Raw genomic sequence first — 115,343 nt, 5'->3', positions numbered from 1 at the left:
TGATCCAAGGTAAGAAGTCAGTCGTATCAACGTTAAGAGCTGAGAGTATCAGGCCGTAAACAACACCTAGAAATAGACCAAGAAACACACTGCGACTCAAGGAATCACTTTGGCGGTGATAACGCCATAAGCCATAGAGCAGTACTATAAAAACAGCAACTAATAATAATAACATCATGATAAAGACCTTAAACACCGAAAAATATAAAGAAAACCTAAAAATCAATCTGGGTCATTATCCTGATCTAGCTCATAAGGTCTAGCGCTAAGTGACGATGTTGTTATTCCATTTCGTTATAAGCATCAAACAATTAGGTTATAAGTCTGTTTTTGTCTGGTTTACAGAGTTAATTATCCTACCACCAATAGGTCGGATACTGCCTACTTTTACTCTCATTACCTTTTAAATCACTAGTTAAGTTGTTATAAATCAGCGCCACCAAAACTAGTGTCACTGACCCTATTAATGTCGGAGTAATTAAAAACTGCCAACTGGCCCCGCCAATCATCACGATTAATGGGTTTGAACCTGCAGGTGGATGCGGCATTCGAAACAGTAGCATTAATGCTATCGCTGTACCCACGGCAGTCGCCAAGCTCCACCAATGCACACCGAATAAGCTCATAAATACTAAGCCAGTCAGGGTGGCTATACAGTGCCCACCAATGACACTTCTCGGCTGGGCAAAGGGACTTCTGGGATAAGCAAATATCAACAAACAACTAGCTCCAAACGATCCCAAAATCATCATCATGTCTTGCCATTCACCAATGAGGGCTAAGCTAGCAGTAGCTATGGTCCCACCAGCCCACGCTATTATTATCATCCATATTGGTAGTCTTTTTGGGCAAGGTTCTGCTTGGCCTTTAAACTTATCTAAACGAAATATCTGAATCATTATTTTTTCCTTTAAGTTCTACAACTTACGTCCTACAACTGTAAATAAATTTAACAATTTGCGACGATCTTATCCTTTTAAGGCTAACATTTTAAGTTCACCGCTTATCACTATAGCTTTTCTACTTTTTTAAAAATTAACAATGATTCTATTGAGTTAGAGATATACTGATAGGTATATTTTTAAACGTTATCTTTAGTATACCGAACGGTATATAAATATTCTAGCTTTATTTTGAATAAGTAAGGAATGATTAATGGCACTGCGTGATACCATACTCTATAAAAGCTATGAGGTCTTTTACCAGCATGGCTTTCATGCTAGTGGTGTAGATCTATTAGCAAAGCAAGCAGGCACGACCAAGCGCACGCTATATGCACATTTTGGCAATAAAGAAGGACTGATTGAGGCGGTGTTGGCGTATCGCCATGAATGCTTTATAGGTCAATTAACGAATAGCCTTAGTAACTTGAATAGCCAAACCACTACTACTATAGCGATAAGCTATCTAGAGTTTTTAATCCAATGGACGTCATCCGATAACTTTTATGGCTGTATGTTTATTAATGCCTGTGCTGAGTTCGCCAGTTCAGAAGATATTCCCCATCAAATTGCGCGCGATCATAAGTTTAAAGTTAGACAGTTGCTATTGGCGCAGTTTAAGAGCTTAGGTACAGATAATCCTCAACAAAAAGCCGATAGCTTATTTATATTTGGCGAGGGCATTATCGTAGCCGCTCAAACTGAGCAGCGTGACTTAGATTGGGATATTCATAGTGTGGTAAGTATGTTAGTAGGAGAGAGATAATAAATACAAAACATACTGATAATCATTAGGCCTTAATGGATGCCTCGTGCTTCAGGAACACTTAAAAGAATAATTTTTTATAAATAATGACACCCCCTTAGCTACTAAGCTTATCTTGGTCTTTTGCCTCTAGTAAATCGCTGTATAAAGTACCCTCTACACATGCCAATTTATAATACTATATCTAAAGTATTACCCATAAAAAAAACAGGCGGTAGCGAATAATTGCTACAGCCTGTTAATTTTTCTGACAGCTCTGAATTAATTTAAATGACTAAATTAATCTAATTGTCTGGTCTTTAAATCAGGATCATTGGTCGCTTTCAAAGCTTCTTGTCGACGATGCTTAAGGGATGCTAATAACGCCCAACCGATAAAGGCAATACCGATAAGACCAGTGATAAGCTCTGGCACATGGAACTTCATCGATATCAACATAATAAGGGCTAAGGCACCAATAGCGTAATGCGCACCATGCTCAAGATAGATAAATTCGTCCAATGTACCTTTATCTACTAAGAAGATAGTCATAGAACGTACAAACATCGCACCAATAGCTAAGCCTAACATGATAACGATAACGTCGTTAGTAATAGCAAAGGCACCGATAACACCATCGAAACTGAATGAGGCATCGAGCACTTCTAAGTATAAGAAGCCTATAATACCGCCTTTCATAATAGCACTACCTGCAGCACCAGTGCTGCCAGCACTACTGCCTTCACCCTCTAATTCCTCTTCTAAGTCACCCTCTAACATACCAGAAATTACTTGTACCCCTAAGTATATTAAGATACCCCAGACGCCGGCTATTAGCACTGCAGCGGACTGGTCAGGTTGAACCCAAGTTAGAGAAATCATCAAAATTACTAGCGCAACAAATACACTCATAGCATCGACTTGACCAAATTTGGCTAAGCGGCTTTCAAGCCAATCAAACCAGTGTACTTCTTTATCATCAAAGACAAAGTTTAAGAATACTAGTAATAGGAACATACCACCAAAAGCTGAAATTTCAGCATGATGCGCTAGTAGTTTAGCTGAGTATTGTTTTGGATCATTCAAGGCCAAGTCGATAACTTGCATCATTCCTAAGTCAGCGGTGACGGCAACAATGACGATCGGGAATACTAGGCGCATACCAAAGACGGCAACCAAAATACCCACAGTCAAGAAAATCATCTTCCAAAAGTCATCCCAGCCCTTGAGCACTGAAGCATTGACTACTGCGTTGTCGAAAGATAACGAGATTTCCATAACTGCCAAAATAGCAGTAATCGATAGCGTAGATATGAGCCCGCTCATACCGCTATGTGAATACCCCCACCATGCGGCTACCGCTAAAGCGATAGCGGTAAAGATAAAATCTAAATAAAAATGTCTCATGACATGTCCTGTCTGATTGCATAAAGCTAATGTCGTTAAAGCTGGTTTGTCGCTGAGGAAATAACCTAAGCCTATACTATAAAAAGCAGCTATTGCTAGCTACTTTTTGAGTATAGTTATAAATAAAAATCAATAGAAAGATAAACCATTGCCGAAGGTTTTACTACTAAAAAATGCATAGTTTTGCAATTATTTGTACTTCATGCTTAGTCAACCCATGATATGGGCTAAGGACTGTATATCAATTTTTTATACCCAGCCGATATTGGATGGTCCACTATCTATTATAAAAATATTGAGACTAAATTGAGAATTAGATATCAACGCCATACTGCTGACACATAGCTTGCAGACCACCGGCATAGCCTTGACCTACTGCGCGAAATTTCCACTCGTTGTTATGGCGATAGACTTCACCGAATACCATTGCGGTTTCGACAGAGTAGTCTTCTGCTAAGTCAAAGCGTACCACTTCAGTGCCCGTTTCTTCATTAACAACACGGATAAAAGCGTTAGCAACTTGACCAAAGTTTTGACTACGTGCAGCCGCATCATGAATGGTAACTGTTACGACGATTTTGTCTACATCAGCTGGGACTTGAGTTAAGTTAACTTTAACCAATTCATCATCACCATCACCTTCGCCAGTGCGGTTGTCGCCAGTATGCTCAACAGCACCGTTATCAGATTTTAGCTGATTATAAAAAATAAAATCGTGGTCGCCGCGCACTTTGCCAGCAGTACTCAATAAAAACACACTGGCATCTAGGTCGAACTCGGCCCCTGAAGTAGCACGTTCATCCCAGCCTAAGCCAATAAGTAATTTGGTTAAGTTAGGATCAGTTTTGGTTAGCGATAGGTTACCGCCTTTATTTAATGATAAAGCCATGGTTATGTCCTTTTTATTAGAATAAAATTATTTTAAGAGCAAAGAAGCTAAACGAATGAAGATATATATTATTTAGGAACGGTCTATCATAACAACAATAAATGACCCAATCAAAGCTGATAAGGTCATTGTTATTAAGGTTTATGTAGTTTTGCTATAAATTTAGCTGCTTTGCACAGCAAAACAGCTGGTTAGACGGTTTTGCTGTTGCAAGTGATTAGCGATGACGAATCTCAAAGCTCTGATGAATAGGTTTTTTGACATTGAAGTCGAAACCAATAGTCTCTTGAGTCACATCGACAATATCATAACGCTCAGTCAGCTGCTCATCGAGCTCAAAGCGGGTAAAGTTGTTAGAGAAATACAAGACCCCATCAGCAGTTAGGCGGTTCATTGCTCGATTGATCAGTGCCGAATGATCGCGCTGAACATCAAAAGTACCTTGGAACTTCTTTGAGTTAGAAAAAGTAGGGGGATCAATAAATATAATATCGAACTGTTCAGTATTGTCTTTAATCCACTCAAAAATATCCGCAGCGACGAACTGATATTTATTACGGCTAACATCAAGACCATTAAGCACGAAGTTTTGCTTACCCCAGTCTAGATAGTTTTGTGATAAATCAACGCTAGTCACTTTTTTGGCACCAGCAAGGGCAGCATGGACACTAGCAGTACAAGTGTAAGCAAACAAGTTCAGTACCGCTTTGCCACGGCTATTGTCTTTAATGCGTGCGCGCATATTACGGTGATCAATAAACAAACCAGTATCTAAATAATCAGTGAAGTTGACATAAAAATAAGCGTCGTCTTCACGAGCGATATAGAATTTGCCTTTCTTCTCGGTATTGCCTTGCTTACTATACTGGTCATTACCCGACTGGCGAGCACGAGTCTTGATAAAGACTTGCTCACGGTTAATGCCTAAAACTTCACGGATACCCATCAATGCTAAGTTAAAGCGCTTTCTAGCGGTTTCAGGTGGGATAGTCTTAGGCGGTGCATACTCTTGTACGTGCACATAATCACCATATAGATCAATGGCGACCTTAAAGTCAGGCAGATCGGCATCATAGACACGTATATTGCTGACGTTCTCTTTAGTAGCTTGTTTTCTGAGGCGACCGAGATTCTTTTGTAGACGGTTGATAAAATCTTGGCCTTCCTCAGTATCAATCTCACGCTTCTCAAAACGACTCATTAGATTGCCAACTTGGCCAGGGATTAGCTTACCGTAACGGAAATAAACCGTGATAGCACCATTATGACAACGCAGAGTTTTTGGCTCGCTAATAGGCAGAATATCGACTTGTTCGACATTGGAAGCTAAGATACCAACCATAGGATTGACGTCGCTACCAGCAAAGCTATCCTGCAGGATAAGCCCTATAGCCTGATAAAGAGGACGAATATTCTCCTCATCGCCTAGACGCTCACCATAAGGCGGATTGGTAATGATCAGTGGATTACTCAATCTACCGTCTTTGACCATCGGACTTAAAGTACTATTAAGTTGATCAAGGGCACGAGTCTCAAGGTCTATCAGCGGTAACAAGTCTTGTAAACCGGCGGCAATTAAATTTTTCTCAGTAGCCAGTATCGCGCCACTATCGGCATCAAAGCCTAAGATTAGCGGTAGAGTATCCGGTTGCTCGCAAGCAATAGTTAAAGCGTCACGGAATCGGGTTTGCGCCTCATCCACCATCGCCATCCATAAGGTCTCATCGTGATGCTGCCACTGATAAAAACCAAACTGATTGGCGGCCTTATCAATGCCAACCGCATAATCGCAATGCATTAGCAGCGCTTCGATAATAAAAGTACCTGAGCCACACATCGGATCGATTAGCGCATTATAAAAAGGCGTGTTATCAGTCTCATTCTGCTTATGCCAGCCCGCACTGTATAACAGAGCTGCTGCTAAGTTTTCTTTTAACGGAGCATCGGTCATAGCTACACGATAACCACGACGATGTAAGCTAGTACCAGATAAATCTAAATACAGTTCGGCTTGCTTATCATTTACCGTTGCAAAAATAGCAAAATCTGGGTTTTTGCTGTCGACATTTGGGCGGCTGTCATAGACCTCATTAAAAGTATCGGCAATCGCATCTTTGATACGCAACATAGCGAACTGTTGGCTGACCGCTACACGCTTATCTACTGATAATCGAATAGCAAAAGTCTGCTCAAGCTTAAATTGCTCAGTCCAATTGATCGACTTGGCTAGACCATATAATTGCTCTGCTACATCATATTCAGCATTGATATTTTTGCGTTTGATCAGCATTAATACTCTAGAGGCTACCCGCGACCACAAGCAAATAGTATATAAATCACGTAAGGATCCGCTGACGTTTAGACGCCCTGTACTTTTGATTTCACTGGCGATACCAAAGCTGGTTAGCTCAGTCTGTAGTGGTGCTTCTAGCCCATCAGCACAAGTGATGATAAGCTCAAGCGCTAAATCTGGCGCTGCTACTGGCAATGAGGTTGATAAGGGCGCTTGCGCAGCTGCGGGCGTGGTTGGTTCGGTCATACGGATACCTGTGTCTAGATAAGCAAATCAGAAAATAAAGCGTTAGCGTTTAACTGGCGATTTTACCATAATTTCGGTCGATAAAGGTTAAAGCACAGAGGTTTAAGCGATGTCTGTGCATTAGATAACCGTAATAATGGTTAATAAAGCCAACACTTTAATAAGTCTAAAGCAGCTCACTCTATTTTCTTTATCACCGAACTATTAATGAGACGCTAATGTCGTTAACAAGGTTAATCATAGCCGATTAGCATCCAACAGAGGTAAAGGGATAAGTTATGCGTGGCCTAAAGTGAGAGAGTCAGCCATTATCCTTCACCATTATTTTTAGCCAATAAGGTTTTGTCTTCTACAATTTGAGTAGTAGTGGCAAAAGGTTTAGTCGGGATAGGGTAGTCAACGTCTTTAGGCATAAGCAGACGCATATGCGGATAAGGAGTAGAAATATTAGCGTTGTCAAAGGCACGTTTTATAGCCTCTTGCAGGTTTTCCTTGATCTTGGGCATACGGGCAACTGATGCAGGTTTGACCCAGAATCTGACAATAAAGAACACCCCATACTCACCGATTTCAGCTACTGTAGCTGAGGTTTCAGGACGGCTCAATACTACCTCAGTATCTTCTAATATTCGCATGATTTCTGCACGCGCCGTATCGACATCATCTTCAAAAGCGATACGTACTCGAATATCGAAACGGATAAAGTTCTTGGAGGTGATATTAGTGACCTCAGAAGAAGCAACATTGGAGTTGGGGATGATAATAGTGATGTTATCACGAGTTAGGATATGAGTAGTACGCAAAGAAATAAGGACCACCCGACCTTCTTTATCATTGATATTAATCCAATCCCCTACTTGGAAGGATTGCTCGAGCAAAATAGTAATACCAGCGATAAAGTTAGCCAATGTAGATTGAGCTGCAAAGCCAACCGCCAAACCAACGATACCTAAACCGGCCACTAGCGAGACAATATCGAAGCCAAACTGAGCCATTACGCTGGCTAGACCTAGTACTAATAGCAGTACGGATAGAATGTTTTTGAGTAGCTGTTCAATAGAAGCGTTTAGACCATAATGCTGCAGAACTTTATGAATGATCTGCCCTGACGAGGTCCATAATATGTAATAAATACCGGCCCAAGTGCAAGCTTTAGCCGTCGCTTTAACAGTAGTAGGCTCAAAATTAATTTGGCTCATAATCGCAATCAAGCTAGCTACTATCCAAATATAGCGCAGGATGGAGCGAGCAATTTTGGCGCGTCGATCATTCAAGCGCAAACGCGTCTTATTATGCTTAATAAAATAAATAGTTAGCCAATAAAAAAACCCTAATACTGCGAGCAGAATTAAGATTTTTATACCTGTACTGACTAGCTCTACTGCATGCGATGACCAATCTAAAGTGTCTTCTTCTACTGAGCCACCAATCGCTAAATAGAGACTAGTATGCAAATCACGAATGATCTCTTGAAAAAACTCAGTAATTGTAGCTATTGCCATTGTTTCATCCATAAGGGTGGTAGGAATCAGCTTTGATTAGCAGTGTAGCTGAGCCACAATCTAAAAGCCATCTTGCTGTGCATCATTGGGTTGGCGCGAAATCGACATCTTATCTTGTACATCTCGTAGAGCAGTACGTAACCCTTCTAAAATAGTAGGGTGATAAAAGGGCATATTGAGTAAGTCTTTAACACTCAAATCATTGGTAATAGCATTGGCTATTATGTGACCAATGTACTCCGCATCAGGACCTACCATGCTAGCCCCTAAGATGGTATGGGTTTTTTTGCAACCATAAACGTGCAGCAGACCACAATTAACGCCCATAACACGGCTGCGTCCTTGGTTATCAAAACTCACTTCACCGATAACATACTCAAGCCCTGAATTTTTAATTTCAGGTAGTGACATCCCTACATTAGTAATTTGTGGTTCACAGAAGACGATAGAAAAGGGCACAGCAGGAGCTCTAACGTAGGCATCATCATTGTCTTTACAGACAGCATTACCAGAGCTAAAACCTTCATCGCTAGCGACGTGCAATAGTGGAATATGAGCATTAGCATCGCCAATGATATACACGTCAAGATCGCCAATCTGACCAGTAGCGATATCTAAGTTTTGTGGCTTGTTACTATCATCAAGGACTACCCCTAGATTTTCAACGCCCAACTGCTCAATGTTATTACGTCGTCCAGTGGCTACTAAGACGTACTGGCCTTCCCAGCGGCTCTTATTATCCTCTTTATCTTTATAGTTAATAAAGGCTTGGAGTTTTTTATCCTCAGTAGTCAAAGTCCCGACCCCAGTAACTTCAGTAGCCAGTTTCATGGTCAGATCACTACTTAAGCATTCAATAGCTTTTTGATTGATAGCTTCATCTTTAAGGCTAGCCACTCTATTGACATTATTGAATAGAGTCACTGCTACCCCTAAACGAGTCATAGCTTGTGCAAGCTCTAAACCTATCGCGCCCGCGCCAATGACCGCCATTGATACTGGTAGATCTGAGAGCTCAAATATAGTGTCAGAAGTCAGGAGCGTAGCACCTAAGTTATTACGCCAATCATCAGGGACAAAAGGAGAGCTGCCAGTAGCAACGATAATTTTATCAGCTTTGATTATTTCGTCGTTAACTTCAATCAAACCTTGCTTATTGATATAAGCCCGCCCAGATATCTTTTTGTCCGCAGGCCAGCCTTCAACTTGTTTTTTAACGCTATTAGCGAAGTGATCGCGCTCAGCTTGAACTCGTGCCATGACTTGCTTTCCATCGATACGTACTTCAGTATGAATACCAAATTGATCAGAGTACTCAGCTTCGTGAGCACGATTAGCAGCAGCGATTAATAGTTTGCTGGGCATACAACCAATAGTGGCACAAGTGGTTGTCCAAAACCCATCATTAATAATAACGATATTTTTAGTTATTTTGCTGGCTTGGCTAAAAGCATTTTGTCCAGCAGTACCAGCACCAATCACTGCAACATCGACATGGCGAGTAATTTTAGTAGTCGATGACTGGTCAGCAGCCTTATTAGCAACTTGGTTATCAGATGATTTGCTCATATTATTCTCAACTTAAAAGTAATAATTTTAGGTTATATAGCTTAACGATAAGCTTTGATCGATTATAAATAATTTAGCTATTATCTAATAATCAGCAACTAGATTAAGTAAAGCTACATAAGCACACAGCACTATAAATGTAGTAGGCTGTTGCAAAAATGTTTTTAACTGACCCTACTACAACCTAAGCTTGATAACCAGGACACTATATCAACTAGAGCACTAGATAATGCGCAGCTATTTATTAGGTTAAGGTTTCCAGCAAACGCTCAGCATAATCTTTAGCTCGTAAGTTGCGCTGGGCATGAGTGAGTACTCCTTGCTTATTAAATACAAAGGCTGAGCGCACTAGGCCGATAGTGGTTTTGCCATACATATTTTTTTCTTGAATGACATCGAAGTATTGGCATAGCTTCTCGTCACTATCACTGATAAGCGCAATTTGTAAGTCGTATTTTTCGATAAATTTTTGATGTGATTCTACACTATCACGAGACACACCAATGATGTCGTATTCAAGATCATCAAAAGCATTGAGGTGTTCAGTAAAGTCATTCGCTTGGATAGTGCAGCCAGGGGTATCATCTTTTGGGTAAAAGTAAAGAATAAGCCCTTTGCTTTTATTAGTAAGAAGGTCCACTAAGCTAATATCATCATGAATGAAATGCCCATCTAACTGGCGAACTAGCGTTACTGGAAAGGTAGGTAAGGCGATAACTTCAGTAGTGGCTTTGGCCATGATAAATTCCTTTTTATATTAATTGACAGAGTTAGCTGAAAGGCTGTTAGAACGACAAGCTAATTTAGCAGTTTTACACTTTGCTAGATTATTGGCAACTGCTAGCAACAAAAAAAGACTGACTAAGGTCAGTCTTATCTCTACAACGATAAACCATAACTTAGTTAAAGCTTTAACTATCTGGCCGTTAAAAGCTTTGCTAAGTTATATTAAGCAGGCTTCTGTGGTTGTTTTAAATTCAGGCCTTCAGTACATTGCTGCAACTCTTTTTGCATCTTTTTCACATAAGACAAGCTTGAAGGGTCTTTTTTGTTTTGCGCGTAGCTCTCAATTTCCCACATCTGGCCAATAGTCATTTGACTACGCACATTGATAGTACAAGTGCACAGTTTAGTTGCAGTATTTTTATCTGCTACTTTATATTTGACGGCGCCACTGACACAGCTATTGATATTGTCTTGCTTGATATCGGCGGCATTAGCTTGCGGCATAGCGATCAGACCGATAACTACTAAAGGTAAAATTTGCAATAACTTCATAAGGTTTCTCTCTCGGACAATATAAACAATGGGGTTAAAAAAGTAGATAAGTAGACAGTAGCATTAGTTGTTATAGCCTACTATTTGTAGCTAACTATTATAAGGCATGTTGTATATTCACAACTAGATCCTGCTGTAGCCTATCGTTCAACACGTCTATTCACAAACTAGCTTGTAGTATTTATAAGCTCATAGCTATAAGCTTAGCCGCTACAATAACAATTATGCTGACTAAAAAACACTACGCTCCTGCTGTGATGATGCAATTAAATGTTACGCTTTTGTTTACTAAAGCTATTTATGGGGTATTAATACTCTGAGGGCGCATAAACTAGCTATTATTAACCTTGATAGCGCGTTGGATCAGCGACTTTGGCTTGTGCAAATCCTTGGCGACGCAGTACACAGCTATCACATACCCCGCAAGCTAAACCTTGAGCGTCTGCTTGGTAGCAAGAGATAGTCTTAGCATAATCTACTCCTAAAGTGAGACCAAGTTCAATAGTCTGTGCTTTTGATAACTGTTGCAAAGGGGTTTGAATCCTTAACTGATGACCAGTAACACCAGCTTTAGTGGCAAGATTGGCTAAGTTCTCAAAGGCGGCTATATATTCAGGGCGACAATCAGGATAGCCTGAATAATCCACTGAGCTGACACCGATGACAATATGATTGGCATCAGTAACTTCCGCTACCGCTAGCGCGTAAGATAGAAAGATAGTGTTGCGTGCTGGTACGTAAGTATTGGGAATAGCGTCATTATCAACTTGATTATCGATAGCACCGCTAATCGCCGTGTTGATAGAAGGTTTTATTGAATCGATGCTTGCATCAGCAGCCACATTGGTGCTTTTAGTAGTGAATTTATCAGCAGTAGCGAACTTGTCAGTATCACCATCAGGTATGCTCATGCTGTGATCAGTCAGTGACGAACCCCCTAGCTGACCGATATCGAGGTCTATAATACGGTGAGCGACACCAGCGTTTTGGGCAATAGCTTTAGCGGCTACTAGCTCGCTATTATGGCGTTGACCATAATCAAAGCTTATGGCAGTAATAGAAGCATAGCGCTCTTTTGCCCAATAAAGACAAGTTACTGAGTCCAAGCCACCTGACAGCAGCACTACAGCATTTTGAGTATTAGAGTTAGAGTCAGAATCACAGAGCAGCATAGTGTTAGTCATAATAGTATTTATCGCTAATAGGCAAAAAAGCTATTTTAGCAAAATTACTATCATTACAACACCGTAGCCTGGAGGATTACTAAGGCAATATAACTATTTTTTAACCTATTAATAAGATTTTTTAATTTAAATATTGAATGACTTTCGATAGTAGTGTCATGGGCATCACTATTTATACTGATAGCCATTTTAATAACATAGCGTTTAAAGCAAAAAACCAGCGGCTTACTATTGAGTAAGTCGCTGGTTTTTCGTGGTAACTGCAACAGCTGTCTCCGTTTTTATAAAGGAGCTATTGTTAGTCAGTAGTGGCTAGCTGGGCTTTTCAAATACCGGTAAGGGGTCGAAACTAACCTTTGCGCGCGGCAGCTTTGCTACATCACGCATGCGCCAATCTTCTGTACCATCATTACTTACTTGCAGATAATATTTAGCTTTTACAGGATCAATACTGACGGCTGGTGCGCTATATTTATTACCGCTCTCATGCTGCAAGACTACATCACGATCTTTTTTGATATCAGTAGCATGAGAGATAGATAGTGCTAACTCATCAGGGTAGACGAGTGGGGTACCATTGAGCAGCTTACCTGACTGTAGGCTTTTCTCAGGATAATTGAGATAAAAAGTAATATCACCATTATCTGCAAACTGCATTTGACCATGTAGGTCTAAATCATAAGTAAGCTTATCGCGGGATACATCATGATATAAGGTTTTACCATCCATGTACCAGTCATCACGTACCACGCTATCACGGATTTGGTAAGAGTAATAAACGAACCAAAGACAAGCCACTACCACGAATGCTGGCAGACCAATCACAAAGATAATTACCATGTAGTTTTTGTACCATGGCTGGCTATCTTGGTGCTTAAAATTCGGTGATTGAGTAGGAGTAGACATATAATACCTATTTAACGCATCAGTTTATAAACGCAACTGCTAAATGCAGCCCACTTAATGCTAATTAATAACCGCATTAGTATAGCCTGATTTAGTAGGCACCGCATCTGCTAAGCACTTTATAAATGAGTATTTAGCAGGAAATTATAGGTGAGTTGTAGGGCTAAAAAAAGCCATCTGTTAATAACTTACTGGCCTTGAGTAGTGAAGACGTTGTCTTTACTAACTTTATACTGACCATCTTCACTTATCACATTGAGAGTGACGGGTGTTTGACCTTCATCGATAATAGCCGGATCACCGTAGATACTTACTGCCATATCAAAGCTCTCACCAGCATCGAGGGGAACGTCATTGAAGCGCAGTTGTAAGCTCAACCCATCTTTGGGAGCTAAGGTAATCTTATAAGTGTGCTCATCTTGAGTTTTGTTAGTCAATTTGACGACGTAACTGTTCTCAATCATCCCTTGAGTATTTAACGACGATAGCTGATTACGATCACGGCGAATATCAATCTCTAAAGGCACGCGATCTGTCAAAGCATAGATTAAACCGCCACATAACACTAGAAGTAGGGCTAAATAGGCGAACAGACGCTTACTGAATACTCGAGTGTTCTCTTTTTCTGCTAGCTGGCGCTCAGTAGTATAGCGAATCAAGCCACGCTTATAACCGACTTTGTCCATAACCTCATTACAAGCATCGATGCAAGCGGCACATTGAATACAACCAACTTGTAAACCATCACGAATATCGATACCAGTAGGGCAGACTTGCACACACATTTGGCACTCAATACAGTCACCTAAGTCCTCAGGGTGAGTACCTTTTTTGCGAGTACCACGTGGCTCACCACGCTCATAATCATAAGAAACGATTAAGGTGTCTTTATCGAACATAACACTTTGGAAGCGGCCATAAGGGCAGATCTGAATGCACATTTGCTCACGCATGTAACCTGCGTTAGCATAAGTTGCAAAGGTAAAGATAAACATCGATACCCATATCCAAGTTGGCCAGTCAGGAATAGGGATATGTTCTATCATCTGCCAACTTTGATAAATTTGGTCAGTACCAGCCACGTAACTTACAAAAGTTGCCGCAGTGATCACCGACAGAGCCAGCCATATAAAATAGACTAAACCACGTTTAAAGGCTTTAGTCGGGCCCATAGGAGATTTATCAAACTTAATACGCTTATTACGATCGCCGATAACCCACTTTTCAACATGCTGATACAAGTGAGTCCAAATGGTTTGTGGACAGGCATAACCGCACCATACTCGTCCAGCATAGACCGTTACCATAAACAAGGTAAAGGCAGCAATAAGTGCAAAAGCTGCAATGAAATAGAAATCCTGAGTTAAGAAGGTCATGCCAAAGATATAGTAATGCTGCGAGGGAACGTCAAACCATATAGCCTGTCTACCATCATATCGCAGCCAAGGTAACAACAAAAATAATGCTAGAAAGAAGTACATACTAACCAGACGAATGTTTTGATAGAGACCTGTGACAAAGCGAGGATGGATGCGATGCTTAGTAGCATCAAGATCAATCTGCTGTATAGAAATTTTATTAGAGTGTGGTGCTGACATAAACTTGCCTCTTTAAAAAAAGAATCAGTCTGCTGGCATGAGTAACGAACATAAATTATAGCTATTAAATGTATAAATCTACGCTTTTATCAATGTCAGTAAGGAGTTGAAACTTGCATCATGGCTACCACTTATAGCTACTATTAATGATACTTAGCATCTAAACATCGATACAATTTCAACGACCAAATGATCGATTGTATATAACCAATAAGAATTAAAAATATGTTGATCATCTACTAATTAATATACAAAAATGTCTTAATAAATAGTCATTTGAGTCACTATTTTAGCATTCCCTTACTGTAAATGGGGAGATGTTATAAAAAACAATTACTATATCTAGTTAAATAATAATTGTTTTTTTCTTTTTCTGGTACTAACTACTGATAATAAAAAAGAGAACTGCATTAACAGTTCTCCTTTATTTGACATCCTATCTAACACTAGCAACTGACTATTAACTAAAATATTATAGATTTTAGTTAGCGCTGCTTACTTCTACTGCAGCTAAAGGAGCAGTAGCACTAGCGGTAATATTAGTGTCAGGTTTAACTGTTTTAGTATTTCTGTCTGACAGCGAGTAAACATAAGCAACGACTAACATAATACGCTCATTACCTAGCTTAGTTTCCCACTGTGGCATAACACCAGCGCGACCATAACGTAAAGTATTACGTACTGTCTCACGATCACCACCATACAACCAAATCTGATCAGTAAGGTTAGGAGCACCCGCTGAAATCATACCTTTACCATCTTTACCATGACAAAGGGCACAGTTTTGAGCAAAAATAGCGCTACCTTGAGCCACTAAAGTTTTATCAAGTTCGCCATTAGCTTTGCTACCATTGTTGGCAGATAAAGATAAAACATATTCGGAAGCGGCACGAACGCCTTCTTCACCAATCTGTTCACGCCAAGCTGGCATACCGCCGACACGTCCATTATGAAGTGTGGCTAGAAGATTACTAGCATTGCCGCCATATAACCAGTCACCATCTGTCAAGTTAGGATAGCCTAGTGCACCTTTCGCATTAGAGCCATGACATACTGCACAATTCTGCAAGAACAAACGGCTACCAACTTTTAAAGCACTTGGATTTTGCGCAAGTTTCTCAACAGCTGGGGCAAGCGCTTCGATTTTCTTATCTATTTGAGTTTTCAAGTCTGCTGGTGGTGTCTCACTGCGACGCATAGTCGCTTGAAGAACAGAAAGTTCATTCAAGGTTTCAGTAGCACTAGTAGCATTCGCTTTAGCTAAAATAGACTTTTCAAAGTTATCAGTGAATACTTTATTGTTTTCTTCAAGCTCACTATAAAGCTCGTTTTTCGAGGTCCAAGGTACTGTGTCGCCATCGACTTCTACTGTTGCGATGCCATGCCAAGTACCAGGGAACATAGCTGGGAAGAATACCCAATAAACTATACCCCAAGCTATTGAGCCAAAAAATATTACTAACCACCATTTAGGAAGTGGTTTATCGTATTCTCGAATACCGTCATAGTCATGACCAGTAGTACCATCCTCTTCTACTTCAGGTTTAAACTTGAGTACCATTAACAGTACGCCAAGAATAAACAACCAACACGAAAAGGCAATTATGGTAATCCAAGAACTCCAAAAAACTGTCATCTTTCATCCTTATTGCGCTGCTCTTCAGATAAAGTATCTACAACCTCATCGTCAAGCGCAAGCTGTGCATCTTCTTCGAAGCGTTTTTTGTTTTTTGGTGAATACGCCCACCATGCAACACCTATAAAGGCAACAAAAGCTGAAACAGTTGCAATTGTTTGTAATTCACCAATACCCATTAGCGCTGTCCTTCCATTGCAGTACCTAACTGTTGAAGATAGGCGACTAAAGCGTCAAGTTCCGTAGCGCCAAGTACAGCATCGGGAGCGCCATCTATGTCCTCTTGAGTGTACGGAACACCGAAACGGTCACGGAATAGACGCATCTTGGTTTGCACGTTAGTACCGTTGATTTCATTTTCTGCAAGCCATGGAAATCCTGGCATAATTGATTCAGGTACTAATGAACGTGGGTTCATTAAATGTTGCTTCTGCCAGTCTTCTGAATAGCGTCCGCCAACTCGTGCTAGATCTGGTCCAGTACGTTTAGAACCCCACAAGAAGGGATGATCCCAAGTTGATTCAGCAGCACGTGAGTAAGGTCCATAACGTTCAACTTCTGCACGCAATGGACGTACCATCTGTGTATGGCAGACATGACAACCTTCACGAATGTAGATGTCACGACCTTCGAACTCAAGTGCAGTCCACGGCTCCATAGAAGGTAGCGGTGCGTTCACCCCACCTTCTTCAGGACCTTTGTTATCATAAATTAGCGGTACAATCTCAACTAAGGTTGCAAAGCTGATTGCGATAACGATACCGATAACCAACAAACCTGTGTTTTTTTCAATAATCTCATGCGGTGTACCAGCCATGATCGTTCCTTATATTTTAGCCGTCTGTGACTCATTGACACTAGGGTTATGATCAGTTGGATCAGCGATATCTACAGGCTTACCTTCTGGCATTTTAAGGGTTTTATAACAGTTATAAGCCATTACGAACATGCCTGAAACATAAAGTAGACCGCCGAATGCACGACCAATATATGGGAAGTGTGAGAACTCAACCGTGTCAACAAAACTATATACTAAAGTACCATCAGGGTTAGTAGCCAACCACATCATACCTTGGCCGATACCTGAGATCCACATCGAAACGATATAGAAAATAGTACCTGCTGTTGCTAGCCAAAAGTGAGTAGTAATCAAGCTGATAGAGTACATTTTTGGCTTATTATAAATACGAGGTAACAACACATACAACGAACCAATAGTGATCATACCTACCCAGCCAAGTGCGCCTGAGTGTACGTGACCAATAGTCCAGTCAGTATTATGCGATAAGGCGTTGACGGTTTTAATAGACATCATCGGCCCTTCGAACGTTGACATCGCATAGAAGGATAAAGCAACGATCATAAAGCGAATAATCGGATCGGTACGTAGTTTATCCCAGCTTCCAGATAGAGTAAGGACACCATTAATCATACCGCCCCAAGAAGGTGCGAATAGGATAATAGAGAACACCATCGCTAACGACTGCGTCCAATCTGGCAAGGCTGAATAATGAAGATGGTGACCACCAGCCCACATATATGAAGCAATCAATGCCCAAAAGTGAACGATAGAAAGGCGGTAAGAGTAAATAGGACGACCTATCTGTACGGGAACGAAGTAGTACATCATTCCTAAGAAAGCGGCAGTTAGATAAAAGCCTACTGCATTATGTCCATACCACCATTGCACCATTGCATCGGTCGCACCACCAAATAGTGAGTAAGACTTAAACGCACTAACGGGGATAGCCATACTATTGACAATATGCAGTAATGCAATTGTGATAATAAAGGCGGCAAAGAACCAGTTAGCCACATAGATATGTGAGGTTTTGCGCTTAATTAAAGTACCGAAGAAGACGATGGCATAAGATATCCATACTAAAGCGATCAAAATATCGATCGGCCACTCTAGTTCAGCATATTCCTTAGTAGAGGTTAATCCTAACGGAAGAGTGATGACCGCGGAGACGATAACTGCCTGCCAACCCCAAAAGGTAAACCAAGCAAGGTAAGGGGCAAATAGTCTAGTCTTACAGGTACGCTGAACAATATAATAGGAGGTAGCGAACAAGGCTGAGCCACCGAATGCAAAAATAACAGCATTAGTATGCAGTGGTCTTAAACGACTAAAAGTCAGCCATGGTGTATCAAAGTTAAGCGCTGGCCATGCCAATTGTGAGGCAAGGAAAACACCGAGACTCATACCGATAATGCCCCATACTACGGCCATAGTAGTAAAAAATCGTATAATAGTGATTTCGTACTCACGGTCCACTGGAGCGACTGCTGTGTTTTGTAAACTCATTGGATGATTCCTTTACAGCCTGAATGATCAACAGTGTTAACTAAATATTCACCGTACCCTCGTTATAAAAAATAATTCTATAACTAGTTAACGATCGCGGTAAATGCGCGGTATAAGTTGATGTCTGATTTGCTACCTGAATATTATAACCTATCAAGATAAGACTTTAGCCAGTTGATAGTGGGATTATATATAGTATTGAAGTAACAACAAAACTGCCGTCTTTTGAAATCAAATCGAGGTTTGATAGGGTGTATTGGTGCTTATATAATTAACCGGTCTAGCGTTGATAAAATAAGTCGTTAATTATAGAATTAAGCTGGCGGCGGCTGACAAAAAAATATTTGCGTAATGTTTAGTTAAAACTCCCGACTCTGTTTAAGGTATTGTAACGCAATATTGATGAAATATCATCAAACTCATGCGCCAAAATACAAACTCTTTGGTAAACAATTTAACTGATAGCTTTTAATAATTCACTGATAAAGCGCTGTGGGATATTGAAAAATAGCACAATAAAGCACTACAACTATAGACAGTTATAATAACAAAAAAAATCAATATATCAATATGAAATGTAAGGAATTAAATTTAAAAAGCTGATTAGTGAGTGAAATCAGGTGATTACCTTGCCTAAATGCAGTTACAAAACACTAATATTTTATTGCTTACTGGTCGCTGTTACTATTTGTCGTGGTTAACACTCTTTACTTCTCCAAAAACCACGGCATAATAATGATGAGCCCTCGATTGTCTTATCTAATAGCTCTATTACTTGATCTAGTGGATAGGAAGAATCTCATCAAGGTTACAAGAACTACTTTTAGTTTATTAACTACTCAATCATAAAGGATAATGAAATGGCTGTTTTTTTAACTGACGAATGGTTTGTACAAGTTGAAGAATTTGGTAACGAAGCAGGTGAGTTGAACCTACCACCAGCTCTAGCCGCTATGGTGATCAACCTTAAAGTTGCTGATGGCAGTGAGACTATTGAAGCTAGCTTCGCTAATGGTCTATTGCAGCGTGGCTTGAATGATAAAGCGACTACGACCCTAGTATTAGATCGTGATACGCTACAATCTACAGTCACTAACTTCGACATGAATGAAATCATGGGTGCTTTTATGAGTGGCAAAATCCGTGTCGAAGGCGATATGTCACAATTGATGGCATTACAAACCGCTCGTCCTAGCACTGAGCAAAAAGAGCTGTTTAAGCGCATTAAGTCAATCACTACTACTGCTTAAGCTATTTCAGTAGCTATGTTATTTGAGGTTCGATGTTAGCCTAGCCTTTGGCGGCAATATAGTCTTCGAGTGCTAACTTTGAGCGCTAAATACGTACAAGGTTTTGGAAATAATCGCCACTACACAAAAAGCCCTTAATACAGTTAAGGGCTTTTTTATGGGCTAGCTTATCGACTTAAGACAAGATTTGCTTAGTTAGCAGCTCGACTCTGTAACTATGCTGACTGCATTAGCTTGGCTAGCTGGCTCGCGATTGAGTCTGCAGTTGCAGCTTAGTATTTTGTTTGTTTTGGTTTTCTTTATAGATAGCTGCTTGTAGCCAAATATTAGCTTGGATATAGTTGAGCACACCAATGGCTTGAGTTTGGGGGGTACTAGGCGCAGCGATACGAACCACGAATGGATCGGCATCTTGCTCACGTAAGATGACCACATCGAACAGTATGATATCTTTACCATTGAATTTACATTGTTGCTTACCTAGCACTTGTCCTTGACACCAAGCTTCGTCCTCTTGACCTAAAGTATCGCCAAATAAATAAGCACACATGTGACCTAGGTTGATTTCTACGGGCTCCATTTGTTCTTTAGTCGTTGGCTGCCAGTCTTTGACTTGCTCTTGAATGTCAGTAGGTACTTGACCGTTATTGGCGGCCACGATGTCGTTAAAAGCACGATGAGAACGAATGGCTTCTTGGTCCTCAACCATAATCACTTCTTGTTGTTCGCTGATAGTAATCTCATGCGCCCAAGCACTGAAGTTGACAAAATAAGAAGTACCTTGCTGATATAAATGGCGATTGGCGGTGTAAAGCTGATCAAAGGCATAAATTATACTGCCATCAGCAGTCCGTAGACGCAGTACCGCATCATGAGTAGTCTCATTGACGATCATACGCTCAATAGTGCAATTAAGACCATACAGACTATCGACACAAGGGTAGGCGTTGACAAAACGTTCAGGTTTACCGTCTTTCATCGCTAGTACTTGATTGATATGGCAAGGTTGATCCTCAGAGAGCAATAAGCAGCTGTCTTTAGCACTGACATTGCTATTGAGGCCTTTAGGCATTGTGGCTTGCTCAATCATCTGCTGTAACCATTCAGGTACATCATGGCTCATGTCATCGGTTAAGATACGCCAATGGTCAGCATGACCAGCCGTTTGGGCTTCGGTTAAGGTGATTTTGGTAGGAGATTGTAGGTTTTTATAATGATAATTAGTAGTCATGAAAATACTCAAACTTAAGTCAGCTGTGAAGTTTGGACCTAAAAAGTTCAACAAACAACACTGATGGGTTAATGACAATAATCCTTTACATACAATATATAGGTATAGACTCAACTAATAGCAAGCCCCCCATAAAAAATAATAACAAAGCAGTGCTTTTTTTAAAATAGCGCTTTTATTTTACTCCTAAGGACGACGTTTAATAGCACATTTTAGACAAATTGTGTCAAACTATCCCCTTTTTGCCAGCCTAAACACTATAAACACCAAAATACAAAATCATATAAAGTGTTAATACAGCATCAAATAATTAGCAAGTCTGTCTAAAACCATATCTACTCCTCAGCGCAAAGCTAAATCATTATCCTAGCATTTGTGCTGCTGTTGTTAGATAAGATAAAGAGTTTGAATATGTTTCGTCCTTTAGCCTTATTTATTGGTCTACGCTATACCCGAGCAGAGCGCAGTAACCGCTTTATCTCTTTTATATCGCTTATTTCAATGGTCGGTCTGACTCTTGGGGTGGCGGTATTAATCACCGTATTGTCAGTGATGAATGGCTTTGATCGAGAGCTTAAAACCCGTATTCTGGGTATGGTGCCTCAAGCAACTGTTATCTCAACTGAGGTTATTGGTGACTGGCAACAGCTGGCTGATGAGATCAAAAAAGATCCAGAAGTCGTCGCTGTAGCGCCTTTTATTCAGCTGCAGGGTATGCTGACTTCCAACGGTCAAGTGGCTGGCATTATGGTCACTGGGATTGATCCTGAGTATGAGAAAAACGTCTCAATTATCAATGACAACATGACTGAAGGCAGCATCGATACCCTAAAAAGTGGTGATTTCAGTATCGTATTGGGTGAAGAGATGGTGCAGTCGCTAGGATTACGTATCGGCGATAAAGTCACTCTAGTATTGCCAGAAGCATCGCCGTCACCAGCTGGGGTTATTCCGCGCTTTAAACGTTTTACTTTGACAGGTATATTCAGTATCAGTCCGGAAGTGGATAGCTTAATGGCCTTTATTCCGATGAATGATGCCGCTAAACTACTGCGCTTGCCTGCTGGTGCCCAAGGTATTCGTCTAAAGCTAGATGATATCTTTACTGCACCTATGGCTGCACAAAAAGCTGCTGCTATAGCACCTGATCAGCTCTATCCCAATGACTGGACGCAGACGCATGGTAATTTATTTGGTGCTATCCAAATGGAAAAAGCTATGGTTGGCTTGCTGTTATTTTTGATTATTCTAGTAGCGGCGTTTAATATCGTTTCCAGCTTGGTTATGCTAGTCACTGATAAAAAAGCCGATATCGCTATCTTAAAAACTTTTGGCGCCTCACCAAAGCTGATCACTCAAATATTTATGGTACAAGGAGTAGTGATTGGCTTTATTGGCACTATCGCTGGCACGATTTTGGGCATCATATTTGCGCTAACGGTTGGTGATATCCTAGGTTTTATCAATCAAAGCTTTGGTCTGAATCTATTTGACGCCTATTTTATCAACTACTTACCTTCGGAGCTGCGTTTGGTAGATGTGGTATTGATAACTGGGGCTTCATTTATCTTAAGCTTTTTGGCGACTATTTATCCAGCACGTCGAGCCGCTAGGATTCAACCAGCGCAGACCTTGCGTTACGAATAATGGCGATAAAAGAAATAATAAGTTGAATTGTAATATAAAAAAAGGAAGTGCTATGTCTGCTATTTTAGAGGCGACCAACATCAGTAAAATATATGATGAAGGCGCTGTACGCACACAGGTATTAACTGGTTTAGACTTGTCAGTAAGACCTGGCGAACGCATAGCCATCGTTGGCACTAGTGGCTCAGGAAAAAGTACCTTATTGCATCTACTCGGTGGTTTGGATACGCCTACTAGTGGCGAAGTCTGGCTACATGGTAAGTGTCTTAATCACATGAACGAGACTGAGCGTGGGTTAATGCGTAACCAGCACTTAGGGTTTGTTTACCAGTTTCATCATCTATTGGCGGAGTTTACGGCCATAGAAAACGTAGCTATGCCGTTATTGATGCGTCCAAAAGTCTCTACCGCTGATGCCCGTAATCAAGCGATTGAAATCTTAGAAAATGTCGGATTGGGTCATCGGTTAGAACATAGACCAGGTGAGCTATCAGGTGGTGAGCGTCAACGTGTTGCTATTGCGCGTGCTCTAGTGACTAAGCCCTCGCTAATATTGGCGGATGAGCCGACGGGTAACTTGGATTATGACAATGCGCAAAGTGTTTTTGCCATGCTTTCTGAGTTACAAAACACTATGCAAACTGCGCTATTAATGGTGACTCATGATCGCAACTTAGCAGCACTGGCTGATAGGCAGTTGTTATTGCGCAATGGTAAGTGGGAACAGTATTAGCAAGGGGTCTAATGGATGCTAAATATTCAGTGCCGATAAGCTCAGTAGTGGTGTGAGCTGTCTCTAATCTAAGTGTCTAGTGGAAGTTATTTTTGCTAGCGGCTTTGAGTAATTATTCTAAAGGCTTTTTTAACGGTTTATCTTTTGCTGATTTATCCTTACTTTTTGCATCTTGAGGACGTCTTTGCCAACTGACGATAGTTTTATAGCGCCAAATCGCTTTAAAGGCTAAACCACAAATCAAACTGGTTAGGATGGCTAACAGTGTCAATCCTAAACAAAACGCTCCGATCGATACCACCCCTTTATAAGTGATAAAGGGGTTGGCCCCATCAGATATAATCCATAAGCTAAAGTCAGTAATCATACGGCCAATCAGCCGTAAACTGATCATTGGCACGTCAAGAATCTTGGCACCCACATAGTAGCCAGCATAGAATACCGGTAAGGTAGTGAGTGGATTGGTAATCCAAGTCAGTCCAAGAGCCATCGGTACGTTGGCCCGGAAGACAAGCGCTCCGATTAATGCCAGTAGCATCTGTCCTGGCAGTGGGAAAAAAGCACTCAGTACTCCTATATATACCGCTTTATTCAAACTGTGGCGATTGAATTGCCAAAGCCGTGCATCGGTTAGGTAAGGTGCAAATACCTTTAAGGTGCGACTCTCTAGAATCTTTTCAGGTGTAGGCAGCAGGTTTTTTAGGTGTTTTTTTGGCACAGGCTTGCCTTTGATCATGGTATAAGGGTCACCACTACTGACATTAAGTGGCTGATAGTTAAAGATTTAATGGATAAAAATAGAAACACTTATGGAGCGTAGCATCAGCTGTGATGGCCAATAGTTGCAACAACTGCATTCAGTATAGGGTAATATAAATAGAAATGCTATTGTTCAGACTAAGCTATAAAGCAAGGCTAATGAGCCTAAAGGCTGTAGCAATTTCACATTATTTTATAGAGTTCGATCAGCCAAGCTTAACGATAATCTCTGACTCATTGAACGATCTAGCGTATTGGGTTAAGTAGGTAATTAACTAAGGAGTGCTAGTGTATTGGTTACTAAGCATACTTATCTTAACGGTGATGATCGCCGTCTTAGCTATTGCCAGTAGTAATACCTTGCCAGCCAGTTTGCTATCGATAGAGATAGCTAGTCTATCAATTTTGCCTTATCTGTTAGGTATCTCGTTAATCTTAATAGTTATCAGTCAAAGAGGTGTAGCACTTGCTGCTACTATTCTAAGCGATAATTCATCTACTAGTGATGAGCAATCTACTAATAAAAAATTATCGGCTAAAAAAACTTCATTAATCTTTAGCTGGTTGTCTCAAGCGCTCTATTACTTATGCATTGCCGCCCTAGCGATTCTATTAGTCATGGCTAGTGCACTGCAAGCCTTGAGTAGTCATCAGCGTGCTGAAAATACTAAGCTAGCCTTATCGATGCGAGTACAAGCGCTAGTGACGATCGAAGGTATCAGCGATAGCTTATATGACCCTACTAGCAACAGCGGTTATCGGCAAGTGGCCACCCTCAGTTATGTAGCGCCGCTCATTGCTGAATTAACTGCGCAGGAATTAGCGATTATAACGGCTGAGCAGTTACAACTAAACACTAGTGATAACGAGGGCATTAACCGAAAGTTCAATGATATCTCTATTACTACTAGCCGAGCTGCAACTTATCGAGTGCTACTTAGTGCTTATCCCAAAACAAACACCAGCAGCAATAACTTAGCCACTGTTAACCGCTTGCAGCCGGGTGATCAGCTACTGATGAGCTTATCACTAGTGCCCCTTGCAACCTCAGAACAAGCTCTCAATAATCCGACTGGCTTTGATAGTTATCGTTGGTTACGAGGGCGTCATATTGACGGGGTAGCTAATATTATAAGCGTCGGTGTTCCTATCAATAACCTTGCTAATAGTGCTAATACGGTTAATAGCTCTGAAACGGCTACTGATAGCGCCGCAGCCGATAATGCTATAGCACCCCTAACTGTTTTATCCAATGCTAGTCTCAGCTTTAAACATTGGCGCACTAAAATTGACCAACAGCGCTGGCAATTGCGTCAGAGTTTTTATCAGCACTGGCCATCATTAAGCCCAGCGCAGCAGCAAGCCAATGCGGTTGCTTTGAGTTTGTTGACTGGTGACCGTAGTTTGATAAGCCGTGAGACTAAAGATTTGTATCAGCTAGCAGGTATCTCGCATCTATTAGCTATTTCTGGCACTCATGTTTTGTTTTTAGCCATTATGCTGGCAGGTCTAGTAGTGCTAGTCTCGGATCGCTTTTGCCCGATACTATATAGCTATTTGCCACGCTGGCAACTGCGCTGGGGAGTGATGATCAGTGCCGCTTTTATTTATGCCTTGTTCACCGGGTTCGATGTACCTGCGGCGCGTACGGCGTGGATGTTACTGGCTGTTGGCCTCGTGCGTTTATCCTTAGTACCAGTGAGCGCTATGCGAGTATTATTAGCTTTAGCAGTACTGTTAGCTTGGTTTGATCCTTATGTGCTATGGCAAGCGGGATATTGGCTGTCCTTCGTCGCCGTAGCCCTAATACTGAAATACGATAATGGCTTGCAGCAACAGCACTCGGATAATAGCTTTAAGAATAGCCCGCAGCTTCTTAGTAAACACCAGCAAAACTGGCGAAATAATAGCCTTATTTATAGTATTTTGACAAAAACTTGGCCGTTAATTAAGCGTCTGTTCAAGCTACAGTGTTGGTTATTTATAGCGCTGCTGCCGATTACTCTATTGCTGTTTGGCAAAGCTTCATTTTGGAGCTTAGTGATTAACTTGTTCGCTATAAGTTTGTTCGGTTGGGTTATCATACCGCTGAATCTATTGGCAGGGCTATGCTATCTTTTATGGCCCTCTGTTGCATCAACTATTTGGCTGTTAGTCACCACTATAATGATGAATGTGCATCAGCTGATAGCTTGGTTGACTTCGTTGCCAGCAGTCAGTAGTGCTTGGCTATACACTCCAGTAAACACCGCTATATTATTGATGGGGTTGTTAGTATTATTACCCTGGCTATTGCCGCCTAAGTTACTCAGTCGCTGGCTAGCATTGCCACCGCTGAGCTTGTTAATAATAACCCTCTATGCCAATCAGCAGCGGCTGAGCTCCACGCCAACTCTATATGTTTTACCTACTAACGACAGTTATTTGACGGCGGCTGTATTACAGTATCCCGTTAATGCTATTAAAATGAAAGATTTTAACCGCGATGATAAAAGTGCTCAGCAAAGTTCAGATAGTATCAGTTGGCTAATCTTAGCCGATCACCGACCTAAAACTGCACGCACTACCGTAAGCATGCTGACAGCCGAGCAGTTATCTGCGACTTTAACGCAGCAGCTAGGGACTCTAGCCATTAAGCGTTTAGAGGGGATAGTGGTACAAACTGGCTCAGCTACACCAACGGCCAAACAGCACTATAAGCAGCAGAGCACGCTTAATATCGCATATAGCCCCGAAGGCGAAAGCTTGTTAGCTCTGACCGCTAGGCAACTGAGTCAAAGCTTACCTACTAAGCACTATTGGCAGGCAGGCGAGCACAAAAAACTAGCAGCTGCTAAGCAACGCGTTATTACGCATGATCGATTAGCAAATAAACCTATTAGCAAGTCTGTTAGTAGTAACCTAGTTATTAGCGCGCAACACTGTGGAGCAGGGAAGGTTTGGCAGTCAGCAAATGAAACACTAACTATAAAAGCAGTTACGGGTTGGCCAATGATAGCTGATAGTAGCGTTTGGGATTGTAGCTTACTTATAGAAAGCGATGAGCCTATCGATATCTTACAGTTCAATCCGGCTAATCCTGTAAAATCACCAGTACTAACTAGTCAGATACTAAGACCGGCGGTATCGCCAGCAACAACATCGCCACTGCATAAGCAAGCGCAGCCAAGTAAATCGCGGTTGATATTGGATGTAGCCACCCATCAGCGTCTTTGGCAACTGTGGCAGCTAATGTGTACAGCAGGTGAGCTAGACGTCGATACTGATAAGCCTATTAAGGTTATCAAGGATAGCGATGTTCAGGATCAGCACAATCAGCACAATTACTTAAGCAAGCACTCAAGCAATTGGTTAACCCATAGTTCCTCAGCGGTACCCAGTAGCGTGTTGATAGCGCAGCAAGTTGAGCAACTACTAAGCTATGACAATAAGCCATTAGCAGTGGCCTTTGCTGCTACTGCTAATTTCGATACTGATACTGATACTGTTACCGATAGTAATGTCGATATTAATAGCCATAACAATACTATAAAATAAAAACCGCTCTAAGATAGAATGGCTCATACAACATTCACCTTTAAACTTATGTTTTGTTAGCTTTTGTGCTGTGACTACTATTGAACCCTAAACTAAAGGTCACCATAACCAGTAAGCCGCTTATAGAATCAGCAAAGCGTTTAGCATGATGCAGCACTCATTTTTATTGCCTTACCTTTTTTTAAATATTGTTTTTAAATATTGTTTCTAACCTAGGAAGTTATATGCCTAACTGGCCACCAGATCCCAATAAACGTCCTGATAATTCGGTCAACCAGCCTGTACCTCTGCAGCAGCAGCCAAGTGGTCAAGAATGGCGTCTTATCGAAAATACTTTACTAGCCAGTGTCCAAGAGCAACGTCGTGCGCGGCGCTGGGGTATTTTCTTTAAACTGCTGACTTTTGGCTATATTCTACTGATATTTTTGACCCTTGGACGTGGTTGCAGCAGTAATGCACCAACCGGACTTGAAGGTGTCGATACGAGTAAGCCACACTTAGCAGTAGTTGAGCTACAAGGCACTATCAGTAGTGGTGATGTGGCTAATGCTTATGATGTTAGCAAAGCCTTGACTCGGGCTTTTGAAAACCCTAATTCAAAAGCAGTGGCACTCGATATCAATTCGCCAGGGGGCTCGCCAGTACAGTCTGATGAAATCTGGCAAACGATGAGGGATCTGCGTAAAGAATATCCTGATAAAAAACTCTATGCGGTGATCGGTGATATTGGCGCATCAGGCGCTTATTATATTGCCTCTGCTGCTGATGAGATATATGTTAATCCTTCCAGTTTGGTTGGCTCTATAGGGGTTATTATGCCGAGCTACAATATTGAAGGATTAATGGATAAAGTAGGGGTTAAAGATCGTACTATCACTGCTGGTGAGTATAAAGATATTTTGAGCTTGAGCCGCCCGCTTACCGATTATGAAGAAAAGCATGTCGAAAGTGTGTTGGCTAATACTCACAAACACTTCATAAATGCTGTAAAAGAAGGTCGTGGTAATCGTCTTAAAGATCCAGAAAAGAATAAACTATTCTCAGGGTTATTCTGGACTGGTGAGCAGTCTATTGCATTAGGTTTAGCAGACAAAACTGGTAGTATTGCCAGCTTAGAGAGACAGTTAGAGCTAAGCAATGTAGTAAACTATACCCCAACGGATCCATTCCGCTTGTTTATGGATCGCTTTGCTGTACAGATGGGTGCTGGAGTAGGGTCGAGTATCAACTTTGATATCTTACCTAAAGAAGAAAATAACGCGCAAATGCGTTAAGTAAGTGTGTTTATAAGGCTGAGCTATGGATAATAGCTCAGCTTTTTAGTGTCTAGTAGTTCAACAGGCTATAGTCGGTTGATGGGTCAAAAATATTATTAGCATTTGTTGATATTGACCGTTATATTTCCCATGATAGCCCATAAGTATAATTTAAGTTTAGTGAGAATAGACTATGAGTATTATTAATGCGCAGAGCTTTGCGGCGCTTCCCTTATCAAAAAAAACCAATAAGCCGGTTATCCATTTTGCTCATGCTAACGGTATACCAAGCCAAGTCTATCAAGCGTTCTTTGCTGAGTTAGAGGCGTTTTTTACTATCGAATACATCGCTATGCTAGGTAACCACCCTGACTATCCGGTTGATAATCATTGGCGCAGCCTGACTCAGCAAGTGGTCGATAGCGTAAAAGCCACTTGTGAGGATCATCAGGTATCGCAAGTAGTTGCTGTTGGCCATTCGCTTGGCGCTATGTGTACCCTACAAGCATTGTATCGTGCGCCGCAATACTTTAACCAAGCAGTATTGATGGATCCGCCTTGGTTGTATGGCAAGATTAGCTTATTATGGCACTTAGCTAAGACTACAGATAGATTACCGCTGATGAACCATCGTTTGATGGATAAATTATCGCCAGCTGGCATCTCCAAAAAGCGTCGTGACGTTTGGGAGAGTCGTGAGGATGCTCATGATAAGCTACGTGGTAAAGGCTTTTTTAAGCACTTTGATGAACGCAGCTTTGAGGGTTATATCGAGCACGGCTTACACCAGCGCGCTGATGGCAAAGTTACTTTAGCGATTCCTAAAGCTAGTGAAGTTGCGGTATTCCGTACTAACCCTTCGTTGTATTGGCTAACGCCAAACCATAGTCCTAAGCCACCAGTAACCTTGATCATTGGTGAAGATAGTATCTTCCTAAAACGCAAATTTCCCCAGCAAATAAAAGCTCGCTTGGGCATTTCTTATCAGACTCATAAAGGGGGTCATATGTTCCCATTAGAGCACCCAGAGTCAGTATCTGCGCAAGTACTAGAGGTCATTGCTCAACAACTAGCTTTATAAATAAAGCCTATAACTTGACTACTGTTTCTGTCGTTCTGTCGTTCTGTCGTTCTGATGGACTTTAATGACAGATAGCTATCTACTGATTTTTTGAGTAACCACGCTATGTCGAATTCTTCTAAAGACCGTCTTGAGGTTATAAGCGCGCCAATTAGTGGAGGCTTAACGCCATCACCGTTGTTTTCACGCTTTGGGGTAGCTGCCTTAATAATTGGCATGGTGATAGCATTTTTTATTAGCCAATTAATAGGCGTCTATGGGGCTGGTAAGCTACTGTTACCTTCTACTAAGTCGTTAAGCTTAGGCGACATCTTTTATTTTGGCAGTAGTGATGGCACTATAGTCAGCCTCTCAGTAATCGTTAGCTGGGTATTACTGGCATTGCTAATTGTAGCTATTATCCGCCTAAAAAAAGCCGATCTGACGCAGTATTTGGCGCTCAGACCATTCTCTTGGGCGCTGGGAATTGGGATGTTTAGCTTGCTACTGATATTTATGGTGGCTTCTCAGGCGTTGACTTACTGGTTAGACAAGTCACCATCAGATTTTGTAGATCCTTTATATCAATCGGTAAGCTCAGTGTGGTTGTTGGTTTTTGCGCTAGTGATTGTGGCGCCAATTTATGAAGAGTTGGTATTTCGCGGTATACTTTGGCAGGCTATTAGTGAGCAATTCACAGAAACTAATTTAGAGTCACAGCCAAAAGGGCATCCACAGCAAAAACCAACCGTTAAAGGCGCACTAATAGCCAGTATTTTGACTAGTCTAATCTTTGCCGTTATTCACTTGCAGTATGGCATTTATGAGATCAGTACTATCGTATTGCTGGCTTTGATATTCTGCTACGCTCGTTATAAATCAGCTTCGTTGCTACTGCCGATACTGCTGCACATTATCAATAACGGGGCAGCAATGTGGCTTTATTTGTCGCAAGTAAGCTGACGCTGCTCTTGTTGCTGGATGTGTTGCTGGGTTTGGACCAGTTAGCTAAGCATCAGGGTTTAACGCTAGTACTTCATCAGCGGCTTTTTCAATATCGGCGATAGTCAAACTAGGTTTTCCGCTCAATGCCTGTCGCCAGCGCCGTGCACCACTCAACCCTTGAAATAAGCCTAGATAGTGCCGTGCCATAGTCGATAGGGGCTCACCTTCAGCCACTTGCGCACGCAGATGGGGATATAGCTGTTGCAAAATCTCGGAACGTTTAGGTAACGGCTGATCCCATAAACTATTGGCCTCTGCTAATAGATAAGGATTATGATAAAAAGCCCGCCCAATCATTACCCCATCGATATGTTGTAGATGAGACTGAACCTCTTCTATAGTCTCAATACCACCATTGATTTCTATTATCAGCTCAGGATAGTCTTGCTTAAGACGATAAACATCCTCGTAACGCAGCGGCGGAATTTCGCGGTTCTGTTTAGGGCTAAGCCCTTGCAGCCAAGCGGTACGAGCATGGACGATAAAACGTTTACAACCAGCTTCGGCAACCGTCTCTACGAACTGCGCCATAAACTCATAGCTATCAAAATCATCAATACCAATACGATGTTTGACCGTCACTGGGATATCAACAGCCGCTTGCATATGCTTGACTAAATCCGCCACAGTATTCGGCTCGGCCATCAAACAAGCCCCGATCTTATTATGCTGCACTCGATCTGATGGGCAGCCAACATTTATATTGACCTCATTATAGCTATGCTGTTGAGCAAACTCGGCACACTGCGTCATCTCATCGATGTCAGCGCCACCAAGCTGCAACACTACAGGATGCTCTTGTTCAAAAAAGCGTAAGTGGCGTTCACGGTTGCCATACAGCAAGGCTCCAGTGCTGATCATCTCAGTATAAAGATAAACTTGCGGGTTAAACAATCGAGCAAAATATCGATAATCTGTGGTAGTCCAATCTATCATCGGAGCGACTGACAGGCGCTTGTTAGTCATATCAACGGTCATTATCGACAGTCCTTTTAATGCTTAGTAGTTTCAGTTTATTAGCGAATGTTCAGGGTTTGATAAGCGCTTAAATAATTTCATCTATTTGCTTAAATTCAGGCAAGCGATAAAAATAAAGCCCCATAATAATGCCAATTAAACCAACAAAGGCAATATAGAGTGCAGGGGAGAAGCTGACAAATAGCGTTGCATAGCCAAGGCCAAATGGAACTAAAGCACCCACAATGGCGTACATTATATTATAAGAAAAGGCAAAACCGGTTGAGCGTACATTGGTTGGAAATAACTGCACAAAGATCGCGGGTATCATACCTATAATACCGGCAAAAAAACCTAACAGCGCATACATGATCAAAATATAATCGCCACCAGCTTGTAAATGGTAATAAAAAGCAAACATTTGACCGATCAATAACACACAGCCAATGACCAAAATTCTACCAAAGTTTTCGTAGTTAGACATTAGCCCATAAAAAACACAGCCAAAAATCATAAAAATAATACCAAGACCATGCGAGAACTCAAACAAGTCACTGTCTAAAGCGAAACGTAGTTCAATCAGATCAGGGAGGATAAGAATGACTACGGTAGTGACACTAGCAATGATTAAAGTTAGCATCAAACTGACAAATATGGAATGTTTGCAATGCTTAAAGAGTAGGGTGAAAGGTCTTTCGATATGATCAGCAGGTCTTGCAGTTTTCATAGCCAAGAAAAATGGAGATTCATTGACAAAACGCCACGTTAATAATGGCAAGAAGCTTAATACTGCTGCGACTATAAAGGGGACGCGCCAGCCATAATCAATAAGCTGGTCGGGACTCATAGAACCCGTTAACCATGCAAAGAAAGCATTAGAAAATAGCACCCCTACAAAAAAGCTGGCCGAGACATAGCTACAGCCAACAGATAGGTATTGTCTCGGAAGATGTTCAGCAATGAAAATCCAAGTCAAAGGCACAAAGACACCAAAGGCCATTCCTTGTACTAGCCGCAACAAGATAAACAAAATCGGTGCTGCCAAGCCCCATTGTTGGTAAGTAGGTAAGCATGCCATAGCCAGTAGGCTACTAGCAGTAATCAGCATAGTGGTAAATAATACCGGTTTTCGACCTATAATATCACCATAACGACCAAAAAAAATGCCACCAAGAGGGCGTGCTAAGTAACCAACCGCAAACAAGCCCAGTCCTTGTAATTTATTAATGCGTGGATCTGTATTGGCTGGGAAAAAAGTAAGAGAGATAAAGTCTGCCATATATAAATAAATCAGAAAGTCAAAAAATACTACAGCACTACTAGAGCAGATAAATAGCACCATGTTTTTGTCTTTAGAAGACATCAACGCATATTGAGGACGGGAAGGCATTATATCGTTTATCCATATATCAAAATAATAATAGCGCTCATTAACGCTATGCTAATGAGCGCAGTCGTAAACTATGAGAGCTATAAACAAGGTAAGTATTTATAGCTCCGTAAATCAATTGGAAGTATTTTATCTAAATAAGATCAGCTATCAGCTACAGTAACCAGTCAATAGGTAACCAAGACATAATAGTCAGCCAAACATGGTCGGTAATATCAACTTTTGGTTCCGCTCCATAAATCACTTCTTGGCCATTCTCAATGGTATGCCACTGCAATGCACCACTATCTAATATTTTGACTTCATAGGCTTGACCTAATAGATCATCACTGAGCGCTGCATGCAATTGGTGTGCTAACTCATCGTCATTAATAATAACACCCATTTCGGTATTAATATTAGCAGAGCGGGGATCAACATTATAGGAGCCAATAAATACTTGGTGGTCGTCAATAGCAAAAGTCTTAGCATGTAAACTAGTTGATGATTGGCTACGAGCTTTCCACAGCTTGTTCTCACGCTTGTCTTCACTAGCAGTTGACTTTAGCTCGTATATTTTTATACCAGCGCGCAGCATTCTAGGTCGCCACTGGCTATAACCAGAATGCACAGCAGTCACGTCAGTAGCATCGAATGAGTTGGTCAAGATTTTTATATCGATACCAGAGTCAGCCAGTTTAACTAGAGTATCTACGCCATCTTTAGTAGGTACAAAATACGATGAAATAATAGTCAACTGTTTAGTGGGACGCCCAAGCAGCGTCCGCAGTTGCTGTACTAAATTAGTACTAGCAGGCACACTCTTAGTGAGTTTTCCGACATCATCACCCAAAAACTGCATGTCTGTCCAACGAAAAGGCACACGTTTATTGATTAAGTCAGTATCGATAGAAGAGTCTTCAATAGCTGTCTTATACATCGATAAGCTGCTACGGAGTTCATTATCTGTATCGCCTTTAATTTTATCTAAAGCTGGCAAAAAGTCTTTAGTAGTGTTTTTATCTAGGGTGACTAAAGTTTCGATATCAAAAGAGATAGGCGCTGACCAATAGCTGGCAAAACTGTTATCAATGTCAGCGACGACTTTACCTATAAGTAAGACATCTAAGTCAGCAAATTGACTGCTTTGATCATTGCTTAGGTACTCATCACCGATATTTCGACCGCCGATGATAGTGATTTGCTTATCAAAAGTCATGCTTTTATTATGCATACGTCGATTGATACGTGGCAAACCAGTAACGAAGTTCAAAGCTTGAAACTTGCGATACATCAGGGGATTAATGATACGCACGGCAATATTAGGATGACTAGCAAAGCGTAATAAGTGCTGATCAAACTTGGCCGTATTGTTAAAATCATCCAGCAGTAAGCGTACAATTATCCCGCGCTCAGCCGCTTCCCATAAGTCTTTTAGCAGCAGCTGACCGGCCTGGTCATCATGCCAGATATAATATTGCACATCAATATTACGAGTAGCCATACCCGTTAAGATGCTGCGAGCGGCAAAAGCATTAGCACCAGTTACAATAGGATGATAGCCAGATAAATCAGGGTGAATCTCATTTTGAGAACTGATGGCGCTTACTAAATCTGTGTCAGCACCTCTTATCCCTTTAATAGGTCGCTGAGGCTGATCTTGCTGATATAACGCACTGACTCTAGCAGATAGCTGTTGGCTTTCAGAGAGATGCGGTTGTTTAGGTAAGATTTGGCAACCAGTCATCCCTAAGGCCAGTCCAAGCACTAGAGTTAACGACAGTTTTCTAGGGTTTACAATCAATATTGACATAGTAGGTTTACCTCAAATAGCGTCAGCAGTATTTATTAGTGAGTGTTCAATACGCCCTAGTGTTTGTGCCATTTTTTATTAGAGTTATAAGGGTTATAATAACACTGCTGGTAGGGTAAATGTCAGCGCTGGCAAGCTTAGCAGTTGTAGCAACATCTGCCTATTATAAATACGTTAATTTTACTAGTAGTAACTATCAGTTTCAGCTCTAAGCTAATTTACAGTTGTTAGTTTAACAGCGCACTTAGCAACTCAGTTCGTCAATCAATAGATCAGTAGAAATAGTCTCTGTCAGTGCTATGGTCGAATGTTCAACACGCCCTAGCACTATAGCTGCATTTTAGATAGCAAGGCTAAGTTAGAAAAATCGCTTATGTGCTGCTTATAATCTATAGGGAAGAACGACTGAAAAATGAGGAAACTATGGCTCATCAACTAGGCAAAGGGTTATTGTCACTTAAGGTATGTTCAGCTGCTCTTGCGCTAGGGCTGCTACCGGCATGCAGCCTAAAAACAGAAGTGCCTCCCGTTAATCCCAATCCTACTGACGAAATCATTATTTATGGATATCTACCTTCAGACCAAGGGTTAGATCTACAGATGACAGCGCGCTTTGAATCTACCAACAAATATTGTGGCAACTACGTTGATATTTCGCATGTATATCAGCTTAGCGAAACCCTAAATATTGAGCTGGAAAAAAACGCCAATCAATATCGAGCACGTTTTTTTCGAGATGCGATTATGAAAGGGAGGTGTGATTGGGCTTTGATCTATGTTGCCACTAAATTGACTCATAAACAGGCTGGTAATACTTGGGATAAGTTTTATAACCCTACCCCTAAGGACTTGGCGACCAAGCGCTTTGCCAGTACAATGTATAACCAAGAAGATCATTTATTCAAAATAGAGTGCGCATTAGAAGCTGATAGTGGTTCAAACAGCAATAGTCATTCACCCGCTAACAAAGCTCTACAATGCCAAGGTCCAGCAGTATTTTTGATGCCTGAAATTCACAGGTATCAAGTAGACTACCAATATTCTGAAGGTTTATAGATGATTGATAAATAGCGACATGATATGATGAAACAGCCTTTAATTCCCTGAGTTATTTATGGGCGAAAAATAAAAATATTATTAATGTAGAGCGTGTTGAACAACCGACCACAGTAGTATCTAGTTGTGAGTATTCGACAGGCCCTAGTCAAAATTAACAGTAATGGATTATTTATGAGTAAGTCGCAAGTGCAAGAAGATAGCAATTTAGATCCAAACTGGCGCTCTGATGCTTTAGATCTAAGCCTAGATTATGGGATGCAAACCATCGCCGTACGTGCAGGACAGCATCGTACTGACGAAGGCGAACATTCTGAGGCGATCTTTACTACTAGCTCATATGTCTATAGCTCAGCGGATGACGCAGCAGGGCATTTTGATGGTACTAAGACTGGTAACGTTTACTCACGTCATACTAACCCTAGTGTACGTACCTTTGAGCGTCGATTGGCCGCTTTAGAGAATGGCGAACGTGCGGTGGCTACAGCTTCTGGTATGGGTGCCATTTTGACTATGTGTATGGCTTATCTAAAAGCCGGAGACCACTTATTGGCTGCTAATCAACTGTTTGGCTCATCGATTGGTTTGTTTAATAACTATATGGCTAAGTTTGGCGTTGAAGTCAGTTACGTTGACTGCTTTGATAATGAGGCATGGGCAAATGCTGTACAGCCTAATACTAAGCTTATCTATTGTGAGAGTCCTAGTAATCCGTTAGCACAAATCTGTGATATTGGCTTTTTGAGTGAGCTGTGCACAGCTAATGACATCTTATTAGTTGTCGATAACTGCTTTGGTTCCCCAGCTATTCAGCGCCCCTTAGATTTAGGGGCGGATGTGGTTATTCATTCGGCTACTAAATATCTCGATGGTCAAGGCCGAGTCCTTGGCGGTGCACTAGTGGGCAGTGATGCCTTGATGCAAGAAGCTTTTACTGTAGTACGCTCAGGGGGTATCAGTATGAGCCCATTTAATGCATGGGTATTTACTAAGGGCCTTGAGACCTTAAAGTTACGTATGCAAGCTCATTGTAGCAATGCCAATCAAGTGGCGCAGTTCTTAGATAGTCATCCTAAGGTGACTACCGTACATTTCTCAGGATTACCCAGCCATCCAGCGCATGAATTGGCCAAACGCCAGCATCATATGAAGGATGGTTTTGGCGCTATTATGGGCTTTGAAGTTACTGCCACTGCTAGTCTTGATCCCAAAGCGGCCGCTTGGCACGTTATTGACTCGACTAATATGATATCTATTACTAATAACTTGGGCGATACCAAAACCACCATTACCCACCCAGCGACTACTACCCACTTTCGTTTGACTGCTGAAGCTCGTGCTGAAGCTGGGGTAAAAGATGGCTTGATTCGTCTGTCAGTAGGGCTAGAAGATGTTGAAGATATCATCAAAGATTTGGCGCGCGGTTTAGACAGTTTATAAAGATTACCTTACAGTTGCTATCAGATAATTGCTGTCAATGCTGTGGTCGAGAGTACAATAAAGCCGAGTTAAGCTTTAAAAGGCTAAAGTTAATCACCATATCAGCTCTGTTGAACCAGTGCCCCAAACCAATAAAAATTTCTTATTATCTAAATGTTATTTAATTATTATCTAATTATCATCAATTAAGAGGCTGTTATGAATATTCAAGCATTAATGCAACAAGCACAAACTATGCAAAAAAAAGTAGAAGCTAATGTTGAAACTGCCAAAAAAGAATTGGCTAATAAAGAAGTACATGCTGAAGCCGGTAGTGGTCTAGTAAAAGTTACTATGACTGGTCGTCATGTGGTCAAGCGTCTGACTATTGATCCTAGTCTATTAGAAGATGAGCCAGATATGATCGAAGACTTGATCGCTGCTGCTATCAATGACGCGGTTCGTCAAGCTGATGAGTTATATGAGCAAACCATGACTGGCGCAACTTCAGGTATGGGCTTGCCACCAGGTATGCAAGGCATGTTCTAAAGCACAATATTTAAAGCTAAACTTAGAGTTAAGGTTTGACCGCTAAGTGGTTGCAAATACTAACTATTGAAGTCAAAAATGGGGTTGTTATCGACACGATACGACCCCATTTTTATAGCTGCAAAACGAAATTTATTGATTCTATTTAAAGACAAATAATGTAAAGATAAACAAAGGAAGATACTTTGCTTACCCCAAAATTTGATCAGTTAGTTAAGCAGTTGCGAATTTTACCTGGTGTGGGTCAAAAGAGTGCTCAGCGTATGGCGCTACATTTATTGACCAAAAAACGTCCGCAAGGGATGGCGTTAGCACAAGCGCTTGATGAGGCAATGCGAGATATCATTGAGTGTCAGCGCTGCCATAGTTTCAGTGATGATCCTATCTGCCCGCTGTGCCAAGATCCAAGGCGAGATGACAACCTATTATGTGTAGTCGAGACTGCTGCTGATGTCATGGCTATTGAACAAACGGCTGGCTATCGCGGTCGCTATTTTGTATTAGGTGGTCATCTGTCACCTATTGATGGTATCAGCGCTGATGATCTAAATATTGATCAGCTAGTTTGGCGGGTCAAGCAAGAGCCTGTCGAGGAGCTGATATTAGCCACAGGTACTACGGTTGAAGGGCAGACCACGGCGCACTTTATTAGTGAAGCGGTCAGTCGCCATGTCAATAAAGTAACTCGTCTAGCGCAAGGGGTGCCGATGGGCGGTGAGCTTGAGTATTTAGATAGCATGACTTTAGGCCAAGCTCTACAAAACCGCTCCTTTTTGTAGCAAGCCAATCAATAGCGATTCTAGACTTTATTTATATCTGTAATGGTTAGCGCTTTGTTAGTCAGCCTGTTGCCAATTCATAATCAACTAGCGATGCCTAATCATCAATGTCTAGTTGTGAATGTTCAACAGGCGCTAATATTGCTATAATAAAATCACTATTCTCTCTTATCTAAGCAGGTATCTGCCCGTGTCAACCCCTCTAGCCACCGTAAACCCTCAAGACCCTTCTGCTATTACTGAAAACCCTACGTTAGTCCCTTCTGTCGTTGAGCCGGATATTGATGCTTTGTTAGATATTGCCGATGAAGTGGCAGTCACCTGGATTCGTGAGCAGTCGCAGCTGGCTGAAGTTATCAATGCTTTAGAAGGTTGCGGGCGAGTAGCGCTAGATACTGAATTTATCAAGCGCGATACTTATTATCCACGCTTAGCGTTAGTGCAGCTTAATACTGGTAACCATATTTATTTATTGGATGCCCCGCAGCTACAATTGGGTGAGTTTTGGCAAGCGGTAAGCGAAGTAGATATTGCTATTTGGCATGCCTGCGGAGAGGATTTAGGCATCTTCTATTTACTATCTGACTGCCCACCATTAACCAATATTTTTGATACTCAAATCGCTTTGTCCTATCTTACTGGGCAACTACAAATGGGCTATCAGCAAGCGCTTGATGACCAGCTCGATATGCATATTGATAAAGAGCAAAGCCAATCCGATTGGTTGCGTCGGCCATTATCTGATGAGCAAGAGCAGTACGCTATCGATGATGTGCGTTTTTTACCAGCGCTTTATTTGAGCATCGAATACGCCCTGAAGTCTCAAGGACTGTACGATTATGTTTGGGCTGACTGTCAGTTGTATGCCGCTGAGCTTTATGCTGCTCAACATGTAGCAGATGATGAGATGTATTTAACTATGGCGGATTATCGTTATAACTCTCAGCAAATGGCCGTCTTGCAAGCAGTAGCCATATGGCGTGAAGAGCTAGCACGCTCCACCAACCAGCCCCGTACTTTTGTGATTAAAAAACAAGCTGTACGCGAGATAATTACCGAGAATCCTTCTAACCTGCGCGAATTGGCCCACAAAACTACTATTCATCGTAGTATGCTGCGTTTATACGGTGAGGAGTTACTCAAAATAATTACTGATGCCAAAGGGCTATCCGCCGTTGAACATCCCGCTTGTTTGCCAGCGCCTTATCGCTCTAAAAATAAAATACTCTCTAAAGCAGTACAAGATGCTATTGCTGAGCGTGCTGAGCAAATTGGTGTACCAGAAAATGTACTAATACGTAAGAAATGGCTCAGTCAGTTATATGAAGTTATCGCTTATAGTAAAGATTGGGTAGAGTTACCTCAAGGCTTGCAAGGCTGGCGTAACCAGTGGGTGACTCAAACTCTAATTCCAGTGATCGAAACCCATAAAGCCGAATTAAAACAAGGCATGGGTGTCAAAGGCTAACTAGAATTAATTAAGCGTTAGCTGAGCTTTGATTAGCGTTTAAACTGGCCGTTTTTTAAAAAATAGCTGGTTTGCTGCGCAACGTCGCTATTGACTAGCATGCCAGTATGCGACACTGGCATAATTAAGTGATCGGCAGCGGTAATCAACTTAGTTTCTGCAACATATACTGTGCCATCATGAGCACGATAGTTATTCAATAGTGGGTGATTTTGTTTCTGTAGTTTACGGTTATGATACTGCAAAAATAGCTGGCCTAAACCTTGTGGTTTGTCACCAGCAATCACTCCTAAACTGATATTGTCAGGTAAAGGCGCAACCGTCCCATCCAAGGCGTCCAAATAAGATTTGCCCACGATAGCAGGAGCCAGACCCCAAATATAATCAGCACAGATGCTGCCAAGATGTGGTGTCCCTAATGTCACGCACTGGCCAATCTGCCAATGCGGATAATAACTGACAAAATCACGAATAATTAAGCCGCCTAAGCTATGACCTACTAAATCTAACGGTTGTTTTGGGTCATGATTGGTTTCCAGCCAAGCATTTAAGCGCTGGCTGTTTAGAGCAATACTATCACGCATACTACGATAGCCGTATTGATGGGTATCAAAACCTTGAGCTTGTAAGCGCTTAGCTAAGGGACGCATAATAAAAGGGGCTTGATGCAGGCCATGAATAAGAATGACGCGGTTTTTTTGACTCATAGTAATATCCACAAATAGTGATTAATCGATTATAACGCTATATAGGTAGATTAATAAACAAAATAAAACCTCCAAGTCAGCTGCTGACTTGGAGGTTTTTGCTAATACTTATAGACGATGATCGTCATCATCTATGCTGTTAGCCTACATATAGTTTTCGATAGCTGGGCAAGAACACATCAAGTTTTTATCGCCGTAAGCGTCATCAATACGAGCTACGCTTGGCCAGAATTTATGCTGGCGTACATAAGCTAATGGGAAGGCTGCGACGTCACGGCTATACGGATGTGACCACTCACCATCAGTAATCATAGCGGCAGTATGCGGGGCGTTAACTAATGGATTGTCTTCTAAGGTCCAACCCTCATCACCAGATTTGACTTTTTCAGCTTCAGCATGGATAGCAATTAGCGCATCAATAAAGCGATCTAACTCTTCTTTTGATTCAGACTCAGTAGGCTCAATCATCAGGGTACCTGATACTGGGAAGCTCATCGTTGGCGCATGGAAACCATAATCCATCAAGCGCTTAGCAATATCACTTTCACTGATACCAGTGGCTTCTTTTAACGGACGAATATCGATGATACATTCGTGAGCTACGCGACCGCTTTTACCCGTATAAAGAATAGGATAACTGCCTTTGAGCTTGTCAGCGACATAGTTGGCGTTCAATAAGGCGAGGTTAGTCGCTTTTAGTAAACCGTCACGGCCCATCATAGCAATATACATCCATGAAATAGGTAAGATACTTGCTGAACCATAAGGGGCGGCTGATACTGCTGAGCTGCCTCTTTGAGCGTTATGTACTGGAATAAGCGTATGGTCAGCCATAAACGGTGCCAAATGCGCTTGCATACCGATAGGACCCATACCTGGACCACCACCACCATGCGGAATACAGAAAGTTTTGTGCAAGTTCATGTGCAAAACATCAGCGCCGACATCAGCGGGTTGCATGATCGCAACCTGAGCATTCATATTGGCACCATCCATATAGACTTGACCGCCATGATTATGAATAAGGTCACAAATCTTGCGAATGCCTTCCTCAAACACCCCATGAGTGGATGGGTAAGTGATCATTAAAGCGCCAAGATTTGCACTATGCTCTTCACACTTAGCAGTCAAATCATCAATATCGATATTACCATTATCATCAGTACTAACGACGACAACTTTCATGCCCATCATAATCGCAGTGGCAGGGTTAGTACCATGCGCAGACTGTGGTATTAGGCAGACATCACGATTTTCTTCGTTACGTGACTCATGATAGCGACGAATAGCTAAGATACCAGCATACTCACCAGAAGCACCAGAGTTTGGCTGCATAGACACATCATCAAAACCGGTGATGGCTTTGAGCTGCTCTTGTAAGCTATCGATCATCTCGATGTAACCATTCATTTGGCTAAGCGGGGCAAACGGATGCACATTAGCAAACTCAGGCCAAGTAATAGGGATCATCTCACTAGTAGCATTAAGCTTCATAGTACAGCTACCCAAAGCGATCATACTACGGTTCATCGCCAAATCTTTATCTTCTAAAGACTTTAAGTAACGCAGCATTTCATGCTCAGTATGATGCGAGTTAAATACCGGATGGCTTAAGATATCATCAGTACGTAAATGAGAGCTATCTAATGAAACGCTAGCGGCGGTAGGTAAGTCATGTGACTTGCTAACGAACAGTTGGGTTAGTACCGCAAAGTCTTGTTGATCGCTAATTTCACTAAAAGAAACCGAAAGTTGAGTATCGCCTAGACGCCATAAGTTATAGCCAACGTTATCAGCATTTTCAAAGATTTGAGTAGCGAGTTTTTCTGAACCACAATCTACCAATACCGTATCGAAGAATTGGTCATGGACTACGTTAAGTTGGTTATCACCATTACCCGTTTTGATCACTTCAGCGAAAGCCGTAGCAAAGGCATGGATACGGGTAGCAATACGCTGAACCCCAGTTGGGCCATGATAGACCGCATACATACCCGCTAAGTTAGCTAGCAATACTTGCGAAGTACAGATGTTAGAGTTGGCTTTTTCGCGACGGATATGTTGCTCACGAGTTTGTAGCGCCATACGTAGGGCAGTATTGCCTTGGGCGTCTTTTGATACCCCAATGATACGACCAGGTGCTGAGCGCTTGGCTTTATCAGAAAAAGCAAAATAAGCGGCGTGTGGACCACCGTAACCCATAGGGATACCGAAACGCTGAGTACTCCCTAGAGCCACGTCTGCACCCATGTCAGCAGGAGACTTGAGCAATACTAAGCTCATGATGTCACTAACTACTGAAGTATAAGTTTTGTTAGCTTTGACGGCGCTGATAACCTCAGTTAAATCTTTAACATCACCTTCACGGCCAACATACTGGAACAAAGCACCGAAGTAATCACCAGATTTAGCCAGCTCAAAATCACCTACGACCACTTCAAAACCGAAGTACTTAGCACGAGTGCGGATAACGTCCAAGGTTTGTGGATAAACACGATCGTCAACGAAATACTGCGTAGATTTGCTTTTGCTCATGCGTTTCGACATTGCCATAGCTTCGGCAGCAGCGGTTGCTTCATCAAGTAACGAGGCACCAGCAAGCTCAAGACCGGTTAGATCGATACAAACTTGTTGGAAGTTAAGCAAAGCTTCTAGGCGACCTTGGGCAATTTCTGCTTGGTAAGGCGTATAAGCCGTGTACCAACCTGGATTTTCTAACACGTTGCGCTGAATAACCGCTGGCATGCGTACGGGCGAATAGCCTTGTCCAATATAGCTCTTATTAACGGTGATCTTGTCTGCCATTAAGCGTAATTTGGCAAGAGCAGCATGCTCACTCATGGCTACTGGTAAATCTAAATCTTTATGCAAACGCACAGCTTCTGGCACCGTATCATCGATAAAAGTAGCCATGTCGTCATAACCGATAGCACTAAGCAAATCAGCTTGCTTAGTGTCATTAGAGCCTAAATGACGATAGACAAATTCTGCTTCATTAAACAAACCTTCAAAAGTATCAAAGGTAGGAGTTCGAGAGGTAGTCATAATAGTCCTTGTTAGCTTTTACAATACAAGCTATACATATAAGAAAAATAGATAAAAAGTAATGAAAATAGATAAAAAGCTTATAAAACTGATAACTATTAGCTTAAAAATAATGCTGAGCTTTAAGCGTTAAACGTAGTGAATAAACTGCTGCTGATCGAAGCGAAATTGTGAGTGATAAATGCCATTATCTGCCCGTTCACCAGCACCTATCATCATTACGATATGATGGTCAACGCTCAAGTTTAACAGATCCTTCATCGCGGGCTCATCAAAGCCACCCATAGGACAGCTATCAAAACCATGAGCACGTAAGGCTAACATCAAGTTTTCAGCGCCAAGAGCAGTGTTATTGGTTGCCCAGTTTTTGACATCATCAAATGTATAATAAGGTGATTTTATCGGGCCTTTAACTCGTCTAACCACTTGCGTCGCACTCCATTTGGCAACAGATAGCGCGTTTACTGGTCCACGTATAAAGTCCATAGTGACTACTTTAGTGTAGTAGTTTTTAACTTTTTTGGGTACGGGCTGAGTAGGGTACTCACGTAAAACTTGCTGCGCATGTTCATGCCAATTATCAGTACGAGCGACTACTGCAATCAAGCGTGCTGCAGTCTTAGCAGCGTTTTGACCCATGCAGTTTTTTACCGCTAATTCACGCTTAGCAGTACTATCAATCACATAGAATTCCCAAGGCTGTAAGTTGCTTGAGTTTGGCGCTAACATAGCTAAGCGCAAACAATCAGCCAACACCGCATCAGGGATAGGGGTGTCAGTAAAGCGACGCACTGAGCGACGTGACTCTACCACTTGCTGGAATGCTTGTAATTGTGGAGTATAATTAGGTGTCGCCATATCAGTTGAATCGATATGGTTGGTGGTATCAGCTGGTTTCATGAGTGACTCCAGAACAAGATAACGATAGATGATAAATAATAAGGAATGATAGGAGATGGTGACAGATACCAACTGACGCTAGTATCTGTTAATTGCTATGAATCAAAAAGATAGGGCTGTGAGCAAAAGCTTATAGCTCGCTTTCGTATTCTTCAGCACTTAATAAGGCTTCATAGTCGGCCATATTGTCAGGCTTCATTCTAAAGAACCAACCTTCGCCATACGGGTCAGAGTTGATGATTTCAGGATCGTCTTCTAAACTTTCGTTAATAGCGACAACTTCACCAGAGATAGGGGCATAAACGTCAGAGGCAGCTTTAACGGATTCAACCACTGAAATTTCGTCATCAACGGCGATGATATCGCCAACGTCTGGTAACTCAACGAATACTACGTCACCAAGTAAGTCTTGGGCGTGATCAGTAATACCAACAGTGATAGTACCATCGTCTTCTAAACGTAACCATTCGTGGCTAGCAATATATTTTAGTTCTGCTGGGACGTTGCTCATAAAGTGCTCCTTTAAGGATAGTTTTTAAAAAATATTTGAAAAATTAACCATTACAAATAACCTGTTAATAGCAGTGGTTAATAAAACAGGGTAATGTAAAAGCCTAATTAACCGCTAAATAAATACTATTGGTTGAACGTAGCCAATACGAAATAAAAATTAACTAAATTGTTGTTCACCATTACGCACAAAAGGTAGCTTTAGGACACGGACGTCTACAAACTTACCTTTACCACGTAAGTCGATCTGAACATTATCTTCATCTGATAGGCTCATCGGAACACGAGCTATAGCGATAGAATTTTTTAGACTTGGCGAAAAAGTACCACTAGTGATGATACCCGTTTGCTCATTGTCAGTACCTTGATTGATAGACACTGCCATACCTTCGCGTATTACACCACGAGTAGTCAACAGTAAGCCCACTTGCTTCATAGCCGTGTTGTCTTCTTTAGCTTGCTTGCGCTTGCTGACCAATGCTTCACGACCAACAAAATCACGCTCGTCTTTTAGCGCCAACGTCCAACCCATATTGCACTCATACGGGCTGATAGTCTCATCCATATCATGACCGTATAGGTTCATGCCCGCTTCCATACGTAAAGTATCACGAGCGCCAAGGCCAGCAGGCTTAATGCCAGCAGCTTTTAGTTGCTCAAAGAAGGCAGGGGCATCATCGGCATGCATAATGACTTCAACACCATCTTCACCAGTGTAGCCAGTACGGGCCACGAACCAATCGCTTCCTTCAATGTCAGTCAAGTCAGCACCAACGAAAGGCGTTATTTTTGCTAAAGTATCCGCCCAACTTGGCTTAGCTTGGATCAGTTTTGCAACAGCATTAGGGCCTTGAACCGCTAGCATAGCTAGCTCAGTACGTTCAGTTAGCTCAACATCGAAGCCTTCAGCTACTTTGTGGAACTGCGCCATATCTTTATCATGGGTTGCGGCGTTTGAAACGATACGGTAGGCAGTCTCGTCGCTATTTGATAAGTAGACAATTAAGTCATCGATGATGCCGCCTTGCTCATTAAGCATAGGCGAGTATAAAGCTTTACCAACGATTTTCAGTTTATTGACATCATTAGCTAGCAGCTTTTGTAGCCATGGCTTGCTGTCTGCACCCTTAACATCAACTATGACCATATGTGAGACGTCAAACATCCCAGCATCAGTACGAACGGCCTCGTGTTCTTCGATTTGTGAACCGTAGTTGATTGGTAATTCCCAACCTGAGAAGTCTACTAATTTGCCATCGCTATCGATGTGAGACTGATATAGAGGGGTGCGTTGAGGAGCTTGAGAAGAGATATCGGTCATAACAAATCCTTGTGTAGACACTGTCGGTACTAACTAATGAGCAATAATAGCAAGGCAGACAGTGGCTATAAAGTAACGAGAAGTAATAATGCAAAGGGCATTATTACCACAAAAGGTGGCGCACGCAACAAAGCTGCAAGTCAAAAAGACCAAAAATGTCTGATTGAGCAGTAGCCCTATCTGTCCTGTGACCTGAGATTTTCAACACAAGCATCGCTATAAGACATAGGATGTCGTATTTTCTCCCCTTCGGTGGGTAAGGATGTAGATCTTTACCGCTCTCCAGATTTGTTATGCCTTAAGTTACAATGACGGCCATTAAAAAATAACAGCATCAATCAAAACTTACTGCATGTGTTTTTCAGTCCTTTTACCTGAGCGATTGGCAGGGTATATGCGCCTTCGGTGGTTTTATAGGTATTGTTAAGCCACATTAGTAAATGTCGCCTTTGGTTATAAAACTCTCTCCTGAGAAACGCTATTATTATGAAAGGTTCATAACTATTTTACAAGCTACTAAAGGCATTAAAGTCAATAAATTTGGTAAAAACTAAACCTAGTATTGTTTTTGGTTGGCAAGACTCTCATAACCCTAGTCGCTACCCTCTAACAAAAGCTTAGCGTATAATTTTGAGGTCATTGTACAATACAATGCTGGGTACCATACAATGGTGGCTTGGATAATAAGCTGGCACTACTGCTAACACCTCTATAAGTTTTCTAATCATCAACTGACTGTGGCTGGCAAGTTTATAATTTTTTTAAATGTTAATATCAGTAACCGCCTTTTATTTGATACTAATTTGACACTAAAGCGGTATTTACAGATCCTCAGCCCGCTGCTAATACGCAAAGCTACTATTGAGAATAAAATAAGTTATGCTAGGCTAGTAGTGTAACTTAACGTACTTAACGTCTATTTATTGCTTCCAATCTTTTTTACTTATAGGTTTATTTTATGCATTGTGATATTTATAAATTCCCCAAGCATGATGATATGTACATTTATATCGCTCGCCCTGGCTATCCTGATGATACCGATGAGATCAAAGATTGGCTCAGTGTGGTTCCTAAAGACTTTCGTAAAGGTTTAGGGGTCAGTAAGTTTGTGATGCATTTGGATTTAGAGGCTACAGAAAAACTGGCGCGCGTCGATAAAGAAGAAGTGCTCGCCAAGCTTAAGTCTCAAGGATATTTTGTCCAGTTGCCGCCACAAGACGTTATGCGCAAGCAAGCTGAACTCAGAGCACGTGAAGCTCAAGACAATATTTATGACTGATAAAAGCGTTAGGGTTGTTAGTATAGAGTTAACATAATAAGCAGCGTTTATAGATAAAAAAAGCGCTATTGCTAAGGGTAAGGTATGCATTTTGGCATAAAGTCGTGATAAACTAGCGACTTATTGTGCACGCATACGCTATGGTCATTGATATAGCATTGTGCTATGCCACTTATAAACGTAGGTAGTCAAACACGCATGGATTGGTTAAAAAGCATTTTAAATAGTTTACCATTAGAGAAAATCAGTGACATTCTCGGTGAGATTGTCATTTGGTGGAGCCAAATGGTTAAAGGCGTGCCGCCAGCTGATTTGCCAATGTATGCTTATCTTGGTGGGGCCATTGTGGTACTGATACTTTGGGTATTAGTGGCTAGAATGTTGCCACGACCTTTTGGTGGTATGAGCTGGATGATTCTATTTGCGGTGCTATTGGCACCAGGTACGGCGCTCAATGATCCTAGCGTTATAGCGCCAGCTAGTATCAGCGTGGTGTATGCCATCATGATGAAAGATACTGCCGGTGCTATTAATAATGCCCTACCTATATTAGTAGTGCTAGTAGTAGGCCTGTTTGTGGGCTTTATATGGCAGCTGATCCGTGGAGCATTTGAGTCAAGTTTGGATAAAGCACGTCAACGTACCGCTGCTGATACCCAAGCAACTATGCAGCTGGCAGGTGGTAACTATTTGCCGCAGGATAGCTCAGTAGTAGTCGAGCCCGTAGAAGCTAAGCAACCGCTCCCGTTCGCTATACTTAAGAACAATGCTAATACTAGTAAAACAGTAGCCAGCTCGAAGCTAGCTAGCAGTGCTAACCCAACTACTAGCTCTGAAACCCCTATTGACTCTGATGTTAATAAGCTTAAAGACAGTAAGCTTGCAGAAAGCCAGTTAGCAGACAGTCAGCTAACCGCTAGAAAAGTTGATCGAGATACAGCGATAAGTAGAAAACCAGTCGAGGGCTTTTATAGTAAAAAGACTGTTCAAGACCCAATAGTATCCGTCGACAAAAACGGCGAAGATAGTAAGTAAATATAACTTTGAATTAATAAATAACCCATAAAAAAGACACTTAATAGTGTCTTTTTTATGGGTTGCTGTTTTTTATCTACTATCGGTTGACTATAGCGCTAATATTGAGATTTAGCAAAAACGCAGACGCATGAGTATTTGGGCATTCTCATAGGCTGTGCTAATCTTCAACCCTATACAAATTATTCGCTGGTAACTGTTTTTGATCTAATAGCTTTGAATATAATAGCTTTGGATCTAATGGCCTTGAATCTAACAGCTGTGCATCTAATGCCCTTTTAACCTGTTAAATAAATAATAATCACTGAGACTGATACTATGACTAATAGCGCTAAAAAAAGATTTACTGGCACCGACAGTTATATCGCTACCGATGACTTGCAACTGGCGGTAAATGCCGCTATGACGCTGCAAAAGCCGTTACTCATCAAAGGTGAGCCTGGTACTGGAAAAACCTTATTAGCCGAAGAAGTAGCGGCCAGCTTAGGTATGCCCTTGATTACTTGGCACATTAAGTCAACGACTAAAGCTGAGCAAGGCTTATATGAGTACGATGCGGTATCACGTCTACGTGATTCGCAATTGGGTGATGATAAGGTTTATGAAATCGGTAATTACATTAAACCCGGTAAGCTGTGGGAGGCTTTTACTAGCGAACAGCGCAGCGTGTTATTGATCGATGAGGTAGATAAAGCTGATATAGAGTTCCCCAATGACTTACTACACGAGTTGGATAAGATGTCATTCTATGTTTATGAGACTGGCGAGACTATTACGGCCGAGCAGCGTCCGGTAGTTATTATCACTTCAAACAATGAAAAAGAGCTGCCAGATGCTTTTTTACGTCGTTGTTTCTTCCATTATATTGATTTCCCAGAAGAGCAAACTATGCGTCAAATTATTGACGTGCATTTCCCTAATATTCAACAAAAACTGGTCAACGACGCTTTAGATGTCTTTTACAAATTACGTAATATTCAAGGACTAAAAAAGCCACCATCAACCTCAGAGTTAGTCGATTGGTTGACCTTATTATTGGCTGATGATATGGCACAAGCAGAGTTAGAAGAGAACCTACGCGGGGAAAAATCTATTCCACCGCTTTATGGGGCACTGCTTAAAAATGAAGCCGATGTCAACCTGTTACAGCGCTTTGCTAATTTGATGCGCCGTTAAATAGGCTGATAGGCCTGCTGAGAAAATTCGCTAATAAGGGAGGCGTGCTTTATGTTTGTCAAATTATTCTATACCTTGCGTAGTTATGGGGTCCCTGTTAGTACTCGTGAGCTACTGGATCTTAATGCGGTGCTTGAGCATGGACTGATGATGCAGCCGTATGTTGATGGTGAGCCGCAAAGTCAACAAGACCAGCAAGATTGGCAGCCCCGCGCTTTCGCTAATCGTGAGGATATGTATCGACTTATTCGCTTGTGCATGGTCAAAGATGAGCGCCATTTCGATAAGTTCGATAGAGCTATGGCTGATTATTTTGAAGGAATCGATAGCTTAGATATCGATGAGCTAATGGCTAAGCTAACTGATATTCCGCAAGAGTGGTTAGATCTCAAGCTTGATCCTAATAATTTAACTGATGAGCAACGGCGACTACTGAAGAAGTATGGCTCGCTCGAAGAGCTTATGCAGGCCTTAGAAGAGCGTCTTAAAGAACAAAAAGAGCGCCATCAAGGCGGTAGCAAATGGGTGGGAACGGGGGGCAGCTCACCGTTTGGGTCTTATGGTGATCATCCAGAAGGGGTGCGAGTCGGTGGCGAATCGCGTAAGCGTAGCGCAGTGAAAGTCTGGGAGCAGCGCAAATACCGTAACCTTGATGATGATAGTTTACTTGGTACTCGGCAAATACAGATGGCGCTACGCAATTTGCGCCAATTTGCCCGTACCGGTAGTGCTAATGAGTTAGATATCCATGAGACTATCAAGCGTACTGCCAAAAAAGGCGTGCTCGATATTCATATGCAAGCTGAGCGCCGTAATCGGGTCAAAGTGCTAATGCTATTCGATGTAGGTGGCAGTATGGATGTCCATGTTGAAGCTTTAGAGAAACTATTTTCGGCCGCTAAAAATGAATTTAAGACCTTAGATTTTTTCTATTTTCATAATTGTCTCTATGACTATGTATGGAAGGACAATAACCGCCGCCATAGCGCGCCTATGCCAACCTTTGAGCTATTAAACAAGTATGGTCGTGAGTATCGAGTGATATTTGTGGGCGATGCTTCGATGTCTCCTTATGAGTTGTTTTCAGTAGGCGGCAGCGTTGAGTATATGAATAATGAAGCTGGTGTCGTTTGGCTAAAACGCGTACTGGCACATTTTGATAAAGTAGCGTGGCTAAATCCTGAAAACCCTAGCTATTGGTCTTATACTCAAACTATTGGGGAGATAAAAACCTTAATGAACGAGCAAATGTACCCGATGACGCTGCATGGCGTTGAAGATATGACTAGTTATTTAGCGCGTTAGTAAGTAGACAATAAGCCTTTACTATAAATTGATATCACTCAGTCCTTATATCGTCAGTGAAATCAGACAAGCAGTCGTTATGGAGTTCCTTCATAGCGGCTTTTTTTATTTATTATAAAGCGTTTCTTTATTTTAATTATCATTTCCGTATAACACTCATCGAGGGCTTTGAGCGCTGGTTTCGTAGTGTTTTTCCAATATTTTGCAATACTTTTGTTGGATATTTCTGTGATTATTAATGCCAAATTAAATTAAAAAATCATCATTAACAGCAGCTAATACTGGTATTTCATTGGTATTATTTCACAGTTATGATAACATTCATTTAAAATATATCTTATAGAGAATGATGGCGCTACTATCTGACGGCTGAGCACATAACTGCTTTGGCCAACGCTAGTCGCTATCGCTCGCTGTATTACCTAAACTTATTAATATGAACCACCACTAAGAGAGACATAATGGCTAGCGCAGAAACTATAGCAATCGTAAAAGCCACAGTTCCAGTACTTGAAGAGCAGGGCACAGCTATTACTAGTGTATTTTATCAAAACATGTTCGTTGAGCATCCTGAGCTATTAGATATTTTTAATAAGACCAATCAAAAACTGGGTCGCCAACAGACCGCTTTAGCAACGACGGTGTTAGCAGCGGCTAAACATCTTGAGCATTTAGCCGTATTATTGCCACAAGTAACTGAAATCAGTCATAAGCATCGTGCTTTGCAGATTTTGCCAGAGCATTACCCGATCGTAGGTAAGCATTTAATCGGTGCTATCAAGCAAGTGCTGGGTGAAGCGGCGAACGATGACATCATTGAGGCTTGGACAGAGGCTTATGACGAAATTGCTGGAGTGTTTATTGAGCTTGAAAAAGTAATGTATAAGGAAGCTATGTGGCAAGGCTTTGCTAGCTTTAAAGTGATTGAAAAAGTAGCAGCAGCTACTGATATTGCGGCTTTTACTGTGCTACCGGTCAATGACAATCAAGATGTCAGTCAAAGCATTGATTTGGGTCAACTAACTCTAACAGCGGGTCAATATATCACCGTAAAAACCGATCCTAAAAATAGCGATCATTTAGCTTTGCGTCATTATTCTTTGAATTCAGCGAGCACCGATAAAGGTATTCAGTTTGCAGTAAAAAGAGACAATCGCGATGGGCACTCAGGTTTAGTATCCAACTATCTGCATGACGAACTGCAAGTGGGTGAGACTATTTTGTTATCCGCACCAGCGGGCGACTTTGCTCTTAATAAAGCGCTGATACATCAGAATAAAACTCCGCTAGTGTTGATCAGTGCGGGTGTTGGCATTACCCCTATATTAGCCATGTTAGAGGCGCAAGTAACGGCCAATCCGCAACGACCTATTATTTGGGCATATGCTTGTCAAAATGAGCAGCATCACGGCTTTAAAGCCCAAGTCAATAATTATTTAGCTGCCGCGCAACAAGTAGATAAAAACATCTTTTATTTCGAAGAGGGGCAGCTATTAAAGGAGAGCTATCTGGCCACGCTACCTAAGCCTGCTGATATTTATGTCTGTGGCTCTATGCCATTTATGGAAAGCATGATCAATGGTTTGAACACTCTACAACACAGCGTTGATAGTGTTCACTACGAGCCTTTTGGCCCTAAAATGAGCTTGGAAATTAACTAAAATTAGTAATCAGTAGCTTAGCTTGTAAGTTGCATTTTGATTCATTGATTATAATTTAAGCAAGTAACGAGGCTGGTTACGGTACTGAATCAACAAGCGGCTATGTTGCCTTAGCCTTTTTATCTCTTAAAAACTGTCAGCCTTAAAAGCTATAAACCTTTGCTAGACGTCATCATTTAGTGAAGGTTTTTTATTGTCAAGATTTTTATTCCTCAGTTTCTATAGCCAACTTTTTATCAGTAAGCCTTTATTACTAATCCTTTATTAATAGGCTTTTATCAGTATTGAAGACGCTTTAATTATAGTAAATAATTTTCCTGTACGTGTTCAATGCATAACTTATAAAAGGCTTGTGCAGCTGGAGAAACAGATTTATTGGCCAGTTTAAAAATACCAATTTGTCTGACTAAACAAGGCTCAAGTAAGTCTATCCAGACTAGCTCCGGCTCATTGGCGGGAAAGGCTAACTTGGGTAGGGTAGTAATACCCAAATCATGGCGCAATAGGGAGAATAATGAAGTAATGTTTTCTACCGTATAGCGTGCTTGACGGTTAAGTACCTCAGCGGGCGTGTTCTCTAATAGTCTACAAGTACCGTTATAGATGAAAGGTAGGTCGACTAATTGCTGCCATTGAAGTCCTAGTGCTTTGTTAGTGGTGGTGCCTGTTGCTAACGGCTTGGATAAAGCGTTTAGCGGACTGCTACTTAGACAGACAACCCCAACAGGATCTGACAGTAGTAAAGTAAAATCTATATCTTCTTGAGCGATGCTAGTACAGTTACCTAAAGCCAGATCTACTTCACCGCTTAATAATCGTTTGGCCACCCCAACAGAGTTATCGTCTATCAATACAATCTCGATATCTGGATAGCGCTTAGAGTATTCACCCAATACGCTAGGCAGTAGTTTAGTGACTAGAGAGGGCACACTAGCTATTCTTATTTTACCTTTATTGCCTGAAGCGCAAGCTTTTAGATCTTCTTGCAACAAGTTATAAGCGTTAAGAAACTGCTCAACCTTAGGTAAGCAACTCTCGCCAAAAGGGGTTAATAACGCATTATTGCCCGTTTCAAATAATGCCTGACCTAAGGTCTTTTCCAGCTCTTTAGTAGAAGCTGATATTGCCGCTTGTGAGCGATTAGCACGGTTTGCTGCTGCCCGAAAGCCTCCTTCTTCTACTACATATAAGAAATGCCGTAATTGCTGTAATTTCATGGCGCTTAGCGTCCTACTATTTATGGATATCAATGAAATACTATAGCGCTGATCGATAGATTAAATCTATCATATTTAATATTTAATTGATTAGATTTATCACTATGAACTGCGTAGCATGAATGTTGAGCAATATAAAGCTGATAGAACACCACTTTTACTCTAAAAAATGCAAAGGATAAAACAGATGAGTACCCACTCAAGCAAACAAGCGGTCAAAACTGAACTTTACGCCTCTAAGTCGCCCCTTGAGTGGGCAATTACTAACAATGGCACGCTGTATACCGCGCAAATCCCTATCGATGAAAACGGTGAGGTAGTCGCTGGTGGTATCGAGGCGCAAGCTCGGCAAACGCTAGATAACCTAAAGCATACCTTAGAGTGTGCTGGTACGGATATGAATGCAGTGCTACAAGTCCTTATTTATGTCACTGATCGCGAGTATCTAAAAACGGTCAATCAAGTTTATGCTGAGTATTTCAGCGCCCCTTATCCAAACCGTGCAGCGTTGGTTATATCAGGATTGGCACGTGAAGAGATGTTGGTTGAGTTGGTAGTGTATGCGGCGGTAGCTTAAGTTTTAAAACCGATATTTTATTTCAAGAACTATAATTGATATTTTAACCAGTACAATCGATAGCTTTGCTGCTAATGGTTCAACTAAATTTTTAAATTATTTCAATAAGGATGTTTTTATGTCAGCCCAAGCCCTTAAACAAGATCCACAACAATCACTTTATATCAATGGTGAATGGCAAACGGGTAGCGATACCATTAATAATATTAACCCCTCCGATATTAGCGAAACTATTGGTGAGTTTGCACAAGCTAGTAGTGAGCAAGTCAAAGACGCTATTGCAGCGGCTCGTCAGGCACAGCCAAAATGGGAAAAAACCCCTCTAGAGAAAAAGCAAGCTATCTTGCAAGCTATTGGTGATGAAATGATTGCTCGTTGTGATGAGCTTGGGGTTCTGCTGTCACGTGAAGAAGGTAAGCCGTTCGCAGAAGGCCGTGGTGAAATCTATCGTGCCGGTCAGTTCTTTCATTACTATGCTGCCGAAGTGTTACGTCAGATAGGCGATACTGCCGATTCGGTACGTCCGGGCGTCAAGGTGGAAGTCACTCGTGAAGCAGTCGGTGTAGTAGCTATTATATCGCCTTGGAACTTCCCAACCGCAACTGCGGTATGGAAAATAGCCCCCGCTTTAGCTTTTGGTAATAGCGTCATTTGGAAGCCTGCCAATTTAACCCCAGCTAGTGCTGTCGCATTAGCTGAGATTATCCACCGTCAAGGGCTGCCCGAAGGTACCTTTAACTTGCTACTAGGGGGCGGCTCCTCAGTTGGTGACTCCTTAATCCATTCAAAAGATATCGATGCGGTTAGCTTTACTGGTTCAGTGCCGACTGGTCGCAAAGTTGCTGCGGCAACCGCTCCTAACTTCGTACGCTGTCAACTGGAGATGGGTAGTAAAAACGCTCTCGTTATCGCTGATGATGCGGATTTGCAAGTAGCGATTGATGCTGCTGTTGCTGGCGCATTTGGGGGTTCAGGGCAGAAGTGTACCGCTTCTTCACGCTTGATTGTGATGGACGGTATCCACGACGCTTTCGTTGAAGGTGTAGTAGCAAAAATGAAAACCTTAAAAGTTGGTCATGCGCTAGATGACGGTATCTTTATGGGCCCCGTCGTTGATGATAAGCAGCTAGCCTCAAACATGGATTGGATCGAAAAAGCCAAGCAAGCTGGTGCGCACTTAGCCTTTGGTGGCGAGCGTTTAGACTTAGCCCATGAAGGCTATTATATGTCGCCCACTTTGTTTACTGAGACTGATAATAGTTGGGAGGTTAACCAAGAAGAAGTGTTCGCCCCTATGGCTTGTGTGATGCGCGTCAACAGTTTAGAAGAAGCCATTGCTATGACCAACGATACCCGCTTTGGTTTGACTGGCGGTATTATCACCCAAAGCTTGCGTAATAGCGCGATGTTTAAAGAGCAAGTACAAGCTGGCTGTGTGATGGTGAACTTAGCGACTGCAGGTACTGATTATCACGTGCCGTTTGGTGGTCGTAAAGAGTCCAGCTTTGGTCCACGTGAGCAAGGTCAGTATGCTAAAGAGTTTTATACTATTGTCAAAACTGCTTATCAAAAAGCGTACTAGAGACTTAATAAAAAGGATGCTAACCGCAATTAGTGCACAAGGTTTTACAAATGTCCCTAGTGGCTACTTATAAAAGCATACAAGGAATTTGATCATGTACAAAGACCAAATTGTCATCGATGGATTACAATATAGCAACTGGGATCGTGACTATTTTAAAATGCTGCAAACGAGTGGTATCAATGCAGTACATGCCACTTTAGTCTATCACGAAGATGCTCGGCAGACGATGACACGCTTTGCAGAATGGGATAGCCGTTTTGAGCAAAACTCAGACCTTATCTTGCCAGTGTATTCAGTCGATGATATCGAAATGGCTAAGCAGCAAGGCAAAGTGGGTATCTTCTTTGGCGCGCAAAACTGCTCGCCAATAGATGATGAGATTGGCCTGATTAGCGTGATGCGCCGCTTAGGGTTACTGATTATGCAACTGACTTATAACAACCAAAGCTTGCTAGCAACGGGTTGTTATGAGCAAAATGATAGCGGTGTTACGCGTTTTGGTCAGCAAGCGATAGCAGAGATGAATCGAGTAGGGATGATTATCGATATGTCGCACAGCGCTGAGCAATCGACGCTTGAGGCAATCGAATACTCTACACGGCCGATATGTATCAGTCATGCCAATCCAACTACTGCCCACGATGCGCTACGTAATAAGTCTGATACGGTTATAACTGCCTTAACGCAAGCCGGTGGACTATTAGGTTTTAGCTTATATCCTTTTCACTTACCCAATGGCAGTGATTGTACGCTTAGTGATTTTTGTACCATGATTGCTAATTGTGCTGATAAATATGGGGTTGAGCATTTAGCTATTGGTAGTGATTTATGTCTCAATCAACCGAAATCAGTACTCGAATGGATGCGTAATGGGCGCTGGTCAAAGGCGATGGATTATGGCGAAGGCAATGCTAATAATTCAGGCTGGCCAGATAACTTACCTTGGTTTGCAGGCAAGAATGGTATGGAGAATATCTATAACGGTCTGCTCAAACATGGCTTCGATGATAAAAATGCTGGAAAAATAATTGGTAAAAATTGGTTTGATTTTCTTCAGCAAAGTATAAGGCCTTTGGCTTAGTGTTTTTTTGAGTTTCTTAAACTTGTTAAACTTAGTGTTTTGTTGAACTTAGCATAAAGCCTCTAGCTGAGCATTTATTTTAAAAGCCAAAGATTGATGGCACCATAAGACACTCAGTGTTTTGTGGCGCTAAACACCCTTCATAAAAAAGAGGTTTTTATAGCAAGTCTTTAGGTGCAAAAGATTGTCAGATAGTGAGGTAGATAGACAATGAGGTAGTTACCAGCATCTTTAGTTTCAATGACGAAACGTTATCATATGGAGTAACACTATGGCCGGCTTAAAAGGATTTAACAATAAGGATGGCGAGCAAGGGCGCTCGGCTGACGCTAGTAATGTAGAAGATGATTTAACTCATGTAGAAGGCTCAGCGGATACTTTAGGTCTCAAAAACCCAGCGTTTTGGTACAGCGGTGGTTTTATTATTATCTTTGTACTAATGGCTATCTTTGCAGAAGAGCGCTTATCAAAAATAGTAGATGTAGGCTTTGTTTGGTCGGCTAAAATATTTGGTCCTTTTTGGCAAATATTACTATTAGCTACTTTTGTGATTGCATTAGCAGTTGGGGCTGGTCGCACTGGGCGGGTGATTTTAGGTAATTTACCAAAGCCTGAAATGGATAATTTTAAATGGATGGCTATTCTGTTTTGTACGCTACTGGCTGGTGGCGGGGTATTTTGGGCAGCTGCTGAACCTATTGCTCATTTTGTCTCAGCGCCACCGCTATACGGTGAGTCTGCTGATATTCAACAACGCTCCTTTAATGCATTATCACAAGCCTTTATGCATTGGGGCTTTTTGGCTTGGTCTATTGTCGGTAGTTTGACCGCTATTGTAGTGATGCATTTGCATTATGACAAAGGCTTACCACTCAAGCCGCGCACGCTTTTGTATCCTGTATTTGGCGAGCGAGTGCTAACCGGTCAAGCCGGAGCTATCATTGATGCTTGCTGTATCGTGGCGGTTGCGGCTGGTACTATTGGTCCTATTGGGTTTTTAGGCTTACAGACTAGCTATGCTTTGAATGCGCTCTTTGGTCTTCCTGATACGTTTACTACTCAACTTATTATTATTGTATTTGCTATCACCCTTTATACTATTTCAGCCATTAGTGGTCTAGCGCGTGGCATGCAAATACTTAGCCGCTTTAACGTTACATTAGCGGTTGGGCTAATGATCTTTATTTTGATATTTGGACCCACTAGCTTTATTATTAATGGCTATATCCAAGGCGTCGGCACTATGGTCGATCAATTTATTCCGATGGCTACTTTCCGTGGTGATGAAGGGTGGCTTGGCGGTTGGACAGTATTCTTTTGGGGTTGGTTCTTGGGCTATGGTCCGATGATGGCTATCTTTATCGCCCGTATCTCACGTGGCCGTACTATTCGCCAGTTGATTACCACGGTTTGTATTATTGCCCCTCTCGTTACCTGTTTTTGGTTCACAGTGGTTGGTGGTTCAGGCTTAGCCTTTGAGATTGCCAATCCTGGTAGCGTAAGTACCGCTTTTGAAGGCTTTAACTTACCTGGAGCGCTATTAGCCGTCACGCAGCAGCTACCGTTCCCATTAGTTATCTCCATACTGTTCTTGATCTTGACTACCGTGTTTATCGTCACTACTGGTGATTCCATGACTTATACCATCAGTGTGGTTATCAGTGGCGAGAGAGAGCCTAACGCTTTTATCCGTACCTTTTGGGGCGTGATGATGGGGGTTACCGCTATCGTGTTAATATCGCTCGGTTCAGGGGGAGTGGCAGCGTTACAATCCTTTATCGTCATTACTGCGGTGCCTGTATCCTTTATTCTACTACCGTCGCTATGGAATGGACCACAAATAGCCCAGCAGATGGCTCGTGATCAAGATCTTTATCGTCCTAATCGAGTTGAGACCGATCATCGCATCAGCGAGGAAAATCTGGCTAGAAAAGCCGTAATCGAAAAAGAGCAATAATTATGAGGCTGTCAGTTTAGTCAATAAGGTATTGGCTAGGCTGACCGTTTGACATGACCTGTTATAAGAACGGTTATAAGAACAAGTAGCTGGCATCAGCAGTTGACAGTAGTCACTGTAATGCTGGCTCAACACATTATATAGGGTAGTGATATTATGAATTTGATTCACGCAAGTAATGAAAGTATTGACATAACGACTCAGTCTTTACGTAACCCTGATGTGGTCATGAATGCTGAAAGATTGGGTGCCATGCATCAAACCCGTATTAGCTTTGTGCGTACACTATTGCGTAAAATCGATAGAGAAAAGTGGACCCTAAGCACTCATCTTTGGGAGTTAGATGCGCAAGGTTATGGACAAGTTATCTATCGTTTAAGTACCCCGGAGCATGTTTATAATTTAGTAGTGTTTTGCAATGAGTTGGCTGATGATGAGCGCAATGATCGAGTAATCGCTGAAAAATGGGACGTCACTTTTGGGCTAGTCTATGGTGAGATTAGCACTGAGCTACTCGATAATCTAAAATCTAATGTACCGCTGCAAGAAGCGGGTCGTAACTCAAACATGGTTATGGTACTAGCACGAGCCAATAAAAGTGTGCGAGTGTTTGATCATATTGTCAGCTCCCTAGCTAAAGGTCAGCAGCCTGATCTTGATGTACTGGCACAAGTAGGCTATATCCTGCGTACTACTGCCGTCTATGGGAATGGTAAATTTGGTATTTATGATTTCAAACCACTAGATCATAGCGAAGATTTTAACCAGTCCTTCCGTGCGCAGATGTGCGCGGTATATTTATTGCGAGAGTTTAGCCTAAACTGGGTAGACTATCTCGCTAAGCAAAAGGGCGGTGACAAAGCTGTTGCGCTACATTCAGAGATTAAGCGTTATTTAGGGATAGGTAACGCTACTGGTTTAGGGATGGCACCGTATCTACTCAATCATCCTTGTATTGTTGATCAATGGCTAACCACTCGAGAGGAGGCACTGCAGTCGGTGTTAGTGTGCGCTATTGAAACTGAAAAGGTGGCCTACTTTAAGCGTTTACTTGTCCGAGCCGTGCAGCATTTCTCTGAGATAGTCACTATCAACGAGCAGCAAGTAAAACTAAATGAGACCGTAGTCAAAGAACTGACGGCATTACAAAATAAGATAATCACTATAACTAGCACAATGAATCGCTATCCTACTTGGGCAGCGTTCTTAGAAGATCACCAGCAGTTAAGCTTGGAGAGCCAAGAAGTTATGATCTCTTGCTTGCTAGAGCTGTATCCTGAGCGTGTCGATGCGTTCCAAGAAATGGTTAACGCTGATGAGACCTTGTCGCTGCCTAAAAGTAAAGTAGTAGCAGACTTATTACAAGTATTAGAAACCCATTACCAATGGGCAATCAATATTGACTTTACTGACCCTGATAATAGCTACTGGTTTTGGTATCGTTCAGTGGATAAAGAGGAGCCAAGAATGGGCGTGCGTGGCCAAGAGCAAGGCGCTGATCGTGAGATGTTTTTAGACGTAGCTCGCCAAGCTAACCATTTGTATTCAGCATTGAAACAGGCAGATGCCCAGCAACTGATCTCCGAATTTATACTAAATAAGCCTAAGTATCGCTCAATTGCTCGTCGTGTTTGGACTATGGGGCATAAAAAAATGGGTGATATTCAGATGAATGTGCTGCATAAGGATACTTTGCCTATTCATTTGCTACGCTGTAAATTATCGATGTTTGGGGCGACTAAGTTTGACCCACGTTCTGATCGTTGGGTGCGAGTGACTTTATTCCAAGGAGCGCCTTTATTCCATGAAGTAGATAGCGATGAATGGTTGTTTCCGCTGCTGCCAAGAATCAATGAGCCAGCGGTAACCAATCAACCAGCTACAATCAATGAGCAGCCAACAACAGCGGATAGTTCGGTATCGATAGGGGAAGCGCTATGATCGTATCACGCAACGAGATTATTACCACTGTCTATAAAGCTTTTGCGGGTATGCATCGAGAAGTAGGCGAGGCTGACCTTATCGCCACTATGGTGGCAGAGTTACAGATGGCAGGGCTAGATGGGATACGACAATTTAACAATGCTAGTCCTTATATCTTAACGGGACAAGACATCCCTATCACTATTGTTCATCAAAGTGCCGATGAGATGGGCTTAGATCTGCATAACAGCAGCTTAGTCTGTCACTTGCCTTCAATAATGGACTATGCGTTGGAGAAGATGGGCGATCTTGAGCATTTTAAGATTACTTTATATAATTGTCATAACCGCTGGCTAGCTTATAGCGAGCTGGTAAGTTTGGCCGCAAAAGGTATCGCTTGTCTGGCACGCTGGGACAATGGTAGCGCGCCTAGGCATACTTTGTTTACTCTTAATCAAGGCTTTGTTTATCCTGACTTGTACTTCTTTAACAAACCGCAGGTTGACCATGATAAACAAGCTTACGATAAGCAAGATATCGTTATCGAGTTGGCGACGGCTAACTTCGATATAGAAAATGACATCCAGCACTTTGATCATAAGATATCGACCGATGAGCTGTTTGAAACTCATAATAGGGCTTGGAAAGAAGGGATTTACGTCGATGATGAACAATGGGCAATATTAAAGAAAAGTGCAGCTGCAATACTAGTCGAAAACAGCGAGGTGTCTAGTCAAGGCGCTGGAGGGGTGTGAGGTTTGTTTTAGCAATGTGCCGTATGCCTTATGCCGTGTTCCGTATAAAGCATAAAAACCGAGTTCAATGACTGGGTTTTTTTAGTTAAACGTAAGCGTAAGCCTAGTTGTATTACTGAACTATAGGTAAGGTTATATGAACTTCAAAAGTATATTCATCTTTTACCATTATACTTATCTTGCCATTATGTGCGCCAGCGATAGCCTGCACAATTGACAAACCTAGCCCTGTGCCAGCATGCCAAAGGTTATCTTTATCATGGCGATAAAAACGTTCGAACAGTTTATCAGCTTCTATCTGTGTTAGTGGCCTATCTAATTGATTGCTTATAGTTATTTTAGTTTTGGACGGCGTACTAGTAGCAGTGACTCCGATAGTAATCACGCTGTCAGCTGCGGCATAATAAATAGCATTGGATAGCAAGTTGGCAAATAAGCGTTGTAAGAGACTTTCATCACCCAATAGCGCTGGAAAACTACTGCTCTTGGCAAAAGTTATGCCTCTATCTTCTGCTATCACTTCATAATAACTGACCAGTTTAGTGAGTAAAGCAGCTGTATTAACCTGATTTAACTGCGACTGATAAAGCCCTTTTTGAGTCTTAGCTAGCAGTAGCATATTACTGATGAGACCAGATAACTGATCTAAGGTGTCATGTTGATGATGCAGCTGCTCGACATATTCACCATTGTCTCTAGGCTTACTAAGCATCACTTGGGTTTGAGTACTCAAAGTCGCCAGTGGGGTGCGCAGCTCATGAGCAATATCATCTGAAAAGCGTGATATTGAGTCAAAATTGTGTTCAAGTTTATCCATCATAGCGTTATAAGCGTCAGCTAGTGGTCGTAACTCACTAGGCATCTTGCTGACGGTGATCCTATCGCTAAGCTGTTCGGCGTTGATGCGCTGCATCTTATAACTAAAAGTCGCTAGCGGTGCAAAGCCTAAATGGACGCTAAAGGCGGCAACGGATACTAATAACAAAGTAATAGCGATTAATATAAAGATGAGTTGGCGGTTGAATTGGATAAGGTACTGATGATGGACATCCATAGGCAGAGCAATCAGCGCTAAGTAGTCAGCCTGTTCAATAATAAGGGCACGATAATGGTGATTGTTAAACTGTAAGTTAAACGACTGGTCAAACTGACGTTGCCATAAGCGCCGTAGGGAAGGACTATCAGCGACATTAGTAAAGTCTTTAGGTGAGCTGCTGAGAATTTGACCACTTTTATTAGCAATGATGGTCTTTACTTCATAATCTAGCTTAGGATTGGCAAGAGGCTGCTGATCTAGCTGCGGACTATTAACAGTCTGCTTAGCAAGCTCAGGGGTGCTTGGTTGCTCAAGTGTACTAGCACTCATACGCTGGCGTAAATTAAAAGCAGCATGAGTCAAAGTTTCGCTATCCATTTGCTCGAAATGGCCTCTGACAGAACGCTGTATCCATACATACAAAAATATTTGAGTGATCATCACAAAGACAGTTAATAATAAGATCGTTCGCCATAATAGCGATAACCGTCGATCCGTAGTGAGAGGAGTCATGCTAATTATTTTCCGTACTGGTTTCTATAATATCGCTGCTGTCTACAGCCTCTAGCCGATAGCCCATGCCACGAACGGTACGTATTAGCTTTATAGGATAAGCATCATCGATTTTTATTCTTAGACGTCGAATAGCGACATCTATGACGTTAGTGTCACTATCGAAGTTCATGTCCCAGACTTGAGAGGCGATAACTGAGCGTGGGAGTACTTCTCCTTGATGCTCAAGAAAAAACTGTAATAGGGCAAATTCTTTCGCGGTCAAAATAATAGCTTGCTCCCCTCTATGGACGCTACGTTTAGCGATATCCATTTTTAGGTCAGCAATGTGCATGACGGTACTTTTATATTCCGCTTGATTGGCTCGGCGCAATAAGCTTTTTATTCTGACTAGTAGCTCAGCAAAAGCAAAAGGCTTAGTCAAATAGTCATCACCACCAATCTCGATACCTTTTATACGATCACTTAAGTCGTCTTTTGCGGTCAAGAATAATACCGGAGTGCTCTTGCCAGCGGCGCGATAATTGCGCACTAGCTCAAAGCCGCTAATATCAGGTAGCATCACATCCATGACTACTACATTGAAATCCTCCGTTACCAGTGCATGATAACCATCGAGTCCGGTGGTTTTATGCTCAACGATAAAGCCAGCTTCGGTTAAGCCTTTTTTAATATAATCGCCAAGTGATACTTCATCTTCGACTAACAAAACTTTCATATAGCACCTGATTAAATAACTTGTGGGTAGATGACTTAGCGTTATACCGCTTAGAGGAAAAGGTTTTTGCGTGGTAATAACTTTTTTTAATATGATGATAGAGCAAGGTGCAGCATATTAGTAGCTAACAATCTTAACATGACAGCATTGTCATCTAAGCGTCATCTTGGGGTTAGAGTCACTACGTTAAACTACTGTTACTATTTTGACTAATAGTTGCCCTGGTATTAAAATTTGCTAAATACAAGACTTAGCTAATGCATGTGGTTATTGCTATTAATGCTAAAGCTACTTGTAGCGCTAACTGTTAAGGAGAAACGTTATGTTGAACATTATAATGCATGGAATGATGAATGACTCAATGATGCATGAAGGTATGATGAACGGAGGTATGATGAATGGTATGGGCTGGGGAATGATGCTTCTAGGTCTAGCGTTGATAGTACTAGTTTTTGCTGTGCTTATATTAACTATTATGGCGCTGTTCAAATATTTACGCAAACAGCTATAGGACTTATAAATAGCTGTGCCTAATGATACAGAAAATTACTCCAGTACCATTGTGTAGGGTCTGAATGTCTACTTGCCGTCTTTAAGGGATTATTTTATGAAACATAATACGCATGAAGAATCAGGAATAGACAATGACCGCGCCAATGCTAACGGGACTATGAATATGGATACGAAGTCTATCGAAGGCGGCAAGTACGACAAAGTGCCAGAAGGCTACAACGGCACGGTCTATATATGCCCAATGCACCCAGAAGCCAGAGATATTAAAGATAGCGGCTGTCCGATATGCAAAATGTCTTTAAAACCTGAAGATATTGTTGCCAAGATGGCATATAAAAAAGATGAGCAGGCAAGTTGCCACAGCCACAGCGCAGCAAATACTAAGGTAAAATCTGTAAAAGGTGGCAAATACGATAAAGTGCCTGCTGAGTACAGTGGAACTATTTATACTTGTCCTATGCATCCAGAAGTCAGAGATGTGAAGAGTAGTGGCTGTCCTATATGTGGTATGGCCCTTGAATCAGAAACGGCTAGCATTGGTGAGGAAGATACCTCAGAGCTTGACGACATGAAGCACCGTTTTTGGATCTGTACGGTGCTGACCATCCCTTTGTTCCTATATGCAATGAGCGATATGGTCGGCATCAACCTAGACAACGTTGGCCAATATAATATTTCTGGACAGCTAGCACAGTGGATACAGTTAGCGCTTGCAACACCAGTGGTATTGTGGGGCGCAGCGCCTTTTTTCGTCCGAGGTTGGCAATCGATAAAAAGTCGTAACCTAAATATGTTCACCTTAATTGCAATAGGCGTAGGTACAGCGTTTGGCTTCAGTCTAGTAGCGACCTTTATTGCTGATATTTTCCCAGATAGTTTTAGAGACGCCTCCGGTCAAGTCGGTGTGTACTATGAAGCAGCAGCGGTCATCACCACACTAGTACTATTAGGTCAGGTTCTAGAGCTAAAAGCCAGAAGTCAAACCTCCGGTGCGATCCGTGCTCTGCTTGAGCTGGCACCACCAAACGCAAGACGCGTGAATGAAAACGGTGTTGAAACAGAAGTCTCTCTTGACGAGATTGTCAGTGGTGACAAACTGCGAGTTAAGCCAGGAGAGAAGCTGCCAGTAGACGGCATAGTGCTTGATGGTAATAGCAACGTCGACGAATCAATGGTCACTGGTGAACCTTTGCCTATTGCAAAAATAGCAGGTGATACAGTCACCGGCGGCACAGTAAATGGTACCGGAACGCTATTAGTAGAAGCGGTTGATGTTGGTGATGATACGGTATTGTCCAAGATCGTCAAGATGGTTGCCGAAGCCCAGCGTAGCCGCGCCCCTATACAAAAGCTAGTTGATAAAGTAGCGAGTTGGTTTGTGCCAATCGTCCTTATTTGCTCAGTTATAACTTTTATAGTCTGGGCTGTGTTCGGACCTACACCAGCAATGGCTTTTGCACTAGTCAATGCTATCGCGGTACTAATCATAGCTTGCCCTTGCGCCTTAGGTCTAGCCACGCCAATGTCGATCATGGTTGGCACTGGTAAAGGCGCACAGAATGGGGTGCTTATCAAAAATGCTGAAGCTTTAGAAAGCATGGAAAAAGTCGATACTATCGTTGTTGATAAGACAGGAACGCTGACCGCTGGCAAGCCAGAGCTCACCGCTATCGAAGCGCTTGGCGACTTAGATAAGGATGAACTTCTGATGCTTGTAGCCGCAGTAGAGGCTGCCAGCGAACATCCTTTAGCGGCCGCTATTGTCGAAGCTGCAAAGGCAAAATCTGTCGACACTGCAAAAGCTAGCGATTTTAGCTCGACTACAGGTGAAGGCGTACAGGCGCTGGTAAATGGTAAGCAAGTAGGCGTAGGTAATACAAAATTTATGCAACGCCTTGATAGCTTTGACACTGCGCTTTTAGAGCGTGCTGATAAACGTAGAAAAGATGGCGAAACGGTAATGTTTGTAGCAGTAGATGGGCGAGCTGCTGGTCTAATCTCAGTTGCTGACCCGATCAAGCCAAGTACTAGTGAAGCAATATCATTGCTGCATAAAGCTGGACTGCGAGTAGTGATGCTGACAGGTGACAACGAAATAACTGCTAAAGCGGTTGCCAGCAAACTCAATATCGACGAGGTACATGCTGATGTCTCTCCCGAGGACAAAAACCGCATTATCAAAGAGTTACAGAATAGCGGAAAAGTTGTGGCTATGGCGGGTGACGGTATCAACGATGCGCCCGCTCTAGCACAAGCTGATGTCGGTATTGCGATGGGTACTGGCACTGATGTGGCGATGGAGAGTGCTACTATTACTTTAGTGAAAGGTGATCTGATGGGAATTGTCAGAGCCCACAAGCTAAGCCATTCTACAATGAGTAATATCAGACAAAATCTGTTCTTTGCATTTTTTTATAATGCACTGGGGATACCGCTTGCTGCCGGTATATTGTATCCGTTTTTTGGGATTCTACTCAGTCCAATGATAGCAGCAGCTGCTATGAGTCTCTCTTCGGTATCAGTTATAGGCAACGCGCTGCGCTTACGCCGTCTAAAGCTTTAGTTTTATTATATCGAAGCTAGACCAACTATCCTATTCTGTAATTTTTTATTCAACGTGTCTTATATGTTTTGCGTGTCTTAGATGACGGCATTGTCATCTGAGCGTCATCTTGGGGTCAGAGTCAGCATGGTAGCTTAGTAACTATTATCAATTACTAACCACGTTATATTAGAGCGCAAGGATAGTTTTATGCAAAGCTACAACCGTCTATTTTCTGCTAAATACCGTAATTTATCTGCTCCAGTATTGTTATTAATATTGAGCTCAACACTATTCGCTTGTGGCCAAACTGAGACTATCGATGTTGCTAATAGCCCTAAAACTGATGCTGTGCAAAATGAGAAATTAACAGCTGTAACCGTGCCAACCAGTAACCCAGCATTACTAAAAAACGTCTCAGCGACTGTCTATAAAGATATAGATTGTGGCTGCTGTAAGGAATGGATAGATCATGCGCAAAGCAATGGTATGAGTACTACTGCCCAGCATCCTAAAGATTTAGCTTTATTCAAAGATCGTTATGGTGTGCCTAACGACATGCGCTCTTGCCATACTACGGTCACTACTGATGGCTATGTGTTTGAAGGTCATGTGCCTGCCAAATATGTCGCTGAATTTTTAGCCAATCCGCCTATTCAAGCACTGGGACTGGCTGTCCCTGGTATGCCTATGGGTAGTCCGGGTATGGAATATCAAAACCAGTTTATGCCTTATCAAGTCATGCAGATCAATAAAGATGGCAGTAGTGAGGTTTATGCCAGTATCGAAACTAGCGACCAGCAACTTTAGTTTGTTTTGTAGTTCAAAACCTTAGAGTTTCAAGGGTATAATCAGACCCAGTTAAACTTTCAAAACCTTTAAAAGTAAGGATAGAGTATGAAAACCAGTTATCAATCACGCTTAGCGGTTATGGCTGCTAGTATTAGTGCTGCATTGTTAGTCAGTGCTTGTCAGCCTACTCCTGAAGAAGTTGCCCCAGCAGAAGTAGTAGCCACTGAAACTACTGCGACAGATACTTCAACACAGGCTGCTGCTACAGATGCGCATTCAGGTCATGATATGACTAACATGGACATGACGCCAGCAGAGGGCACACCTATGACCGAAATGCTCAAAGACTACACGGCTTCTATGACTAGTATGAATGTAGAAATGATGAAAGGAATGAACTATAACGACCCTGATACGGCGTTCGCCCAAGGCATGCTGGGACACCATATCGGTGCTGTAGATATGGCAAAGATTGAGTTAAAGTATGGTAAAGATGAAGAGATGCGTAAGTTGGCTCAACAGATTATCGATGCCCAGCAGTCTGAAATTACTACTATGCAAACTTGGCTGGCAAGTCATCCTGACGCTGCTGAGCCTACCGCTGATACTAAGGCGATGCAACAAGCTTATGCCGAAGGTATGGATGCTATGCATAGTGAGATGATGGCTGGTATCGCTGACCCTGTCGCTGATATGGCCTTTGTTCGTGGTATGTTACCGCATCACATTGGCGCAGTAGATATGGCTGAAGTAGAGCTCAAATATGGCAAAGATGCCGAAATGCGTAAGCTTGCGCAACAAGTTATTGATGCGCAAAAAGCTGAAATCAAGCAGATGCAAAACTGGATCGCTAACAACAAAGCTTAGACTCTTAAGCAGCAGCTGACTATCAAGACTGCGCTGTATAAGCTATAACCATAAAAAAATATCCTCTGCCAAGCATTAGTGCTAGCAGGGGATGTTTGCTTTGAGCTATACGTTATTATTTTAAGATTTTAGTAGCGTTGATTTTAAGCTGGACGTTTTATTATCATTTTATGAAACTAAGCGTCATTGAGGTCATTAGATTTAGTGTGGAAGCAGACTATTATGGCTTCTCTGTTTACATTGGCATACCAGTAATCATCATTACAGCTAGTCATCACTTTGAAGTATTTATCATTGACGATATGCTGCTTATACTTATCCAAAGATGTATTTTGTGGCACGTGATAGCACTCAGCGATACCTTGTCTGAAATTATTTATATAAGCTGGGTGACGTCCTGCTTTATTTCCTTTCAAAGACATCAAAGAGAAGTTTTAACTCTTGCCATATTCGACATACTGAGCTATAACCTACCTTGTGGTTTTGATTAATAGTTGTTCTCAGTAGTAGCTATTAATCGATAATAAAACCTGAATTTAGTAGCTCATGGCTTCTTTATATTGAAAGCTATTATCCTAGATCATTCCGTTTTTCTTATAGGTTGTTAAACAATACTGGTTTAAATATTATCTCGTTTGTAGTAATAAAATCTAACCCTGTTACCTTCAGATCAAAGCATTGTTATAAATCTGTTCAACGGTATTAACTTATGCTGCTGGTTTAAAGCATGAGGCTGCTTTTTTAAGAGTCTCTCTAACCTCGATATATAATTAAACTTTTCGACTCACAAGAGTAGAGAAGAGTTAAATAATAAACTTATTGGATAATAATGAAAACTATAGAAGTGGTTGCCGCCATCATCATTGATGAAGGGGAGTTTCTTTGTGTTCAAAGAGGTGAAAATAAGCTAGCTTATCTTTCAAGAAAATTTGAATTTCCAGGCGGGAAATTAGAGAATAATGAAACTTTAGAGCAAGCTCTGGCCCGTGAAATAGAAGAAGAGCTTAAACTATCAATTAGTATTGAACGCTTGTTTATGACCGTTGAGCATAGTTATCCAGACTTCAAAATTATCATGCACAGCTTTATATGCAAAACCCTTAACCGTAATTTGATCTTGACTGAGCATCTACAAGCTGTTTGGTTGGATGTTTATAAAATTGATACTCTTGATTGGGCCGCCGCAGACATTCCTATTGTCGAGCAGCTGAAGGGGTCAATGTAATGAGTCATGTTACCAGCAATATATATGAGGAATTAAAAAGTGCTTTGGTATCTGGCTTTATAGACCACTCGCAAGCATCGAAACATGATTTTAAGCCACAGTTGTTAGTCAACGATGGTAAAGGAAAAAAAGTTTTAACCTCTATCAACAAGCACCTGCAATCAAGCGATAAGTTTTGGTTCTCTGTTGCATTCGTAACAACTAGTGGTATTGCCTGTCTAAAACAAGAACTAATTGAGTTAGAAAAAAGACAAGTTCCAGGTCGTATATTAGTCTCACAATATCTTAACTTCACTCAACCAGAAGCCTTACGTGAACTACTAAAATTTAAAAATATAGACGTACGAATCGCTACAGATTCTAATTTTCATGCAAAAGGCTATCTATTTAGTAACTCTGATATTCATCACTTAATCATTGGTAGTAGCAACTTAACAGCCAACGCTTTAACTATCAATAAAGAGTGGAATCTAAAAGTCAGCTCTAGTAAAAACGGTGCTTTATCTCAGCAAGCGATAAATGAGTTTAAAAATGAGTTTGATTGTGCTCTCTTAGTAACGCCTGAATATATAGAATACTATGAGTCACTCTACCGACAAGCAAAGTTATTTTTTCAACACACCTATAGTTCATCTAGCTTTGTGGCGGCAAGCGCCATTAAACCCAATAAAATGCAGCAAGAAGCATTGAAAAATCTACAAATATTACGTGATCAAGGTAAAGATAAAGCCTTGTTAATCTCAGCTACTGGCACAGGAAAAACTTATCTTGCTACTTTTGATGCCCTAAGTTTCGGTCCTAAACGCTTATTATTCATAGTTCATCGGGCAAATATTGCTAAGAAAGCTTTACAAACTTATCAATCCATTTTTAAAGATCAAAAAACCTTTGGCTTATATAGTGGTAAAACAGTAGAAGCTGAAAGTGATTATATGTTCTCTACTATACAGACTCTTTCAAGGGACGATCATTTAGCAAAATTTGCTCCAGATGCTTTTGACTATATTGTCATCGACGAAGCTCATCGAGCCAGTGCTGCATCTTATCAAAAGGTATTAGATTACTTTAAACCGCAATTTCTTTTAGGAATGACGGCAACTCCAGAGCGTACCGATGCCGGTGACGTTTTCGAGATTTTCGATCATAATATCGCTTATGAGATTCGGCTACAAAAAGCATTGGAGATGGATATCTTAGCGCCTTTTCACTATTACGGTATTACTGATTTAAGTATCGATGATAGATCTATAGATGATACTTCTATGTTGAATCTACTAATTAGTAAAGAGCGCGTTAAACACATTTTAAATTATATCGATCTTTATGGCTGTGATAATGGCGAAGTGCGTGGTCTCGTTTTTTGTTCTAATATTGAAGAGTGTAAGTCTCTAGCTGATATATTTAGTAATCAAGGTTTACCCTCTTTAGCATTAACAGGAGAAAGTTCAGAGGAGCAGCGTGATCAAGCAATAGAGCGTTTAGAATCTTGTGATCCCTCGACTAAAATTGATTATATATTTTCTGTTGGTATCTTTAATGAAGGAATCGATATTCCCTGTATTAATCAGGTTGTGATGCTACGTCCTACAGAGTCAGCAATTATATTCGTTCAACAGTTGGGGCGTGGACTAAGAAAAGCTGAGGATAAAGAATATCTTACCGTTATCGATTTTATCGGTAACTATAAAAATAATTTTATGGTTCCTATCGCTTTATATGGTAATGACTCCTATAACAAAGATACATTGCGACGTTTAATGGCTAGTGAAAGCTGCTTTATTCCTGGCACCTCTACCGTAAGTTTCGATAAAATAGCTAAAGAGCGTATTTATGCAGCTATAGATACGGCAAACTTACAAACCAAAAAAGACTTAGTACAAGACTACAAAATGTTGAAGCAGAAATTGGGATATGCACCTATGATGATGGATTTTGTTCGTCATGGTGCTCGCGATCCTTTCTCATACGTAAACTATGCCAAATCGTTTTATCATTTCGTTGAGGAACAAGAAGAAACTTTAGAAGAACTGAATGACAATGAGCTCAAGTTACTTATTAGCTTTTCAAGAGAAATTAATAATACTAAGCGCATAGAAGAGAGCTTAGTATTAAGTATGCTCTTAGCAGGAGAGGCTATTACCATCGATAAGTTAGCATCTATAATAATGCAGCAGTATGGCTATAAGATGAACTTCGATGTCGTAAAGTCGGTTATTAATAACCTTAATTTGGGTTTTGTGACTGAAAAATATCAGAACAAATTAAAGCCTATAGGTGAGATTTATAATTTTAATATTGTTGAAATAAAAGAAAACAAAGTTCATTGGCATCCTGATTTCTTAGCTTATTTAGTTAATGATACTTTTGTAAGGTTTCTAATAGACAGTACCGATTACGCTATTTATCAATATAATAAAGAATTCAAAATTTTAGATTTTATCGAGGGTTTTCAACTATATCGTAAGTACTCACGTAAAGATGTGTTTAGGATTTTGAATCGAAAAGTAAATCCTGTAGCTCAGAACGTTGGTGGTTACCTAGTAAGCGAGGATAAAACTAATTGTCCGATATTTGTTAATTACCATAAGTCCCAAGATATATCTGATACTACAAAATATGAAGATGGCTTTATCAATGAGTCTGTATTTAGTTGGATGTTCAAGTCAAAAAGGACGGTAAATAGCCCGGAAGTTAAATTGTTTCAAGCATATCCTAGTGGTTTTCGGATTCCTCTATTCATTAAAAAGCACAATGATGAAGGAAATGACTTTTACTATATGGGAGATGTATCACCAAGACAAAATAGCTTTGAGCAAACCTCAATATCTGGCGCGTCTGTAGTTAAGGTTGAATTCGATATGCACAATGAAGTACGAGCGGATATTTATAATTATTTGCTTAATGAATAATTTCTTAGCTAAAAATCTTTTTGATTATCATGATTTTGTAGCCTATATCTGGGTTATAAAACTACTCTACTGTTTAGCCATTTAGAATAAGGTCTTTTGATAAAGTAAGCGATATATCTAAAAGCCCTCGAATAAGGGATAATGTACCCTATAGATTTTGAGCGGCTAATCGACAGTTAAATCAGCACTGTATTTAGCGGCTCCTCCAGCTTATATTCACCTTATCTAATAGCGCTAACTTAAACAATATCGCCAACCCAAATAACAAGGCAGTCCTGAATGACCCATAATAACCCTTACAACCTTTTGCCCTTGAAGCCTATCGGTAGAAATGAGACCAATACCGCCAATACCTACTCTCCGCAAGACATGCTTAAGATATACGAGCAACAGTTTTTGACCGAAGTGCCAGAAGATAAGCTCACAGAATTTTTGCCGATGCTAAAAGGTTTTTATGACATTGACGATCATACTTTAGATATTTGCGCAGTAATCTTTGATGCCGTTGGTGACGCTTGTATTATCTATAATCATAAAGTACAAATTGGTGATTATCAAATAGTAGGGGAGCTAGTAAAAGAAGAGCTTGCTGATGAAGACTATAGTGATAGTGAAGGCGAAGAACAACAACCAGCGCAAGCTTATACTCTAGAATGTAAGCGAATTTTCTTTATCAATGACGTACAAATGCCTTATCAATTCAATCTATTTATTCAAGGCGATGGTTATTCTATTTTGACTAGAAAAGACAGCTTATTAGAGAAGATATACTGGTTTGTGAATGATAGCTTTGAAGAGCATTTATTAGATGATTCTGAAGATTTAGAAAGCTTAGAGTCCATTAACGAGCAGTTGGCCAGCTTAGGAGTTAGAGAAATGGATTTGACCACTATCCATGAACTAGTCAACTTTATCGAGGACAGTCTCATAGATGATGAAATGGCGGATGCGCTTAATGAGTTAATAGACGCTGCAGAATAGTTATAGTTATAAAAGTATGAGGGTGTGTCTGGCGCACCCTGATATCGCAACTAGATGCTAATAGTTGATAGTTGATAGACAGGTTGCCTCACAATTATAAATACCTTTATGACTAAGGGAAGCTTTAACTGCAAAAAATCATTAACCTTGATAGGTAACCACTCATAATTTGATTGTGTTAACCCATAACGGCTATAGCAGGTGAGGCTCTGTTAGTGCGGGTGGCATTAAAACAGCAAAAGGCATTCCTCTTAGCAAAAGCCAGCTACTTAGTACTGAACAGTTGGCTTTTGGCTATATGCTCATCACAATAGGGCGGCGATCCATCATAGCCTTCCATAAAATCAATAAAACATCTAACCTTGTGCGGTATAGCTTTCTATGGGCGTAGACTGCATATGAGCCTAAGCGTTTAGTTGCAAGCTCAGGAAATACTATCACTAGCTTACCTCTGCTAAGGGCTTCGCTGACAATAAACGTCGGTTGCAATACCAAACCTGCGCCTGCAATAGCAGCTTCCACCAATACATCACCATTATTACTACGAAACTTGCTACCTTGCTTAAGAACCTTCGCTTTTAATAATGGGTAGATATCTGCCTTAGCGTCAATGTTCATATAGCTGTAGTGCAAATAGCGATGATGATCTAAATCCTCAGGCTTATCGAATGTGCCGTGATGCTTTAGATACTCAAGCGAGGCGCAGAGAACCACGCGAACGGGCGCAACTTGCTTCGCAATAAGTGATGAATCTTCGAGCTGCCCGATACGCCAGGCGACATCAAAGTCTTCTTCGACGATATCGACTTTACGATCATTGAGTTGTAAATCGACGGTGACCAATGGATAACGACTTTGGAAGTCAGTGATTAACTGTGCCATATGCTTTAGAGTAAACTATACAGGCGGACCTATGCGCAACACGCCTTTAGGAGTCTGTTGCAAGCCGCTTAGTTGCTAATCCATATCATCAATACTCAGTAGCATTTTGCTATCTAAAGCGGGAGCTGTCACTTTAATCCTTCGTGTGCCGGTAGGTTTAATTTCAGCTGCGCATGGCGCTCAGAAGTTATTTGGCTGGTTCGGTGGTCATGGCTTGGCAGGCACTGCTCAATGTATGAGTAGTATAGGTATGGAACTTGGTTTATTAATGGCAATATTGGCAGGAGGTGCTGAATTCTTTGATGGTCTTGCCTTAGTATTAGGGTTACTTACTCGACCTGCTGCACTAGTAGCGGCATTCACCACGTTAGTGGCTATCTTCTCTATTCATATTGGCTATGGATTATTTGCCGCTGATGGGGGCTATGAGTATGCCTTGATCTTGATGGCTGCAGCCGATGCCGATACGCGAGTTGCAGCCCTTAGCGATTGGTCGCAAGCGCCCAATGCCATCAACTCCCATCTATTCGGTGCAGAGGAGCACTTGTTACCGCTGATGGTTGCCGTAGGTGCTGCAAGGACAGATAAAGGTCGTAAAATTTATTCTCAGCAAGTTATGAAAACTCAGACATCTGCCTTTCAGTTTGGCTAAATTTATTAATCTGATAGTGATCTAACTTACTATTGCAACAGGGCTTTGCACCGCAGGCGCAGAAGTCACTATCATTAATCGCCATTAAGCGGGCGTCGATGATGCAATCAAACACAGTCAACAGGACATTACTGTAGATGTAAAAAACGGTATCACATTAAGAAGGCCGTAAACCCTAAGGGTGGCATGATTAGATAATTAAAACCCCAAAAGAGTATCATGTAGGGATTATTTGCCTAAAGGATGGCAAAAAAGGGGATAATACCTGCTTTTTTATGAATATTTTTATTAGGAAAGGTCATGCTTCTTCGTTTTATTGCGCGTCATAGCACATTAATTATGCCGGTTTGCGCAATTGTGGGCTTTGTTCTTCCAAACCTATCCAATGCAGTATTAGTATATTTACCTCAAGTACTGTTCTTCTTGATGTTTTTTACTTTACTGGGCATCGACCAATATGCGCTGCTAAAGCGTATAGCCACAAGCTATGTATGGATTTTTGCCTTGTTACAGAGCGGGGGTATGAGTCTAGTTTTAATATTAATCGCTTATGCACTGGGTGTACGTGGCGATTGGCTATTGGCGATTGCAGGTCTTGGTGCTACTGCGCCCTTGTTTGGTAGTGGTGCGTTAGTCAATGCGGTAGGGTTTGATGCACAACTGGCGACTGCAAAAACTATCGCTGCTACGCTCATTATGCCATTTACATTATTAGGCGTATTGTGGCTATTGGGCAATGAAAATGCGCATGTAGACGTTGGTGTTTATGTCAATCGCTTGTTAATTTATATCGTTATGCCAATGGTGCTAGCTGTGGCAGTGCGTCGGTTCGTTCCAGCTGCTATTTTGTCACGTTATTATCCCAAAATTGGGCAGTTCAATATTTTACTGCTGATGTTATTTCCACTAGGACTGATGGCAGGATTTCGTACTACCTTTGACCATGATCCGTGGCAAGCGTTGTTATTACTATTGCTAAGTTCGGTATTGGCATTAGTGTTTTATTTTTCCGCTTATTTTATATATCGGCGTTTTGGCTATGAAAATGCCATTGTCGCTGCGTTGGTGTGTGGCGGACGCAATGTATTACTTGCTTACACCATAACCGCTCCTTTTATGGGTGTGATGTTTTTACCCTTATTGGGTGCTTTTCAATTACCAGCATTTTCCCTACCTTTACTGGGTAAATATATGGCAAAACGCCATAAAACATAAAGTTTGATTTATGGATTTAAAATCAAGTTTTAGTGAATGGCGTTTATTAAATTTTCACTTAAAGTAACTATGAGAGTTACTCATTCAGAACTATCGACGAGACTTTTCCGACAACTGTATAACGGTCTATAAGCCACTAAACATTGAATAAGTCATTACTAAACCAGTGTTTTTTGATGATAGCCAGTCTCACTCATAATCCTCTATCAATAAAAAGGCCACCTTAGCATTTTGCAAGGTGGCTTGTTTTTTTTCTAGAATTATTAGCTACTATTTACTGAGATTTACTACTACTGAGCGATGCCACTTTGTATAATCCAGATATCCTATTACCACTGGTGGCGCAACTTTGTATTTCAACTAGATTTTAATAGCTAGTAGACAGGTTGCCTCACAATTATAACTACCTGTATTGTCTGATTTTTATGAAAGCATTAGACAAAAAAATACCGCTAACCATATAGGCTAGCGGTATTTTAGTATTGGTACCGGTGGTCGGACTTGAACCGACACGCTTTTAAAGGCAACGGATTTTGAATCCGTCATGTCTACCAATTCCATCACACCGGCGTGTTAGGTAATAATGTCGTTGCTGCTTAACATTATTGAATTGGGCTACAGGGTTAACTGTATAGGTGGCGTATTATAGCAGGCTATTTTTAACCGTCAAGCTATTTTTATCACCTATTATTGATTTTCACAGCACTATTTTATAAAAGGTTTGCCAAAACAATATTTTAGCCAGTTTTTAACTAGCCTACAAAGGCACGCTCAATAACATAATCGGCTTGTACGCCCATACGTGGCGATAAAGTCAGACCAAAGCCATCTAGTATCTTGGCGACATCAGCATTGAACGGCATACTACCGCAAATCAATACACGATCATCTTCTTTGTTAATAGGAGGTAGGCCTATGTCACTAAACAGCTTACCTGATTCCATCAAGTCAGTGATTCGTCCAGTATTGCGGAACTCTTCACGTGTAGTGGTTGGATAGTAAATGAATTTTTCGCGGTACCATTCACCAAACAGTTCGTCATTAGGTAACTGTTCTTCGAACATCTCACGATAGGCCAAATCATCAACGTTACGTACAGCATGCACTAAGATAATTTTTTCAAAGCGCTCATAAACTTCAGGGTCACGAGCTAAAGACAAGAATGGCGCAAGTCCAGTACCTGTAGATAGCATATATAAGTGTTTGCCTGGTAACAGATCATCGAGTACTAACGTCCCTGTGGGCTTTTTACTAACCAACAGCTCGTCACCGACTTTGATGTGTTGCAAGCGTGAAGTGAGCGGGCCATTAGGTACTTTTATCGAAAAGAACTCTAAATGCTCTTCGTAATTGGGACTAGCAATTGAATAAGCACGTAACAGTGGTTTGCCATCAATGATCATACCGATCATCGCAAACTCGCCATTTCGAAAGCGCAAGCCGTCATCACGAGTGGTCTTGATAGTAAACAGAGAATCATTCCAATGATGAACCTCGGTAACCGTTTCAGTGCGCAATTTTGACATAAAGTCCTCGTTACTGTTTATTTTTATAAAAATAGTATTATAAATGATTATAACGATAGCTATAAAAGCTATTTTTTTTAAATATTTAATCAAAAAAATGGCATTATAACCAGTCAAAGATTGGCTAAAGACTATCTTTATAGCCAGTTATATAGATGCAAGTTATTCTCAATATATAATCTTGGCTATGATAACAAACTTTAAAGTAAAAATCCGCCTAACCAGCTAGCGCTAGCATGATAAAATAGAATAACGTTAGTAGATAATTATCTATGCTGGATTAGTTGGTATCGATTGCTTTGGTTTTATAACCTTTTAATAGACTGTTTTTTCTGATAACCGAGGGTTTTTTATGGCTAAGCAGCAAGGCTTTTTTAGATGAAATGTATTGATGAAGAGCAATTAACTCATGTAGCGCCGATCATAGGCTATCACCGTGCACCGCTATCGCAGAAGTTCGGTGCCCCGCGTCAGCCTAATTTAGTAGCATTGATTAGTGTCATTGAGATGCTCATCCCTTATGATAATCCAGCAGCTTTTGCAGGCTTAGAAGCATTTAGCCATATTTGGCTCAGTTGGCAGTTTCATCATAATTATCTTAATAAAAAAAGTGCCCATAACTCTGAGCAAGATCAGCAAACTAAAGCGGCGCCTGCTGCGGATAAACCTGCCTTTCGACCTCAAGTAAGACCTCCTAGACTCGGTGGCAACAAAAAGCTTGGCGTATTTGCCAGTCGCAGTATGTATCGTCCGTCAGGTTTAGGATTATCAGTAGTCAAGCTTGAGGCTATCGAAGTGCTTGAGGGTAGGGTGTTATTATTGATTAGTGGCGCTGATATGATCGACGGTACTCCGATCATCGATATTAAGCCTTATGTTAGTTATAGCGATGCTTATAGTGATGCTGCTAGTGGCTTTGCTCCAAGCGCTCCTGAATCATTGATAGTGACGATGTCTGAGCTAGCTGAGCAGCAGTTCGAGGCGCTTATTAATATAAAGCCGATAGATAGTGAAGATAAAAAAGTGGCTGAGTTAACTGCTGGTACAGCAAAGGTTGCTAAAGCCACAGTGGCGGCTAAGATTTATAGCTTGCAGCAGCAGTTGGTAGTGGCTGATAAAGTATTAATAATAGCATTGATAGCGCAAGATCCGCGGCCTGCTTATCGTCGTGAAGAGCTAAATTGCAGCTTTGTTATGCGTTATAAAGCCGTTGATATTAGCTTTACACAAATAGAGTTAGGGACCTTACAGATTAATTCAGTTATAAAAGTATAGTAGGTGATAGCTTTAAGGCATGGAGGCCACTAACGTCGAAGCGTTATTGCAATGGGGCGACAATACTAACCTTGGTGCTAATAATCCGCACCTAGTTAATGTAGTCGATTGGCTAGTGTTAACTAGCATCGACTCCTGTTACCGCACTATTGAAAAATCGGTTTACTAAGGCAATATTTATAACTTAATAGCAGTTGTAGTTTATAGCTGTTTCGAACACACTTTTCCTAGCAAATTTAAATTTATATAGCATCACCAATATAACGAGAATATTTATGTTTACTGATAGCCATTGCCATCTTAATCGTCTTAATCTAGAGAAATATGACGGTCAATTGTCCGGAGCGATTGCCGCTATGAAAGAGGCTAATGTCACGCGCGCTATGGCAATCATGTGCGACTTTGCTGAGTATGATGAAATTGCCAATATCGTTAATACTTATAGCGACGACACTCTGAATTTAGGGATGAGTGTTGGTATTCATCCTTGTGAGGATATTGCTGTATTGCAGTCTGCTACAGTTGAGCGTCTAATCGAGACTGCTAGTGGCGATCAAGTTTGGGCAATAGGTGAGACAGGGCTGGATTATTATTGGTCAACTGAAAACAAGCTAGCGCAGCAAGCTAGTCTAGCTCGTCACATTCAGGCTAGTCAGCACCTTAAAAAGCCGCTTATCGTCCATATGCGTGATGCTAAAGACGACACTATCAATATCCTAAAAAGCGAGGGCGCTGAGCATGGTATTATTCACTGCTTCACTGAGGATTGGGACACCGCTAAACGTGCTTTGGACTTAGGATTTTATATCTCATTTTCAGGAATTGTAAGCTTTAAGAGTGCACAAATGATTCAAGACGCTGCAAGAAAAATGCCCAAAGATCGTTTACTTATCGAGACCGACAGCCCTTATTTAGCGCCAGTACCTAAACGTGGTCGTCCTAATGAGCCAGCTTACGTACCGTATGTCGCCAGTTACTTAGCTGATATGTATGGCTGTAGCAGCGATGAGGTCGGAGAGTTGACTGCAAAAAACTTTGTAAATTTACTAGCGCAGTATCATTAAAATCGTTATGCTATGACCAGTCAGTCATTTGTTAAACAGGGTAATTGTGAATATAGACGGTGCATTAAGCGGTCAAAAATAGTGGCCGTTAGTGTAGTGACCTGACTATTAAAGACCCTTAATTAATAAAGTTTATTAACAAATGTAAGCATATTCAGTCTTACGTAGTAGTAAGCATAATAGAGAAAATTTGTGCTTATTATTAGGCGGCCAAGGTGATGTGTTTAACCTTATTGGGTATTAGGAGCAGTTATGAGTCGTCAGCACCAGTTCAAAGTACGCGAAGAGAGCATCTTAGCCATGGCTGAGCAGTTATTATTAGAATCTGGTAATGGTGATATCACTCTCGACAGTTTGGCGGATCAGCTAGATTTAGCTAAAGGTACTTTGTATAAGCATTTCTCTAGTAAAGACGAATTGTACTTACGTATTATTATTCGCTATGAAGAACAACTGTTTGTGATTAATCTTATCGATGACTGTCCTTCAGCAGGGGTGGCTAGAATGATTTTTCAGCAGCTACTCAATCCACAAAAAGCCATGTTACTCAATCAGATAGAGGAACGTTTAGCTGCCTCTTCAACTGGCCTTAACCGTCTGTTTGGTGAGCTTTACGATATCCGTCGTCAGCGTATGAAACGTTTGATCGATATCATCAGCGCTCATCTAAAAGATAAGCACAGTAGTATGAGTACCAGAGATTATCTGTCCTCTATTTGGGCGATGGGTCAAGGGGGTGCTGGTTTATTAAATTCTAGCTTTTATCAGCGCTACTTAGGGTGTCGTGAGACGCTACGCTATGCTTTGATTCAGCAGATGTTGGACTTACCAGGTCATTACCTAAGTAAAGATATTGATGAAAGTGTATTGGATGAGGATATGCAAGAGCTGGTCGAACAGATCGATACTGAATCAGAAGAACATCGCAATACTACTTATTAAAAAGTTAAATTTGTACGATTCGCTGCTATAACACTTTTTTATAATAGGTGCGCCATGCTGGTTACTCGCAAGATTATACCTCGTTTGGTGGCCACCTATTTTTTATGCTTAAACGTATGCTTACGCCCTGTATCACTACTAACTCCTCTATTAAAGCACAAACTATTAATCCCTCTATTCAGCCACTACTCGTCAAATAATCCTATCCCAGTCAAACCTTCCTCTACCAATTAACTATCAATAAGCCATTCGGTACCATCAACTAAGCGACAGCCAACATTGCCACGCTCGCAAGCAGGTTTTACCTTAGTCGAGATTATGGTAGTCGTGGTTATCTTATCGATATTTGCAGGCATGATGAGTCTATCCGTTGGCAGCAGCGACTCACGAAAAAACCGTGCTTTTTATGAGCACCTCACTGATTCGCTAAGCTACGTACGGCTACTGTCTGCCGAGCGTATGCAACCGATGGGATTAATCCTACAAGCGGATAAGCAAGGCCAAGTCACGCCCGTTATCGTCACCTTATCCAATCCTTATCTAAGCTATCAGCAAACGGCTAACTCTACTGCTGGCAGCGGCAAAAACTCGATGGAGCTCTCAGCAGCTATTTCAGGGTTATCCGGCTCCGGTAATGAGCAATCCCCAACACCGAGCTGGACAGTTGAACCAGAGGTGAGCTTGCCAACTATGCCTGTTGGGGTCAGTTTAAGCATTGCTAGTTTAGATAGCGCTGATAGTAATGAGGAGGAAGGGCGAGTGTTGCAGCCGTGGTTTACGGGTCAAACTGTACCGCAAGTCTTATGGTTTGGTACCGGACAGGCAACCCCTGTCACTATAGAGGTGCGTCATGATTCGCGCTTAGTAGGTGAGGTGATTACTATTTTACCTGATGGCAGCATGAGCACCGGACAGGAGTCGCTATAGATGAGGCATTCTTTATCTAAGTCTCAAAGCGGCTTTACTTTAATAGAAGTGATGGTGGCGCTGGCTATCTTAGCGGTGGTTGCGGTAGCCGCTAGCCGTGCCAGTAGCGCATATCTAAATTCAGTCGATACCCTGCGTACTCGGACCTTAGCGCACTTTGTGGCACAAAATGTAGCTGCCGACTTACGAATACAGCAGACAGTATTGACGGCTAATAGTATCCAAACTATCTCTTCGCAAGGGCGTGAGTGGCAAGTGGCGATGACTACTAACGCAGCTTTGGCTCCTGGCTTAACAGCGATCAATATCAGCATTGCGCCTATAGTAGATGGACAAACGCGTGCCCCCGTGACCGATATCGATGTGTTAATGAGCGATACTACTAATACTACTGGTAATAAGCAACGGCGGGGTCAATAGTGAGACAGCAGCGAGGCTTTACGCTATTAGAGCTGATGGTAGCGATGGTGATATTCGCAGCGCTTGCCATTTCTGGCTGGCAAGTATTCGATAGCGTTAACCGGGCTCGCGAGCGTGCCCAGCTGCAAGCTGATAATCTAGCAGTACTGCAGTACGCTTATCTACAGCTACAGCAGGATATGGGTCAAGTCATCGCTTATCAAGCGGCTAGTAGCCAAAAAGTCAGGTTGCTAATAACGCTAATAACAATAACAATAATAGCAACAACAACGCTAATGATACTAACCACGATAATCCAGCAGCTGATGAACAGGCTGCCGCTATGCCTGAGCCATTTATGAGCTTGAGCAATGAGCAGTTTAGCTTTATGCGTTATGCTGATCCTGACCCACGCTATCAAACTAGCCCTAGCATCCAGCGTGTTGAGTATTTGCTCAGTGACCAGCGTTTGATACGTCGGCAATATACTAATAATGAAAATGAAAGCATCGGCCTAAATAGCATTTTGCTCGAAGGGGTGACAGAGGTAAGCTGGCAAGCGTATTTACCAGAGCCGGTGTCCAAGTTTCCAGATGCCGACAGTCAAAATAGCCTCAATGGCAATAATAGCTTAGGCCAAGCAAATAACACGACTAATAAGCCTAAAGTACGGCTACTGCCTAGAGGGATTAGTCTCAGCTTTACTTACCAACAGCTGCCTATCACTTGGCAATTTGCTTTAGCAGCACAGCCAGCGCCTAACACTAGCAAAGCCAAGAGCAATGATCTTAGCAACGGCAATGGCAGTAATAATAACAATAACAATGGTAATAACGGCAGCAATGACAACAACGGTAATAATGGCAGTAATGGCAGTAATGGCAGCAACAGTAATGCTGCAAACGGACCGAGCGCTCAATAAATAGGAGAAGTGTATGCTTGCCTCAGCAAACTCTCAGCGTGGGGTTGCGCTACTGACGATATTGTTATTAGTCGTCAGCATCACTATTGTGGCAGGCTCAATGCTGGCTAGTCAAAAAGTGGCCATTCGTTGTAGTGGACTACTATTTAAGCAAGATCAATTATTACAAGATATAGAGGCCGGTCAACAGCTAGCGATAACGGCTATTCGTGCGGACAATAATCTAAATCAGACTGACAGCACGCACGATGTTTGGGCGCAGCCGCTACCTGCTTTTAGCTTAGGTAATCATAGTATTAGTGCTGAGCTACGTGATGAGGCCAGTCGATTCAATATCAATAACTTGTATTATGATGGCGCTACCGATGAAGTAGCTCTAGCAGTATTTCAGCGTCTTTTGACTCAGCTAGCGCTAGAACCCGAGATAGCCATTGCAATATTGGACTGGCACTATACGGATAGTGAAGTCTATAAAGATGGTGGTGATGAGGGCAGTGTGTATAGTCAGCAATCTCGTACAGCCGATCAGCGCCTGGCCAATCAGCCCTTTGTGAGTGTTGAGCAGTTAATAGAAGTACGAGGCATTGATGCTCAAGCATTGGCTAAGCTACGTCCTTATGTCAGCGCAGTACCTTATTATTTGCCGATCAACGTCAATACTGCTAGCCCAGTACTGCTTGCTGCTTTAATGGACGAGGCCACTAGCGAACAGCTGCGCGGCTTTACTGGTAAGCGTAGCGAGCAAGTGTTGGAGACTATAGCGGATCTCTGGCAGTTGTCTCCTTTAAGTACGCTTAGTGCCGAACAACAGCAAGCGCTAACACCGTTATTAGCAGTCGATAGCCAAGCCTTTATGGCGCTAATCACAGCTACTGATGGTGATGATCAACAGACCGCTAAGCAGCGCTTTGCTACGGTATTGATTAGCAAAACTAGTGATGACAACCCTACTGCTGATGCTGCAAGCAATAACAATCCTAACGCCAATACAGCTGACAATAAAAAACCCAAACAAGTAAAGGTTATCAGCCAGCGACTTTGGGCGTTTCGGCCTAATTTTTAATAGGTGCATTTAATAATTGGTAATATCAGAGGGAATGGTTTTTTGATATTGCTGTGATAACAGTTTCTATTTAAGTTTGGCGTAGCGTGGGTATCAACCCACAGAATCATTGGGTTTTGTAGCAATGTATTTGGCTACTTGATTATGATTTGCCAAGATGGTATTTATTGGAAGCATCGGCCTAAGATACGGCAAGCTTTATTTTGTCTGACAGACTTTGTTTTCGTCATTAGTATAAATTCGAATTTGTGTTTCTACATTTTTGATGCGAGGGGGTCTTTTTATTTTGGCAAGTTATGATTATTGTATAACAGGCTGTTTGGGTCGCAAGCGGCGCCCAACTTACCTACCTGCGGATTTTTGATAGTTTAAGTTGATGAGTTGTAAGATACATTCTACGCACTAGTTATTAAAAATAAAATTTATAAATCAAAGACTTGCAGTAAATAGGTTTTACATTCTACCTATGGTTTTATGGAGGTATAAACCCTGTTTTAACAGTGGTTAGCTGTGCCTTGCACATATTTTAAATACAATTATCAGCGCTTGTATCTAAGGTTTAATAATTAATCATCCAGCAGCGTCTCTTCGCTAGATTTCCAGTTATAAGCCCCATAGAACAGCATTTGTGCTTGGCGAGTGCAATTGTGTAACATTAATTGTTTGCGCTCTTCAATGGCTGTTATATCAGCTTCGTCATCATGCGCCTCAGAGTAAGTCAGCTCTAGCCAATCAATAATCCAAGAAAAGAACATGTTTATACCAGCTTCAGAGAGCAAGCGTAGATCATGATTATTGATATGAGCGAAAGCGGGTTGTAGTGCTAAATCCTCAGCCAAAATTTCTGTATGCATCTTGATCAATTCACTAACTGCTTTACGTACAGACTCTGAACCACCAAAGCGTTCGCTAACTAAAAATTGCCAATAACGTGGCTGCTCACTGACTGTCTGTAAGAATAGCTGAATACTTTTGGCTATTTGTCGATCGTAGCTGCGTTTTCGGCCTATTTGCAGGCCGTCACGTAAGGTCGCTAAAGTGCTACCCAATTCTTCAAGTACCAGCGCTTGACCCAGCGATTCCATATCGTCGAAATGTCGATAAAATGCGGTCGGTACTACGCCAACTTCGCGAGTTACTTGGCGTAAACTGATCGAGCTAAAGGCTTGACCGGTGATACACAAGTCTAATACTGCATTAAAAAATGCATGCCGAGTTTGAAGTTTTTTTTGTTCACGACTACTCATAATCATTCAGAAATTACCTAGTTAAGGGCTATCATACTCATTTCGCTATAAGAATACGAATAAAAACCACAGTTATCAGATAAATAGCTTGTTTATTTAAACCATTGTACCCCAATTACCTTGCAATTCTTGCGCCAACCGATAAGCTTCATGGTCATTCATTCCAGTAATAAAGTCCAAGATATTAAGAATGTTATGATAAATATCTGCTGTTAATGAGCGCCGATGCTCATTAAGATGAGGCCGTAATAAGCTTAACAAGCGCTGCTGCTCAAAGGGTTTCGGTGCCTTACCCACGGCTGTCCAAGCCAGCGGCATAAAGGCATCTAGTAGCCGATGCAGACATTGATTGGCCATCAGTTCCATACGTACTTTTGTAGGATGATTAAATATTTTTTCACGAGCCAACTGCTTAGCTTGCATAATACCGTTTTGAACAGGGGCATCGCAATGGTCAAATAAGCTGCCTTCTAGTGTTCCTGACAGCATCGCTTCACTATTAGCGACGAAAGCATCAGTGACCGTATTTACTAGGCGCATCATAGCTCGGGCCCTGAGCGAGGCCAGACTCTGTCTTATTGAGACTTGGGTCGGTGCAGCAATAGCATCGAGGCGCTCACCAATCAGCTCATAAAATATAGTCGCAACCTCCGGATAGCTGAGCATGTCTAAATGAATACCGTCCTCCAAGTCTATCAGCGCATAACAAATATCATCTGCCGCTTCTAATAAATAGGCAAGGGGATGGCGACAAAAACCATCATGCTGCGAGGAGTAAGGCAGCTGCAAGCAAGCAGCCAGTTGTTCTAACTGTTGCGCTTCACTAGCGAAGCAGCCGAATTTTTGTACACTTGCCATATCACTATTAGCATCATTGCTGTGAACTGATAGCCAAGGGTACTTCATAAACGCCCCTAAAGTCGCACAAGTTAGGCGCATGCCGCCCTTATCAGGGTGATGCTCGTTACTGACTAATAGTCGAAATCCTTGTGCATTGCCCTCATAGTTGGTGATATCTAAGCGTTGATTAGCAGTTAACTTTTGCAATACGCTGTGGCGATCAGGGTGTAAGAACCAATCTCGAATGGCGTATTCACCAGCATGACCAAAGGGTGGGTTGCCGATATCATGAGCTAGGCATGCCGCTTGTACTATGACGCCGACATCAGCTGGCGATACACCAGCTGGCAAGCCATTAGCGAGCTTGTCATGCAGTTTTTCAGCGGCCATCATACCTAATGAGCGACCAATACAAGACACTTCTAATGAATGAGTCAAACGAGTGTGAATGCCTAACTGATTAGTCAAAGGGTGTACTTGGGTCTTTTGATTGAGCTGACGAAACGAGTGGGAAAAGACTAGACGATCATAATCTTTATGAAACGAGGTACGAGCGCTGTCTTGTGCGGGCGCTTTTTTGTCACTGCCTAGGCGTTGAGCGTTGAATAATCGGGTCCAATGTTCAGCAGTGTTTTTTGGCTTAGTTAATGGCGTGCTCATAGATTATTATCCCTTATTTATTATTGTTGTTTTAAAGCGGCTGCCTAGCTATAGGCTGTTAAAGACTATAAACAACAGCGCTGGGTTAATGATACTAGCATTCATAGTCAGCCTACAGTACTGCTAACTATGTAAGCTGAGTTTACCTAAAATCATACGCTATGAGTTATTATTTAATGGCAACAGCACAATCCTAGACTAAAATAAAATCCATAAAAAAGCCAGCATCGAGGCTGGCTTTAGTTATAGGCGAAAGGGGTTAAAACAAGACATTAGATCATTGGTTTAAACGTTAAAGCGGAAATGCATCACATCGCCATCTTGCACGATATAAGTCTTGCCTTCTAAACGTGATTTACCTGCAGCTGCTGCACCTTTTTCACCGTTATGTTCAATAAAGTCGTCATAAGCGATGACTTCAGCACGGATAAAGCCACGCTCAAAGTCAGTATGAATTACGCCAGCTGCTTGTGGTGCAGTGGCACCAACTTCTACGGTCCATGCCCGTACTTCTTTAACTCCAGCAGTGAAGTAAGTTTGCATATCAAGTAGATCATAGCCACCACGAATCACTTGGTCCAGACCGGCCTCGAGCATACCCATGTCAGCCAAGAAGTCTTTTTTATCACCTTCGTCAAGTTGTGCAATTTCAGACTCAATTTGATTGCATAAAGCAATCACGATAGAGTCATCGCCAGTGGCATAGTTGCGTACAGCGTCAAGATAAGGGTTATTCTCAAAACCATCTTCGCTGACGTTAGCGATATACATAGTAGGCTTAAGCGTTATTAAACCGTAGCTTCTGATAAGTTTTTTCTCATCGCTATCTAGGTTAGCGGTACGTGCTGCTTCACCTTCTGCTAATATAGGCTCGATTTTTTTGAACACATCTAGCATAGCTTGGGCGTCTTTATCGCCGCCCTTGGCTTTTTTGCCCAAGTTATGAATAGCCCGCTCAACCGCTTCTAGATCGGCCAATGCCAATTCAGTATTGATAGTTTCGATATCATCAATCGGGCTTACGCGACCATCGACGTGTACGACGTTATCATCATCGAAGCAACGTACCACATGGGCAATCGCATCGGTCTCACGGATATTAGCTAAGAACTGGTTGCCCATGCCTTCGCCTTTTGAGGCGCCAGCGACTAAGCCTGCGATATCGACAAATTCCATAGTAGTCGGTAACACGCGCTCAGGCTTGACGATATCAGCCAATTTCTTTAAGCGTGGATCAGGTACTGGAACGATACCAGTGTTGGGATCTTTAGTACAAAAAGGAAAGTTTTCAGCGGCGATTCCCGCTTTGGTCAAGGCATTAAATAATGTAGATTTGCCCACGTTTGGTAAGCCGACGATACCGCAGTTAAAACCCATAATGGTCTCTCAAAGTAGTGATGAAGCAGTTAAATAATATAGAAAAAATTGGCGCTATTGTAGCAAAGTTTAGCTAACAAGGGGCGCATAGATATACTAATTTCTGAATAAAGCCTTTAAAATAATAATACATATTGAGAGGGAGCTAGGCGTAATCTGAAAGTCCAAATAAATGAGTATATAGCTAGGCAGGTTGCCCATTTGGCTAGGCAGAAAAATCTCAGCTGTATGCGAGTATTTGCAAAAATGACTAGCAATAGATTATACCACTCTAAATTATGGCTAAAAATAAAGCTCTATAAGGCTTTTATCAAGCAATAGTGGATAAAATTACCCACGGAGATACAACTATTAAAGCAAGCTAAGTCCAGCGTTATGGGTTAAAGATAAATAACTCCTCAATTCCAGCGTCTACTGCGTTACGGATTATCTGCTACTACACCAATGATGACCCCCATATCTTTTTTATCGTGTTTATCGATACTAGGGGCATAGAGAGCTGAGGCAATACCTCCATCCAAAAACAGCGCATTCGGGCATTGTAGCTGGTCTTTAAATAAACTGGCAAACTGATAGAATGAAACGGGCTCATCACTATTTACAAACTGCATACGGCCATCCAAACAAACCCCAACCCCATTGCGGAACTTTAGCGAAGTACCATCAGCATTAAACTTTGGATGAATCTCATTATTGATGACCAGCATAGGTCCTGACTGACTGGCATACCAAGGCTGTGCCTCCCCAGTTTTAAGCTGAGCACTCAAAGCATTACTTTCCGTAATCTGCACTTCCCCTTGTTTATTCCACCAAATCACCCCGTTCGGTAATAAGTGAAAGTTGCCGCCGCCTGGTTTTAGATTCAGTGACTTTATCTCTTTACCTTTAATCACAGTATAACCAATCGGTGCATAATGCCCATTATACATTCCAGCATTCATGGCAAAGGCCAACTGTTGATTAGAGGGTAAAGTGGCCAGTAACTTATCAAAAGTAAGCAAGGGCTGATCGCTATCAGGTTGCTGCCAAAATAGCTGCAACGAATAATCAGAGCCTTTTAGAGCCGCCTTATCAAGGTGACAGACACTATAACTAAAAGGCGAGTCCTTAATCTCACAAGACCAAGCGCTTGATGAATCGGCTTTGTCTGAGCCACTAGGCTGACAAGCAGTCAAGCTAAGCACCAATAAAGACATAACAGGAACAGTAAAAACAGAGCGTAGCATGAATAGTTTCCATTACACCTTAATAGCGACTAAGGCAAAGAGTAGGGGAGTTATAGTCGATACCAAATAAAATAGATATATAATCTGGTTAAAACAATCAAAGTAACTAGAGGTAATATAAATAGGGCGCATTAAATGATTAATACGCCCTAATAAATTTTTCACAAGTGCTTTTAGCCGCTATGTTAAATCGTTTTTAACAAAGGCTAAGACGCCGTTTCGTTTACAACGATTTATAGCACTTTTTTCACAAAATCTTATTATAAGGGCGTTGGTAAGTCACGGAAGGTATGATTTGCATTGCCAATTAATCTGCCGTTATTATTTTCATCTACCACGCTATCATGAGAATCCAGAGTGGGCGCTTTGGTCTGTTTGCCTTTATCACGTGAGTCTTTGTTATAAGCAATCAAGGCATCGTTATCCGCTAAAAAGCTAGCAGGATTAGCCATAACCCACATTTGATTAAACACATCAGCGCGTGCACTATGATCTAACAGTGCGCCTTCATCAGTGAAATAAAAGAACTTAGACAGTAACTTGATTTGTCCATCTTCGAGACGTCGGGCAATATGATAAGGCTGCAGCTGGCTTGGATGTTGTAATCCTACCGCACCAACGATACTGGCAAGCGACTTAACGGTGTTTTTATGAAAGCTAGCCACACGCTCAGCTTTGCTAGGGACATCAAGCGCTTTTTGGCGATGCGGATCTTGAGTAGCAACCCCAGTTGGGCACGTATTAGTATGGCATGAGCGTGACTGAATACAACCGACTGCGAACATAAAGCCACGTGCTGAATTACACCAATCTGCCCCTAAAGCAATCATTCGTGCAATATCAAAACCTGATACTATCTTGCCACTAACGCCAAGCTTAATCTTATCCCTAATACCAGCACCAACTAGAGTATTGTGCACTAGTAAAAAGCCATCGACCATCGGCATGCCAATATTATCCATAAACTCGACTGGAGCCGCACCCGTACCGCCTTCAGCGCCATCAACGACGATAAAGTCAGGATAGTTGTCCGCTTCAATCATCGCTTTGACGATAGCCATAAACTGCCAAGGCTGTCCGATGCAGAGCTTAAAGCCTACTGGCTTGCCCCCTGATAATTCACGTAACTGCTGCCAAAAAGCAACCAACTCACGCGGATTATTAAAAGCGGTATGAGTAGCTGGAGAAACACAATCCTGACCAAGCGGTACTTGGCGAGTATCAGCAATCTCTTGAGTGATCTTCTCGGATGGCAATACGCCCCCTTTACCAGGTTTTGCACCTTGCGATAGTTTGATTTCGATCATTTTTACTTGTGGATCGACAGCTTTTTCCGCAAACGATTGCGGGCTAAAATGACCATCAGTATCACGGCAACCGAAATAACCAGTCCCTAATTCCCAAATCAAATCACCACCGAATTTACGATGATAAGGACTGATAGCTCCTTCGCCAGTATCATGAGTAAAGCCCCCCAGTTTTGCGCCTTGGTTAAGCGCCATAATGGCATTAGCCGACAGACTACCAAAGCTCATCGCTGAGATATTAAACACTGACATATCATGAGACTGCTGGCAACGCTCACCACCTACGCTAATGCGGAAGTCGGTATTCTTTAGAGGCTGGCTAACTGCTGACTGCAAAAACCATTCTTTACCATGAGCATATAAGTCATCTAAAGTACCAAAAGCATTAGTGTCACTGACGTTTTTAGCGCGTTGGTACACTAAGGCACGTTGCTGGCGTGAGAAAGGAACTTGTTCTTTATCATCCTCTAACAAATACTGACGAATCTCAGGACGAAAATCCTCAAGCACGTAGCGAATATGACCGGCCACAGGATAGTTGCTCAAAATGGCATGCTTAGACTGTATCAGGTCATAAATGCCTAGCGCTACGCCAAAGCCGCCGATGATGATGAGCCACCATTTGAGCAGTAATATCCCAGCTAAAAATAGTAAGATAGCGGCGCCAAAAGTGCTATAACGCAGTAGCAAACCGACCATATAAGGAGAGTCTTGTTTGGGCTTAGGATTAAGATTAGTACGAGATTGGGGCATGGCAAGGCTCGGCTCAGCAATGAGAATTTGGAAGAGTAAAAACGCAATAAAAAACCCGCAATAGCAGGATTGATCGCTGCTAAAGTCAGAGTCGACATTATACCCTTATAATATCATGGCTAAGCAAGAATTGAGTAACGGCTTGCTAATATAGCAAAGCGCTGTTCAGCAGAATCACTTGATTCGACCAGCTGCCTGTATACTTGATACTTGCTCATCAGGCAGCAAGGCTATAGCTAATCTCACTAGCAGATAACTTGCACTAGTATTTGATTATCCGCCAAAGTCTCAAAAGTAATCTTAACTGGCAAAAACTGCTCAATCAGCCAAGCTTGGGTTTCGGTGTGCTGACTAATAACTCTAGCGCTAAATTCGCCGCCACCAGCTAGTGCTAATGGTAATAGTAGCTGATCGGTTAAATGTTCATCGACTAAGGCCTCGCTGGTAGACAAATAACGTTTAACCAATCCGGCTAAGCGCTTACCCATTTTTTCAGCAGAAGTACGCTTTTCTCCGAGCAAAGTAAATACTTCGTGATGTAGATTATGGCTTTGCTGGTATTGAAGATCTGGATAGGTTGGCTGGCCTGCTTGAGCATCAGTTGTTGTAGGTGTATTTTTAAGTTGGTGAGTGACGATGGCATAACAGCTATTACCTTCACCGACACCTTGTAGCTTATTAGACTGAGTAGTTATAAGTCCATCATAAATACCTGCTTCGATGAGGGCTGCTTTGCTGCTGGCAAGCTCACGAGTACAGATATCATAATCGAGATTAAGGATGCTGGCAATCAGCTCAATGTGCAGTAGTTTTTCACGCTCAGTTAGCTCAAAAGCTGCAGTATCGGCACGGCGCATAAAGGGGCTTATGGTAGCGGTTATCACTCCGCCACCGACCGGCGCAAAACCTGCTTGTAATAATTGGATATCGACTTGCATGCCTAATTTAGCCAATGCTGGCAAGAATGCTTGGGTCAAAAAATCGGTAGTCGGTGCCAACGGATTATGAGTACCCCCTTTGATAGTGACTGTCGATTTTGCGCTACTATCGCTATTGGCGAACAATAGAGCCGGGAGTAAGGTTTGTAGGACTAAGGTGGTGCTACCTGCCGAACCAATATCGAACTGATAGTTGCCCGCCTTGACAGCATTAGGCGTAAAGCTAAAAGCCGTACTGCCTAAATGCGCACCTGTCACTTTGGCATCTGATATCTGTTGCGAGGCTTGCAGACATACTAAATGCTGACGCATCAGACCAGATTTGGCGCGACCTGCGCGAATATTAGTGATCTCGATAGGTATGCCTGTCAGCATGGATAGCGATAGAGCGGTACGGATAATTTGTCCACCGCCTTCACCTGTGCTACCGTCGATTTTTAGGGTTTTATTTTTAGCTGTGGTCATAATGATTTTCTTTATTATTTGATGATATCTATAGCATGAGTATAAAATTTTTATAGGATAATGAAGAGTATTGAAAATAAATTGAAACCTGAGAGCTGTTAAAACAAAGCACTGCTTTGTTAAGCTTGCAAGGAAAATTCTTTAAATAGAATTTCCAGAGGTAACCTCAATAAATAAATTGAAAACGACTGTCAGTGTCTGGTAGTAAGGTCTAAAGTGTACCTTGTGAGCTGTGACGTGTATGGGGCATTAATAGTAAAAAATACGTCTGCCCGCAACGTGTAGCAGCCACTGCAGTATATTTTCAACCCCCTGCTGTGGAGATGTGGGGTCTGACACTCGCTCAGTCGTTTCCAAGGAGGTAGTCTATATGCTTAAAATAGGCATATAGAAAATTCTAAAATTTTTGGTTGAAACAATGAATTAGATCATTGTAGGGTGCATTCCATGCACCGTTATAATTAAGATTGAAATCGACCATCAGTGTCTGGTAGTAAAGTTTAATAAGTGCATAGTAACTTATACTAAGTGCAAGGCATGCCGTGTAACGTCTTTTGATATTACGCCTGCCCGCAGCGTTGTTTACCACTGCAGTATATTTTCAACCCCCTGCTGTCGAACATACGGGGTCTGACACTCGCTCAGTCGTTTCCAAGGAGGTAGTCTATGCTCTTAAAAGTGGCGCATAGAAAATTCTAAAATATAAAGTTTAAAATAGTGGTTCAATGGCTGAGAGTAGGCTGGGTTTTTAACCCAGCTTCAAGGCTCTGCAAGATTAAAATGTGGGGTTAAAAAACCAACCTACGACAACTCTCAACGTTATTCAATAAGGTCAATCTGCCAGTTATTGGCTTGAATAACAATATTAATCTTACGTAACTTCATGGCGATATCATCGGCTTGCTTTTGCAAACTGGCGACTGAAACAATAATGTTCCATTTAATCTCACGAGGGCTATAACGATCCGCCTCAGTCTGCGTCGCTTCTATTGCCTCAAGCAACAGCTTATGGCGCAGCTCTAAAGTATCGCGCTCAACCAGTAGGGTTAGCATCGACTGACCTTTATCAGTCTTAGCAACCGCATTAGTACGATGAATCTGCTCAATTAACGCGGTTAATTCAGTAATAATTTGGCTAGCATCAATCATTAGCTCGTTTGGGTCCTCACTTGGCGTATCACCTTCCTGTACTTTGACATTGGCCTTGATACGACCTTTTAGCTGAGCAAGCTTTTTTTGCATATCGCTACGGATAAGTAGGGCTTCGGCTAGTTTCATTTTGGTTTTCCTTTTACTAAATTTGATGTGCTACATTGTTTTCAAATGATTTTATAATCATTCGTAAGATTAGGAACCAAGCGTAAATACTTCCTGATGTAACTGCATGTGCGTCATCTAGTAATCCATGAGCAATATTATTGCGTAAATTAAACCCCTTAGAATCTGTAAATAGAGTCTTAATTTCAAAACATAGATTTTCACCTAGCAAGTTAATTAGCTCTGGAGAATTCATTAATGTACTTAAACCATTTTCAGATTCAATATTATTTGATGGGTCAATGTAGGACGTTTTGACACCTGAATCTTTTAGAATCATTCTAATCATATGTTCAAACTGAGGGCATAGTACATGCGTTGAAGTATAGTAATCTTTCTGAAACCCTGCATATAAGGCATGACCCATTAACTTCTGACGATTAAGTGGAACAATAGGAGCTTGCTCACATAGGTTTTCTAGGTAATCACGTGTAAATACATGTTCTGAATTAATTTGAGCCAGTGCGGGTAAAACTTGACTTTCTATAGTCAAGTTGATTCTAGTCATTAATAACTTAATAGCATGGTCGTTTTTGCACTCTTCTATACTGTTAGGGTCATTTATATCAATGCCTTTATTTATTGCTATGGTACGACCATCAACGGGTGAAACTGCTCTACTACCTCCAAGAAAATCTATTACACTAGGGTGGTACTGTTCTCTCATCCCCCGATAGTCTGGTTCATGAACTATATTTATAAACCTTTTCAAGGCTTCTGATAAATTAGTAGTACCAGTGACATGACTAATTGCTTGTTCAGTAAGTTCAGAAACATCAATTGCAGTTTCGGTCATTTGCATAGAGTTTAGTCCAGACAGGTTTGCATCATTAATTTTTTGTCTTATTCTTTTAATGCTTACTTCAGTTTTTAAGTTTTCACGAAATGGTTGTTCTACACCCTGAAAAGCATTAAGGGCTTTTTTATAAAAATCACAAGCTGCTAGACCACTATCTAGCATTCTATTATCAGCATGTACTTCAAGATAAAGCCCTTTTTTATTGTTAGCTTCGGACTTACTTTGTTTTTTCTTAGACTTATGATATGAATCAATCACAAAATCTAAATAATCGATAGCTTGTGTCATTTTCACGTGAGACTCAGTTTTTTTAGACTCCGCTATTTGCTGCATCTTTTTAGCAAGTATATATTCTTCATTCTTATTCAAACCTGAATCGAGAATAACTCTAGCAATACCAAGTTTGAAGTATCTTTCATCGGCACTGTTATCTATTTCTAAGAGTAAATAAGTATAAAGCTCATTAATTTTAACCTTTTGATTTGTTCCTAGAGCAAGTATTGTTGCTCTTCTAAAGCAGGCTAAAATATCTTGGCTAGCAAAATTTTGACTTAAATCCATAGATGTTGCCGAATCAATAACCTGATGGACGTATGTAATATTTCTATGCTCATGGTATAACCAAAGTACATCAGCAACTCTATTTTTCAGCAGTGGTTCATGAATATCGTCTATTATATCTGTAAGCCATTCTACTTTATCTGCTACGATATTTTGAATGTCTCCATAAGGAGATACTTTATTATTTGCATCAAAATCTAAATGACAAAGCTGTGCTAATAGGTTGAATATTTTTACTTGGCTTTCTTCATTATTATTTGTAGATTCTTTAGCTAAAGCTAAAAGGTGTTTAGTTAGTGAATAATATCCGTAGTATTCACCTTCCGCTATTTCATAGTTCCAATTTTCTTTTTTTAACTTTTCTTGAATATTCATCAAAATTAATCCTTTATTATAAAAGTAGTATTTCAGAGGGATAAATTAAGCTTCTCATTATAATTTTTAATTACAGGGTTAGCCAAGAATAGCCTGACTCTTGTGAAGTTGGGTTAAAAACCCAGCCTACAACCGATACATTATGCTCGATTTTGCCGAGGGAAGAGGCGCGAACATAACTCTTGAAGAAAGAAAAATTATGAAAAGCATATTTACCAGCGTTTAAAGAACTCCAATGTTGAGGCTATGCTTTCTCAGCTTTTGCTTTTTTCAGCTAAGCACATAGCCTCTAATAATCTTACGCCTAGCCTTTAACACAAACCACCTGACGAAGCGTATGTACCACTTCTACCAAATCACGTTGAGCGTGCATCACATCATCGATGTTCTTATACGCCGCTGGGATTTCATCAATTACTGAGGCATCTTTACGGCATTCAACGCCTTCAGTTTGCGCGATTTGATCCGCTACCGTGAATTGCTTTTTCGCTTGGGTGCGTGACATAACCCGACCGGCACCGTGTGAGCAAGAGCAGAACGATTCCTCATTACCTTTACCGCGTACGATAAAGGATTTGGCGCCCATTGAGCCGGGAATGATACCGTACTCACCAATGCGGGCACGAACTGCGCCTTTACGAGTGACAAAAACCGATTCGCCGTAATGCTCTTCTTTTTCTACATAATTATGGTGACAGTTCACCGCTTTTACCGCTGCATCAAAAGGCTTAGTAATGATTTGACGGAGTGCTTTGATAGCATTTTCCATCATAATCTCTCGGTTCTTAAAAGCAAAGCGCTGCGCCCAACCCACGGCAAACCAGTAATCATCAAAGTGCTCTGTGCCCTCGCTAAAGTAGGCCAAGTCTTTATCCGGCAAATTGATAAACCACTTACGCATATCCTCACGCGCCAACTCGATAAAGTAGCGACCAATAGCGTTACCTACGCCACGTGAGCCTGAGTGCAGCATAATCCACACCTGATTAGTCTCATCCAAGCATACTTCTACAAAGTGGTTACCCGTACCTAGGGTTCCCAAATGCTTAAGATTATTAGTGTTCTTTAGCCGTGGGTGCTTTTGGCATAGATAGTTGAAGTCATCAGCTAGCGTTCTCCAACCCTTCAATACCGTATCGTCAGGATTGGTCCAAGAGCCTGTATCACGTCGACCTCTTGGCGTGCGTCCATGTGGAATAGCCTTTTCCAATTCTGTACGTAGAGCGTACAAGTTATCGGGCAAATCATTTGCCGTCAGGGTAGTTTGCACCGCCATCATGCCACAACCGATATCGACACCAACGGCTGCTGGGATAATGGCTTCTTTGGTCGGAATTACACTACCGATAGTGGCACCCATACCCAAATGCACATCTGGCATTACCGCCATCCATTTATAAATAAATGGCATTTTTGAGGTGTTAATTAGCTGCTGGCGAGCTTGCTCTTCGACAGGCACACCTTGCGTCCATAGACGAATCGGTGCTCCACCTTCTTGTATTACATTATGGTTAGATGGTTGCATGAGTTTGCTCCTTAGCTTTTAAAATAAATTTATGAATGAATAGTCTTACTTTATATAATGCTAAAGCTGTGCCAAGTTTTATATATTTTCTATATTAATTTATAAGTTATTGATATATATAATATATTATCATCGTAGGCTGGGTCTTTAACCCAGTATTTATACTTTGCAAAGCTCTAACGCTGAGCTAAAAGCCCAGCCTACGCAAACTATCGTGAGTTAGCTACGAACTAGAACATCAATTAAAACAATTGAATAAAAATTAAAACTCGGAACAAAAAACTATGTCTAACAAAACCGCCGTCATCGGCCTCCTCGGAACCACGCTAGACAATGGCTTTAACGACAAACGTTGGCAGCGTTGGCGACCGACGGTCAGCTTAGCTCTGCATGATGATTTGCTCGTTGATGAGTTGCATATTTTATATAGCACCCGTGATAATCGACTATTTAAGATAGTTGTCGATGACGTGGCAAGAGTCAGCCCGCAAACGCAAGTTATTGGCCATCATGTGACGCTATCAAGCCCTTGGGATTTTGCTGATGTTTATGCTGAGCTTTATGACTTTGTAGCGGGCTTTGATTTCAATGCGCAGACTGATTATCTGCTGCATCTAACCACGGGAACTCACGTGGCACAGATTTGTTGGTTCCTGCTAGTAGAAGCAGGATTTATCCCCGCTAATTTTATCCAAACCTCGCCTTGCCCTAGACCTGATCTAGCTGATCCGCAAGGTCGCTATCAGATTATTGATTTGGATGTTTCGCGCTATGATAGTTTACGCGCCCGCTTTGAGGCTGAAAAAGCGCAACATTGGCAGACCCTACAAGCCAATCTAGTTACCCAAAATGCCGCTTATCAGCAACTGATTTCTAATATCGAAAAGGTGGCGACTCGTTCCACCGCACCGATACTATTAATGGGGGCCACAGGGGCAGGTAAGTCGCAGCTGGCGAGCCAAATCTATGCGATCAAAAAAGCCAAGTCCGATAACGCTACTCAAAGTAAATATGCCCTTGATAACTTCGTTGAAGTTAACTGTGCCACTTTGCGCGGTGATACCGCAATGAGTGTGTTATTCGGTCATGTCAAGGGAGCCTTCACTGGTGCAGCAGCAAACCGAGAAGGGTTGCTTAAGTCAGCGGATGGGGGCTTATTATTCTTAGATGAGATTGGCGAGTTGGGCTTAGATGAGCAGGCAATGCTGTTAACGGCCTTAGAGGAGCAGCGCTTTTATCCACTCGGTAGCGATACATCGATTGAGGTTTCATTTCAGCTGATGGCAGGGACGAACAAGGACTTACGCCAAGAGGTTACTAACGGAGAGTTCCGAGCAGATTTATTTGCACGGCTTAATACTTGGACGTTTTTTTTACCGTCACTCAAAGATAGATTAGAAGATTTGCCTGCCAATATTGATTATGAGCTGGCACGTTTAGGTAGCGAGCAGCAGCAGCAATATCGCTTTGAGCCGAGTGCACGGCAAAGGTATGAAGACTTTGCAATGAGCAGTGAGGCCACATGGCAAGGCAATTTTCGTGATTTAACCGCTAGTATGATTCGCTTAACCACGCTGGCTGATAGTAAAGTTATTAGAGTAGTCGATGTGCAAGCTGAGATTGAGCGCTTAACTGAGCTGTGGTCATCATCGGCAGTCATACAATCTAAAAATAGCCTAAGTAATACTAAGTCTGGAAGTAGATTCGCTAGTGATGTAATAGAACAAAATAGCGATAAAGTTTTAGCCCAATACCTTGATGAAGAAACGCTTGCTACGATTGATCCCTTTGAGGCGATACAGTTGGCCTATGTGATCGAGGTTTGTATTAGCCACAAAAATCAAGCAACAGCAGGGCGTTATCTTTATGCTAATTCGCGAAATAAGCTAAAAAGTCCTAATGATAGTGACCGTTTGCGCAAATATTTAATGAAGTTTGGATTAAAGTTTGATGAGTTGGGTTAAGATTCTATAGCTTTTTTGCTGATGTAATACTGAAATAAAAAGGAATTTAGGCATGTTAGGTATGAAAGGTATCAAGTTATTAATGCTATTAGCGCTGAGTTATAGCCATTTTTCTTATGCTAGTATGGATATTGAGTATTGTAAATATCCACCCTTTGAGTCCAATCGATATACTATCAAACTTTGTATGCAAGACGGTATGTCCGTCGTTGAACGTGTTCCATATTGGGGAGCAGTAGATATAAATGGTGTTGAAGTTATTCCAACTCAATACGATTTGATTGATTCGTTTTCAGAGGGTTTAGCAATCGTACATGACTTTGAGACTGGAAAAAAAGCTTATATTAATAACAAGGGTGAATTTATCACTGATTATATATTTGATAATGCAACCGATTTTTCTGAAGGCTTAGGAGCTGTATATAAAGGGGATCAGCAAGTATTATTTGCTCCTAGCAGCGGAGTCTCTGGTTTTATTAATGCTCAAGGTAAACTACAAATTCCTATGGTGTACCAATTTGCGTTTAGTTTTAAACAAGGATTTGCACCAGTCATACGTGATGGCAAACAGGGTATGATTGACAAAAATAATAATATTCATATACCTTTTATTTATGAAAGTTTAGGGCATTATGACAGCGGTAGAGTAGCTGCAGAAATTAATGGTAAATCTGGTTATTTGGATTTAGCAGGCAAAGTTGCTATACCATTTATTTACGATCAAGCTAATGACTTTCAAGATGGTGTAGCTATCGTAAAACACCACAATAAATACGCCTTAATTGATACTGCTGGTAAGCCGATTACAGACTTTATTTATGACGAGATAGAAAAGTTTTTTGAAGGTGTTGCTAGGGTAGAGGTTGATGGTAAATACGGTTTTATTAATGCAGTAGGCAAGCTGATTATTCCGATTGAATATGAAGGCGCAAGTATCTCTTTTGAAGGCATGATGGCCGTTGAGAAAGATGATAAATGGGGTAGCATTGATCAGGATGGAAAATTGGTTATTCCTTATCAGTATGATAGCTCTTTTAAGTTTTATTCTGGAAAAGCCTCCGTTAATATCGATAATGACTATTTTTATATAGACCGTGCCGATAATCGGTTGAACTAATAAGTTTGAATTCTCTATAAAAAAGAAACTAAGACGTTATCTATCTTACCCGAGCTATGGTTACAAAATTACTTGTAATGCTATTTATCAAAAATAGCAAAAACTTATAAACCGTAATTATATTCTCAACTTAACCCTACCCAAAGCGCAGCCAATTTATGAACAACTCTGCTAATTTTACCCCGAATGATGACGACGTATTTGGTCGTATTGCCAACCGCTATGATAGCCTGTGTGACTTATTTAGTGTCCTCTATAAATAATTAAAACCAGTATTAAGCTCCAGCGCCAATCTGCTCAGCCAGCGCTTGTAGTTTAGGTACAATTATTGCCGCATATTGCTCTGCATTCCAGTTTGATCTAGGCACACTAGCGTTCAATGAATAGCCATAATGTCCTGTGGTCACATCAAAAACCCCAACCGCTACCGCTGAAATATCTGCTGAATATTCACCGTCAGAGAGAGTGTAGCCGTGGCTTTGGTAATATTGCGCTGAGTCTAGTAAAGTCGGTGTTGCATCAAGATAGTCCGCTGCACTAAGTCGATCTTGCAAATTACTATCAATAATCTTCTGTCTAGTAGGCGAGCTTACCGCATAAAAAGCTCTACCAATGGCGGTATCTGCAATAGGTACCGCCGAGCCCACTTGTAAGTTTACCGAGAGCCGAGCTGGGCTACGACAACAAGCCAAATAGCGCATCTCTCCTTCGATCTCTGTCGCTAAATTTACGGATACTTCATGGTCTAGCGCAAACTGACGTAACAGCGGTTGCGCAAAGGCTACTAAGTCATGCTGGCTCCAAGCCGTAGCACTCAAACGAATGGCGCTACTGCCTAGCTGATATTGTCCCTGTATGGTCGTACGCAAGAATCCAAGGGTAGTCAAAGTATAGATGAGCCGTGTCACGGTAGCTTTGGGTAGCTGCGTCATCTGACATAACTGCTGATGGCTGAGCTGTTCATACTGCTCAAACGCTGCTAATAGCGTCAATCCACGTCCAAGCGCTGTGACGAACTGTCGATCATCAACAGCTTTACTTTGTATAAGCTGGTTAGTCATCCGCTCTAATAAAGCGGTAGGCGCAGTAGTGTTTTTTATCATTTTATAGCCATAGTTATCAATAAGGGTTTACAGCAGTCTATAATTCTGCTTAAATGGTTTCATAATATGAAACTAAGTTTCGCACAGTGGAACTGATAAATCAAGTCACTTATTCTTGATATTTTTAGCTTAAGATTTTAGGCCTACTAGTTACAATCTCAAAGCGGACAGTTGCACACTAAAACTCTTACACCAGCACATCGAGCAAACCAGGAGCATGACATGACAGAACCTACTAGCCTACGTACCAATAGCAGTCCAAGTTTTGATTGGGAAGATCCTTTTTTATTGCGTGATCAGCTCACTGAAGAAGAGCGCATGGTTACTGATACAGCGCATCAATTCTTTCAAAAAGAGCTGATGCCTAATATCGTTACAGCCAACCGTAATGAGCATTTTGATCGCAATATTATGCGTCAAATGGGTGAAATGGGTCTGCTAGGCGTGACTATTGAAGGTTACGACTGTGCTGGTCTATCTAGTGTCGCTTACGGTCTGCTGGCCAAAGAAATCGAAGCGGTCGATTCAGGCTATCGCTCAGCGATGAGTGTGCAGTCAAGTCTAGTGATGCATCCTATCCATGAATACGGTACTGAGGAACAAAGAGAAAGGTTCTTACCTAAACTGGCCTCTGGTGAGTACGTAGGCTGTTTCGGTTTAACAGAACCAGACTCCGGCTCAGATCCTGCTTCTATGTCGACGCGCGCGCGCAAAGTCGCCGGCGGTTATGAGATGACTGGTAGCAAGATGTGGATTACCAACAGCCCTATCGCTGATGTTTTTGTCGTCTGGGCTAAGGATGACGAAGGTATCATTCGTGGCTTCATATTAGAAAAAGGGATGAAAGGCTTATCGGCACCCAAAATTGAAGGTAAGTTCTCGCTACGTGCTTCGGTTACTGGTGAAATTGTGATGGACAAAGTATTCGTCCCTGAAGCTAATGCCTTTCCAGATATACGGGGCCTCAAAGGTCCTTTTGGTTGCTTAAATAAAGCTCGTTATGGTATCGCTTGGGGCTCGATGGGGGCAGCTGAATTCTGTTGGAAAGCCTCACGTCAATACACCTTAGATCGCAAGCAGTTCGGTCGTCCGCTAGCAGCGACTCAGCTGATACAACTTAAGCTTGCCAATATGCAAACCGAGATTACCCTTGGACTGCAAGCGGCGCTACGAGTCGGTCGCTTGATGGATGAGCATAACGCGGCGCCGGAGATGATATCGCTTATTAAGCGCAATAACTGTGGTAAAGCGCTGGAGATTGCGCGAGTCGCTCGTGATATGCATGGGGGTAACGGTATCTCTGATGAGTACCATATTATCCGTCACGTTATGAACTTAGAGGCCGTCAATACTTATGAGGGAACGCATGACATTCATGCCCTTATCTTAGGTCGCGCGCAGACAGGTATTCAAGCATTCTACTAAGATACTTTAGCTCGTTGTAATAATAAGCGTACGCTACTGTTCAGCTCTTAATATGGCGTTCAGTAACGTACGCTTTTTTATTGGCTATTCATTGTTAAAGATAGCATCCAATCAAACATAATAAATGCCTTGAAAGAAGTGCGCAAAGATTTATTAAGACATAGGAGGTTTTTATGACTACAGATACTAACAATAGTGCAAAAGGTGCTTTGCACGGTATAAAAGTTTTAGATTTATCCAGAGTATTAGCAGGGCCATCCTGCACTCAAGTTTTGGCAGATTTAGGGGCAGAAGTAATAAAAGTTGAGCGACCAGGTATTGGTGATGAAACTCGGCACTGGGCACCACCAGCCTTTAGTGATGACACTTCAGCTTATTATGCCACTATCAATCGTAATAAAAAATCACTCACCGTCGACATTACGACCCCAGCTGGGCAGGCTATTATTAAGCAGCTTATTGCTGATAGTGACATTTTAGTAGAGAACTTCAAAGTTGGCGGTCTAAAGAAATATGGTCTAGATTACGCCAGTCTAAAACCGTCAAACCCACGCTTAATCTACGCCTCCTTGACGGGCTTTGGTCAGACTGGCCCTGATGCTAAGCTGCCAGGTTATGACTATATTATCCAAGGTCTATCAGGGTTGATGAGTATCACTGGACCGAGCGCTGGCGAGCCGCATAAAGTAGGGGTAGCCGTTATTGATTTGTTCGCAGGATTGCAGCTGACTATTGGTATTCAAGCCGCTCTGATAGCACGGCAACATAGCGGACGCGGACAGCATGTCGATGTAGCGTTGTTGGATAGCGCCTTGGCGATGCTGGCCAATGTCGGCATGAATCACCTAGCTTCAGGTAAAGTACCCCCAAGACTAGGCAACCAGCATCCTAATATCGTCCCTTATCAAGTGTTCGAAGCTGAGGCCGAGCAACATTTTATCCTAGCTTGTGGTAATGACAGCCAATTCGCTAAGCTCTGTACCGTGTTGGATGTTGATTGGTATCAAGACCCTCGCTTTACCACTAATCCTGCCCGTGTTGAAAACCGTGAAATCCTGTCCGAATGGCTAAGCGAAAAGTTTGCTCAGCAGTCGCGTACGCATTGGTTACAGGTATTGTCGCAAACAGGCGTACCTTGCGGTGCTATTCACAATGTCGCTGAGGCTTTAGCGATGCCGCAAGCGGTAGCACGCGAGATGATTGTAGATTTTGCGGCACAAGGTAGTCCAGTTAAAGCTTTGGGCAATCCTATCAAACTCTCGGAGTCGCCAGTCAGTTATCGCTCGCCGCCACCACGTTTGAGTGAGCATACCGATAGCACACTTGCATCACTTGGCTATAACAGCGAGATGATAGCTAAGCTTAAAGCTGATGGTATTGTTTAATTGTATTTTCAATAAATAATATTTTAATAGTGAATTGAAATTATTGGAAGATTTACGAATTTAGAGAGGTTTAATGGCTCTACTTACTGATATAGAACTTTAAATTTCCTAAAAAAATCTTACAAATATATGTTTACTAATTTCCTTATTGGTCAGTCAAGATAGAACGCTGCTTTTCTTTTAGTTATGGCAATAAAATAGATACATAAAATGAACTTATAAGTTAAATTTATATATGTAATTTTGGGTTAAATTACTGATTTTAAATATTTTTTTATATTTTGATAAAAGTTTGCATAGGTTTGAGAATAGTGATAGCTTTGAGGTATCAACCATGACACTTAGGAGTACATCATGAGTCAACGCCAGAATTTTGTTAACAATAAATATATTAATTCTCATAGTTCATCAACTTTTGATTTAGTTGATCCCTCGACTGGTGAGATCATTGGTCAGTCACCAAACTCTAACGAACAGGACGTCGAAGAGGCGTACGCAGCGGCCGAAGCTGCCACAGCAACATGGGGACGCACCACTCCTGCGCAGCGACATGCAGCGATGCTCAAGATTGCTAATGCTATGGAGTCACGTCGTGATGATTTGATAGAAGCTCAGGCTCGCAATACGGGTCAGCCGAAGTACTTAATTGCTTCAGAGGAGATGGATGTTGGTATCGACCAACTACGATTTTTTGCGGGTGCAGCACGCATGCTGAGCGGCGTTCCATCTGGTGAGTACTTGGAAGGCTTCAGTTCATCACTTCGTCGCGAACCGATCGGTGTTGTTGGGCAGATTACTCCTTGGAACTACCCATTCATGATGGCAGTGTGGAAGATCGGACCTGCGCTTGCAGCTGGCAATACGATTGTCCTAAAGCCGTCGGACACTACACCTGATTCTACGCTACTAATGGCGGAGATAGCAGCAGAGTTCCTACCTGAAGGTACGTTTAACGTGGTGTTGGGTAACGCCGAGACTGGTGCTTTTATATCAAGCTCAAAGGTACCTGGACTGGTGGCTATTACCGGTTCTGTAAAGGCGGGTATGGCGGTCGCTGCAGCTGCAGCGAAGAATCTGACTCAAGTACACTTGGAGCTAGGAGGCAAAGCGCCATGTGTGGTATTCGATGATGCTGATCTAGACGCAGCCGCCACAACTCTGGCTGAAACTGGCTTCTTCAACGGTGGTCAGGACTGTACGGCATCCACTCGAATACTGGTTCAAGAATCAGTCCATGACGACTTTCTTGCTAAGCTGGTTGAAGCGGCTAAGGCTACCACTTATGGAACGCCAGAGAAAGACGACATACTGTACGGACCGCTTAATAACATAAACCAACTTGAACGAATTGAAGGGATAATAGAGCGTTTACCTGCTCATGCTACCATTGCGACTGGAGGCAAGCGAGCTGATGACATGCCAGGATTTTTCTTTAAACCGACGGTAGTCGACGGTTTGCATCAGGACGATGAAGCCATTCAGAATGAAATTTTTGGCCCTGTTATTACTGTACAGACGTTTTCAACGGAAGAGGATGCGGTACGCATGTCCAACGACGTGGAATATGGCTTAGCGTCGTCAGTATGGACTAAGGATCACGCTAGAGCGTTGCGAGTATCGAGAGATTTAGATTTTGGCTGTGTTTGGATTAACTGTCATATTCCACTGGTTGCAGAGATGCCTCATGGTGGGTTCAAAAGCTCTGGCTACGGCAAGGATTTGTCTAGATTCGGTGTAGAAGAATACACCCGACTCAAGCACGTCATGAGTTCAATGGGATAATTTTTACTGCAATATAGGTCACTGTATTAAAGGAGAAACTTGATATGACTAACAAGGCTGATATTCGTAAGCTTGTAATTACTGCCGACCGAGAGTTGTTCACCGAACATGATTTGACCACGCTTGAACGTAATTTCTCATCTGATTACGTTGAGCATTCACCGCTCGTCGCAAATGGCATACAGGGATTAAAAGATCTTGTCACTGGCGCTCCTGATATGCGCCATGATGTGGTGCGTGTATTAGTAGATGAGGCGAACGGATTAGTTGCCTTACATGGCTCTTATCCAGGGCTAGATCCTGATGATCTTTATGTCGGCTTCGATATTTACCGCGTTGCCGATGGCAAGATTGTAGAGCATTGGGATGGACTCGTCACCGAGACTCCACCGAACGAGTCTGGTAATACTCAATTAGATGGGACAACTGAGGTCGATGCATCGGTCGATACTGAGGCCAATCGTAAACTTGCAAAAGAGATATGGCATACTTTCCTGCACTCTCAGGACTATCATTCCATGCATAAATTCACCCGTTCAGAGGGCACTTTTTCACAGCATGCTGGTGACATTGCTGATGGCGTCACAAACATGGTAGAGTTCTTGGAGAAGCTAAAACAGGATGGTAGTGCGTTGACCTATGATACGCTGCATCGCACTGTCGCTGATGGAAATTTCGTCTTGACGCACTCTGAAGGTTCAATCGCTGGTGAGCGGCACTCATTCTGTGAGCTATGGCGCTTTGAAGATGGTCATGCTGTTGAGCTGTGGGATGCGATTGCACCAGTGTCATCAGATGATAAGCTTGCGCATCGCCATGGTGCGTTCACGTCGACGAAGTCCTAAAAAATAGTGTGTACTTGTTCGAGGCTGAAAGAATGATGAGAGCAATCATCTTTTTTCAGCCTTTCTTGTTGTCGTATTTGTGACATATTCAGCTTTTTAACTCATAGAGTTTTATAGTAACAATGTCATCTAGACTCTAGCTTTACATGACAGAAGCGTGTGAAATGATAATTAAGCTTAAAGTCAATGGGATTATTTAAAGGAATAATTGGTTCATAAGTGGCGTCCGCTCACTTTACAAAGGGTGAATCTAATACTGAGAGCATTATAAAATTTACCGCAAGCAACGGAGTGTATAGCATGAAAATATATAGTCACGACAACCTAAGCTTGCATAGACCGCTACCTTATTTCTCTTACGGAAAAATGCACGAGCCGTTAGAGGTACCGGAGCGTATGACTGAGCTACTAAAAGCACCAGCTGCGTTAGGATTGACAGTGACGACGGCCAAAGATATAGATATGGCACCGATTCTAGCGGTCCATGACTCAGGTTATGTTGACTTCTTGCAGCATGGCTATGAGGAATGGATGGAGGTAGATGAGGACTTGGGCGCACAAGTGCAAACCGGTATCTATGTGCCGTATGATAATCCTGGACTTGGCATAATGGCGAAAGCGGCCAAATATCAGGCGGATGATAGTGCGCCCATTAGTGAGCACTCATGGACTTCGATCTATTGGTCTGCGCAAACCGCGCTCAATGCAGCTGAAGCCTTATTAAACGATAAGAGCGCTCAAAGCAATACGCAATTATGTTTTTCGCGGCCGCCTGGTCATCATGCACGCAAGAGTGCAGCAGGAGGCTTTTGTTATCTAAACAATGCGGCCATCATCGCTGAACACTTACGTCAAAAATACCAGAAAATAGCCATTATAGATACGGATATGCATCATGGTCAGGGTATCCAAGAGATATTCTATGAGCGCAAAGACGTACTGTACACCTCAGTGCATGGCAGTCCCATTAATTTTTATCCTGCCGTTACCGGACATGAATTTGAGACAGGAGCAGGCGAGGGCGAGGGCTACAACATTAACTTCCCAATGCCCCATGGTACTAGTGAAGCTTGGTTCTTTGATTATGTTGATAAATCAATCGAGACGGTTAAACAGTTTGAGCCTGACGTTGTTATTCATGTTTTAGGCTTTGACGTCTATGAAGAGGATCCAGAAGCAAAATGCCAAGTCAGTACACAAGGCTTTAAGACTTTAGCCCAAAAGCTAAAAGCGCTAAATAAACCTTTAATCGTCTTAGTCGAGGGCGGCTACTACCTACCAAAGCTTAATGATAACTTACAGGCTTTTTTGTCAGGATTAGTTGAACACTAAAATTATGATAATCAACCAATATAATATGGTTATCTATGCTGAGTGCGCAGCGTTAAAGCCCAAACGCTGCTCTATCTGCTCAGCCAGTTCGATAAGTACTGCGCTGACCTCGCTACGATTGGCCTCATACTCAGCTTGCAAAAAACTAACCGCCATACCGGCAATAGCATGACCTGAAGCGTTACGAATATAAGTACCTAAGCAGTACATGCCCTCGCGTAGCTGCCCATCGTCAAGAGAGATACGGCTGCTGTGAATAGCGGTCATCTCACAAGAAAAATCTATGAAGTTGCTTACACCACTTGGGGTTATCGGTTCAGGAAAGACGCCCTCGTACAAGGATTCTACTGTTTGTGATGATAAGGTTGATAGCATGGCTTTGCCAGTCGCTGAAAAAACGGCTGGTACGCGAACACCGGCGCGAAAGGTAAAACCAAGTGCCGCGGGTGCTTCATGACAGGCTAAGAATACCACTTCTCCTAAGTCCAGCTTAGATAAAGTGACAGTATGTTGGAGCAAGACAGGGTACTGGACAATTAAGTCTTTAAATAATTGTATCACCCCTTGCTGCTGCTCATATTTACCGGCCCAATAAAGTAGATAAGACCCTAGATGAAAGCGGCTGTCGGTATCTTTATAAATGACATGCTTAACCAGCAAGCTTTGCAAAATATTATGGGTAGAGCTACGTGGAAGATCCAATTGCCGAGCGATATGCGCGGCCGTCAAGGGCTGGGCACTATCGGTAATCAAATCCAATATTTGAAAAGTCTTGTCCAAAGCGGGAACGGCAGTAGTGCTCATATATTTCCTATAGCTTAATAATAGCGATCAAAGTTGTGATAATAATATTAATAATAAAGGTTGCAAAGTATAGCCTATCGTTCCTATAATAAGTCTCATATATAGAACACGTGTTCAGCATACTGAACATTGTAAAGTGATTATGATAAATAAGCTACTGGTTATCCCTGGTTTATTAAATCATAACTTATTTTTTATAAAGGTTAATTAATAATAAAATTAATAAGCTTTACCTTTAGGCTTAACGACAAGGAGCGTCTCGGTGTCAAATACATCAGAAAATACAGCTTTTAATTTATCTAACCCAAGTTTACTTAAGCAACAATGCTTTATCAAAGATGGTTGGCATAAGTCTAGTAACGATGCCACTATTGAAGTCACCAATCCGTTCAGTGGTGATGTTATCGGTACTATTCCAAGTCTGACCGCACAGGACGTCAATGACGCTGTCGCTTACTCCCATGATGTACAAGTAATGTGGGCGGCTAAAACCGCACAAGAGCGCTCAGTGTTGCTACAGAAGTGGGCTGATCTCATCGATGAAAATAAAGAAGATCTAGCGATCATTATGACGGTTGAGCAAGGCAAACCTATAGGTGAGTCTCGTGGTGAGATCGGCTATGCCAACAGCTTTATTCGCTGGTTCGCTGAAGAAGGCAAACGGGTCTATGGCGATGTCATCCCCTCTAGCAAAGCAGAATTGCGCTATGTCATCTTAAAGCAGCCAGTTGGTGTTTGCGCGGCGATTACCCCTTGGAACTTCCCAGCAGCGATGATCACTCGCAAAGCGGCTCCTGCTCTTGCAGCGGGTTGTACGATGATTATCAAGCCCGCTACCGAAACCCCTTTTTCAGCGCTAGCCATGGTGGCTTTAGCTGAGCAAGCAGGCATTCCAGCCGGCGTTATCCAAGTGGTTACTGGCAAATCCTCAGTCATCGGTGAAATCCTAACCGGTGATGCTCGTATTCATAAGTTATCTTTTACTGGATCGACCGAAGTCGGTCGTATCTTGATGGCTCAGTGCGCGCCTACTATCAAAAAGCTCTCGTTAGAGCTTGGCGGTAATGCCCCGTTTATCGTCTTTGAGGATGCTAATCTAGAAAAAGCCGCTGATGGCCTGATTGCTTCTAAGTATCGTAATGCGGGTCAGACTTGTGTCTGTGCCAACCGAGTCTATGTGCAAGACACTATTAAAGATGAATTTTTAGCTATCTTTGTCAAAAAAGTTGCCGAGCTAAAAGTTGGTAATGGTCTGGACGAAGGGGTGACTGTAGGGCCTTTAATCAATGAAAAAGCGCTACAAAAAGTCCAAGCGTTACTCAAGGATGCTTTAGATAAAGGTGCAAAATTAGTTACGGGTGGCGATAAGAATCCAGCGTCGGAATTAAGCTTTAATCCGACCGTAATTACCGATATCAGCGCTGACATGGATATCGCTAGTGAAGAGATATTTGGTCCTATCGCTTCTATCTTTATTTTCTCCAGTGAAAAAGAAGTTATCGATGCCGCCAACGATACGATTTATGGTTTAGCCGCTTATTTTTATACTAGCGACTATGCTCGTGCGTGGCGTGTCACTGAAGGCTTAGAGTACGGTATGGTTGGTCATAATACTGGGATGATCTCTACTGAGGTCGCGCCGTTTGGTGGTGTTAAGCAGTCAGGATTTGGCCGTGAAGGTTCTAAATACGGCATTGAAGAGTACGTCGTGACTAAATATTGGTGTTCAGACATCAGCTAGTTTTATTCGCTCAGCTTAGCGGTTAGTTTTTTAGGCGGCTGAGCGCTAGGCATTACTTTAGATTTTAAAATGTATGAAATAAATAGCTATTAACTTTATAACTCTTATATTAAAAATACAGAAAAAGGACCTTCTTATGACTATTACCAAAGCAACCAATAAATCATTACTTGAGCGCCGCAAAGCAGTACTACCTACTGGACTTGGGGTGGCTTTTCCTATCTTTGCCGCTCATGCCAAAAACTCAGAAGTTTGGGATGTAGAAGGCAATCGTTATATCGACTTTGTTGGTGGAATATCGGTACTTAACACTGGCCATAGCCATCCTAAAATCACCCAGCGTGTTCATGAGCAGCTAGATAAATTTACTCATACCGCAGCACAGATGATCAACTATGAATGCTATGTCGAGCTTGCTGAAAAACTTTGTGAAAAAGCGCCGATTAGCGGTGATAAAAAAGCGTTATTCCTAACCACAGGCGCAGAGGCAGTTGAAAACTGTATTAAGATTGCTCGCGCCAAGACAGGTCGCCCTGGTATTATCTCTTTCGTCGGTGGTTGGCATGGTCGTACATTGATGTGCATGGGCTTGACCGGTAAAGTCATTCCGTACAAAAAAGACTTTGGCCCGATGCCGGGATCTATTTTTCATGCGTTGTTCCCAGCTGAGGAGCATAACGTCACTGAAGAACAAGCGCTACATAGTCTCGATATGATTTTTCAAGCTTCTATAGATCCTAGTGAAGTGGCAGCGATGATTATTGAGCCAGTACAAGGTGAGGGTGGCTTTCACCAAGTTACTCCTTCATTCGCTAAAGCACTACGTGCTATCTGCGATGAGCATGGCATTGTGTTGATTTTTGATGAAGTGCAGTGTGGTTTTGCTAGAACTGGTACTTTATTTGCCACTGAGCAATTAGGTGTTGAGCCTGATCTTATGACTTGTGCCAAAAGCTTAGCGGGTGGTTATCCGATCTCCGCTGTCATTGGTCGCAAGGATATTATGGATGCGCCGCAAACAGGTGGCCTAGGTGGTACTTATTCTGGTAACCCTTTAGCTTGTGTGGCGGCTTTAGCGGTTATGGAAGTGATTGAAGAGGAAAACTTACTGGCACGTAGTATTGAGATTGGCGACAAGATTGCCGCCTTCTTAACCGATATGCAACTGAGCAAAATTGGCCATATTCGTCATAAAGGCGCGATGCTAGCTTTTGAATTAATTGATAGCGAGGGTAACCCAGATGCTGCGGCAACTGCTGAGCTAAAAGTCAAATCTTTTGAGCACGGTTTGTTACTAGCGTCTTGTGGTATGCATGGTAATGCAATCCGCATCATGGTGCCGTTAACTGTTGAAGAAGAAGTTTTGCAAGAAGGCCTAGATATCATAAAAACGTTGTTAACGGCTTAGCCATTGTTGCGCAGTCAAGCCTGTTAAGTTAACTCTGCTAAGTTAAGTTTGTTAAGCAGCAGAGCAAGCAAGGTAACTTAACGCAAAATTTTAGCGCAGATAATAATCTAAGTTAAAAAACGGCGCCTTGCATGACAAGACGCCGTTGTTGTTTATAGCATTGCTATACCACTATTGTTTAGATAATTTAAAAAGATTGTAAATTATTTAATTGAGAATCGTTGTTAATTAACTAGACGCGATCGATAAAGTCTCAACTGGCTAAATAGCTACAGACTAAATCTATTAAGGATGACACCAAGACAAGGAGTGAGTTTATGTCTGGATTTAAAAAATCGCTGGGGATGTTCGATATTATTGCCTTAGCCTTTGGCGCTATGGTTGGTTGGGGCTGGGTAGTTCTAGCAGGGGGTTGGATTATCGCCGCTGGAACTTGGGGCGCGATGTTAGCGTTCTTATTAGGCGGTATGGCGGTGATCTTAATCGGCGTTACGTATGCTGAGTTGGCCGCATCTATGCCAGTTACTGGTGGTGAGCACACTTATACCCATCGAGCATTAGGGGTCAATGTGTCCTTTATTTGCTCTTGGAGTATTCTGTTCGGTTACTTCTCAGTAGTGGCCTTTGAGGCGGTTGCGCTACCGACAGTAGTAGAATATTTTATTCCCAACTATAACCAAGGCTATCTATGGACTATCGCTGGCTGGGATGTCTATGCCACTTGGGTCGCAGTAGGTATGCTCGGCTCAGTAATTGTCACTTGGTTAAATATACGCGGCATGGAAGTCAGTGCTTGGTTCCAAAAAACAGCAGTAGTAGGCATTCTGTTCGTAGGTATTTTACTATTTATTGGTGCCATATTATATAACCCTGCTAACTCAACGGCTGTACAAGCCCCTGCATTTATTGGTGGTGCTGCTGGGGTAATGGCGGTTATTGTCATGGTGCCATTTATGTTTGTGGGCTTTGATGTGATTCCACAAGCCGCTGAAGAGATTGATCTAACTCGACCTAATATTGGTAAGTTTTTGATTATCTCAATAGTTATCGCTGTGCTATGGTACGTTGCGGTTGCTTGGAGCGTCGGTACTACACTACCGCTGATACAAGCAGAAAACTCTACTTTGGCTACTGCAGATGCCATGACCAACGCTTGGAGTGGTAAATGGGCTGGGATTTTACTGGTGATTGGTGGGGTACTTGGTATTCTATCTAGTTGGAATGCCTTTTTAATTGGTGGTAGCCGCTTGCTTTATGCTATGTCAAAAGCACACATGCTGCCAGCATTTTTAGGTAAGCTACATCCAAAGTACAATACCCCAATGAATGCTATTTTATTGATAGGTGGCTTGGCTACGCTAGCACCCTTGTTCGGTCGTAAAATGCTAGTGTGGATCGTCGATGCAGGTGGCTTTGGTATTGTCATAGCTTATACTTGTGTCGCTATCTCCTTCTTAGTATTGCGCTACCGTGAACCTGATATGGTCCGTCCCTTTAGAATACCAGCGGGTAAGTTAGTAGGGGTAATCACTATTATTTTAGGTTTTTGTCTATTGGTCTTGTACATGCCAGGCATGCCCTCGGCGCTTATCGCCATTGAATGGTGGATATTCTTAGGCTGGACAGTACTGGGTATCGTTTTATATAGCTATGCAAGAAT

Annotated in this window: 95 protein-coding genes, 1 tRNA gene and 2 riboswitches (2 of these 98 only partly in view); of the genes, 52 read left to right on the top strand and 44 right to left on the bottom strand. The window is 41.8% G+C overall.

Translation table 11 applies throughout. The features are described from left to right. Together KPY62_RS04305 and KPY62_RS04300 are read right to left on the bottom strand one after the other, a co-directional pair. Window positions 1–178: the start of a cation:dicarboxylate symporter family transporter gene (locus KPY62_RS04305; protein WP_216580971.1), read on the bottom strand. Its footprint begins 1,202 nt before the window's first position; the window shows 178 of its 1,380 coding nt (coding positions 1–178); its start codon is at window positions 176–178; its stop codon lies beyond the left edge, outside the window. Window positions 179–356: 178 nt separating this feature from the next. Then, the gene (locus KPY62_RS04300) at window positions 357–899 is read right to left on the bottom strand and encodes an HPP family protein (protein WP_216580970.1); all 543 of its coding nucleotides are present in this window, start codon (window positions 897–899) and stop codon (window positions 357–359) included. A 256-nt stretch (window positions 900–1,155) separates the two neighbouring features. Here KPY62_RS04300 and KPY62_RS04295 point away from each other — a divergent pair, with 256 nt between their 5' ends. Then, a complete protein-coding gene (locus KPY62_RS04295) occupies window positions 1,156–1,707 on the top strand; it encodes a TetR/AcrR family transcriptional regulator (protein ID WP_216580969.1) in 552 nt (183 codons plus the stop codon). Window positions 1,708–1,986: 279 nt separating this feature from the next. On the opposite strand, the gene KPY62_RS04290 is transcribed toward KPY62_RS04295, so the two are convergent. From KPY62_RS04290 to ccoN, 14 genes are all read right to left on the bottom strand, one after another. Continuing rightward, window positions 1,987–3,093 carry a DUF475 domain-containing protein gene (locus tag KPY62_RS04290; protein WP_216580968.1) on the bottom strand — a complete coding sequence of 369 codons (1,107 nt, stop codon included), beginning with the start codon at window positions 3,091–3,093 and terminating at the stop codon, window positions 1,987–1,989. 313 nt (window positions 3,094–3,406) lie between these two features. Next, window positions 3,407–3,982, bottom strand: coding sequence for a TerD family protein (locus KPY62_RS04285; protein ID WP_201622722.1), 576 nt, complete (start codon window positions 3,980–3,982; stop codon window positions 3,407–3,409). A gap of 217 nt (window positions 3,983–4,199) precedes the next feature. Next, the gene (gene rlmKL / locus KPY62_RS04280; RefSeq protein WP_216580967.1) at window positions 4,200–6,521 is read right to left on the bottom strand and encodes a bifunctional 23S rRNA (guanine(2069)-N(7))-methyltransferase RlmK/23S rRNA (guanine(2445)-N(2))-methyltransferase RlmL; all 2,322 of its coding nucleotides are present in this window, start codon (window positions 6,519–6,521) and stop codon (window positions 4,200–4,202) included. Window positions 6,522–6,829: 308 nt separating this feature from the next. Continuing rightward, the gene (locus tag KPY62_RS04275) at window positions 6,830–8,023 is read right to left on the bottom strand and encodes a mechanosensitive ion channel family protein (protein WP_228730567.1); all 1,194 of its coding nucleotides are present in this window, start codon (window positions 8,021–8,023) and stop codon (window positions 6,830–6,832) included. A gap of 60 nt (window positions 8,024–8,083) precedes the next feature. After that, window positions 8,084–9,592 (bottom strand): dihydrolipoyl dehydrogenase, encoded by a 1,509-nt coding sequence (locus tag KPY62_RS04270; RefSeq protein ID WP_216580965.1) that lies wholly within the window; start codon window positions 9,590–9,592, stop codon window positions 8,084–8,086. A 244-nt stretch (window positions 9,593–9,836) separates the two neighbouring features. Then, window positions 9,837–10,331: a peroxiredoxin gene (locus tag KPY62_RS04265; RefSeq protein WP_216580964.1), complete on the bottom strand. Its 495-nt coding sequence runs from the start codon at window positions 10,329–10,331 to the stop codon at window positions 9,837–9,839. 209 nt (window positions 10,332–10,540) lie between these two features. Further along, window positions 10,541–10,870 carry a hypothetical protein gene (locus tag KPY62_RS04260; RefSeq protein WP_201622717.1) on the bottom strand — a complete coding sequence of 110 codons (330 nt, stop codon included), beginning with the start codon at window positions 10,868–10,870 and terminating at the stop codon, window positions 10,541–10,543. Between the two features lie 341 nt (window positions 10,871–11,211). Then, a complete protein-coding gene (locus KPY62_RS04255; protein ID WP_216580963.1) occupies window positions 11,212–12,054 on the bottom strand; it encodes a 7-cyano-7-deazaguanine synthase in 843 nt (280 codons plus the stop codon). A gap of 312 nt (window positions 12,055–12,366) precedes the next feature. Beyond that, a complete protein-coding gene (locus KPY62_RS04250) occupies window positions 12,367–12,960 on the bottom strand; it encodes a FixH family protein (protein WP_216580962.1) in 594 nt (197 codons plus the stop codon). A 188-nt stretch (window positions 12,961–13,148) separates the two neighbouring features. Continuing rightward, on the bottom strand, window positions 13,149–14,558 hold the full coding sequence (gene ccoG, locus KPY62_RS04245) for a cytochrome c oxidase accessory protein CcoG (protein ID WP_216580961.1): 1,410 nt from the start codon (window positions 14,556–14,558) through the stop codon (window positions 13,149–13,151). 481 nt (window positions 14,559–15,039) lie between these two features. Next, on the bottom strand, window positions 15,040–16,194 hold the full coding sequence (ccoP, locus tag KPY62_RS04240) for a cytochrome-c oxidase, cbb3-type subunit III (RefSeq protein WP_216580960.1): 1,155 nt from the start codon (window positions 16,192–16,194) through the stop codon (window positions 15,040–15,042). Next, the gene (locus tag KPY62_RS04235) at window positions 16,191–16,373 is read right to left on the bottom strand and encodes a cbb3-type cytochrome oxidase subunit 3 (RefSeq protein ID WP_201622711.1); all 183 of its coding nucleotides are present in this window, start codon (window positions 16,371–16,373) and stop codon (window positions 16,191–16,193) included. Before KPY62_RS04235 ends, ccoP begins: the two co-directional genes overlap by 4 nt. Continuing rightward, window positions 16,373–17,011: a cytochrome-c oxidase, cbb3-type subunit II gene (ccoO, locus tag KPY62_RS04230; protein WP_201622710.1), complete on the bottom strand. Its 639-nt coding sequence runs from the start codon at window positions 17,009–17,011 to the stop codon at window positions 16,373–16,375. The genes KPY62_RS04235 and ccoO overlap by 1 nt, the downstream gene beginning before the upstream one ends. Before the next feature lie 9 nt (window positions 17,012–17,020). Beyond that, window positions 17,021–18,502 carry a cytochrome-c oxidase, cbb3-type subunit I gene (gene ccoN / locus KPY62_RS04225; RefSeq protein WP_216580959.1) on the bottom strand — a complete coding sequence of 494 codons (1,482 nt, stop codon included), beginning with the start codon at window positions 18,500–18,502 and terminating at the stop codon, window positions 17,021–17,023. Between the two features lie 860 nt (window positions 18,503–19,362). Here ccoN and KPY62_RS04220 point away from each other — a divergent pair. Next, a complete protein-coding gene (locus KPY62_RS04220; protein WP_216580958.1) occupies window positions 19,363–19,752 on the top strand; it encodes an SCP2 sterol-binding domain-containing protein in 390 nt (129 codons plus the stop codon). 238 nt (window positions 19,753–19,990) lie between these two features. On the opposite strand, the gene KPY62_RS04215 is transcribed toward KPY62_RS04220, so the two are convergent. Beyond that, window positions 19,991–20,983 carry a hypothetical protein gene (locus KPY62_RS04215; RefSeq protein WP_216580957.1) on the bottom strand — a complete coding sequence of 331 codons (993 nt, stop codon included), beginning with the start codon at window positions 20,981–20,983 and terminating at the stop codon, window positions 19,991–19,993. Between the two features lie 411 nt (window positions 20,984–21,394). Here KPY62_RS04215 and KPY62_RS04210 point away from each other — a divergent pair, with 411 nt between their 5' ends. Together KPY62_RS04210 and lolD are read left to right on the top strand one after the other, a co-directional pair. Continuing rightward, window positions 21,395–22,630, top strand: coding sequence for a lipoprotein-releasing ABC transporter permease subunit (locus KPY62_RS04210; protein ID WP_216580956.1), 1,236 nt, complete (start codon window positions 21,395–21,397; stop codon window positions 22,628–22,630). 52 nt (window positions 22,631–22,682) lie between these two features. Then, entirely contained in the window at window positions 22,683–23,363 is a 681-nt protein-coding gene (lolD, locus tag KPY62_RS04205) for a lipoprotein-releasing ABC transporter ATP-binding protein LolD (RefSeq protein WP_216580955.1), read from the top strand. A gap of 112 nt (window positions 23,364–23,475) precedes the next feature. Here lolD and KPY62_RS04200 read toward each other — a convergent pair whose 3' ends face one another. Then, window positions 23,476–24,081: a DUF2062 domain-containing protein gene (locus tag KPY62_RS04200; protein WP_324033814.1), complete on the bottom strand. Its 606-nt coding sequence runs from the start codon at window positions 24,079–24,081 to the stop codon at window positions 23,476–23,478. A gap of 329 nt (window positions 24,082–24,410) precedes the next feature. Here KPY62_RS04200 and KPY62_RS04195 point away from each other — a divergent pair, with 329 nt between their 5' ends. The 4 genes from KPY62_RS04195 (at window position 24,411) to KPY62_RS04180 (ending at window position 30,938) form a co-directional block, all read left to right on the top strand. Next, on the top strand, window positions 24,411–27,659 hold the full coding sequence (locus KPY62_RS04195; RefSeq protein ID WP_324033812.1) for a ComEC/Rec2 family competence protein: 3,249 nt from the start codon (window positions 24,411–24,413) through the stop codon (window positions 27,657–27,659). A gap of 224 nt (window positions 27,660–27,883) precedes the next feature. Beyond that, entirely contained in the window at window positions 27,884–28,933 is a 1,050-nt protein-coding gene (gene sppA / locus KPY62_RS04190; RefSeq protein WP_216580953.1) for a signal peptide peptidase SppA, read from the top strand. A 175-nt stretch (window positions 28,934–29,108) separates the two neighbouring features. Further along, window positions 29,109–29,996: an alpha/beta fold hydrolase gene (locus KPY62_RS04185; protein WP_216580952.1), complete on the top strand. Its 888-nt coding sequence runs from the start codon at window positions 29,109–29,111 to the stop codon at window positions 29,994–29,996. Window positions 29,997–30,101: 105 nt separating this feature from the next. Further along, window positions 30,102–30,938, top strand: coding sequence for a CPBP family intramembrane glutamic endopeptidase (locus KPY62_RS04180; RefSeq protein ID WP_216580951.1), 837 nt, complete (start codon window positions 30,102–30,104; stop codon window positions 30,936–30,938). Window positions 30,939–30,983: 45 nt separating this feature from the next. Here the strand turns inward: KPY62_RS04180 and dusA are convergent, their stop codons facing one another. The 3 genes from dusA to KPY62_RS04165 all read right to left on the bottom strand — a co-directional run bounded on the left by dusA (window position 30,984) and on the right by KPY62_RS04165 (window position 35,053). After that, window positions 30,984–31,958: a tRNA dihydrouridine(20/20a) synthase DusA gene (gene dusA, locus KPY62_RS04175; protein WP_216580950.1), complete on the bottom strand. Its 975-nt coding sequence runs from the start codon at window positions 31,956–31,958 to the stop codon at window positions 30,984–30,986. A gap of 67 nt (window positions 31,959–32,025) precedes the next feature. Then, window positions 32,026–33,327, bottom strand: a complete 1,302-nt coding sequence (locus KPY62_RS04170; protein WP_216580949.1) for an MFS transporter — start codon at window positions 33,325–33,327, stop codon at window positions 32,026–32,028. Between the two features lie 154 nt (window positions 33,328–33,481). Then, entirely contained in the window at window positions 33,482–35,053 is a 1,572-nt protein-coding gene (locus KPY62_RS04165; protein ID WP_416384056.1) for a phospholipase D family protein, read from the bottom strand. Window positions 35,054–35,542: 489 nt separating this feature from the next. Between KPY62_RS04165 and KPY62_RS04160 the strand changes: the two genes are divergently transcribed. The 5 genes from KPY62_RS04160 (at window position 35,543) to KPY62_RS04140 (ending at window position 40,390) form a co-directional block, all read left to right on the top strand. Further along, window positions 35,543–36,175 (top strand): hypothetical protein, encoded by a 633-nt coding sequence (locus KPY62_RS04160; RefSeq protein ID WP_216580947.1) that lies wholly within the window; start codon window positions 35,543–35,545, stop codon window positions 36,173–36,175. Window positions 36,176–36,349: 174 nt separating this feature from the next. After that, window positions 36,350–37,615, top strand: a complete 1,266-nt coding sequence (locus tag KPY62_RS04155) for an O-succinylhomoserine sulfhydrylase (RefSeq protein ID WP_216580946.1) — start codon at window positions 36,350–36,352, stop codon at window positions 37,613–37,615. Window positions 37,616–37,813: 198 nt separating this feature from the next. Beyond that, window positions 37,814–38,143: a YbaB/EbfC family nucleoid-associated protein gene (locus KPY62_RS04150; RefSeq protein WP_201622695.1), complete on the top strand. Its 330-nt coding sequence runs from the start codon at window positions 37,814–37,816 to the stop codon at window positions 38,141–38,143. 185 nt (window positions 38,144–38,328) lie between these two features. Then, window positions 38,329–38,922 (top strand): recombination mediator RecR, encoded by a 594-nt coding sequence (gene recR / locus KPY62_RS04145; RefSeq protein WP_201622694.1) that lies wholly within the window; start codon window positions 38,329–38,331, stop codon window positions 38,920–38,922. Window positions 38,923–39,112: 190 nt separating this feature from the next. Continuing rightward, window positions 39,113–40,390 (top strand): ribonuclease D, encoded by a 1,278-nt coding sequence (locus KPY62_RS04140; RefSeq protein WP_324033809.1) that lies wholly within the window; start codon window positions 39,113–39,115, stop codon window positions 40,388–40,390. 32 nt (window positions 40,391–40,422) lie between these two features. On the opposite strand, the gene KPY62_RS04135 is transcribed toward KPY62_RS04140, so the two are convergent. The 5 genes from KPY62_RS04135 to gcvT form a co-directional block, all read right to left on the bottom strand. Beyond that, window positions 40,423–41,097, bottom strand: coding sequence for an esterase/lipase family protein (locus tag KPY62_RS04135; protein WP_216580945.1), 675 nt, complete (start codon window positions 41,095–41,097; stop codon window positions 40,423–40,425). Between the two features lie 144 nt (window positions 41,098–41,241). Then, window positions 41,242–44,142 (bottom strand): aminomethyl-transferring glycine dehydrogenase, encoded by a 2,901-nt coding sequence (gene gcvP / locus KPY62_RS04130; protein WP_216580944.1) that lies wholly within the window; start codon window positions 44,140–44,142, stop codon window positions 41,242–41,244. Window positions 44,143–44,271: 129 nt separating this feature from the next. Further along, window positions 44,272–45,042, bottom strand: coding sequence for a nitroreductase family protein (locus KPY62_RS04125; protein ID WP_216580943.1), 771 nt, complete (start codon window positions 45,040–45,042; stop codon window positions 44,272–44,274). Window positions 45,043–45,172: 130 nt separating this feature from the next. Next, entirely contained in the window at window positions 45,173–45,553 is a 381-nt protein-coding gene (gene gcvH / locus KPY62_RS04120; RefSeq protein ID WP_216580942.1) for a glycine cleavage system protein GcvH, read from the bottom strand. A gap of 159 nt (window positions 45,554–45,712) precedes the next feature. Beyond that, window positions 45,713–46,873: a glycine cleavage system aminomethyltransferase GcvT gene (gcvT, locus tag KPY62_RS04115; RefSeq protein WP_216580941.1), complete on the bottom strand. Its 1,161-nt coding sequence runs from the start codon at window positions 46,871–46,873 to the stop codon at window positions 45,713–45,715. Between the two features lie 170 nt (window positions 46,874–47,043). Further along, window positions 47,044–47,169, bottom strand: a riboswitch (glycine riboswitch). A 56-nt stretch (window positions 47,170–47,225) separates the two neighbouring features. Beyond that, a riboswitch (glycine riboswitch) is annotated at window positions 47,226–47,354 on the bottom strand. 477 nt (window positions 47,355–47,831) lie between these two features. On the opposite strand from gcvT, the gene KPY62_RS04110 reads away from it, so the two are divergent. The 5 genes from KPY62_RS04110 to KPY62_RS04090 all read left to right on the top strand — a co-directional run bounded on the left by KPY62_RS04110 (window position 47,832) and on the right by KPY62_RS04090 (window position 53,329). Then, complete coding sequence (locus KPY62_RS04110; RefSeq protein WP_216580940.1) at window positions 47,832–48,152, top strand: YcgL domain-containing protein; 321 nt, start codon at window positions 47,832–47,834, stop codon at window positions 48,150–48,152. Window positions 48,153–48,317: 165 nt separating this feature from the next. After that, entirely contained in the window at window positions 48,318–49,187 is an 870-nt protein-coding gene (locus KPY62_RS13680) for a hypothetical protein (protein WP_228730566.1), read from the top strand. A 318-nt stretch (window positions 49,188–49,505) separates the two neighbouring features. Continuing rightward, entirely contained in the window at window positions 49,506–50,363 is an 858-nt protein-coding gene (locus tag KPY62_RS04100) for an AAA family ATPase (protein ID WP_216580939.1), read from the top strand. 51 nt (window positions 50,364–50,414) lie between these two features. After that, complete coding sequence (locus KPY62_RS04095) at window positions 50,415–51,668, top strand: vWA domain-containing protein (protein WP_216580938.1); 1,254 nt, start codon at window positions 50,415–50,417, stop codon at window positions 51,666–51,668. Between the two features lie 461 nt (window positions 51,669–52,129). Beyond that, window positions 52,130–53,329, top strand: coding sequence for a globin domain-containing protein (locus KPY62_RS04090; protein ID WP_216580937.1), 1,200 nt, complete (start codon window positions 52,130–52,132; stop codon window positions 53,327–53,329). A 299-nt stretch (window positions 53,330–53,628) separates the two neighbouring features. Here the strand turns inward: KPY62_RS04090 and KPY62_RS04085 are convergent, their stop codons facing one another. Next, complete coding sequence (locus KPY62_RS04085; protein ID WP_216580936.1) at window positions 53,629–54,546, bottom strand: LysR family transcriptional regulator; 918 nt, start codon at window positions 54,544–54,546, stop codon at window positions 53,629–53,631. A 187-nt stretch (window positions 54,547–54,733) separates the two neighbouring features. Between KPY62_RS04085 and KPY62_RS04080 the strand changes: the two genes are divergently transcribed. The 6 genes from KPY62_RS04080 (at window position 54,734) to KPY62_RS04055 (ending at window position 62,424) form a co-directional block, all read left to right on the top strand. Next, entirely contained in the window at window positions 54,734–55,123 is a 390-nt protein-coding gene (locus KPY62_RS04080) for a RidA family protein (protein ID WP_216580935.1), read from the top strand. 118 nt (window positions 55,124–55,241) lie between these two features. Next, entirely contained in the window at window positions 55,242–56,705 is a 1,464-nt protein-coding gene (locus tag KPY62_RS04075) for an aldehyde dehydrogenase family protein (RefSeq protein ID WP_216580934.1), read from the top strand. A gap of 94 nt (window positions 56,706–56,799) precedes the next feature. After that, on the top strand, window positions 56,800–57,789 hold the full coding sequence (locus KPY62_RS04070) for a membrane dipeptidase (protein WP_216580933.1): 990 nt from the start codon (window positions 56,800–56,802) through the stop codon (window positions 57,787–57,789). Window positions 57,790–58,060: 271 nt separating this feature from the next. Beyond that, a complete protein-coding gene (locus KPY62_RS04065) occupies window positions 58,061–59,746 on the top strand; it encodes a BCCT family transporter (RefSeq protein ID WP_216580932.1) in 1,686 nt (561 codons plus the stop codon). Between the two features lie 156 nt (window positions 59,747–59,902). Next, window positions 59,903–61,687 carry a hypothetical protein gene (locus KPY62_RS04060; RefSeq protein WP_228730565.1) on the top strand — a complete coding sequence of 595 codons (1,785 nt, stop codon included), beginning with the start codon at window positions 59,903–59,905 and terminating at the stop codon, window positions 61,685–61,687. Further along, entirely contained in the window at window positions 61,684–62,424 is a 741-nt protein-coding gene (locus KPY62_RS04055; RefSeq protein WP_216580931.1) for a DUF3726 domain-containing protein, read from the top strand. Before KPY62_RS04060 ends, KPY62_RS04055 begins: the two co-directional genes overlap by 4 nt. A 112-nt stretch (window positions 62,425–62,536) precedes the next feature. On the opposite strand, the gene KPY62_RS04050 is transcribed toward KPY62_RS04055, so the two are convergent. Both KPY62_RS04050 and KPY62_RS04045 read right to left on the bottom strand, forming a co-directional pair. Then, a complete protein-coding gene (locus tag KPY62_RS04050; protein ID WP_216580930.1) occupies window positions 62,537–63,973 on the bottom strand; it encodes an ATP-binding protein in 1,437 nt (478 codons plus the stop codon). A 1-nt stretch (window position 63,974) separates the two neighbouring features. After that, entirely contained in the window at window positions 63,975–64,691 is a 717-nt protein-coding gene (locus KPY62_RS04045; RefSeq protein WP_216580929.1) for a heavy metal response regulator transcription factor, read from the bottom strand. A 322-nt stretch (window positions 64,692–65,013) separates the two neighbouring features. Here KPY62_RS04045 and KPY62_RS04040 point away from each other — a divergent pair, with 322 nt between their 5' ends. The 4 genes from KPY62_RS04040 (at window position 65,014) to KPY62_RS04025 (ending at window position 69,405) form a co-directional block, all read left to right on the top strand. Beyond that, complete coding sequence (locus KPY62_RS04040) at window positions 65,014–65,202, top strand: hypothetical protein (protein WP_216580928.1); 189 nt, start codon at window positions 65,014–65,016, stop codon at window positions 65,200–65,202. 159 nt (window positions 65,203–65,361) lie between these two features. Next, a complete protein-coding gene (locus tag KPY62_RS04035) occupies window positions 65,362–67,767 on the top strand; it encodes a copper-transporting P-type ATPase (protein WP_416384054.1) in 2,406 nt (801 codons plus the stop codon). Window positions 67,768–67,956: 189 nt separating this feature from the next. Beyond that, entirely contained in the window at window positions 67,957–68,556 is a 600-nt protein-coding gene (locus KPY62_RS04030) for a DUF411 domain-containing protein (RefSeq protein ID WP_216580926.1), read from the top strand. Window positions 68,557–68,643: 87 nt separating this feature from the next. Beyond that, window positions 68,644–69,405, top strand: coding sequence for a DUF305 domain-containing protein (locus tag KPY62_RS04025; protein ID WP_216580925.1), 762 nt, complete (start codon window positions 68,644–68,646; stop codon window positions 69,403–69,405). Between the two features lie 176 nt (window positions 69,406–69,581). Here KPY62_RS04025 and KPY62_RS04020 read toward each other — a convergent pair whose 3' ends face one another. Beyond that, window positions 69,582–69,821 (bottom strand): hypothetical protein, encoded by a 240-nt coding sequence (locus tag KPY62_RS04020; protein WP_216580924.1) that lies wholly within the window; start codon window positions 69,819–69,821, stop codon window positions 69,582–69,584. Window positions 69,822–70,234: 413 nt separating this feature from the next. Between KPY62_RS04020 and KPY62_RS04015 the strand changes: the two genes are divergently transcribed. The 3 genes from KPY62_RS04015 (at window position 70,235) to KPY62_RS04005 (ending at window position 74,520) form a co-directional block, all read left to right on the top strand. Next, window positions 70,235–70,630, top strand: coding sequence for a (deoxy)nucleoside triphosphate pyrophosphohydrolase (locus KPY62_RS04015; protein WP_216580923.1), 396 nt, complete (start codon window positions 70,235–70,237; stop codon window positions 70,628–70,630). Continuing rightward, complete coding sequence (locus KPY62_RS04010) at window positions 70,630–73,539, top strand: DUF3427 domain-containing protein (protein WP_216580922.1); 2,910 nt, start codon at window positions 70,630–70,632, stop codon at window positions 73,537–73,539. The genes KPY62_RS04015 and KPY62_RS04010 overlap by 1 nt, the downstream gene beginning before the upstream one ends. A gap of 279 nt (window positions 73,540–73,818) precedes the next feature. Continuing rightward, window positions 73,819–74,520 (top strand): hypothetical protein, encoded by a 702-nt coding sequence (locus tag KPY62_RS04005; RefSeq protein WP_216580921.1) that lies wholly within the window; start codon window positions 73,819–73,821, stop codon window positions 74,518–74,520. 294 nt (window positions 74,521–74,814) lie between these two features. Here KPY62_RS04005 and KPY62_RS04000 read toward each other — a convergent pair whose 3' ends face one another. Further along, on the bottom strand, window positions 74,815–75,402 hold the full coding sequence (locus KPY62_RS04000) for a substrate binding domain-containing protein (protein ID WP_228730564.1): 588 nt from the start codon (window positions 75,400–75,402) through the stop codon (window positions 74,815–74,817). A 106-nt stretch (window positions 75,403–75,508) separates the two neighbouring features. Between KPY62_RS04000 and KPY62_RS13675 the strand changes: the two genes are divergently transcribed. Further along, the gene (locus tag KPY62_RS13675) at window positions 75,509–76,054 is read left to right on the top strand and encodes a DoxX family membrane protein (protein ID WP_228730563.1); all 546 of its coding nucleotides are present in this window, start codon (window positions 75,509–75,511) and stop codon (window positions 76,052–76,054) included. A 300-nt stretch (window positions 76,055–76,354) separates the two neighbouring features. Beyond that, on the top strand, window positions 76,355–77,269 hold the full coding sequence (locus KPY62_RS03990) for a lantibiotic ABC transporter permease (protein ID WP_216580920.1): 915 nt from the start codon (window positions 76,355–76,357) through the stop codon (window positions 77,267–77,269). 483 nt (window positions 77,270–77,752) lie between these two features. Here KPY62_RS03990 and KPY62_RS03985 read toward each other — a convergent pair. Both KPY62_RS03985 and KPY62_RS03980 read right to left on the bottom strand, forming a co-directional pair. After that, window positions 77,753–77,839: transfer RNA gene (locus KPY62_RS03985), tRNA-Leu, on the bottom strand. Between the two features lie 182 nt (window positions 77,840–78,021). Then, a complete protein-coding gene (locus KPY62_RS03980) occupies window positions 78,022–78,795 on the bottom strand; it encodes a ferredoxin--NADP reductase (protein ID WP_216580919.1) in 774 nt (257 codons plus the stop codon). Between the two features lie 378 nt (window positions 78,796–79,173). On the opposite strand from KPY62_RS03980, the gene tsaA reads away from it, so the two are divergent. From tsaA to gspK, 9 genes are all read left to right on the top strand, one after another. After that, window positions 79,174–80,070: a tRNA (N6-threonylcarbamoyladenosine(37)-N6)-methyltransferase TrmO gene (gene tsaA / locus KPY62_RS03975; protein WP_216580918.1), complete on the top strand. Its 897-nt coding sequence runs from the start codon at window positions 79,174–79,176 to the stop codon at window positions 80,068–80,070. 19 nt (window positions 80,071–80,089) lie between these two features. Further along, window positions 80,090–80,239: a hypothetical protein gene (locus KPY62_RS03970; protein ID WP_216580917.1), complete on the top strand. Its 150-nt coding sequence runs from the start codon at window positions 80,090–80,092 to the stop codon at window positions 80,237–80,239. 106 nt (window positions 80,240–80,345) lie between these two features. Then, window positions 80,346–81,134 carry a TatD family hydrolase gene (locus KPY62_RS03965; RefSeq protein WP_216580916.1) on the top strand — a complete coding sequence of 263 codons (789 nt, stop codon included), beginning with the start codon at window positions 80,346–80,348 and terminating at the stop codon, window positions 81,132–81,134. 252 nt (window positions 81,135–81,386) lie between these two features. Next, the gene (locus tag KPY62_RS03960; RefSeq protein ID WP_216580915.1) at window positions 81,387–82,076 is read left to right on the top strand and encodes a TetR/AcrR family transcriptional regulator; all 690 of its coding nucleotides are present in this window, start codon (window positions 81,387–81,389) and stop codon (window positions 82,074–82,076) included. 279 nt (window positions 82,077–82,355) lie between these two features. Further along, window positions 82,356–83,003: a type II secretion system protein gene (locus tag KPY62_RS03955; protein ID WP_228730562.1), complete on the top strand. Its 648-nt coding sequence runs from the start codon at window positions 82,356–82,358 to the stop codon at window positions 83,001–83,003. Continuing rightward, the gene (gene gspI, locus KPY62_RS03950) at window positions 83,004–83,423 is read left to right on the top strand and encodes a type II secretion system minor pseudopilin GspI (RefSeq protein WP_216580914.1); all 420 of its coding nucleotides are present in this window, start codon (window positions 83,004–83,006) and stop codon (window positions 83,421–83,423) included. Next, entirely contained in the window at window positions 83,423–83,764 is a 342-nt protein-coding gene (locus tag KPY62_RS13670) for a PulJ/GspJ family protein (RefSeq protein WP_324033801.1), read from the top strand. Before gspI ends, KPY62_RS13670 begins: the two co-directional genes overlap by 1 nt. Continuing rightward, window positions 83,746–84,324 carry a type II secretion system protein GspJ gene (locus KPY62_RS13665; protein ID WP_228730561.1) on the top strand — a complete coding sequence of 193 codons (579 nt, stop codon included), beginning with the start codon at window positions 83,746–83,748 and terminating at the stop codon, window positions 84,322–84,324. Before KPY62_RS13670 ends, KPY62_RS13665 begins: the two co-directional genes overlap by 19 nt. 13 nt (window positions 84,325–84,337) lie before the next feature. Continuing rightward, window positions 84,338–85,387 (top strand): type II secretion system minor pseudopilin GspK, encoded by a 1,050-nt coding sequence (gene gspK / locus KPY62_RS03940; RefSeq protein ID WP_216580913.1) that lies wholly within the window; start codon window positions 84,338–84,340, stop codon window positions 85,385–85,387. A gap of 566 nt (window positions 85,388–85,953) precedes the next feature. On the opposite strand, the gene KPY62_RS03935 is transcribed toward gspK, so the two are convergent. From KPY62_RS03935 to KPY62_RS03895, 9 genes are all read right to left on the bottom strand, one after another. Next, entirely contained in the window at window positions 85,954–86,634 is a 681-nt protein-coding gene (locus KPY62_RS03935) for a TetR family transcriptional regulator (protein WP_216580912.1), read from the bottom strand. Window positions 86,635–86,730: 96 nt separating this feature from the next. Next, entirely contained in the window at window positions 86,731–88,134 is a 1,404-nt protein-coding gene (locus tag KPY62_RS03930; protein WP_216580911.1) for a deoxyguanosinetriphosphate triphosphohydrolase, read from the bottom strand. Between the two features lie 285 nt (window positions 88,135–88,419). Further along, a complete protein-coding gene (ychF, locus tag KPY62_RS03925) occupies window positions 88,420–89,511 on the bottom strand; it encodes a redox-regulated ATPase YchF (RefSeq protein ID WP_216580910.1) in 1,092 nt (363 codons plus the stop codon). 419 nt (window positions 89,512–89,930) lie between these two features. Further along, a complete protein-coding gene (locus tag KPY62_RS03920; RefSeq protein WP_216580909.1) occupies window positions 89,931–90,737 on the bottom strand; it encodes a phosphodiester glycosidase family protein in 807 nt (268 codons plus the stop codon). Between the two features lie 260 nt (window positions 90,738–90,997). Continuing rightward, a complete protein-coding gene (locus KPY62_RS03915) occupies window positions 90,998–92,797 on the bottom strand; it encodes an FMN-binding glutamate synthase family protein (RefSeq protein WP_216580908.1) in 1,800 nt (599 codons plus the stop codon). Window positions 92,798–93,042: 245 nt separating this feature from the next. Continuing rightward, on the bottom strand, window positions 93,043–94,200 hold the full coding sequence (gene rtcA / locus KPY62_RS03910) for an RNA 3'-terminal phosphate cyclase (protein ID WP_216580907.1): 1,158 nt from the start codon (window positions 94,198–94,200) through the stop codon (window positions 93,043–93,045). A gap of 819 nt (window positions 94,201–95,019) precedes the next feature. Next, window positions 95,020–95,478, bottom strand: coding sequence for a DIP1984 family protein (locus KPY62_RS03905; RefSeq protein WP_216580906.1), 459 nt, complete (start codon window positions 95,476–95,478; stop codon window positions 95,020–95,022). Between the two features lie 16 nt (window positions 95,479–95,494). Beyond that, window positions 95,495–97,252 (bottom strand): DUF4209 domain-containing protein, encoded by a 1,758-nt coding sequence (locus KPY62_RS03900; RefSeq protein WP_216580905.1) that lies wholly within the window; start codon window positions 97,250–97,252, stop codon window positions 95,495–95,497. Between the two features lie 304 nt (window positions 97,253–97,556). Further along, window positions 97,557–98,777 carry an RtcB family protein gene (locus tag KPY62_RS03895; protein ID WP_216580904.1) on the bottom strand — a complete coding sequence of 407 codons (1,221 nt, stop codon included), beginning with the start codon at window positions 98,775–98,777 and terminating at the stop codon, window positions 97,557–97,559. Between the two features lie 284 nt (window positions 98,778–99,061). On the opposite strand from KPY62_RS03895, the gene rtcR reads away from it, so the two are divergent. Next, complete coding sequence (rtcR, locus tag KPY62_RS03890; RefSeq protein WP_216580903.1) at window positions 99,062–100,741, top strand: RNA repair transcriptional activator RtcR; 1,680 nt, start codon at window positions 99,062–99,064, stop codon at window positions 100,739–100,741. Between the two features lie 52 nt (window positions 100,742–100,793). Continuing rightward, window positions 100,794–101,858, top strand: a complete 1,065-nt coding sequence (locus KPY62_RS03885) for a WG repeat-containing protein (protein ID WP_216580902.1) — start codon at window positions 100,794–100,796, stop codon at window positions 101,856–101,858. Between the two features lie 275 nt (window positions 101,859–102,133). Here the strand turns inward: KPY62_RS03885 and KPY62_RS03880 are convergent, their stop codons facing one another. Continuing rightward, window positions 102,134–102,961, bottom strand: a complete 828-nt coding sequence (locus KPY62_RS03880; protein ID WP_216580901.1) for an IclR family transcriptional regulator — start codon at window positions 102,959–102,961, stop codon at window positions 102,134–102,136. A gap of 222 nt (window positions 102,962–103,183) precedes the next feature. On the opposite strand from KPY62_RS03880, the gene KPY62_RS03875 reads away from it, so the two are divergent. From KPY62_RS03875 to KPY62_RS03855, 5 genes are all read left to right on the top strand, one after another. Then, the gene (locus KPY62_RS03875; RefSeq protein ID WP_216580900.1) at window positions 103,184–104,386 is read left to right on the top strand and encodes an acyl-CoA dehydrogenase; all 1,203 of its coding nucleotides are present in this window, start codon (window positions 103,184–103,186) and stop codon (window positions 104,384–104,386) included. A gap of 173 nt (window positions 104,387–104,559) precedes the next feature. After that, on the top strand, window positions 104,560–105,771 hold the full coding sequence (locus KPY62_RS03870) for a CaiB/BaiF CoA transferase family protein (protein WP_216580899.1): 1,212 nt from the start codon (window positions 104,560–104,562) through the stop codon (window positions 105,769–105,771). A gap of 354 nt (window positions 105,772–106,125) precedes the next feature. Continuing rightward, a complete protein-coding gene (locus tag KPY62_RS03865) occupies window positions 106,126–107,553 on the top strand; it encodes an aminobutyraldehyde dehydrogenase (RefSeq protein ID WP_216580898.1) in 1,428 nt (475 codons plus the stop codon). A 44-nt stretch (window positions 107,554–107,597) separates the two neighbouring features. Then, window positions 107,598–108,398: a nuclear transport factor 2 family protein gene (locus tag KPY62_RS03860; protein WP_216580897.1), complete on the top strand. Its 801-nt coding sequence runs from the start codon at window positions 107,598–107,600 to the stop codon at window positions 108,396–108,398. Window positions 108,399–108,698: 300 nt separating this feature from the next. Continuing rightward, window positions 108,699–109,730 (top strand): histone deacetylase family protein, encoded by a 1,032-nt coding sequence (locus KPY62_RS03855; RefSeq protein WP_216580896.1) that lies wholly within the window; start codon window positions 108,699–108,701, stop codon window positions 109,728–109,730. 33 nt (window positions 109,731–109,763) lie between these two features. Here the strand turns inward: KPY62_RS03855 and KPY62_RS03850 are convergent, their stop codons facing one another. After that, on the bottom strand, window positions 109,764–110,534 hold the full coding sequence (locus KPY62_RS03850) for an IclR family transcriptional regulator (RefSeq protein WP_216580895.1): 771 nt from the start codon (window positions 110,532–110,534) through the stop codon (window positions 109,764–109,766). Between the two features lie 262 nt (window positions 110,535–110,796). On the opposite strand from KPY62_RS03850, the gene KPY62_RS03845 reads away from it, so the two are divergent. The 3 genes from KPY62_RS03845 to KPY62_RS03835 form a co-directional block, all read left to right on the top strand. After that, window positions 110,797–112,275 carry an NAD-dependent succinate-semialdehyde dehydrogenase gene (locus KPY62_RS03845; protein ID WP_216580894.1) on the top strand — a complete coding sequence of 493 codons (1,479 nt, stop codon included), beginning with the start codon at window positions 110,797–110,799 and terminating at the stop codon, window positions 112,273–112,275. A gap of 136 nt (window positions 112,276–112,411) precedes the next feature. After that, on the top strand, window positions 112,412–113,683 hold the full coding sequence (gene gabT / locus KPY62_RS03840) for a 4-aminobutyrate--2-oxoglutarate transaminase (protein WP_216580893.1): 1,272 nt from the start codon (window positions 112,412–112,414) through the stop codon (window positions 113,681–113,683). A 317-nt stretch (window positions 113,684–114,000) separates the two neighbouring features. Beyond that, on the top strand, window positions 114,001–115,343 hold the 5' portion of the coding sequence (locus KPY62_RS03835; RefSeq protein WP_216580892.1) for an APC family permease. It continues 100 nt past the right edge of the window; only the first 1,343 of its 1,443 coding nucleotides appear in the window; the start codon lies at window positions 114,001–114,003; its stop codon lies off the right edge, out of view.

This window comes from Psychrobacter sp. TAE2020 (assembly GCF_018919485.1).
GTDB lineage: Bacteria > Pseudomonadota > Gammaproteobacteria > Pseudomonadales > Moraxellaceae > Psychrobacter.
The sequence above is the reverse complement of the archived record's forward strand: the minus strand, read 5'-3'. Positions and strand labels throughout refer to the sequence as shown.

Coding starts and splice junctions, on each gene's coding strand:
- KPY62_RS03880 (WP_216580901.1), bottom strand. CDS start 102,961: ATGATAAAAAACACTACTGCGCCTACCGCTTTATTAGAGCGGATGACT.
- KPY62_RS04040 (WP_216580928.1), top strand. CDS start 65,014: ATGTTGAACATTATAATGCATGGAATGATGAATGACTCAATGATGCAT.
- ychF (WP_216580910.1), bottom strand. CDS start 89,511: ATGGGTTTTAACTGCGGTATCGTCGGCTTACCAAACGTGGGCAAATCT.
- KPY62_RS04015 (WP_216580923.1), top strand. CDS start 70,235: ATGAAAACTATAGAAGTGGTTGCCGCCATCATCATTGATGAAGGGGAG.
- KPY62_RS04180 (WP_216580951.1), top strand. CDS start 30,102: ATGTCGAATTCTTCTAAAGACCGTCTTGAGGTTATAAGCGCGCCAATT.
- KPY62_RS03905 (WP_216580906.1), bottom strand. CDS start 95,478: ATGAAACTAGCCGAAGCCCTACTTATCCGTAGCGATATGCAAAAAAAG.
- gabT (WP_216580893.1), top strand. CDS start 112,412: ATGACTATTACCAAAGCAACCAATAAATCATTACTTGAGCGCCGCAAA.
- KPY62_RS04255 (WP_216580963.1), bottom strand. CDS start 12,054: ATGACTAACACTATGCTGCTCTGTGATTCTGACTCTAACTCTAATACT.
- KPY62_RS03875 (WP_216580900.1), top strand. CDS start 103,184: ATGACAGAACCTACTAGCCTACGTACCAATAGCAGTCCAAGTTTTGAT.
- dusA (WP_216580950.1), bottom strand. CDS start 31,958: ATGACCGTTGATATGACTAACAAGCGCCTGTCAGTCGCTCCGATGATA.
- KPY62_RS04170 (WP_216580949.1), bottom strand. CDS start 33,327: ATGCCTTCCCGTCCTCAATATGCGTTGATGTCTTCTAAAGACAAAAAC.
- KPY62_RS04110 (WP_216580940.1), top strand. CDS start 47,832: ATGCATTGTGATATTTATAAATTCCCCAAGCATGATGATATGTACATT.
- gcvH (WP_216580942.1), bottom strand. CDS start 45,553: ATGAGCAACGTCCCAGCAGAACTAAAATATATTGCTAGCCACGAATGG.
- KPY62_RS13665 (WP_228730561.1), top strand. CDS start 83,746: ATGCCTGAGCCATTTATGAGCTTGAGCAATGAGCAGTTTAGCTTTATG.
- KPY62_RS04165 (WP_416384056.1), bottom strand. CDS start 35,053: ATGACTGGTTGCCAAATCTTACCTAAACAACCGCATCTCTCTGAAAGC.
- KPY62_RS04150 (WP_201622695.1), top strand. CDS start 37,814: ATGAATATTCAAGCATTAATGCAACAAGCACAAACTATGCAAAAAAAA.
- gspI (WP_216580914.1), top strand. CDS start 83,004: ATGAGGCATTCTTTATCTAAGTCTCAAAGCGGCTTTACTTTAATAGAA.
- KPY62_RS03960 (WP_216580915.1), top strand. CDS start 81,387: ATGAGTCGTCAGCACCAGTTCAAAGTACGCGAAGAGAGCATCTTAGCC.
- KPY62_RS04300 (WP_216580970.1), bottom strand. CDS start 899: ATGATTCAGATATTTCGTTTAGATAAGTTTAAAGGCCAAGCAGAACCT.
- KPY62_RS04265 (WP_216580964.1), bottom strand. CDS start 10,331: ATGGCCAAAGCCACTACTGAAGTTATCGCCTTACCTACCTTTCCAGTA.
- KPY62_RS04210 (WP_216580956.1), top strand. CDS start 21,395: ATGTTTCGTCCTTTAGCCTTATTTATTGGTCTACGCTATACCCGAGCA.
- KPY62_RS04270 (WP_216580965.1), bottom strand. CDS start 9,592: ATGAGCAAATCATCTGATAACCAAGTTGCTAATAAGGCTGCTGACCAG.
- tsaA (WP_216580918.1), top strand. CDS start 79,174: ATGAAATGTATTGATGAAGAGCAATTAACTCATGTAGCGCCGATCATA.
- KPY62_RS03895 (WP_216580904.1), bottom strand. CDS start 98,777: ATGCAACCATCTAACCATAATGTAATACAAGAAGGTGGAGCACCGATT.
- KPY62_RS04260 (WP_201622717.1), bottom strand. CDS start 10,870: ATGAAGTTATTGCAAATTTTACCTTTAGTAGTTATCGGTCTGATCGCT.
- rtcA (WP_216580907.1), bottom strand. CDS start 94,200: ATGACCACAGCTAAAAATAAAACCCTAAAAATCGACGGTAGCACAGGT.
- KPY62_RS04275 (WP_228730567.1), bottom strand. CDS start 8,023: ATGGCAATAGCTACAATTACTGAGTTTTTTCAAGAGATCATTCGTGAT.
- KPY62_RS04185 (WP_216580952.1), top strand. CDS start 29,109: ATGAGTATTATTAATGCGCAGAGCTTTGCGGCGCTTCCCTTATCAAAA.
- KPY62_RS03885 (WP_216580902.1), top strand. CDS start 100,794: ATGTTAGGTATGAAAGGTATCAAGTTATTAATGCTATTAGCGCTGAGT.
- ccoG (WP_216580961.1), bottom strand. CDS start 14,558: ATGTCAGCACCACACTCTAATAAAATTTCTATACAGCAGATTGATCTT.
- KPY62_RS03860 (WP_216580897.1), top strand. CDS start 107,598: ATGACTAACAAGGCTGATATTCGTAAGCTTGTAATTACTGCCGACCGA.
- KPY62_RS03865 (WP_216580898.1), top strand. CDS start 106,126: ATGAGTCAACGCCAGAATTTTGTTAACAATAAATATATTAATTCTCAT.
- KPY62_RS04055 (WP_216580931.1), top strand. CDS start 61,684: ATGATCGTATCACGCAACGAGATTATTACCACTGTCTATAAAGCTTTT.
- KPY62_RS04220 (WP_216580958.1), top strand. CDS start 19,363: ATGGCTGTTTTTTTAACTGACGAATGGTTTGTACAAGTTGAAGAATTT.
- KPY62_RS04290 (WP_216580968.1), bottom strand. CDS start 3,093: ATGAGACATTTTTATTTAGATTTTATCTTTACCGCTATCGCTTTAGCG.
- KPY62_RS03870 (WP_216580899.1), top strand. CDS start 104,560: ATGACTACAGATACTAACAATAGTGCAAAAGGTGCTTTGCACGGTATA.
- KPY62_RS04005 (WP_216580921.1), top strand. CDS start 73,819: ATGACCCATAATAACCCTTACAACCTTTTGCCCTTGAAGCCTATCGGT.
- rlmKL (WP_216580967.1), bottom strand. CDS start 6,521: ATGACCGAACCAACCACGCCCGCAGCTGCGCAAGCGCCCTTATCAACC.
- KPY62_RS03970 (WP_216580917.1), top strand. CDS start 80,090: ATGGAGGCCACTAACGTCGAAGCGTTATTGCAATGGGGCGACAATACT.
- KPY62_RS04060 (WP_228730565.1), top strand. CDS start 59,903: ATGAATTTGATTCACGCAAGTAATGAAAGTATTGACATAACGACTCAG.
- KPY62_RS04050 (WP_216580930.1), bottom strand. CDS start 63,973: ATGACTCCTCTCACTACGGATCGACGGTTATCGCTATTATGGCGAACG.
- sppA (WP_216580953.1), top strand. CDS start 27,884: ATGCCTAACTGGCCACCAGATCCCAATAAACGTCCTGATAATTCGGTC.
- KPY62_RS04215 (WP_216580957.1), bottom strand. CDS start 20,983: ATGACTACTAATTATCATTATAAAAACCTACAATCTCCTACCAAAATC.
- KPY62_RS04090 (WP_216580937.1), top strand. CDS start 52,130: ATGGCTAGCGCAGAAACTATAGCAATCGTAAAAGCCACAGTTCCAGTA.
- KPY62_RS03980 (WP_216580919.1), bottom strand. CDS start 78,795: ATGTCAAAATTGCGCACTGAAACGGTTACCGAGGTTCATCATTGGAAT.
- KPY62_RS04285 (WP_201622722.1), bottom strand. CDS start 3,982: ATGGCTTTATCATTAAATAAAGGCGGTAACCTATCGCTAACCAAAACT.
- KPY62_RS04125 (WP_216580943.1), bottom strand. CDS start 45,042: ATGAAACCAGCTGATACCACCAACCATATCGATTCAACTGATATGGCG.
- KPY62_RS04235 (WP_201622711.1), bottom strand. CDS start 16,373: ATGGGTATTGGTGAATTACAAACAATTGCAACTGTTTCAGCTTTTGTT.
- KPY62_RS04075 (WP_216580934.1), top strand. CDS start 55,242: ATGTCAGCCCAAGCCCTTAAACAAGATCCACAACAATCACTTTATATC.
- KPY62_RS04000 (WP_228730564.1), bottom strand. CDS start 75,402: ATGGCACAGTTAATCACTGACTTCCAAAGTCGTTATCCATTGGTCACC.
- gcvT (WP_216580941.1), bottom strand. CDS start 46,873: ATGACCGATATCTCTTCTCAAGCTCCTCAACGCACCCCTCTATATCAG.
- KPY62_RS03915 (WP_216580908.1), bottom strand. CDS start 92,797: ATGCCCCAATCTCGTACTAATCTTAATCCTAAGCCCAAACAAGACTCT.
- KPY62_RS04045 (WP_216580929.1), bottom strand. CDS start 64,691: ATGAAAGTTTTGTTAGTCGAAGATGAAGTATCACTTGGCGATTATATT.
- rtcR (WP_216580903.1), top strand. CDS start 99,062: ATGTCTAACAAAACCGCCGTCATCGGCCTCCTCGGAACCACGCTAGAC.
- lolD (WP_216580955.1), top strand. CDS start 22,683: ATGTCTGCTATTTTAGAGGCGACCAACATCAGTAAAATATATGATGAA.
- KPY62_RS04070 (WP_216580933.1), top strand. CDS start 56,800: ATGTACAAAGACCAAATTGTCATCGATGGATTACAATATAGCAACTGG.
- KPY62_RS03855 (WP_216580896.1), top strand. CDS start 108,699: ATGAAAATATATAGTCACGACAACCTAAGCTTGCATAGACCGCTACCT.
- ccoP (WP_216580960.1), bottom strand. CDS start 16,194: ATGACAGTTTTTTGGAGTTCTTGGATTACCATAATTGCCTTTTCGTGT.
- KPY62_RS04030 (WP_216580926.1), top strand. CDS start 67,957: ATGCAAAGCTACAACCGTCTATTTTCTGCTAAATACCGTAATTTATCT.
- KPY62_RS03920 (WP_216580909.1), bottom strand. CDS start 90,737: ATGCTACGCTCTGTTTTTACTGTTCCTGTTATGTCTTTATTGGTGCTT.
- ccoN (WP_216580959.1), bottom strand. CDS start 18,502: ATGAGTTTACAAAACACAGCAGTCGCTCCAGTGGACCGTGAGTACGAA.
- KPY62_RS04035 (WP_416384054.1), top strand. CDS start 65,362: ATGAATATGGATACGAAGTCTATCGAAGGCGGCAAGTACGACAAAGTG.
- KPY62_RS04080 (WP_216580935.1), top strand. CDS start 54,734: ATGAGTACCCACTCAAGCAAACAAGCGGTCAAAACTGAACTTTACGCC.
- KPY62_RS13680 (WP_228730566.1), top strand. CDS start 48,318: ATGCCACTTATAAACGTAGGTAGTCAAACACGCATGGATTGGTTAAAA.
- KPY62_RS04010 (WP_216580922.1), top strand. CDS start 70,630: ATGAGTCATGTTACCAGCAATATATATGAGGAATTAAAAAGTGCTTTG.
- KPY62_RS04095 (WP_216580938.1), top strand. CDS start 50,415: ATGTTTGTCAAATTATTCTATACCTTGCGTAGTTATGGGGTCCCTGTT.
- KPY62_RS04295 (WP_216580969.1), top strand. CDS start 1,156: ATGGCACTGCGTGATACCATACTCTATAAAAGCTATGAGGTCTTTTAC.
- KPY62_RS04160 (WP_216580947.1), top strand. CDS start 35,543: ATGGCTCATCAACTAGGCAAAGGGTTATTGTCACTTAAGGTATGTTCA.
- KPY62_RS03900 (WP_216580905.1), bottom strand. CDS start 97,252: ATGAATATTCAAGAAAAGTTAAAAAAAGAAAATTGGAACTATGAAATA.
- KPY62_RS03965 (WP_216580916.1), top strand. CDS start 80,346: ATGTTTACTGATAGCCATTGCCATCTTAATCGTCTTAATCTAGAGAAA.
- gspK (WP_216580913.1), top strand. CDS start 84,338: ATGCTTGCCTCAGCAAACTCTCAGCGTGGGGTTGCGCTACTGACGATA.
- KPY62_RS04135 (WP_216580945.1), bottom strand. CDS start 41,097: ATGAGTCAAAAAAACCGCGTCATTCTTATTCATGGCCTGCATCAAGCC.
- ccoO (WP_201622710.1), bottom strand. CDS start 17,011: ATGGCTGGTACACCGCATGAGATTATTGAAAAAAACACAGGTTTGTTG.
- KPY62_RS04065 (WP_216580932.1), top strand. CDS start 58,061: ATGGCCGGCTTAAAAGGATTTAACAATAAGGATGGCGAGCAAGGGCGC.
- KPY62_RS04025 (WP_216580925.1), top strand. CDS start 68,644: ATGAAAACCAGTTATCAATCACGCTTAGCGGTTATGGCTGCTAGTATT.
- KPY62_RS04085 (WP_216580936.1), bottom strand. CDS start 54,546: ATGAAATTACAGCAATTACGGCATTTCTTATATGTAGTAGAAGAAGGA.
- KPY62_RS03850 (WP_216580895.1), bottom strand. CDS start 110,534: ATGAGCACTACTGCCGTTCCCGCTTTGGACAAGACTTTTCAAATATTG.
- KPY62_RS04155 (WP_216580946.1), top strand. CDS start 36,350: ATGAGTAAGTCGCAAGTGCAAGAAGATAGCAATTTAGATCCAAACTGG.
- KPY62_RS04100 (WP_216580939.1), top strand. CDS start 49,506: ATGACTAATAGCGCTAAAAAAAGATTTACTGGCACCGACAGTTATATC.
- KPY62_RS03930 (WP_216580911.1), bottom strand. CDS start 88,134: ATGAGCACGCCATTAACTAAGCCAAAAAACACTGCTGAACATTGGACC.
- KPY62_RS04250 (WP_216580962.1), bottom strand. CDS start 12,960: ATGTCTACTCCTACTCAATCACCGAATTTTAAGCACCAAGATAGCCAG.
- gcvP (WP_216580944.1), bottom strand. CDS start 44,142: ATGACTACCTCTCGAACTCCTACCTTTGATACTTTTGAAGGTTTGTTT.
- KPY62_RS03935 (WP_216580912.1), bottom strand. CDS start 86,634: ATGAGTAGTCGTGAACAAAAAAAACTTCAAACTCGGCATGCATTTTTT.
- KPY62_RS03990 (WP_216580920.1), top strand. CDS start 76,355: ATGCTTCTTCGTTTTATTGCGCGTCATAGCACATTAATTATGCCGGTT.